The 115343-nt window shown below is 44.5% G+C and carries 94 protein-coding genes and 3 tRNA genes (1 of these 97 running past the window's edge); 55 read left to right on the top strand and 42 right to left on the bottom strand.

All coding sequences use genetic code 11. The features are described from left to right. A protein-coding gene (locus L3C95_RS30445; protein ID WP_236394076.1) for a hypothetical protein crosses the window boundary here: on the bottom strand, positions 1-345 show its 5' end (the start). The gene continues 1359 nt to the left of window position 1, outside the view; only the first 345 of its 1704 coding nucleotides appear in the window; its start codon is at positions 343-345; its stop codon lies off the left edge, out of view. Between the two features lie 115 nt (positions 346-460). On the opposite strand from L3C95_RS30445, the gene L3C95_RS30440 reads away from it, so the two are divergent. Next, the gene (locus tag L3C95_RS30440; RefSeq protein WP_236394075.1) at positions 461-898 is read left to right on the top strand and encodes a hypothetical protein; all 438 of its coding nucleotides are present in this window, start codon (positions 461-463) and stop codon (positions 896-898) included. An 81-nt stretch (positions 899-979) separates the two neighbouring features. On the opposite strand, the gene L3C95_RS30435 is transcribed toward L3C95_RS30440, so the two are convergent. Then, complete coding sequence (locus L3C95_RS30435) at positions 980-1288, bottom strand: hypothetical protein (protein WP_236394074.1); 309 nt, start codon at positions 1286-1288, stop codon at positions 980-982. A 286-nt stretch (positions 1289-1574) separates the two neighbouring features. On the opposite strand from L3C95_RS30435, the gene L3C95_RS30430 reads away from it, so the two are divergent. Beyond that, on the top strand, positions 1575-2297 hold the full coding sequence (locus L3C95_RS30430) for a hypothetical protein (protein ID WP_236394072.1): 723 nt from the start codon (positions 1575-1577) through the stop codon (positions 2295-2297). 225 nt (positions 2298-2522) lie between these two features. Here L3C95_RS30430 and L3C95_RS30425 read toward each other — a convergent pair whose 3' ends face one another. Then, positions 2523-4925 (bottom strand): ABC transporter permease, encoded by a 2403-nt coding sequence (locus L3C95_RS30425; protein ID WP_236394071.1) that lies wholly within the window; start codon positions 4923-4925, stop codon positions 2523-2525. Between the two features lie 344 nt (positions 4926-5269). Here L3C95_RS30425 and L3C95_RS30420 point away from each other — a divergent pair, with 344 nt between their 5' ends. Beyond that, the gene (locus tag L3C95_RS30420) at positions 5270-6340 is read left to right on the top strand and encodes a serine hydrolase domain-containing protein (RefSeq protein ID WP_236394066.1); all 1071 of its coding nucleotides are present in this window, start codon (positions 5270-5272) and stop codon (positions 6338-6340) included. A 471-nt stretch (positions 6341-6811) separates the two neighbouring features. On the opposite strand, the gene L3C95_RS30415 is transcribed toward L3C95_RS30420, so the two are convergent. Genes L3C95_RS30415 through L3C95_RS30405 form a run of 3 tightly spaced genes read right to left on the bottom strand, consistent with a single transcriptional unit; the run spans position 6812 to position 8681 of the window. After that, positions 6812-7564 carry a class I SAM-dependent methyltransferase gene (locus tag L3C95_RS30415; RefSeq protein WP_236394062.1) on the bottom strand — a complete coding sequence of 251 codons (753 nt, stop codon included), beginning with the start codon at positions 7562-7564 and terminating at the stop codon, positions 6812-6814. Next, positions 7552-8292, bottom strand: coding sequence for a DUF2071 domain-containing protein (locus L3C95_RS30410; protein WP_236394053.1), 741 nt, complete (start codon positions 8290-8292; stop codon positions 7552-7554). Before L3C95_RS30410 ends, L3C95_RS30415 begins: the two co-directional genes overlap by 13 nt. Positions 8293-8300: 8 nt before the next feature. Further along, complete coding sequence (locus L3C95_RS30405) at positions 8301-8681, bottom strand: DoxX-like family protein (RefSeq protein WP_236394049.1); 381 nt, start codon at positions 8679-8681, stop codon at positions 8301-8303. Positions 8682-8783: 102 nt separating this feature from the next. On the opposite strand from L3C95_RS30405, the gene L3C95_RS30400 reads away from it, so the two are divergent. After that, positions 8784-8939 (top strand): hypothetical protein, encoded by a 156-nt coding sequence (locus L3C95_RS30400; protein WP_236394048.1) that lies wholly within the window; start codon positions 8784-8786, stop codon positions 8937-8939. Between the two features lie 103 nt (positions 8940-9042). Here L3C95_RS30400 and L3C95_RS30395 read toward each other — a convergent pair whose 3' ends face one another. Both L3C95_RS30395 and L3C95_RS30390 read right to left on the bottom strand, forming a co-directional pair. Further along, entirely contained in the window at positions 9043-10200 is a 1158-nt protein-coding gene (locus L3C95_RS30395) for a glycoside hydrolase family 43 protein (RefSeq protein ID WP_236394046.1), read from the bottom strand. 149 nt (positions 10201-10349) lie between these two features. Then, the gene (locus L3C95_RS30390) at positions 10350-10778 is read right to left on the bottom strand and encodes a response regulator (RefSeq protein ID WP_236394040.1); all 429 of its coding nucleotides are present in this window, start codon (positions 10776-10778) and stop codon (positions 10350-10352) included. 253 nt (positions 10779-11031) lie between these two features. Here L3C95_RS30390 and L3C95_RS30385 point away from each other — a divergent pair. After that, positions 11032-11115 (top strand) — tRNA-Leu (locus L3C95_RS30385). Between the two features lie 115 nt (positions 11116-11230). Here the strand turns inward: L3C95_RS30385 and L3C95_RS30380 are convergent. Continuing rightward, the gene (locus L3C95_RS30380; RefSeq protein ID WP_236394036.1) at positions 11231-12280 is read right to left on the bottom strand and encodes a hypothetical protein; all 1050 of its coding nucleotides are present in this window, start codon (positions 12278-12280) and stop codon (positions 11231-11233) included. Between the two features lie 555 nt (positions 12281-12835). Between L3C95_RS30380 and L3C95_RS35285 the strand changes: the two genes are divergently transcribed. Continuing rightward, positions 12836-13108, top strand: a complete 273-nt coding sequence (locus L3C95_RS35285) for a UvrD-helicase domain-containing protein (protein ID WP_410683756.1) — start codon at positions 12836-12838, stop codon at positions 13106-13108. Positions 13109-13381: 273 nt separating this feature from the next. Beyond that, on the top strand, positions 13382-14611 hold the full coding sequence (locus L3C95_RS30375) for a glycoside hydrolase family 30 protein (protein WP_236394035.1): 1230 nt from the start codon (positions 13382-13384) through the stop codon (positions 14609-14611). Between the two features lie 329 nt (positions 14612-14940). Here L3C95_RS30375 and L3C95_RS30370 read toward each other — a convergent pair whose 3' ends face one another. Then, positions 14941-15315 (bottom strand): winged helix-turn-helix transcriptional regulator, encoded by a 375-nt coding sequence (locus L3C95_RS30370; protein WP_236394034.1) that lies wholly within the window; start codon positions 15313-15315, stop codon positions 14941-14943. A 125-nt stretch (positions 15316-15440) separates the two neighbouring features. Here L3C95_RS30370 and L3C95_RS30365 point away from each other — a divergent pair, with 125 nt between their 5' ends. Further along, the gene (locus L3C95_RS30365; RefSeq protein ID WP_236394033.1) at positions 15441-16235 is read left to right on the top strand and encodes an SDR family oxidoreductase; all 795 of its coding nucleotides are present in this window, start codon (positions 15441-15443) and stop codon (positions 16233-16235) included. A gap of 19 nt (positions 16236-16254) precedes the next feature. Then, the gene (locus L3C95_RS30360; RefSeq protein WP_236394032.1) at positions 16255-16578 is read left to right on the top strand and encodes a nuclear transport factor 2 family protein; all 324 of its coding nucleotides are present in this window, start codon (positions 16255-16257) and stop codon (positions 16576-16578) included. 576 nt (positions 16579-17154) lie between these two features. Here L3C95_RS30360 and L3C95_RS30355 read toward each other — a convergent pair. Next, entirely contained in the window at positions 17155-18051 is an 897-nt protein-coding gene (locus L3C95_RS30355) for a helix-turn-helix domain-containing protein (protein ID WP_236394031.1), read from the bottom strand. A 140-nt stretch (positions 18052-18191) separates the two neighbouring features. On the opposite strand from L3C95_RS30355, the gene L3C95_RS30350 reads away from it, so the two are divergent. Then, the gene (locus L3C95_RS30350) at positions 18192-18491 is read left to right on the top strand and encodes an aldo/keto reductase (RefSeq protein ID WP_236394030.1); all 300 of its coding nucleotides are present in this window, start codon (positions 18192-18194) and stop codon (positions 18489-18491) included. A 193-nt stretch (positions 18492-18684) separates the two neighbouring features. Here the strand turns inward: L3C95_RS30350 and L3C95_RS30345 are convergent, their stop codons facing one another. After that, the gene (locus L3C95_RS30345) at positions 18685-19044 is read right to left on the bottom strand and encodes a winged helix-turn-helix transcriptional regulator (RefSeq protein WP_236394029.1); all 360 of its coding nucleotides are present in this window, start codon (positions 19042-19044) and stop codon (positions 18685-18687) included. A gap of 162 nt (positions 19045-19206) precedes the next feature. Here L3C95_RS30345 and L3C95_RS30340 point away from each other — a divergent pair, with 162 nt between their 5' ends. Beyond that, on the top strand, positions 19207-20004 hold the full coding sequence (locus L3C95_RS30340) for an SDR family oxidoreductase (protein WP_236394028.1): 798 nt from the start codon (positions 19207-19209) through the stop codon (positions 20002-20004). 312 nt (positions 20005-20316) lie between these two features. Here L3C95_RS30340 and L3C95_RS30335 read toward each other — a convergent pair whose 3' ends face one another. Then, on the bottom strand, positions 20317-20664 hold the full coding sequence (locus L3C95_RS30335; protein WP_236394027.1) for a 4Fe-4S binding protein: 348 nt from the start codon (positions 20662-20664) through the stop codon (positions 20317-20319). A gap of 253 nt (positions 20665-20917) precedes the next feature. After that, entirely contained in the window at positions 20918-23302 is a 2385-nt protein-coding gene (locus L3C95_RS30330; RefSeq protein WP_236394026.1) for a TonB-dependent receptor domain-containing protein, read from the bottom strand. Between the two features lie 359 nt (positions 23303-23661). On the opposite strand from L3C95_RS30330, the gene L3C95_RS30325 reads away from it, so the two are divergent. From L3C95_RS30325 to L3C95_RS30315, 3 genes are all read left to right on the top strand, one after another. Next, positions 23662-24720: a sensor histidine kinase gene (locus L3C95_RS30325; protein ID WP_236394025.1), complete on the top strand. Its 1059-nt coding sequence runs from the start codon at positions 23662-23664 to the stop codon at positions 24718-24720. 28 nt (positions 24721-24748) lie between these two features. Then, a complete protein-coding gene (locus L3C95_RS30320) occupies positions 24749-25459 on the top strand; it encodes a LytR/AlgR family response regulator transcription factor (RefSeq protein WP_236394024.1) in 711 nt (236 codons plus the stop codon). A gap of 266 nt (positions 25460-25725) precedes the next feature. Further along, the gene (locus tag L3C95_RS30315) at positions 25726-26514 is read left to right on the top strand and encodes a hypothetical protein (RefSeq protein WP_236394023.1); all 789 of its coding nucleotides are present in this window, start codon (positions 25726-25728) and stop codon (positions 26512-26514) included. A gap of 367 nt (positions 26515-26881) precedes the next feature. Here the strand turns inward: L3C95_RS30315 and L3C95_RS30310 are convergent, their stop codons facing one another. Together L3C95_RS30310 and L3C95_RS30305 are read right to left on the bottom strand one after the other, a co-directional pair. Then, on the bottom strand, positions 26882-27241 hold the full coding sequence (locus L3C95_RS30310) for a hypothetical protein (protein WP_236394022.1): 360 nt from the start codon (positions 27239-27241) through the stop codon (positions 26882-26884). 247 nt (positions 27242-27488) lie between these two features. Continuing rightward, positions 27489-28619 carry a hypothetical protein gene (locus L3C95_RS30305; RefSeq protein ID WP_236394021.1) on the bottom strand — a complete coding sequence of 377 codons (1131 nt, stop codon included), beginning with the start codon at positions 28617-28619 and terminating at the stop codon, positions 27489-27491. Positions 28620-28708: 89 nt separating this feature from the next. Here L3C95_RS30305 and L3C95_RS30300 point away from each other — a divergent pair, with 89 nt between their 5' ends. Both L3C95_RS30300 and L3C95_RS30295 read left to right on the top strand, forming a co-directional pair. Beyond that, positions 28709-28936, top strand: coding sequence for a hypothetical protein (locus tag L3C95_RS30300; RefSeq protein WP_236394020.1), 228 nt, complete (start codon positions 28709-28711; stop codon positions 28934-28936). 141 nt (positions 28937-29077) lie between these two features. Next, the gene (locus tag L3C95_RS30295; protein ID WP_236394019.1) at positions 29078-29776 is read left to right on the top strand and encodes a DUF1826 domain-containing protein; all 699 of its coding nucleotides are present in this window, start codon (positions 29078-29080) and stop codon (positions 29774-29776) included. An 83-nt stretch (positions 29777-29859) separates the two neighbouring features. On the opposite strand, the gene L3C95_RS30290 is transcribed toward L3C95_RS30295, so the two are convergent. Continuing rightward, positions 29860-30744, bottom strand: coding sequence for a hypothetical protein (locus L3C95_RS30290; protein WP_236394018.1), 885 nt, complete (start codon positions 30742-30744; stop codon positions 29860-29862). A 110-nt stretch (positions 30745-30854) separates the two neighbouring features. On the opposite strand from L3C95_RS30290, the gene L3C95_RS30285 reads away from it, so the two are divergent. Then, positions 30855-31580 carry a glycine-rich domain-containing protein gene (locus L3C95_RS30285; protein WP_236394017.1) on the top strand — a complete coding sequence of 242 codons (726 nt, stop codon included), beginning with the start codon at positions 30855-30857 and terminating at the stop codon, positions 31578-31580. Continuing rightward, on the top strand, positions 31483-31959 hold the full coding sequence (locus L3C95_RS30280) for a hypothetical protein (protein WP_236394016.1): 477 nt from the start codon (positions 31483-31485) through the stop codon (positions 31957-31959). The genes L3C95_RS30285 and L3C95_RS30280 overlap by 98 nt, the downstream gene beginning before the upstream one ends. A 7-nt stretch (positions 31960-31966) precedes the next feature. Here the strand turns inward: L3C95_RS30280 and L3C95_RS30275 are convergent, their stop codons facing one another. Further along, on the bottom strand, positions 31967-32788 hold the full coding sequence (locus tag L3C95_RS30275) for an ion transporter (RefSeq protein WP_236394015.1): 822 nt from the start codon (positions 32786-32788) through the stop codon (positions 31967-31969). A gap of 414 nt (positions 32789-33202) precedes the next feature. Beyond that, complete coding sequence (locus tag L3C95_RS30270) at positions 33203-34363, bottom strand: hypothetical protein (RefSeq protein ID WP_236394014.1); 1161 nt, start codon at positions 34361-34363, stop codon at positions 33203-33205. 334 nt (positions 34364-34697) lie between these two features. Here L3C95_RS30270 and L3C95_RS30265 point away from each other — a divergent pair, with 334 nt between their 5' ends. The 3 genes from L3C95_RS30265 (at position 34698) to L3C95_RS30255 (ending at position 35820) form a co-directional block, all read left to right on the top strand. Further along, positions 34698-35234, top strand: coding sequence for a hypothetical protein (locus L3C95_RS30265; protein WP_236394013.1), 537 nt, complete (start codon positions 34698-34700; stop codon positions 35232-35234). Positions 35235-35577: 343 nt separating this feature from the next. Next, positions 35578-35648, top strand: a tRNA-Trp gene (locus tag L3C95_RS30260). 93 nt (positions 35649-35741) lie between these two features. Then, positions 35742-35820, top strand: a tRNA-Cys gene (locus tag L3C95_RS30255). 170 nt (positions 35821-35990) lie between these two features. On the opposite strand, the gene L3C95_RS30250 is transcribed toward L3C95_RS30255, so the two are convergent. Both L3C95_RS30250 and L3C95_RS30245 read right to left on the bottom strand, forming a co-directional pair. Next, complete coding sequence (locus L3C95_RS30250; protein ID WP_236394012.1) at positions 35991-36380, bottom strand: hypothetical protein; 390 nt, start codon at positions 36378-36380, stop codon at positions 35991-35993. A 27-nt stretch (positions 36381-36407) separates the two neighbouring features. Further along, positions 36408-37022, bottom strand: coding sequence for a hypothetical protein (locus L3C95_RS30245; protein ID WP_236394011.1), 615 nt, complete (start codon positions 37020-37022; stop codon positions 36408-36410). A gap of 223 nt (positions 37023-37245) precedes the next feature. Between L3C95_RS30245 and L3C95_RS30240 the strand changes: the two genes are divergently transcribed. From L3C95_RS30240 to L3C95_RS30210, 7 genes are all read left to right on the top strand, one after another. Then, positions 37246-38832, top strand: a complete 1587-nt coding sequence (locus L3C95_RS30240; RefSeq protein ID WP_236394010.1) for a hypothetical protein — start codon at positions 37246-37248, stop codon at positions 38830-38832. Between the two features lie 70 nt (positions 38833-38902). Then, positions 38903-39127 carry a hypothetical protein gene (locus L3C95_RS30235; RefSeq protein ID WP_236394009.1) on the top strand — a complete coding sequence of 75 codons (225 nt, stop codon included), beginning with the start codon at positions 38903-38905 and terminating at the stop codon, positions 39125-39127. A gap of 100 nt (positions 39128-39227) precedes the next feature. Next, positions 39228-39443 carry a hypothetical protein gene (locus L3C95_RS30230; protein ID WP_236394008.1) on the top strand — a complete coding sequence of 72 codons (216 nt, stop codon included), beginning with the start codon at positions 39228-39230 and terminating at the stop codon, positions 39441-39443. 163 nt (positions 39444-39606) lie between these two features. After that, positions 39607-40197, top strand: coding sequence for an RNA polymerase sigma factor (locus L3C95_RS30225; protein ID WP_236394007.1), 591 nt, complete (start codon positions 39607-39609; stop codon positions 40195-40197). 71 nt (positions 40198-40268) lie between these two features. Beyond that, on the top strand, positions 40269-41414 hold the full coding sequence (locus tag L3C95_RS30220; RefSeq protein ID WP_236394006.1) for a FecR family protein: 1146 nt from the start codon (positions 40269-40271) through the stop codon (positions 41412-41414). A 63-nt stretch (positions 41415-41477) separates the two neighbouring features. After that, positions 41478-44801: a TonB-dependent receptor gene (locus L3C95_RS30215; protein WP_236394005.1), complete on the top strand. Its 3324-nt coding sequence runs from the start codon at positions 41478-41480 to the stop codon at positions 44799-44801. 10 nt (positions 44802-44811) lie between these two features. After that, the gene (locus tag L3C95_RS30210; protein WP_236394004.1) at positions 44812-46434 is read left to right on the top strand and encodes a RagB/SusD family nutrient uptake outer membrane protein; all 1623 of its coding nucleotides are present in this window, start codon (positions 44812-44814) and stop codon (positions 46432-46434) included. A 129-nt stretch (positions 46435-46563) separates the two neighbouring features. Here L3C95_RS30210 and L3C95_RS30205 read toward each other — a convergent pair whose 3' ends face one another. The 5 genes from L3C95_RS30205 to L3C95_RS30185 all read right to left on the bottom strand — a co-directional run bounded on the left by L3C95_RS30205 (position 46564) and on the right by L3C95_RS30185 (position 53325). Next, positions 46564-46971 (bottom strand): MauE/DoxX family redox-associated membrane protein, encoded by a 408-nt coding sequence (locus tag L3C95_RS30205; protein ID WP_236394003.1) that lies wholly within the window; start codon positions 46969-46971, stop codon positions 46564-46566. Continuing rightward, entirely contained in the window at positions 46968-47909 is a 942-nt protein-coding gene (locus L3C95_RS30200; RefSeq protein WP_236394002.1) for a hypothetical protein, read from the bottom strand. The genes L3C95_RS30205 and L3C95_RS30200 overlap by 4 nt, the downstream gene beginning before the upstream one ends. A 58-nt stretch (positions 47910-47967) precedes the next feature. Further along, positions 47968-48132 carry a hypothetical protein gene (locus L3C95_RS30195; protein ID WP_236394001.1) on the bottom strand — a complete coding sequence of 55 codons (165 nt, stop codon included), beginning with the start codon at positions 48130-48132 and terminating at the stop codon, positions 47968-47970. Positions 48133-48593: 461 nt separating this feature from the next. Next, the gene (locus L3C95_RS30190) at positions 48594-49277 is read right to left on the bottom strand and encodes a hypothetical protein (RefSeq protein WP_236394000.1); all 684 of its coding nucleotides are present in this window, start codon (positions 49275-49277) and stop codon (positions 48594-48596) included. Positions 49278-49515: 238 nt separating this feature from the next. Continuing rightward, positions 49516-53325 carry a T9SS type A sorting domain-containing protein gene (locus tag L3C95_RS30185; protein WP_236393999.1) on the bottom strand — a complete coding sequence of 1270 codons (3810 nt, stop codon included), beginning with the start codon at positions 53323-53325 and terminating at the stop codon, positions 49516-49518. Positions 53326-53903: 578 nt separating this feature from the next. Between L3C95_RS30185 and L3C95_RS30180 the strand changes: the two genes are divergently transcribed. Beyond that, positions 53904-54431: a hypothetical protein gene (locus tag L3C95_RS30180; RefSeq protein WP_236393998.1), complete on the top strand. Its 528-nt coding sequence runs from the start codon at positions 53904-53906 to the stop codon at positions 54429-54431. Positions 54432-54604: 173 nt separating this feature from the next. On the opposite strand, the gene L3C95_RS30175 is transcribed toward L3C95_RS30180, so the two are convergent. Next, the gene (locus L3C95_RS30175) at positions 54605-55753 is read right to left on the bottom strand and encodes a hypothetical protein (RefSeq protein WP_236393997.1); all 1149 of its coding nucleotides are present in this window, start codon (positions 55751-55753) and stop codon (positions 54605-54607) included. A 211-nt stretch (positions 55754-55964) separates the two neighbouring features. Here L3C95_RS30175 and L3C95_RS30170 point away from each other — a divergent pair, with 211 nt between their 5' ends. The 3 genes from L3C95_RS30170 (at position 55965) to L3C95_RS30160 (ending at position 62278) form a co-directional block, all read left to right on the top strand. Further along, positions 55965-57038 (top strand): hypothetical protein, encoded by a 1074-nt coding sequence (locus tag L3C95_RS30170; protein ID WP_236393996.1) that lies wholly within the window; start codon positions 55965-55967, stop codon positions 57036-57038. 487 nt (positions 57039-57525) lie between these two features. Next, positions 57526-60708: a reprolysin-like metallopeptidase gene (locus L3C95_RS30165; protein ID WP_236393995.1), complete on the top strand. Its 3183-nt coding sequence runs from the start codon at positions 57526-57528 to the stop codon at positions 60706-60708. A gap of 604 nt (positions 60709-61312) precedes the next feature. Further along, positions 61313-62278, top strand: a complete 966-nt coding sequence (locus L3C95_RS30160) for a hypothetical protein (protein WP_236393994.1) — start codon at positions 61313-61315, stop codon at positions 62276-62278. Between the two features lie 131 nt (positions 62279-62409). Here the strand turns inward: L3C95_RS30160 and L3C95_RS30155 are convergent, their stop codons facing one another. After that, on the bottom strand, positions 62410-62778 hold the full coding sequence (locus L3C95_RS30155) for a hypothetical protein (RefSeq protein WP_236393993.1): 369 nt from the start codon (positions 62776-62778) through the stop codon (positions 62410-62412). A 447-nt stretch (positions 62779-63225) separates the two neighbouring features. On the opposite strand from L3C95_RS30155, the gene L3C95_RS30150 reads away from it, so the two are divergent. Continuing rightward, on the top strand, positions 63226-63831 hold the full coding sequence (locus L3C95_RS30150) for a hypothetical protein (protein WP_236393992.1): 606 nt from the start codon (positions 63226-63228) through the stop codon (positions 63829-63831). 85 nt (positions 63832-63916) lie between these two features. Then, positions 63917-64867 (top strand): hypothetical protein, encoded by a 951-nt coding sequence (locus tag L3C95_RS30145; protein ID WP_236393991.1) that lies wholly within the window; start codon positions 63917-63919, stop codon positions 64865-64867. Positions 64868-64905: 38 nt separating this feature from the next. Here L3C95_RS30145 and L3C95_RS30140 read toward each other — a convergent pair whose 3' ends face one another. Beyond that, positions 64906-65427 carry a hypothetical protein gene (locus L3C95_RS30140; RefSeq protein WP_236393990.1) on the bottom strand — a complete coding sequence of 174 codons (522 nt, stop codon included), beginning with the start codon at positions 65425-65427 and terminating at the stop codon, positions 64906-64908. 270 nt (positions 65428-65697) lie between these two features. Between L3C95_RS30140 and L3C95_RS30135 the strand changes: the two genes are divergently transcribed. The 7 genes from L3C95_RS30135 to L3C95_RS30105 all read left to right on the top strand — a co-directional run bounded on the left by L3C95_RS30135 (position 65698) and on the right by L3C95_RS30105 (position 76038). Then, positions 65698-66063: a DUF2200 domain-containing protein gene (locus tag L3C95_RS30135; protein ID WP_236393989.1), complete on the top strand. Its 366-nt coding sequence runs from the start codon at positions 65698-65700 to the stop codon at positions 66061-66063. 37 nt (positions 66064-66100) lie between these two features. Next, positions 66101-67012, top strand: a complete 912-nt coding sequence (locus tag L3C95_RS30130; protein ID WP_236393988.1) for a hypothetical protein — start codon at positions 66101-66103, stop codon at positions 67010-67012. A 250-nt stretch (positions 67013-67262) separates the two neighbouring features. After that, positions 67263-68453, top strand: a complete 1191-nt coding sequence (locus L3C95_RS30125; protein WP_236393987.1) for a PQQ-dependent sugar dehydrogenase — start codon at positions 67263-67265, stop codon at positions 68451-68453. Positions 68454-68695: 242 nt separating this feature from the next. Further along, positions 68696-69736, top strand: coding sequence for an adenylate/guanylate cyclase domain-containing protein (locus L3C95_RS30120; RefSeq protein ID WP_236393986.1), 1041 nt, complete (start codon positions 68696-68698; stop codon positions 69734-69736). 133 nt (positions 69737-69869) lie between these two features. Next, entirely contained in the window at positions 69870-73958 is a 4089-nt protein-coding gene (locus tag L3C95_RS30115) for a T9SS type A sorting domain-containing protein (protein WP_236393985.1), read from the top strand. Between the two features lie 143 nt (positions 73959-74101). Further along, a complete protein-coding gene (locus L3C95_RS30110) occupies positions 74102-74896 on the top strand; it encodes an MOSC domain-containing protein (protein ID WP_236393984.1) in 795 nt (264 codons plus the stop codon). 170 nt (positions 74897-75066) lie between these two features. After that, a complete protein-coding gene (locus L3C95_RS30105) occupies positions 75067-76038 on the top strand; it encodes an ion channel (protein WP_236393983.1) in 972 nt (323 codons plus the stop codon). A 43-nt stretch (positions 76039-76081) separates the two neighbouring features. Here the strand turns inward: L3C95_RS30105 and L3C95_RS30100 are convergent, their stop codons facing one another. Next, positions 76082-78424: a DUF1963 domain-containing protein gene (locus tag L3C95_RS30100; RefSeq protein ID WP_236393982.1), complete on the bottom strand. Its 2343-nt coding sequence runs from the start codon at positions 78422-78424 to the stop codon at positions 76082-76084. 217 nt (positions 78425-78641) lie between these two features. On the opposite strand from L3C95_RS30100, the gene L3C95_RS30095 reads away from it, so the two are divergent. The 3 genes from L3C95_RS30095 to L3C95_RS30085 all read left to right on the top strand — a co-directional run bounded on the left by L3C95_RS30095 (position 78642) and on the right by L3C95_RS30085 (position 81647). After that, positions 78642-78866: a hypothetical protein gene (locus L3C95_RS30095; RefSeq protein ID WP_236393981.1), complete on the top strand. Its 225-nt coding sequence runs from the start codon at positions 78642-78644 to the stop codon at positions 78864-78866. Between the two features lie 766 nt (positions 78867-79632). Then, positions 79633-80577, top strand: coding sequence for a FimB/Mfa2 family fimbrial subunit (locus tag L3C95_RS30090; RefSeq protein WP_236393980.1), 945 nt, complete (start codon positions 79633-79635; stop codon positions 80575-80577). 119 nt (positions 80578-80696) lie between these two features. Next, complete coding sequence (locus tag L3C95_RS30085) at positions 80697-81647, top strand: hypothetical protein (protein ID WP_236393979.1); 951 nt, start codon at positions 80697-80699, stop codon at positions 81645-81647. A gap of 109 nt (positions 81648-81756) precedes the next feature. Here the strand turns inward: L3C95_RS30085 and L3C95_RS30080 are convergent, their stop codons facing one another. Continuing rightward, the gene (locus tag L3C95_RS30080) at positions 81757-82581 is read right to left on the bottom strand and encodes a hypothetical protein (protein ID WP_236393978.1); all 825 of its coding nucleotides are present in this window, start codon (positions 82579-82581) and stop codon (positions 81757-81759) included. Positions 82582-82889: 308 nt separating this feature from the next. On the opposite strand from L3C95_RS30080, the gene L3C95_RS30075 reads away from it, so the two are divergent. The 5 genes from L3C95_RS30075 to L3C95_RS30060 all read left to right on the top strand — a co-directional run bounded on the left by L3C95_RS30075 (position 82890) and on the right by L3C95_RS30060 (position 95704). Beyond that, positions 82890-83426 carry a DinB family protein gene (locus tag L3C95_RS30075; RefSeq protein ID WP_236393977.1) on the top strand — a complete coding sequence of 179 codons (537 nt, stop codon included), beginning with the start codon at positions 82890-82892 and terminating at the stop codon, positions 83424-83426. A gap of 308 nt (positions 83427-83734) precedes the next feature. Beyond that, the gene (locus L3C95_RS30070; protein ID WP_236393976.1) at positions 83735-84940 is read left to right on the top strand and encodes an alpha/beta hydrolase-fold protein; all 1206 of its coding nucleotides are present in this window, start codon (positions 83735-83737) and stop codon (positions 84938-84940) included. Between the two features lie 205 nt (positions 84941-85145). Beyond that, positions 85146-85280 (top strand): hypothetical protein, encoded by a 135-nt coding sequence (locus tag L3C95_RS35015; RefSeq protein WP_262915990.1) that lies wholly within the window; start codon positions 85146-85148, stop codon positions 85278-85280. A 456-nt stretch (positions 85281-85736) separates the two neighbouring features. After that, complete coding sequence (locus tag L3C95_RS30065) at positions 85737-90617, top strand: PKD domain-containing protein (RefSeq protein WP_236393975.1); 4881 nt, start codon at positions 85737-85739, stop codon at positions 90615-90617. Between the two features lie 206 nt (positions 90618-90823). Further along, positions 90824-95704, top strand: coding sequence for a PKD domain-containing protein (locus L3C95_RS30060; RefSeq protein WP_236393974.1), 4881 nt, complete (start codon positions 90824-90826; stop codon positions 95702-95704). A 176-nt stretch (positions 95705-95880) separates the two neighbouring features. On the opposite strand, the gene L3C95_RS30055 is transcribed toward L3C95_RS30060, so the two are convergent. Further along, on the bottom strand, positions 95881-96813 hold the full coding sequence (locus L3C95_RS30055) for a hypothetical protein (RefSeq protein WP_236393973.1): 933 nt from the start codon (positions 96811-96813) through the stop codon (positions 95881-95883). Between the two features lie 343 nt (positions 96814-97156). Then, entirely contained in the window at positions 97157-97606 is a 450-nt protein-coding gene (locus tag L3C95_RS30050; RefSeq protein WP_236393972.1) for a GNAT family N-acetyltransferase, read from the bottom strand. 95 nt (positions 97607-97701) lie between these two features. On the opposite strand from L3C95_RS30050, the gene L3C95_RS30045 reads away from it, so the two are divergent. Beyond that, the gene (locus L3C95_RS30045) at positions 97702-99117 is read left to right on the top strand and encodes a PLP-dependent aminotransferase family protein (protein ID WP_236393971.1); all 1416 of its coding nucleotides are present in this window, start codon (positions 97702-97704) and stop codon (positions 99115-99117) included. 1 nt (position 99118) lies between these two features. Here the strand turns inward: L3C95_RS30045 and L3C95_RS30040 are convergent, their stop codons facing one another. Continuing rightward, the gene (locus tag L3C95_RS30040) at positions 99119-99844 is read right to left on the bottom strand and encodes an SDR family NAD(P)-dependent oxidoreductase (RefSeq protein WP_236393970.1); all 726 of its coding nucleotides are present in this window, start codon (positions 99842-99844) and stop codon (positions 99119-99121) included. A gap of 361 nt (positions 99845-100205) precedes the next feature. Between L3C95_RS30040 and L3C95_RS30035 the strand changes: the two genes are divergently transcribed. From L3C95_RS30035 to L3C95_RS30025, 3 genes are all read left to right on the top strand, one after another. Then, a complete protein-coding gene (locus L3C95_RS30035) occupies positions 100206-101504 on the top strand; it encodes a hypothetical protein (protein ID WP_236393969.1) in 1299 nt (432 codons plus the stop codon). Between the two features lie 116 nt (positions 101505-101620). After that, a complete protein-coding gene (locus L3C95_RS30030; RefSeq protein ID WP_236393968.1) occupies positions 101621-102073 on the top strand; it encodes a hypothetical protein in 453 nt (150 codons plus the stop codon). 377 nt (positions 102074-102450) lie between these two features. Next, a complete protein-coding gene (locus L3C95_RS30025; RefSeq protein WP_236393967.1) occupies positions 102451-103038 on the top strand; it encodes a hypothetical protein in 588 nt (195 codons plus the stop codon). A 196-nt stretch (positions 103039-103234) separates the two neighbouring features. Here L3C95_RS30025 and L3C95_RS30020 read toward each other — a convergent pair whose 3' ends face one another. Beyond that, complete coding sequence (locus tag L3C95_RS30020; RefSeq protein ID WP_236393966.1) at positions 103235-103840, bottom strand: hypothetical protein; 606 nt, start codon at positions 103838-103840, stop codon at positions 103235-103237. Positions 103841-104130: 290 nt separating this feature from the next. Between L3C95_RS30020 and L3C95_RS30015 the strand changes: the two genes are divergently transcribed. Then, positions 104131-104697, top strand: a complete 567-nt coding sequence (locus L3C95_RS30015; protein ID WP_236393965.1) for a DNA-3-methyladenine glycosylase I — start codon at positions 104131-104133, stop codon at positions 104695-104697. Between the two features lie 75 nt (positions 104698-104772). Here the strand turns inward: L3C95_RS30015 and L3C95_RS30010 are convergent, their stop codons facing one another. The 4 genes from L3C95_RS30010 to L3C95_RS29995 form a co-directional block, all read right to left on the bottom strand. Next, positions 104773-105297: a DinB family protein gene (locus tag L3C95_RS30010; protein ID WP_236393964.1), complete on the bottom strand. Its 525-nt coding sequence runs from the start codon at positions 105295-105297 to the stop codon at positions 104773-104775. Positions 105298-105461: 164 nt separating this feature from the next. Then, positions 105462-106337, bottom strand: a complete 876-nt coding sequence (gene budA, locus L3C95_RS30005) for an acetolactate decarboxylase (RefSeq protein ID WP_236393963.1) — start codon at positions 106335-106337, stop codon at positions 105462-105464. Between the two features lie 286 nt (positions 106338-106623). Then, positions 106624-107223, bottom strand: coding sequence for a hypothetical protein (locus L3C95_RS30000; RefSeq protein ID WP_236393962.1), 600 nt, complete (start codon positions 107221-107223; stop codon positions 106624-106626). Positions 107224-107415: 192 nt separating this feature from the next. Beyond that, positions 107416-108489, bottom strand: coding sequence for a PQQ-dependent sugar dehydrogenase (locus tag L3C95_RS29995; RefSeq protein WP_236393961.1), 1074 nt, complete (start codon positions 108487-108489; stop codon positions 107416-107418). Positions 108490-108778: 289 nt separating this feature from the next. Between L3C95_RS29995 and L3C95_RS29990 the strand changes: the two genes are divergently transcribed. Continuing rightward, entirely contained in the window at positions 108779-111289 is a 2511-nt protein-coding gene (locus L3C95_RS29990; protein WP_236393960.1) for a phosphocholine-specific phospholipase C, read from the top strand. An 83-nt stretch (positions 111290-111372) separates the two neighbouring features. Here the strand turns inward: L3C95_RS29990 and L3C95_RS29985 are convergent, their stop codons facing one another. The 3 genes from L3C95_RS29985 to L3C95_RS29975 all read right to left on the bottom strand — a co-directional run bounded on the left by L3C95_RS29985 (position 111373) and on the right by L3C95_RS29975 (position 115126). Next, entirely contained in the window at positions 111373-111768 is a 396-nt protein-coding gene (locus L3C95_RS29985; protein WP_236393959.1) for a hypothetical protein, read from the bottom strand. Positions 111769-112132: 364 nt separating this feature from the next. Next, the gene (gene preA / locus L3C95_RS29980) at positions 112133-113401 is read right to left on the bottom strand and encodes an NAD-dependent dihydropyrimidine dehydrogenase subunit PreA (RefSeq protein WP_236393958.1); all 1269 of its coding nucleotides are present in this window, start codon (positions 113399-113401) and stop codon (positions 112133-112135) included. 339 nt (positions 113402-113740) lie between these two features. Next, positions 113741-115126, bottom strand: a complete 1386-nt coding sequence (locus tag L3C95_RS29975; RefSeq protein ID WP_236393957.1) for an NAD(P)-dependent oxidoreductase — start codon at positions 115124-115126, stop codon at positions 113741-113743. Between the last annotated feature and the right edge of the window lie 217 nt (positions 115127-115343).

Raw genomic sequence — 115343 nt, 5'->3', positions numbered from 1 at the left:
TTTTTTGATAAATTGCTGTATGAAAACCACTGCCTGTCCGTTGATTTCGTACACACCCTTGAGAGAGGCGTTTCTCATTTTTTTCTGCTTCCAGGAGTCGACCTTGTTGTTTACGATTCCTTTGGTACGATGTTTCTGGTCATAGACGGTAACATCAATCCCTTTTTTCGGGGTAAAATGGAAAAACAGCGTATTGCCATTTTTCATGAGTACAATTCTGCTGGAACCGTTTTCAGGTTCTTCAAATCCAGTGCTACGGCTGTAGGTGGGTATCTCTGTTTGCGCTATTGCCGCGAAAAGCATAAGGAAACAGCAGAGCTTAGTCAGAATAAGCTTCTTAAACATAGGTATAAGTAATTTAACGCTGCAAAGGTGAGTAAATAGTTGATATATATATTAAATATTTTCACATTTCATCCGGGCGATACTTTGATCCGGTAACATAACCTATCTTTATACCATGTTCGACATATTAGACAAATACAAAGTACAAGACCATTTCTTTCTTACTCCTGAACAAGATCTCCAGGCAGTATGCAATGCACCTGCCGACAAAAGTGGCGTATATATTATCTACGCTTTAAAAAAAGGGAGAGTTGAGCTGATCTACATCGGGCATTCTGGAAAAATCGAAAAAAATGGTTCTCTTTCAGTTAGAACAGAAGGACTAGGTGGACTGAAAGATGAAATCATCAATGGAAAACAGTTTGGTAAAACGCCAGCACATATTGCCTGGAAAAAACAGATCGCCAGAGAAAATATTGAAGCATTAAATATATACTGGTACGTAACCCATAATGCCAGATATACAGACTGCCCGGAAGTTTTAAAACGGAACTTATTAAGGCAACACCAGGATATCTTCGGGGTATTTCCAAAGTGGAATAAAGCAATTTAGGTTCATAGATGACATAAACCCTGATCACAAGAGTCTAACCGCTGACATGACTTAGTATCTCACCTGACAGTATATACTAAATTAGCTTCCTTCTTCTTCGCCTTCCTGATCTTCATCATCGGAATCAGGCTCATCAAATTCATCAGTCAGGACTACACGCTCAATGTATAGTGTACCAATAAACTGCTTGAATTTCTTCCTCATCAGGTCGAAAATCTCAGATGGCGCTTTATCTTTCTGATAATATATTTTAAAGGTTTCCATGGAGATTCCGAGTTCGGCAGCGATGGCCGTCTCGGTTAAGGTTGTACCAGCGTCTTGCGCCCGCTCTATTAGTCTGTCGATAGTTGCAGGAAACACCTCTCTTACATTCTCTTTTTTTGCTCTCATTATCAACGGTTTGCTTTTGAATTTAGACCTTTCAGGATATCAGCTCGCCATCTGCCTTACCGATATTCCTGAACCCAAAGTCAACTTTCGCCCTTAAAAATAGTCAAAACCGGGAAAATGCAGCCGAACTTTTCCGGGATGTTGGGAAATGCCCCGGGACCCAACCGACATTAGAGCGATTGTAACAGATGCTGATTGACAGCAGGTCAAACGCACCTACAACGCATGTGTTATTTCTCTCATAAGAGATTCCTCTAACTTCGCTCCTCAAATAGGCCGCAGTATCATGACAAAATTCACTTTATACACATTTATTATCTTAGGACTGGCGCTTTCATCCTGTAACAGTAGCAATGTATTCAGCATCTCTGACAATGAAGACAAGGGAATTAAAGAAGTCCTGGAGTACTATGGAGGCATTTGTAAATATGCCGTTGGGTATTCCGCGTCGACAAAAGAGGGAAAAACAAAATACTTTGAGGTGGAAATGACCAAGAGTGATATTATCGAAAAATTCGCTAACGCCCTGGATATGCCAGCCTCTAACATTGCTTATTTGTTCTACCGGAATCTAAAGCAGGAAAAGGACAACTACGATGAAATTCATGTTGTAATAATTCTACAAAATGAAAGAAAAATGATTTTCAAGTATCCAAAAGAAGATCTGGCGACTATTGACAGAAAAATGGGCGTGGTTGAAAAAGTAGTTGACATACTCAAACGCAAGAATTTCGATGGACTGAAACCTTACCTGAATCCGGATACAACTTATATTCACTACAACGAAGATACATTGATTAATAATGTGGCCAAATTTGATCCACAGTTTGGAAGCATTAAAGAATTTTCCCCCTATGGATTTCGCTTCTTGCAAAGAGAAAGAGATCTGCGGAAAGTTCTTCATATCTCCGGTGTTTTACTTCGCGACAAACAAAACAACGAATTCAGTGTTGATGTTGATCCACAATCAACTAAAGACGAAATAATCGTCTTACAGTATGCACTCTAAGCGTCCTGCTACCAACGGCTTCGAATAAAATGTAAGCCGCATTGATTACAAGTTAGGCGAATAAACTGTTACGCACAGCAAGTTCAGTATGAAAAAGCAGCAATTTTCTAACTTAAGTTAAAAAATTGCTGCTTTTTTCGGCTTGTTAACGATGTAGCGGCAAAGAGATACTTCAGGTTCATTTTATTGCAGGAGGTCCTGTCACTAGTATCGCCTCTGACTTCATCAATCAGCCTTCAAACTCTCTACAGGATTCATCATAGCCGCCCTAATGGCCTGCGAGCTGACTGTCGCCAGCGCTATTATCAGTGCAGCCGTACCTCCAACAGCAAATACGCTCCAGTTAATATCTATCCGGTTCACGAAATTATTGAGCCAGTTATGCATGAAATACCACACCAGCGGGGCTGCTATTACAAACGCAATACCTATAAGTAGGATAAACTCCCTTGAAAAAAGATATACAATATGGGCCGGTGTTGCCCCTAGGACTTTACGTACACCTACTTCCTTTATACGCTGTACCGCCATGAAAGACGCGAGTCCATATAAGCCCAGACAGCTCAGAAATATGGCTATGCCTGCAAAGATCTCGTACAAATGCGCCAGTTGGCGTTCTTCCTTATAATATTCCGCGATCCGCTGATCCAGGAATCCGTATTCAAAAATCTGTTCAGGAAAATTCTCGTTCCAAAGCTTTTCAATCGCTTCTAGCGCAGCCTGTACATCGGCCCCACCAGTCAGTCTTATACCCACACTGCTAAACCGTTGTTTTATGTTACTCATGAATACGGGCGCCACCGCCTCTTTCAACGTACCGGCAGTAAAATCGCCGACTACCCCTACAATCATGCCTTTGATCTGCCCGTTCCACACGTCTATCTCTTTATTGAGCACATCTGCGGGTTTCAAACCTAATTTTTGTACCAGGGTCTCGTTCACCAGGAACTCACGCACAGAATCGGTGCGGGTGAGGTTGCGGCCTGTTACAAGTTTGATATTGTAGGTGTTGATAAAGTTATAATCCACCCAACGCGTAATGGCCGGGAATTTGGTTTCCTCTGTCTGATGATCAAATCTAAAACCTGTCCACCAGTTCCCATCGCTGGAAGGTGCATCATTGGAAAAGCTCACCTCCTGTATACCTTTGATCTGTTGCAACTGGTCCCGCAGGTAAGCAATCTTTGCATTGCCTGCGCTGTCATTACGAAAAGGCAAGTTTACAATGGCATCCCGGGTAAAACCCATGGATTGTTTGTGAAAGTAATTCATCTGCTGCAGGATAATTAACGTACCGATGATCAATGCCTGTGTAATAACAAACTGGAAAACCACCAGGCCACGGCGCAGAGAAATGCCGCCGGTCATTTTGTTGGCTGCCATCTTGCTCTTCAATGCATTAATAGGGTTGAAACCAGATACGACGATAGATGGGTAGAAACCTGCCAGTAAGGTAACGGTCAGGAAGATGGCAAGCAGTAGAATATATACGTTATTGGCAGCCAGCATTCCTGGCTCTAAAGGCAGGTCCATCACCCTGCTGATGAATGGAAGCACGCACAATGCCAATACCACCGCCAGCAGAAGAGAAGTCAGCACCAACATAGCAGTTTCAGCCAGGAATTGCATTTTCAACTGCCAGCGGTTACTACCAAGTACCTTGCGCACACCAATCTCACGGGCGCGGTTCACAGCCTGTGCTGTTGCCAGATTGATAAAATTCACACAGGCAATGAGCAGAATAAAACCGGCGATCATCCACAACATCCCTATCCGCTCCGGCGACGCGACCCGGCCTATAAAATTCCCGGTGCGTTTATCTGAATGCACGTCGGTCAGTGACTGCAGTATATGCGTGACCCTGCTCTTCGGATCTCTATATTTTTTCGAGAAAACATTCAGACGCTCGTCGATCTTTGCCACATCGTGCCCCGGGCGCAGCAACACATAACAATTATGAATGTCGTCTATCGTTACCCAATCCTTTATCTCGTTTATTTTAAGCAGCGCATACGTTGCCACCATATCGAACTGGAATTCTGTGTTCTTCGGCGGATCATCCAGTATGCCTGTCACAGTCAGATTGAATTGCTGGTCAAGTTTTATGACCTGCCCTATCGCCTTGTGCCAGTCGCCAAAATATTTTTCTGCGGTGGAACGTGCCAGCACCGTGGAATTGGGGTCGTTTAGTGCGGTGGCTTTATTGCCAGCCAGCCACTTGTAATCAAATATGTCAAAGAATGAGGGTGTCAGGAAATATACCAGTGGTTTGAATTTCTTCTGGGTATTACCCTGCTCGTCTTCCAGCGTTACCAGTCTTTTCCCCATTTGTATAATGCCGGTTACCCGCTCGAACTCGGAGAAATCGTTTTGCAGCGCAGTCGGCACTGGGAAAGACACCGCCTGCGTATAATTGGTCTTGCCACTTTCTCCCGGTGATACCGTAAGAACCCTGTATATGCGGTCTTTCTTCGTATGAAACATATCGAAGCTTTGCTCGTATTGAATGATCACATAAATGACCAGGCAAACGGTGATGCCCAGCGTAAGACCGGTGATATTAAGCAATGCATAACGCTTGTTGCGAGACAGGCTTCGGAAAGCCGTTTTAAGATAGTTCTTTAGCATACAACAGGGATTATTGCCTGCATATCGCAAAAACAATACAAAATAACAAACTATTCATTTTAAATCATTTACAACACAGAAACGAAATGAAAATGTCCGTTTTCAGTGTTATTATGTCCGCTTCCGGACATGGTTCATAAAAGCCCTGGAGCATAATGACAACAACATGCCCCTCTCCCGTCGCCGATCCTTTATCATTGCTTAAAAGTAATGAAGTGCAATTGGAAGACGGTTCGCACCTATATTTCAAAGATTTCATATCTTGACGTCAACGCTCATACAAGAACTTATAATCTCTTAGATCAGGGATCGGTCATCATTTAACTAGTCAAAATTGATACAACATGCGTAAGCTTCTATTGATGATTTTTCTTTCGCCATATTTAGCCTTTGCCCAACAATCCGGTACAACGACAAATAGTAACTCAATTTACCCCGATAGCGTCTGGCAATTCACAACTGACGCATCCAAAGAAGGATGGAACAAAGAGCACCTTAATACTCTTAAACGTTTTATTATAGACAGCACCAATGCGACCGGTATGGTGGTAATACAATCCGGAAAAATTTTATTTGATTACGGCGATATAAAAGAGACCAGCTATCTGGCATCCTGCCGAAAAAGTTTGCTTTCCATACTGTATGGGCCTTTTGTGGCAAGTAAGAAAATAGATCTTTCAACCACAATGGAACAATTAAATATTGATGATGTTGGTGGTTTGTTGCCAATAGAAAAAAAAGCCACCATTAACGATTTACTGACCGCACGATCAGGTATTTACCATCCCGCGAGTAATGAGGGTGATGCCTCTGCCATGGCTCCGAAAAGGGGTAGTATTAAACCTGGTAGTTTCTGGCTATACAACAATTGGGACTTTAATGTTGCAGGCTACATCCTTGAACAACAAACGGGAAGAACTATTTACCAGCTGATCGACTCAATACTTGCGAAGCCATTGGCAATGCAGGACTGGAATATAAAAGAACAACGCAAAACCGGCGACACAACAAGATCAAAATACCTGGCTTATCATATGTGGTTTTCAACAAGAGATATGGCAAGAATAGGCTATCTAATGCTCAGGAACGGAAAGTGGAAAGACCAGCAAATAATTCCCGCTGATTGGGTTAAATTAACGACTGCTGCAGTCACTCCTTACAGGGAGGCTGCAGAAGACAAAACAGCTTATTTTCATTTTGGATATGGTTATTTATGGTGGATATGGGACACACCGTATAATAAAGATTTTTATGAAGGTGCTTATTCTGCAACCGGGGCATATGGACAATTTATAACTGTTCTGCCTAAGCTTGATCTGGTGGTCGCATTTAAAACGAAATATGAATATGGCAGACAGACTCCCACTGATTTATATCTAAAGGTGCTGGACAGATTAATAGCTGCAAAAAAGTAAAGTGTTGCAAATAAAATCGCCATTCAATTGTTTGATTGAAATTCCCGTTGAATATATTCATTCAGATTTAAACAGAATATAAATTTCCCGTGCTAGGAAAAGCATGTGACAAAAAATACAATACTCATATATCCAAATAACAATGAAAACAGAATATGCACAATGGTCTCAAATCGTCTTCCCTTCCAAAGATCAGGTGAATAACCAAAAAACTGAACGAAAAGTCGGATTACCCAGAATAGCCCCATGCCAAAAGATATTTTCTTTCCGAAGGACGTATTGATAAGTTCATTACCGGAAGTCACGCATAACAAACCTAAAAGAAAGACAGCAAGAGCAATAAAGAATGTATGAATTGTCATTAGTTGCCGGTTGATCATACTCAGTGGCTTGAGCTCTTCACTCCAGTTAAAATATCTCGGAAATACGGCATGGATAAGCGCCAACACGATTAAAAGTGATCCAATTATTCTAAAATGGATTATCATTTTTAGAAATTATAAAAGTCGAAATAAAAGGAGTAAGTTTAATCTCCTGATTAATTTTTAAATCAGCATTACTGAAAAGCTTCAACCAGGACTTTTTTGTATAGAAATGCAAAAAGCCAACACTATAAGCGATGAAATTCGGTGTATCTCTCAGATGTTCCATTACGTAGATTTCCCCACCGGGCTTTATAACCCTGGCCAATTCCCGGATAAAATCAGCCCTTTCTGTTTTGTCTCTTATTTCATGTGCAGAAAAAATGACGAATATCTTGTCTGCTGACGCATCTTCAATTGGCAATCTGTTTGCGTCCGCCCGTACTGTTTGCGGAAGAGCCGGATAAGCTTTCCGCGCGCGCCTGATTGAAAGCTCTGTATGTTTTTGTGGATCGTAGAAATCTATTATTCGCAGTTCCGCATTCCTATACTTGTTTCGAAGTAAAAGGCTTGTTTCATCAAATCCTGCATGGATATTAACAATCAGGCGTTCACCTCCTGTACTAATTGCCCAATTTAGACTATACAGGCCGGATAGATCGTAAATATAAAAGGATACCAGTAACGAAGTAAGGCTTCCGCCCAAAGAAAGAACAGGTATTATATAAAGTACCGGAAGTCCTTTAAAATAGCCAGCTGCAATGATGGTAAGTACCACCATAAACAGAGACAATGCGTAGAAATGCCAGTTGAACCTGATAATGTTGATGACGCCCTGAAAAGGCTTTCTTACTGCTTCCATACCTCCCGTTTTCCTTTTTTCCAATAGTATGGAACGTTATTGATAATGAAAGCGTTGGCCAGAACAGGACTTTCTATATTGAGAGAATCAAAAAAGGAAAAACTACAATCAATAACCTTTAGTGGCTTAGGTGTCCAGTTTTGTCTCACGCCTTCAATAATTAAAACTTCTTTGGTTTGTGTATTAAACTGGAACGTGAAAGGAAGAGGGCCCGCAAATCGTCTCGCTTGCTTCCAGTCGGCAAATGGTGATGTTGCCGGCAATATTACGTCTCCATCACCAACATTTACAGAAACTTTAAATTTCGATTTGGCTGACTCAAATATTCTTATGCGCCCGGATTCAACTTGAGTAATATCTGTAGTTGTATAATTGTAATGGGTAAAGATATTTCCAAGAATCTCCATCTTCTTTTTGTTCGTTTCGGACTTAAGGATGTATAGGCCGCGTAGATTTTTACCGGCATTGTCAGTATATCTTACAAATACCCTATACCCAATTAAGAAGAAGTTATTTCCCATAAATCCTGGGAAACCCTCAGGACGAAGCTTCTTCGTCTGAACCATGGCTACCGCAATAAACCCATATTTATTATCAAATGTATCAAGCTCCAGACAAGCCGGAATAAGTTGCAATAATTTTTCCTTTGCCACAGCGAAAGTCAATACTATTGAACTTTCGAAAACCGCCTTCACGGCGAAAGGGTGATTCCTAAGACCTGAAAACATATAGTTATTTATGTCTGACTGGGATTTACTTTAAATTCCGTAAAGTATATAAGCAGAATAAAAAAGAATGCGAAGACGGCGTTTACTCTGCCCCAAAGTAACAAATCAGGCACAAGGAAAAACTCCAGGAGGTTCATTGCTGCCACAATTGCCATCTGAAGCATGGCATTATACCTTGATTTTATCTTACTGATCGTCCAGACGGCCATTCCAATTTCTGAAACTCCGATTGCCAGTGTCAGTGATCGTGAATATCGGCCGCCTAGTATCCGGGCAACAATTTGTTCGTGCCGCGGAACCAGGTTAAGAACTTTACATAACAGACCGTTTACGAGCCAGACTAGTCCAATAAAATAAATTAGTATTTTATGAGTCCAAATATTCCGCATGTCAATATTGTGGTGTATTTCCCCCTTTCCGGGGATTGTCCTGCGTTCTGATATAAGTTATATTAGTAACGATAGAGTATTCCCCATCTAAACACAACGATTATGAAAAAAGAACCTAAAAAATTAAAGTTGAATAAGATAATTATCGCAAAGCTGAGCGGACATCTGCAGGTAGAACCCAAAAAAGCGCCGACTGTCGGTGATTGGACTTGTGGTCTTACAGTCAGGACCTGCGCTTCTTTTGAGTTCACATGCTAATCTCGTCTAACGGGCCTACTCGACCTATTACAAAGCGGCAGGCCGGAAGGTCGGCCGCTCTGTCTTTCCGGGCAGTCCATTCATAAAGGATAATGAGCTGCCGCTACTTGCTTGCAGCAGGCGCAGATTGCCGGGCGGTAGTCGGCCCCTCTACAATAAGCATCCCGTTCTTTAATATCTTCATCCGGTCAATAAACACAACACGTTGCTCGCCTGTCGCCGATGTCCGGGCATGATAAACACAATACATTTCCTTTCCATCCGGTGAGTAAGTGATACTATTATGTCCCGTGCCGGTTACCACACCGCCTTTCTCAACATTTTTCTGCAATACCGGATTATTAGCCGCCTTGGTAAACGGCCCCAACGGGTGTTTGGAAGTGGCATATCCTACCGCGTAATTTTTGCCACCAAAGTAATTGGCGGAGTACATCATATAGTAGGTGTTTCCCTTTTTGAAGGCAACCGAGCCTTCTGTCCAGCGGCGGTTGACTTCTTTTGAGGTAACAGAACGGCTTTCCCATTCTGCCTGCTTATCGTCCATTTTAACCGGGGGGCGTAATAATAGTACCGGATCGCCTATGACGCCACTGAAATCAGGTTTAAGCTCAACCCCGTAGACCCAACTCTCCTCTATGGCATCAAACCATCCCTTCTGCTTAGCCCAGGCGGCCACTTCGCTCTCTACAGCATGTTTGTAGCAACAGCGTGAATAATAAAGGTAAGCCTTGCCATTGTCAAATAAAACGTTGGCGTCGATGACGGGGTACCCCGGATCAAAAACGGGCTTATTGTTCAGGTCAATGAACGGGCCGGTAGGATTATCAGCCACAGCCACCCCGATACGAAAATTTTCAACTTCTTTATTGGGATTCATACCCCATTGTGCACTGTAAAACAAATAAAACTTGCCCTTATGCTGGTATACTTCGGGTGCCCAATATGCGCCATTCCAGGCGCTTGTTGAATCACTCCAGCCGTTTTCGTTAGCAGCATAATATACCTGACCTTCATTTTTCCAATTCACCAGATCGGTAGAGGAATAAGCCGCAAATCCATTTTTAGCAACACCTCCGGTACCATACATATAATACTTATCACCTTTTACCTGCAGCACATATGGATCTGCCAATTCTACCGGCAATGGGTTCTGATATGTGTTACCTAGGGCTGACTGATGAGTCTGAGCATACAATCCCTTTGTATTGACCACAATCGTCAAGAGGAAAACTGCGACTGAAATGGCTATTTCTTGCTTCATTATCTAATATTTATTAAGAGTAGCGGGTTATGGTTTATTCAACAATGACAATGCACACGGCTGAAATACCTTGTTGTCAAAACAAAACTGGAAGGTGGGCAAGCCCCCGGTATTCGGTACACCTCCTCAGTGAACCAAATTTTGTGCTCTTATGACAACACCACGGTTTCAAACCAGTATCTGAAAAAGTTACGGATCTTTTCATTGGTTCCAGTAAGCGCATCAGGTTTCTGTATAAAAGAACTAGCGCCCAGTGCATAGCACTCCCTGGCGAGCTTAGGATCTTTTGCATCTGATAATATAACAACCGGCAGATGCAGGTAATCTGCATTCGCCTTCAATTGTTTCAATACTTCCCGCCCATCCACAGGAGTGATGTTAAGGTTGATAACTATCACGGCGGGGTATGGCAGGTTTGAAAGCCGGCACTGGTCCAGGTAACCAAATAACCCCTTGCTATTATTTACGAATTCGAGATGCACCTGATATTGCTGTTCTTCAAAAACAGTACTGGTTATAAAGCGATCGTCCGGATCGTATTCCAGCATTAAAATCACAGGTAGGCGGATGTCCGACATTGGCTGAAAAGTTATGATGAATACCGTTGGATTAATTTAAGTTTACTCCCCTTTGGTTATTAACCCTTTAAACGGCGCAAAACAAATGCAGCAGTAAAGTTAAATAAAAACAATATCGATCTTTCAAATTGTCCGGCAGAATTGTCCGGACCAGCTTTTGCGTATAATCACTTCAACTACCTGACGGAGCAACTTTTTTTGTCATTTTCAAAAAAAATGTTAGCTTGAAGAAATAATGTACTAAAAATCAATTGCCCAGGTGGCGAAATTGGTAGACGCACTGTGTTTAGGTCTCAGCGCTCGCAAGGGTGTGCTGGTTCGAATCCAGTTCTGGGCACAAAAATTAAAAAAGGCTTTAAGTCGTTGGACTTGAAGCCTTTTTACTTAGATTTATTATTTACAAGCACCTGGCCCTAAGTTTGCACGCCAGCCCGCCTGACGCAAAATCTGTGTTAGTTGCCGTTATCTCTATTTATCATAATGTCTTCTAATGAAAGTCCGCCTTCATTAAATAATTTTCCTCTATATTCTATCTTCAGTTTGTCTAATAGTTTTGCCATATTAAATCCAACTGCATAAAAATAAGTCGACTTTTCTGTTAAGTACAACCATGTATCATTTTCAATTTTGTAGTTTTTAAATTTCTTAAATGATTTAAAACAAGTGTCAGTCTTAGACAATTTGTAGTCTGGTTGCATTGTTGAAAATTTATTGTAAAGACTAAATTCTACATACCTTGCTGTTCCTTCCATTGTTTCAAAGCACTTTTCATATTTGGCAATGTCAAGTTTTACCCTTTGTTTTGTTTCTATTCTTCTTTGGTTTCTGATTTTGAAAAAAGTGTCAATTAATTGTTCTGTTTTAGCGTTATCAGGTTCACTTAGTGCTTTCAATAGTGTTTCGTTCTCTTTGTCAATTAAGTTCTTAAACCAGGAATTGTTATTGTAAATATTTATCAGACTATCGGGTTGAACCCGAACAATATTTTTCTCATAATAGTCCATATAAGCCGGATGTTTAAATTGAAATCCGTGAAAGTATTCGTGCATTATCATTGTAACCCATTCTTCAGTTGATAGTACGTCCGGGATTTTCTTAAAGACTTCTTCATAACTGCTACATCTCATAAAAGGCGAATGATAATTATATTCGTCTGTTGGTGTTCCTGATGTCAAACCTGTTTCCATATGAAATGGTAAACGATCAACTCGTTGTTCAGTTTTATATATTTTGATTTGTCCGTTTTCAAATACAAGTTTTGATTTAAAAGTTGTTAAAAATTTGGCTGTCGGATTTACAACATATGAACTTGTATCAGTAAAATAAATCAATGGCACATCAAATTGTTTGTCTGTAAATGATTTCCAAACATCTTCTTCGATGGTCTGCTTTAAATTAAAAATGAACTCAATTCTATCAAATATTATCTGCTCCTTGTCATCTTTCCTGTCGTTGAAAGAAATAGTCAGTAAAATAAATAATATGAAAATTAGTTTTTGCATAATGGTTGTCTTAAATGGCAGCTAACACATAAATATATGCCGTAAACCGGCTTTGGTCTAATAAATCAATTGATAATCAAAGTATTTGAATTCGCTTATTTCATTGTTAACCCAACGTTCTACAGAATACGAGATTACAAAAATTTGATGAAATAACCGAAGATGTTAGCTACCTTATTGATCGTTACGTGACATTCAGGAAATTCAAATAGCCGGGAAAACTACCTGAAAATTATGTAAAGGGCGCTTTTAATGTCCCCCCTATTGATAGAGAAGGCAGGCAATGATAGAGTTGCTCCTTCCCGTACCTCGAAAATCGAAGTAATTAATAATCTATAGCTGAAAGTATTACATTCATTCCATTTTGAATATTAATATTTTAAGCTTAACTATAAGCATCATATCAGTTATCTCCTGCTTCGATAATTCTCTTAAGTTGTGCACTTAACAAGACGCTGGAGATCATATGTAAGCCTCTAAGCTACCGCATATTTGAAGTTTTCTTCCACCCGCCACTAAAGCTGCCGTGGTGGCAATTACGATCAATTACAAACAGTGTTTGGGAAGAAACTGAAAACACTGGAAATCACCGACCGCCAATCGGTTAAAAAAATAGCTTACTTATTTTATCCTCAAATCCTGCCTATTCTCCGTGAACGCTTTCAGTACGTCTTTGTTGACGAAATGCAAGATATGTCCGCGAATCAGTTTCAACTATTGGAAACCTTGTTTGCCACTACTAATTATAGTATCAAAAAGTATCGCTTTTGTTTCTATCATCGCACGTATCTTTCTGCTACTCAGTCAATACACAAAAGAATAAACTGAAAGCTGCCAGTATTTAGCATATATAATGTACAATCAACTTAATCCTTATTTCATTTAATGTAATCAAGAGGATAAATGTTGTATCGGTAGTATGCAAATGAAGCGGGAACGGTTTCATTGGTTCCTGTAATCCGTATTGTTATGTGAAATTTTAAATTTCAAACCATTTCATTATCCTCAACAATATAAGAAACACTTAACGGCATTTTCAACCAACATTCAAAATCACTGACGTATTCAAAGATTTAATCGAAAAACCTAAAATTCATTCCAATGAAGAAATTATCAAGTATTCTCATTTGTTCTCTCTTTGTGCTATCTGCTTGTAAGAAAACGATAGTCACTACATCTGATGAAGAAAGCAATGGTGTGGAGGCAATGGCTGCCAGAGTTGGCACTACTTCCTCCTGCACCATTAATCTGTCAAATTTGAAACAGGTAATACGTGGTTTTGGAGGCTGCAGCGCATGGCATGGACAGTTGACAGATGCTGACTGTGATAAATTATTTACTACACTTGGACTCAGCATATTACGGGTTCGCATTGATCCCAATAATAGTTGGTCTGATGAAATATCAAATGCCCAAAAAGCAACTGCACGCGGCGCTATTGTTTTTGCATCACCCTGGTCGCCTCCGGCTTACATGAAAGATAATAACAACACTGTGGGAGGTACTTTATTGCCGCAGTATTATGGCGAGTATGCAAACTGGCTAAACAATTTTGTAAGCACAATGAACAATAATGGTGTTCCGCTTTATGCAGTTTCCGTTCAAAACGAGCCTAATATTGATGTTACATATGAATCGTGCTCATGGACACCCGAACAAATGTTCAATTTTATGGTAAACAATGCAGGAGCGATCAATACAAGGGTAATCATCCCCGAAACATACAACTATCTTCCTTCCTATGCTGATCCCATTCTCAACAATGCAACCGGCGCTGCCAATACAGATATCTGCGGTCATCACTGGTATGGTATCAACCAATATCGGCTATGGACAAATGCTTACAATAAAGGAAAAGATATCTGGATGACTGAATATTTCAGCGATGATCAAAGTTTGAATGCTTCCATTGTGACAGCAGTTGATATTCATAATTCTCTTACCATTAATTATGAGAATGCCTACGTGTGGTGGTGGGTTAAAAATCCGAGCTGTAATATTATCACCGATGCGGGCATCAATAAACGCGGATATGTAATGGGACAATTTGCAAAATTCGTTCGTCCGGGTTATAACAGGGTAGATGTAACAGGATCCGCCAACATCAGCGCTTACACTAATGGAACAAAGGCAGTGATTGTGGCAATAAACCCGGGCAATAGTCCGGTAACGCAAAGATTCACTTTTCAAAATGGTACAGTAGCTTCTGTTACACCTTATACAACATCAGGAACAAAAAATTTACAGTCTGCTGCTTCAATAAATGTATCAACAAATAGTTTTAAATACACGCTGGAGCCTAAGAGTGTAACCACATTTGTTCAGAATTAAGCGATGAACGTATAGCTCAGCAAAAATAAAAAGGCAGTTTTAAAATGACGTGCCCCCAAAAAGTTAGACACTTTTAGGGGGCACTTCAATGTCTCCGACCTTTTGCTTTTTATAGTCATCTAAGCCTGCTCTGGGCCTGCTTATCACCTCGGGGATGACGTTGGTTGCTGTGGTTCGAAATTTATTATCTGAAAAAATCAGCTTTTCTGCGAAGATCGAACCAATGATTTGTTTTCTGGCGATTGGGGAAGCTGTAACATAGCGATTGGCACTTTAAAACTTCGAGGGAATTCACGCCGCCCGGATTAAAGCATTTTCTTAAACAACATTCACACGTCTTCTGATGCCCCTGCATTGTGCTGCGAAATGACTCTACGTAGCCGCTCCTCATGTTCGTCGCCCCAAAGACCAATGGATTGAATCAACGGAATGAGTGTTTTGCCAAATTCCGTAAGACTGTATTCTACCTTTGGAGGCAAAACCGGAAAGATCTTTTTAGTGACCAATTCATGATCCTCAAGTTCCTTCAGTTGCACATTCAACACCCGTCTGGTTACATCCGGAATTTTCCGCTGAAGTTCACTTGGCCGTAAGTTGCCTATATGGATGAACCAAAGAATACGGATCTTCCATTTTCCATACAATACTTCACCAACCAGGTCAAGTCCACAATTGAGCGTCGGAGTAGTCTTTTTAATGTACATAACTACAAATATACAACACCCCCGATGAACGGTCAATACGGATAAATTTGTCCGTATCTGATTCGTAAGCCCGTAATTGTTTGCTTCCCGCATACTATCGAGATTTGCACTACAAACAAAAACACATGGAACAGCAATTCAACTACAACAACGAATTATCCGGTAAGATAGCCTTAGTAACAGGTGGAACCAAGGGCGCTGGTAGAGCAATCGCAGAACGCTTAAAGGCCGCTGGTGCAACAGTAGTCATTACCGCGAGGAACAAACCCGAACAGTCAGATACAGACCTTTATTTTGTTCCTGCTGACCTAAGCAAGGCAGAAGAGGCGCAAAAAGTAATCAGCGAAGTGCTGTCAACCTATGGTAGGCTGGATATCCTGGTAAACAACCTTGGTGGTTCATCAACACCCGCCGGTGGTTTTTCAGCATTGAGTGATGAGGATTGGATATCAACCCTACAGGCTAATTTACTTGCTCCTGTCAGGCTTGACAGGGGATTTTTACCGCAAATGATTGATCGGAAAAGTGGTGTTATTATCCACATCGCTTCCATACAGGGCAAATTACCGCTATACGATTCTACCTTGCCGTACGCAGCTTCAAAAGCAGGTTTGATCAATTATAGTAAAAGCTTATCGAATGAAGTTACGCCAAAAGGTGTCCGCGTGCTAACTGTTTCGCCAGGATGGATCAATACAACAGCATCGATAGCCTGGTTGAGCGAGATCGCAAGAAATGCAAATAGTACTGTAGAAGAAGCTCAGCAAGGTGTCATAGATGCATTGGGTGGAATACCTTACGGCAGGCCTGCCGAACCGGAAGAAGTCGCAGAATTGGTTGGCTTTTTAGTTTCACCAAGAGCCAATTACTTAACAGGAACAAATTTCGTCATTGACGGCGGAACGGTACCAACCATTTAAAGACCAATAAATAAAAATCATGGAATTACCACAATTAGTAGCGCAATTTGTAGAGACGCAGAACACTTACGACAGCGAGGCTTACGTAACCTGCTTCACCGAAACCGCCATCGTTCATGACGAAGGCAAGACCCACACCGGCAAGGAAGAAATACGGCAATGGATCGAAGATGCGAATGAGAAATATAGATCTGTCATGAAACCGCTTCAATATGAAGAGTCGGGTTCGAACGGTGTGTTAACCGCAGAGGTTTCAGGCACATTTCCCGGCAGCCCAATCGTGCTGCGGTTTAATATGGGGCTAAAGGACGGTCTTATCGATTCATTAAAGGTTACTGGATAAACGCCGGACTAAGAGCAACACCTAGACAACACGTTAGAAAACCGCCTGACTCAAGCGGGCGGTTTCCCTAAAAAATTACAATGGCAACAGATACTAAACCAGACCTTATATCCTGGCCACGATATTAGTAATTATTCTCAAACTCAGTGATTATCATTTCTGGGTTGTTTGTAGAATATTCAAATGAAATAGGGTCTCCTACATTTAGATTTTGGGAATTATTTGCAATAGTTAATATTTGATCCGACAGTAAAAGGGATTTTGTATGATTACAAATAATATGAAACAATTGCTTTTTATTAGCAGAATTTATAGCCTGAGTAAGTAGCAGAATCAACTAATTGCTTAATAATGAGTACTATCTGGTTCGAAACATTCCGCTACTCGGCACTGGGGCTGACCATTACTTTTTGGTCAGCCCCATAGTTTTCCCCATTTATACTAACTTTCTATTAATCAATCCTAAGGAAGTGGATCAAGTTGAAAACTTGGGGAAGGTTAAAAAAGTTTATTCATTTTAATAACTCAAAACTGAGATGGACTGACTAGAATTTTGCTTAAGTTCATTATAATTATTTACTTCATTGTCCGGTAATCATTCGGCGTAACGCCTACTTTTTGTTTGAATAAACGGGTGAAATGCTGCGGGTATTTAAAGCCCAATTCATAGGCAATTTCACTCACCGATTTATTCATGTCAAACACTCTCTCTTTCGCCAGATCTATCACTTTTGATTGAATGTACTCCTGAGCAGATCTGCCGGTTTCTTTCTTCACCAGGTCACCAAAATAGTTGGGAGATAAATGTAGGGCTTCGGCGAAATAAGCTACAGAAGGTAAGCCTTCGTTCCGCGGTTTACCGGATGAAAAATAGCCTTTCAATAAGCATTCAAACCGTTCCAGAATTCCTTTGTTTGCATTGTCGCGCGTAATGAACTGGCGGTCGTAAAAACGGATACAGTAATTGAGCAACAACTCGATGTTTGATGCTATCAGTCCTTTGCTGTGCTTGTCTATATTTTGATCGAGCTCATACTCGATCTTTGAGAAACAATCAATCACAATACTCCTCTCTTTATCCGACAGGTGAAGCGCTTCATTTACATCATATGAAAAGAAAGAATAATCCTGAATGTGTTTTCCCAACGGAGTGCCGTTTATCAGGTCGGGATGAAAGAGCAATGACCAGCCTTTCGCGGCAAATGATTCAACGCCAGGTTGCACACCTACCACCTGTCCGGGCGCTACAAATACCACACTTCCTTCCTGGTAGTCATAATGCTTCCTTCCATAACGTAATTGGGCAGAGTTCAGTTCTTTCAAACCCACCGCATACAAACCAAAGTTAAATGATCTGGCAGGCATCGGCAGCGCTTTCGAATGGTCTATCACCGTAACCAGAGGATGCTTGGTAGTTACGTCCCGCATACTATTGTATTGCGCAATGCTGGCAATTCTTACAATGTCTTCCATACCTTATTCTTTTATCGCTACAAAATTACAGATCCCTTTTGATACCGGCCTTCCCAATCAGTAATATTGGTAGGAAACCCCGTAATCTGTATACAAAACGGCTCACCCATCCTTTGCAATTTTGTGGTAAAACATACAAAATGAAAACACCCAAAGAAAACCGCGAAGCGAATCAAACCATTATTGACCTTGTAATGAAGATTGCTGGAGAGCATAACGCAACGCCAGCACAGATTGCATTGGCATGGTTGCTGGCGCAAAAGCCATGGATTGTGCCGATTCCGGGAACCACCAAAATGACTCGCTTAGAAGAAAATATAGGCGGTGTAAACATCACCTTAAGCGATGATGATGTAGCCGATATCAATAAGGCTTTGGACAGCATCAGTCTTCAGGGAGAACGCTATCCCGCAAGCCTGGCAAACCTGCAAGGCAAGTAAGTCTACAGATAAAACTTGAATCCTGGGATGCCTTTTTAAGAAAATTGGCGCACAAAAAAATTGAAGCCGCTCTAAGAGCGGAGTCTCAAAAGTGAAAAGGCACCCTCTTTATTTTCTTCTTCCACCAAAAACCGGGCGTCATGTACTATACTGTTAAAAGTCTTTTGCTTTACATGCCGATAGCCACTATTTATCAATGAGCCCGTATAACACTGCGCTTATGTTTGGTGATAGCTTCGTGCATTTTGCTTCCCAGCTCTGTCATAGCCATCAAAACAGGAATAACCGTCTGACCGATCTCGCTTAGTTCGTATTCAACGCGTGGCGGCTTCTCGTTATAACTATGCCGGATGATCAATCCATCCTCTTCTAACTCCTTCAGTTGCTCGGTCAATATCTTACGTGATATATCCGGAATCTGTACCGCCAGCTTTCCAAACCGAACGGCTCCACTTAACAGCCGCCCGAGAATAATGGGTTTCCACTTGCCTCCAATATAGGCCATCGTATGAACGATCGGGCAGGTGGATGTATGTGCTTTGAATTTCTTCATTGGTTACATGAACGTTACCACTTTTCGGCTTTTAGTTACATAAACGTTACTGCCAATTAGTGTTGTGAGAATAATCACAAGCAACAGTTTTAGTTACTTTATGAAACTAAAGTAGATCTATTTTTTTAGAAACGAACATTACGTAATTAAAAAACATCAGACATGGAAAGTAAACAAACAACTAATGGCGTATTACAAGGTAAAATAGCCCTGGTCACAGGGGGTACCAAGGGAATCGGTAAAGCTATTGTTAAAAGACTGGAGCAGGCAGGCGCCACTGTTATTGTCACTGCCCGAAATCAACCGGATGATCAGCATGCAACATATACCTTCATTGCTGCAGACCTATCACGGGCAGAAGAGGTAAACAAAGTAGCCAGCATCATTAATGCGCAATTCGGGCACATAGACATACTGATCAATAACATGGGAGCAAACACATATCCGGGTGGAGGATTTAGTACCCTGACTGACGAACACTGGAGCCAGGCCCTGCAGGTTAACCTCCTTTCCTCTGTTCGTCTGGATAGGGCATTACTACCTAAAATGCTGGAGCAAAAAAGCGGGGTGATCATTCACATATCTTCTACCAGTAGTCAGTTTCCCATCTGGGAGTCCACGATGGCTTATAGCGCCGCAAAATCAGCATTGAACACGTATAGTAAAGCATTAGCTACAGAGGTAGCCGATAAAGGCATTAGAGTAGTAACTGTATCCCCTGGTTTAAATGAAACGGAAGCCATGACCGCGTTTTTGGAAGATTATGCAAAACAGGCAGGTATTACCGCAGAGGAAATGAAGGAAAAGCTTTTCGAAAGAGTTGGCGGCGTGCCATTACGAAGAATGGCCGCTCCGGAAGAAACGGCCGAACTGATTTACTTCCTTGTCTCACCCGCCGCTTCCTATATCACCGGCGCGAATCTCGTCATTGATGGAGGAAATTTTCCGGTAGTTAACTAAATACATAAGAAATCCCTGCTCAGGAATCTGCTACCTGCTCAAAAAATGACGAAGAGACGGTGTCTCAAAAGTAATTGAGGCACCGTCTAAAATTGTCAGAGTCCTGTACTGAGGCTAAGAAATGATATTGACTATAGAAGGATCTTCAGGTGAAGGTTAACCAATCAAAGCTTCTTTATATATGTATTAATAAACGCCTTTTAAATAAGACACTAATTCATTATTTTTCTTCATGAAACAGATAATGTCCGATACAAAAGAAAAAACCGCCTCAATTTTTATTGAGACGGTTTTTTCTAATATGCTTTCTGATTAAAGATGTAATTTATCTTTCTTCGCCAGCAGTTCTTCTTCAGACTCCTGCCACATTTCGTCTGGCACACAACAGTCTACCGGACATGCAACTGCACATTGAGGTTCTTCATGAAATCCCTGACATTCTGTACATTTATCCGAAACAATATAATACAGATCAGTAGCCAGGGGAGCATTGCGCTGACTGGCATCAATAATAGATCCGTCCTTCAACATAAAAGCACCTTTAACCGTTGTGCCATCAGCTATTGCCCATTCTACGCCCCCCTCATAGATCGCGTTATTTGGACATTCCGATTCACAAACTCCACAGAAAATACATTCATCTGTAATTTTAATAGCCATAAGTTTTAATTTGGAAGCTGTCTATGCTTCATTATATAATAATAACCAATAGGTGATAAAATTAATAGAAAATAGTTCATTGCCCTAATAAGTCCTCGAAACATTTGTATTATTTAACCATCCGAAAACAATTTATTGGATGATCCCCCGAATGCATTTTTATCCAGTGGCTCATATACGAGAAAGTTAATAGCTGCAGCCGCTACTCAGTCAACCTACTGCCGTATGATCGCCCATTCTCAATGTGACTATCTCAATCGCGATTTCCCTCTTTCCGGCTTCTGAAAACTTCACCGTCCTTCCTGGTAAATTTGTAACTAAAGCTAAGCCTGAACCTTGCAGCATTAAAATTGTCGGTTTGGTCTATGATGTAATTTTCACCGGTAGTCACTGACCTTATCTTGCGGGAGTTCAAAACGTTGGTTCCGTCCAGGGTTAGCGTCCCCTTATCTCTGAGCACGTTTTTGCTTAACCCTGATGAAAGGTAGTGGTAAGGCCTTGTACGTCTTTGTGCATTGTTGCCAGGGCCCTGCAGATCATACCTGGTTTGAACCGCTAATCTCCAGGGTAGCTTAGCACGTATATTGATCCTGCCATTCCAGGAAGTGTTTGTAAAGTCAAAATCAGTTTCTTTATAGTAACCAGTTTGCCTGAACCCGTAAAGACCGAACTGGCCGTTAAGGGTTAGCCATTTTACAGGATCATAAATAGCGGATAACTCAACACCGTAACGGTTTTCCTTGTCCAGATTGAACGGCATTGTTATAAAGGTGCCCTTATCGTTATGATAGGTGTACTGCTCAATGGGTGCCGTCGTGAAATGTGCATATACCGTCGGGTTAAAAGTAAACTTATCCCATTGCCTCAACAATGCCAGTTCAATGACATTGGTATAAGAAGGGTTTAAGTCAGGGTTCCCGACAAATTGTGCATTGAAATCAGTTAGTTCATTGAAGGGGTATAAATACCATAATTCAGGCCGGTTGATCCGCTTTGCATAACTCATCTGAAGAGTCGATCCTTTACCTATCGCATAACTCAGATTTATGGTGGGGAATATCCTGCCATAATACTTCCGCTTATTAAAAATGCCTCCCCTATCCCGGATTCCGATTTGCGTCCATTCGTATCTTAAGCCCAGAAGGTAATTGAACTCGCCGGATTTGCTCCGGTATTGCGCATAGGCGCTCCAGATGCCTTCACTATAATTCAGCTTATTGTCGATATTATCAAATGTTACCCAATCCTTGTCCAGGCGTTGCTCCGCCTTAAAATCGCCTGACACAGATCTGTTTTCCGCTTTAAGGCCTAATTCCAAAATCGATTTATTTTTAAAAGGGTTTACTATATCCGACTGTATGACCAGATCTTTGCTGGCCCCGATAGAGGTTGTTCTGATGGGATCCAGATCGGTAACTACGGGAAATGTTTTTCGGGTCAACAGGTCCCAGGTCTTATCACTGTTCCAGAAGTCGTATTGCAAATCAATCGTGAACTTTTTGCCTTCTTTGTCAAAAGTCCTCGTATAGTTTGATTCCAGTTGATTATAACTGCGGACTTCCCTGGATGTTCCATTCCGGGTTATGCTGCTGTCGATGCCTATAGTCCCAAAATCGTAATCCAGGACCGTCCCGTCTATATCCTTTGTGGCATTTCTAAAGAATGCCAATGTAAAGGTGTTCCGCGGATTAATGAAGTAGTCCGCTCCAAAATAAACAAGCCTGCCATCATCATGCCTGTTTTCATGTTGCACCTTGCTAAGCGAGGCAGCCGTAATACCTGTTGTCGTTTGTTTCGTGGTATACAACCCTACATAATCCGAATAACGGCCGCCCAACGTAGCAAACAGGTTCAGATTGCCAGTTTTGTAGTTCAGGTTAGCATTCACGTTATAGTCGTTGGGAACACCCAATACCGCCCTGACCTGGCCGCTAAGCCCTTCTTTTATATTTTTCTTGAGTACAATATTGATAATCCCGGCAGAGCCGGCAGCATCATAACGTGCAGAGGGGCTGGTTATAATTTCTATCTTTGCGATACTGGCAGCTGGAATTTGTGTCATCACATTGCCGGGCGTAAGCCCCGAGCGCCTCCCGTTTATCAGGACAGTTACGTTGCTGTTGCCCCTCAGCCGGACAGCGCCGCCCGGTTCAACCGCAACTGAAGGTATGCCATTCAAAACGTCACCAGCTGACCCACTTTGGGACAATATATCTTTACCGATCAAATATACTTTCTTGTCAGGCCTCAGCTCCAGTCCGGATTTTTCCCCGGTCACTACCACCTCGTTGAGGGATGCAGTACCTTCTTTCATAGGTAGCGTGCCCAATTCCAACTTTGCCGTTATGCCAGTCACCGTTATTGATTGGGTATACGCCTGGTACCCCATGTAAGTAATTTCCAGTACATATTTGGCCGGTGGCAATGAATCGATTTTGAAATATCCGTTCTGGCCGGTCAATGAGGCCACTATTGTTTTTCCTGCACTGTCTTTAACTACCACCGAAGCATAAAGCACAGGCTCTCTTGTCTTTTCGTTTATCACTTTGCCTGAAATAGAACACTTACTCAGGTCACCCTGGCGGGCGATTGATGGCTGCTGCCCATAAAGGGCAAAAGGATAAATGCATGTGGCCATACCTATAATCAAAAGGAAAGTCTGAGTTGCCTTTCCGGATATAATTGCACGGAGCAGCAATGATGGATAAAGCCTTTGCCCCATCCGGGAACACTTGTGTGCAGGGTATAGAGTGTACATAGTTGTTCTGAAATGTTTCAATGCAAATGAACACTATTAAAACAGCCCCTTCACAGGATTTTGCCAAACGACAAATTGCAAACCCTATAAAGCCTGATTGAACCGTTTTGCTGAATACAGTATGAAAATGTGCTGAAAACGGTTCAAAAACGGTCGTTCGTCGAAAAGTTGCAATGTAAAATGTCAAAACACTATTTTTGGTCTGATAAGAAAGTTACGCGAACAGACTAATAACAGTAATGACGAACCGTTTTTATATAGCGGGGAACCGGTTGCTTACCCATATCCTTTTCTGGATCGGCTATCTCCTGGCGTACACCAGCGTACATGCGGATGGGGAAGACGGCCTTTTCAATTATTTCCTGAATGAATTACAAAGGCTGCCGGCAGCAATGTTGGTAGCCTATATTAACATCTATGTATTGTTTCCCCACCTCTTTAAGCAAAAAAGATATATCGCTTATGCTACATCTGCGATAGCGCTCCTGTTTGTGGCCTCTCTGTTGGACCGCATATTACTGGAACGGTTTATCGAGCCGACCTTTTTTCCGGATACGACCTACTATGAGGCCATCTTTGTATGGTATCTGATTTTTAAAGTGATGCTTTGGTTTCTGGCGCCTGTACTTTTGTTTACTCTTCTGGTTAAAGTTCTTGAACATTGGTTTGACCAGGAACGGATCCACCAGGATACGCTACATGAAAAACTGGAAGCGGAATTGAATTATTTGAAAGCCCAGGTACATCCACATTTCCTGTTTAATACCCTGAATAATCTTTATGCCCTTACACTCCAATCTTCCTCCGATGCGCCAAAAGTAGTGCTGAAATTGTCGGGGCTGATGAGCTATATGCTTTATGATTCACAATCGGATGGCATATCGCTTGATAAAGAAATAGCACATATCAGAAATTATATCGAACTGGAAAAACTACGTTACGGCAACAGGCTTGATGTGTCACTTAATGCATCCGGTGAAATTGAAGGTAAAAAAATAGCACCTTTGCTCTTGATCCCATTCGTGGAAAATGCCTTTAAACATGGAGTAAGCCACGAAACAGACAACGTGTGGGTTACTATTGATCTCAAAGTAAAAGATGAGTGGTTAAACGTAAAAGTAGAGAACAGTCATACAGGGACGGAAAGCAGTGCAGCCGACAACGTCACCCATGGAGGTGGGATTGGCCTGCTTAATGTAAAGCGAAGGCTTGACCTGTTATATCCCGACACGCATAGATTGATCTTACAAAAGGAACCGGAATATTATACTGTTGACCTTAAAATAAAATTGCAATAATTCGATGGCAGCAAGCAAAATAAGGTGCATGGTTGTAGATGATGAACCCCTGGCAATAGCTATCCTGGAGGATTATATCGGCCAATTGGAAACTTTGACCCTTGTAGGCAAATGCCACAATGCCATTGAGGCATTGCAATTTTTGCAAAAGAATAAAGTGGACTTATTGTTCCTTGATATCCAGATGCCGAAACTGACAGGTATCGATTTCCTCAAAACGCTATCCAACAGGCCGAAAGTAATTTTTACTACCGCATTCCGGGAGTATGCGCTGGAAGGTTTTGAACTCAATGTTCTGGATTATCTGCTCAAACCTATTCCTTTCGAACGGTTCCTCGCAGCAATTAATAAATACCATCCCGCAAATGAGTCATCAAATCCTTTACCGCCAATTTTAGTTCCTCAGGATAGCGGAACACCGGGCGAACAGTTTATTTATCTTAAGTCAGATAAGAAGATGGTGAAGGTCTTTTTGAAAGACATCCTTTACATCGAAAGCCTGAAAGATTATATCAAAGTAAAAACATCCGCTCAGGAAATAATTACCTACCAGCGGATCGGTTATCTGGAGGAAAAGTTACCCGACATACAATTCTTACGTATCCATCGGGCATATATCATTGCAACAGATAAAATCAAATCATTTAGTACCTCCGTTATTGAGGTGGGAGACCTGGAGCTTCCGATTGGCCGCCAATATAAAACAGAGGTTATGAAAGCCCTTGGGATACGGGAATGACAGCGTAATGTCTGATAATTGTCCAATTGGTTATTATTCAAGTCAGGTCCGGGGCGCAAGTTTATGTTCCTATTTAAAAGAAACGTATTATCTTTATCACATATGAGAATGACTGTAATGTTATAACCCTCCCCTGCCGTAGTTCTTACGCATTGCACCATAAAGCAAATGGTGCAGATTTTTCTTTGTCCAGATTCAGATTATTTTATCCGGTTCCAGGCACAACATTATGCTCGTGTGCCAGAATATCCTCAAATAAATATTTTATGTCAGAAATATTAAGCGAAAAAGAAATAGCGCAGTTTATTACAGACGGATTCGTTCGCATTGATAACGCATTTCCCCAGGCTGTAGCGTCCGCAGTTTTAGATCTCTTGTGGAAAGATCTTCCTTTTGACCGGGAGAATCCCAATAGCTGGACTGAGCCCGTGGTCCGTCTTGGAATGTATACGCAACAGCCTTTTGTAGATTCTGTTAATACATCAAAGTTGCATGCAGCTTTTAATCAGTTAATTGGTGCTGATAAATGGATTCCCTGCCAAAGCGTGGGTACATTTCCGGTTAGATTTCCTTCTGATAAGCAGCCAAACGATATCGGCAAACACGTAGATGCGAGCTTTCCGGGAAATGATGCATCCAATTACTTTGAATGGCGTGTAAATATAAAATCTAAAGGACGAGCCTTGCTAATGCTGGTTCTATATTCGGATGTTACGGATCTCGATGCACCAACAGTCATTTATAAAAGATCACACCTGGATGTTGCCCGTCTTTTGCATCAGGAAGGTGATGCCGGACTGTCTTTTATCGATCTTGCACGAAGCCTGGACACGTTGCCAGAGCAAGAGAATGTTTCGGCAATCGGCAAAGCTGGTACGGTTTATCTTTGTCATCCGTTTTTGGTACATTCTGCGCAGGCACACAAAGGGAACATACCTAAATTTATGGCTCAACCACCTTTACTTTTAAGAAAAGAGTTGACTATCACAGATTCAGATGTAGGTTACGCTCCCGTAGAACAGGCGATTCGTTTAGCATTGGGGTTATCATATTAAATGTTTGAAAAAGCCACTGTAATTAAACAAATTTTGTTCTTCAAGGTCATTGTATCAGAAGCAAGAAATGTTTAAAAGTAGCGGCCGATTCAAAATATGCCACCATTGGGCACAAAAACGGGAAAGGTCGGAGACTCCGACCTTTCCCGTTTTTTATGATCTTTTGACCCCGCACCGGGCCGGCTTATCTTACCGAGGATAATGTTTGGTTCCGTAGTTCGAATTTGTTTTCCAAAAAATCAGCTTTTCCGCGAAGATCGAACCAATGATCTGTTTCTTGGCTATTCGCACAAATAATCCCTCAGGTAGTGAGTTATTGTTTTGTAGGGCCAAAGGATTGATCCGGAAAACAATTCAATATCAACACTTAATTGCAAAAAGGATAGAGAGGGCAGAGTTTCAACTTAGCTTTTTTGATAGATTCAACGCTAACTTCATACTCTTCGGTATTGTTGATTTTAGGCGTCTGTGCACCTTTGATTTCTGTTAACAATGTCCGGTAGCGTTCGAGGATCTTAGCCAGATTTTTACTTGATCCGTCTTGCTGATATGCCTCTGTTGCTTTCTGCGTCAGGACATCAAACGCCTTATTCGCGTTGTCGTTAATAACGACATTCGCCAATATCTCGCGTTTGGCTTCAGCCAGCTTTACATTCAACGAATCTTTGGACTGTGCTTTGGTTTGCAGGCAGAAAAGCACCAGGAATCCACATAATAGTTTGTACATCTTCATAAGATTTAGTTAAAAAGGAATTAAATGAGTGCTGTGCAAGCAGACTGAATAGTAGCGTCTGGTGTTTTTACCTTTGCCAGGCATTTAATCCCCGAAGTTGTAAAAATACCAACTACTTGTTAGTTTTACAAACTCCTTTAATCACTTCGCTACCAGTCACTTAAAACGCAAAAAGAAGCCGTCTCAAAGTGAGGCAGCTTCCCCTGCATGTCTTGTGGGACATTATCTCTATCAAAGTGGATCAGATCTTCAGTTCATACGATTGGGAGAACTTCGTTCCCTGGCGCCGCATTGCTGCCTCAGTATGTATTGAATATGTACCTGATGGCAATGATATCTTCACTATAATATCTTCTATGTTATGATAATAATAAATGCCTTCATCAGAGAACTTTTTGTTGGAGATCCAAACCCCGCTTTCACAGGTACCGGCATCTGTTTCCGTCAATTGGATGGTTTTGACAGTGACTCCATTTTGTTGAATCACCAGGCTTCTATCCCATGGTCCACCCAAACGCTGCCCCAGCTCACCGTCGAAATTCACCGTACTTCCATCGGGCGTATCACTACCAAAAAATCCTTTTAAAGTCAGCAAGCCGCACTCGTTGGACCCACTCGAAGGAGTATAGGAGGCTGAACTGATATAATGACTTGTGTTGAACACTTTAAAATATGCAGTATCCTTAACATTGTGCTTCCAGCCGTAGTAACTGTTCAATACCTGCTTCCCATACACGAGGTAATAATATTTATATTGAACATATGGCTCGGCTGGTAACCATTTACTCCAGGCGATAATGCTTGTGGTTTCACCTAGCTGAGTCGATTTAATTTCTACAGAATCTAAAGGATTATCCCTGTTAACAAACTTCGCTACTCTTTCTCCAACGCCTGGTCCGTAAACGTACAGCTGTGAGAAATCTGATCTGAATATCATGTTTGAATCGCTATACGGCAACTGCCAGTCTTTAAACTGCGAGCGATCGTAATAAATACGAGCGTAATCATATTCCAGGGCATCAGTTTCAAGTAATGTCCTGTCGGTCTGATAGGTCTTTACGCCGAACACAACTTTGATCCTCAGCTCATACACATTACCACGCTCAAGGTCAGTGAGTGTGATATCACTTCCTGTAAATGGAATTTCCCTGGTAGTACTTCCAAGGGTTACAAGTAAGATGCGCTGGTAACCGCTGGGCATCGCCCCGGCACTATCACTATCTATATGAAGATCAGCCGTACTCGTAGTTACATCGACGATGTTGATTTTACTGGCGTTGGCCCATTGGGTTAGGCGTTCATATTCGGCGGCATTGTCATTTTTCTTGCAGGCAAAAAAGAAGACAGCTAACAACAGTGGTATATATTTCATGGTTTCTGGATTTCGGGACAAATATAGGAAAATCAAAATTACTCAAATTTTTAATAGAAAGGAAGTTGTTCAAAGCCAATATAGGTAAGATGCAAGAGGCACTTGCGGCTGCAATCAGAAAAAGAAATGCGTACGCACCTTCGTGGACAATCAATAAGCTGGTTGAATATATTGAAAAGACTATTTTCAATTATAAGGTCGATATGAAAGGCAACAATTTTAAAGAAAGCGCTGCAAGATGGAGTGTATACGCTTGTAACAAATTTGTAGAAGACATTCACACTGCTATAGCAGAAGAACGGCTACCAAAGATCTAAGGTACCCGGGGGCTGGATATTATCTGTTAACTTTTTGTTCTTATCTTTATCAAAAGTTTTTCAACCAGTATTTGTCCTGGCTTGACCAGCCACTATTCCCATACTTCGTTGTCAAATGATGCTATATTTACATTACCTGTCATGATAGATTTATCTCACGCTGAGAATCAGATCCGCTGCGTCACAAATTTTAAGGACCTTGTTTCTACGCCATTTAATGGAGAAGTAAATGCGATTTGCTGGACGCGTAAACTAACAGGTGATTTTTCCGAGATTGTTGATAAGATAGCGCTAAGTGGAAATATAACGGAAATTGAACAAGAGGAACTTCGCGAACTTCGGCTCAGTGAACAAGGGCAACTTGCCCGTGAAATTCTTTTAAATGACTTGAAGCTATTGAAAGCTCATGGCGCATCGCCAGTCCTGAATGTGATCAACTACTACGATCGGGATAATACCTACCCCTTTTTTCCAACCGATGTTTATTCTTTTCATGTGGATCGCTCTCCAGTACCGGTCGATACCTTTTTATGCACTTACCATGGCGATTCAAGTGAAATATTGCCAAATTCGCAAGGCATAAAAAAAGTACTTATTCCAGAAATACGTGATGAGCTCAGAAAGCTATATCATGGCACAGATGAAGGTTTTGACTCATTCTTAAGTGAACATTTCTTTGATCTGCACTATCAGGCTAAACCTGATGCACGTCCGGTAAGCTTAGGCCTTGGTCATCTATGGAGATTGGCGGTTGATCATCCTGAAAGCCAGGTTCCTCCCTGTATTCACCGTGCTCCAAAGGAAAAATCCGGAAAGAATAGGTTGTTGCTGATCTGTTGAACACAAATCCTTATTACTTTCCTCCTTTCTGCCTTAGGATAACAAACAGGTCCACAGACGGTTTCCACTTTAGTGTTCGTATATCAATAATCGGAAATCTGGTGCAGACCTTTATTCTTAAGCTGTTGCAGGATGTGAGGCGGCAATTCAGGGCTGCTTAGAGGTAAATCAACGGATAGCCGCTCAAAATCGCCTGCCGGTACGCGGTCAAATATTTCGTTCAGCGCTACAGGGTCTTCGCTGAAGCTAACACAAGTACTTACAAAATTCATCTGGTTTACACTGAAATCTTTTTGCTTCAGCTTACGGGTAGCATCTTTCACCCGGCCAATAAAATGTCTCTGGCGGATGAAAGTAGTACTGTTCATGATGATGAAAACGTAGTCGGCATAGGCAGTGATCTTGCCGTAATACATATGATTGTCCTTACCGCTGCGTTCCACCAGGTATTCATCCCCTGATTGATAGATCTCCATAGCAGACCGCCTTACTCTTTCCTCTCTGGCACCAGGGCCTGTCAGCGGCAGATTGCTGTTATAACAATACCAGCATCCCGTAAGATGATCCAATAAAGCGGTGTTCATCACTCCCAGCGGAATATTGATTTTGAGCTCGTGGAAACTAAAAACGGTAGCGGCATTCCTGAGGAAATCCATATAGCTGTCATAGCCCAATATACTGGCTATGGTATTCATTTTTCCGAAATTAGGGCTGCTGATGCCGGCCAATGCTTTCCCTGCCTTTGCAGCCTTCAGTCTTTTAATGATGAGGTGCTCATAGAAATAGTTATCTCCCAGGAAGGAAGCCTCTTCCTGCAGCTGCTTACCTTTCAGCATTAACTTGTTGAATTCGGCTGAAATATAAAGCCATTCTGCCTTTGACACATCTTCCCAGCTGCTCTTCCTGATAAAATGATGGGCAATGTAATTCATAAGCCGTTCGAGGTGCGCCAGTTCGTCTGTTGTCATAATACGATTTTAATACGAAAATAAGACTCCAAAGGATAATTCCAATACGTCCATCTTAGCGAACAGGGCGAGCTTTGTATCAGTATAAAAAAACAATGAAACAAACAGTTATGAATCAAACAACAGCACTTACCAGGGAAGAACAGGCGCTGCTATGGCAAAGGATCTTATCCTTTCCCCTGGATGCCCCTGATGCCCGGCTTCCCTTTTCACACAGGCTTGCACGGGAGAACAAATGGAACTACAATTTCGGGTTGAAAGCCATAGAAGAATACCGGAAGTTTATTTTCCTCTGTTGCATTTCACCACAGGGTGCCTCGCCTTCCAAAGTGATTGATGAGGTATGGCATCTGCACCTGATCTACACACAGAACTACTGGGAAGAATTTTGCGGAAAAACATTGAATCGCAACATCCATCACCATCCTTCAGCAGGCGGGCAACAGGAAAGAAACAAACACGGGAACTGGCGGGCAGATACCCTTGATCTTTACCGCAACACGTTCCATACAGAACCACCACCTGAATACTGGGATGACAAACACTCCTCCACCAACCCGCTCTCGCGGTTCCTAAAAAGATTTATCCTTCCTACACTCCCGCTGCCCTTCTTCTTTCTTACTGCCTGCAACGAAACCTCTACATCGTTTTTTCCCATTGCCATAGGCTGTATGATAGCCCTTGGATCCATCATAGCCGGCTCGCGGGGAAATAATACTGAAGAGAAAAGAAAAAAGAATGACAGTGATGGCAGTAGTGGAAGTAGTTGCGGAAGTAGCTGCAGCAGTGGATGTGGTAGCGGGTGTGGTGGCGGATGCGGAGGATGCGGAAGTTAAAAATAGAATTATGAAACAAAAAAATGTAGTACCAATGTTTAAAACAGGCTATCTGCCGGGCGTAGCAGGCTATCTCTTATTACCTTGCATATTTGGCGGCTTGTTCCTGGCCAGCTGGTTCCCATATCACCTGGCAGGCAAACAGTTTCTTGCCTGGTACCTTGTCCACATAATAACTGGCCATTTGCTGCTGTATCTTGCTGGCTTGTATAGCTCAGTCAAGCTGGACAGGTTGTCCCTCATCTTATTATGGATAACCGTTCTGATATCGCTGAGCCGCATATGCCAGGGACTGTATCATCACAAACCCATCTTGTATCTATGCGTGCTCACCGTGCTTAATGTTCTGCTGCTGCGTTTATGGAGTAGAAAAAATTAATTGTATATCACAATAAAGCGCCGCAATATTTACAATGTACCGCATCCCTGTCATGCCCTTCCCTTCCACATCCGGGACACGCCTCATGGCCATGCTTCCTGGCTCTTGTGGCGTTCACCATTTCATTTGTTACAATGCCTGTCGGAACAGCAATAATTCCATAGCCAATAAACATCATGATGGAAGCAATGAATTTACCTAGCGGAGTAACCGGTGCTATATCGCCATAGCCAACCGTGGTAATTGTCACAATCGCCCAATATATACTATCCGGAATGCTGGCAAAACCATTTTCACCATTTTCTACAAGATACATGACAGATCCAAGAATAATGACAGTAAAAAGCACTACCAGCATAAAGACGGTGATCTTCTTCATACTGCTCGAAATGGCTGTTTTCAAAAAATCTATCTCAGTCAGAAAGTGGGTCAACTTAAAAATGCGGAATATGCGTAGTAGTCGCAATGCACGAAGCACCAACAACGATTGAGCGCCAACAATAACAAATACACTCAGGTAAGATGGAAGAATTGCCAGCAGATCAATTACACCGAAGAAAGAGACAACGTACCGTAAAGGCTTCTTAATGCTTATTAAACGAAGGATATATTCCACCGTAAACAGAATAGTGAAATACCATTCCATCATGTAAAAGATTTGGCCGTATCGCTGACGATAAATTTGAATGCTATCAAGCATCACAACGACAATACTTAAAATGATCAGGATCAATAAGGCGATGTCAAATATCCTTCCTGCAATCGTGTTTGATTCATAAATAGTATTGTGAAGTCTGTTTCTCCATGTAACTCGTGTGTCCTGCTCCATGTCTTTTCAATTATAATACTTGTAGAAATTGCTGCACCTGCAGTTGCTGCCTCCTGATCAAAACATCAAATATAAACCGCTTTCTACAACAGGTGAATAAAGATTCCTGATTTGTACCACCAGACTATTTGGCCTTTAAAGGCAGAGCTTAAACTTAGTCCGGACAACCACTAAAAAGCCGGTCTGGTAAGCAACTTATCAATTATACTCAACTTAATACACTTTCAAGTGCCCGTAATTTACTGATAATCAAAATTATTTGGTTTGAAAATCTCCCATTACCAGGCACAAATGGTTGATGGCCGATTGATCGAACACCTTTCCAGGAGCAGGGACCGGATATGATGATTGATATAAAGCAAAAGGGAGAAATCACTGGATGATTTCTCCCTTTTGCTTTATACTGATAGAAAATTACAATGAGAATTCGCCTGTTTCAATATCTACACGGGTAGCCAAAGGTGCTTTCTTCCCGATATATGGAACGTTTTCCACCAAAGGAATACCTCCTGTAGTTGTGGCTCCTCCGCTAGCTCCCAATATAGCTCCTCCTATAAGTCCTCCGCCAAGTCCAGCTCCCACGGCTCTCCAGGCAATTGCATTGTTATTCCGCCGTGCCATGGCAAGATAATTTACCAGGTAGATACTGGTCTGATTCTGATCAATAGGAATAAACACATTATAATGCTGTTTAAGCAACATCCCCTCTTTACGTACTCCCCAGAATTTATCGACATAGGTCTTCTTTCCGGTACTGTCTGTATAAAAGAAGCGTACCTTCTTATCGTCAAGATCATATGCAATATTAGTAAAGGATGGTTGGTCGTTAATAAATTCCTGAAAAGTCAGATAAATGCCATCTGTATGTTCTTTTGCCTGGAATGCAGGTACATTGTAACGTGCTAATGCTTTCTCCTTTACCTCGGATATTGTGTATGCAGTGTCATTAGCTTGTAGGGCCGGAACAGATCTGGCCAATAATAACTGTAAAGCATCTGCTATGTTGTTGCCATGTTTGCGCGTGACGTCCATACCGCCTCTTACAAGGATGGTATCCAGTGCTGCCACCTTTCTGAATCTACCATTACTATCCCCGGTATAGGAAATGGCCTTAAAATGCAGGAAGCTGCGCTCACTCATACTAAATGTTCTTTCACTTATACGTACTTCCTGTATAACCCAAAGGAGTTTTCCTGCGTCTTTCTTATAGAGATAAGTATATTGCTTATTTACAAAAGATTGCAGAAATTCTGTAAGCGGCTTGTCTGCAGCTGCTGGCTTCCATTTATTGAACATGCCTGTCTGTATGTAGCCTAATATGGTAGAGTCGCTCACTGCATTCACTATTTCTATCCCTGATATATCTACCCCGCTTACGGCTTCAGTAACCGTGTCCGGCAGCGAGATTTTAGTGAGTTTGCTACTGTCGATATCTATGGACTTACCATTTGTCTTAAATGGGTCTTTGGATGTGAGATGATCATGTACAGTGACGTTATCATCAGCATATTGTGCATTTGTAATGGTAGCAGACAGCGTAAAAATTGATACGAATAACCAGCTAATATTTTTCATCAGGGATAATTTGCAGTAATAGGTATAACATTTATGACTACAGTCATGGAGGCCTGTAACAATTAGCAAATAACGTTTTTTTTACCTTTTTGCCAAACATTCAATGTTAATATGCTTTCGCACGCCCGCATAACCGGTTTTTGCTATATATATTACCCTTCTTTTTAGAGATACTATGCTAACTGTTGGTGGTTGCCCCTGGGTTCCTGATCCACGGATAAGGTTGTATGACGCAGAAAGGATTTTAAAGGCCATATTACGTATATTACGTTTTTAAACCATTATGAATGCTGTTCTGCCTTTTCCAGATACCGGATTCAATACTCATTCAAAGATGAAAACACTTCCGGATATAATACACCCTTTTTGGGGCAGGATCTTCGACAGCAGAGGCGAAGGCTATTCCTCCCCTATCAAATTCAGTCATCCTTTCTTCGGAAACAAAGCTTTTCCGGTATATCTGGGCGACCCTGATATCTCGCACACACCCAATTACATCAAAGCACACCCCGATGAATACTACAAACCAATAGCACCGATCCTCGGCGAAAATTATCACCTCCTCGATGAATTTGCAGACACCTACACCAACTTTACAGCTAACATAGACGCCAATATCAGGCAATTACAGGATGCGGTTTATGCGCTCTTTACCACTTACATTCAACCCGGGTTGCCACACACATATGAAATGCACCCTGTCATTGAAACCAGAGAAGACCATGACGAGTACATTAGAGACCTTGCTGATATTCGTATATTACCAGGAGGATATCTTGACATGATCTTTTACTACAACCTGATTCCTGCACCCGTTTTTAACGTCACTTTTAAGCATGGTATCATTGTAGACCTACTACCTGATCCCTGATGATCATAAGGACGACGAATGCCCCAACAAAAACCGTATAGACTTTCGTATTTAAGCTATCCATTATGTTGTAGCTTGGGGTTATAAACGTAGAACCCAAACAATGGCGGCCAATCAACTTTCGTATGGCTCAAATATGGGTCGTATAGCTAATCTTAAGCTTTTGAGAAAATTCTATTTGTTGATAATTAAAATTGATTCTATATTTGCATCAATGAAGACAATTATATCATATAACGGTTTGTGTTGGTGTCCAAACGGCGCCAATCGGACTATTGTATGACGTTAATATACACGTTATTATGCTGCCCGATTGGTATACCAGTCGGGCTTTTTGTTTTATACGGGTTTAAGATAATGGTAGTCGGCTAGTCTCCAAAACTGGTAGTGAAGGTTCGAATCCTTCAATCCGTGCCTTTCCGAAGTGAGGCAAGTATTGCGTCATCTCAGCATCCTGTAAAGCGGCTTCAGGTAACACTGCGATGGATCAATCCATTACCTCCCTATGAGCATGTACCCAATGTTGGCTTAGGGCATAGTCTGCAAAACTATGGTAACAGCGGTTCGATTCCGCTCATGCTCTCCATTGAAAGTTGTATAACGCTGTAGTGACAACTTATATAAGTTGCAATGTTAACAAAACTGTAGAAACCATTCCAGTCTTTTGTTATCGGTTACATTCACAGGGCCATCCTTATGATTTCTTGTTACGGCCGTCTCCTGCATCAAACTTGACACCGCATCCCTGTTAGTACTTTAGCTCCGTAAGACACTTCTCAAAACAATATCCTCACCGTCATCCCCTGCACCTTCCTCTATCAACTCCCAGTTTAATTTTTCAGCAATCCCCATTAGCAGGTCCATATACAAGCTCTCATATGCAGGATCTCCTTTAGACCCAACCACAGCGATCAGAGTGACTACCTTGCTGTTAAAATCTTTCGGATGGCCATAACTGCCATCAACGGAGTTAATGACCGAGACATCTATCCAGGGAAAACCTTCAGCATTATAAAACAGCTGTTTTCCTTTCTTCAATAACACACCCGTCTCTTCCAAAACCTTTAGAACGAGATCCGTAGGCAGCTGGTGGCTGTACGTACTATCGCCCCTTAACTCGTAATACCAATAAAGAGCTGACCACATACACTTCACTAATTAAGATGATACCAACTATAAATTTTCCATTAACCAATCATGGTCTATCGAATCGAGGTCAGCGTCCGGATATCCCTGCGGAAGCGCATCCAGTTGCCTCATTTCCGGATCAAGGATCATAGCAAGCGTTTCATCAATCTCTGATATATTTTTTTCAATGATGTCGTTTAATTCATGCTGAAGTGATCTCCCATAGTACAGCCCAGCAGAAAATCCCTCGAGCATTCCACCAAAAGGATAAGTAACCTCATAAAGCTTCTGTCTATAAATAAACAAGTCATTGAATAACCACCTGATATCACCGAACCTTAAAGGTCTGGCATCATGAACACTTGGATAATGTTGTTTTGTAAAAGCAAGAATTTTCTCCTTTACTAACGGGTGTACTTTTTCGAACGACTGCACATGCAAGAAATGTCCAACAACAATGTATTCAATAACTTTCGCGTTTGTTACATAGTCATCCTTAGCAAATTTTTTGGCATCTTCATTACTAAACAGACCAAATGCCTGTGCCAGTGCTTTAATCTGTGCTATTCTTATCCTGGCCGGCTCGCTATTGTTAAGTTCCTTAGCAGCCCACTCATATCTGTAATCGAGCACCTTATAAAGCAAATCTTTTATGGTCATAGGTATAATTGTCACACTAAAATAATAAATGCATTTCGTTTTTATCCCCTAACAAATAAATAGCATCAACCTTTATTAACGCTATCTTAAATGAAGCACACGTGATATCGCTCCTTTTTGCTATCGCAACACGATATCTCCGCACCGTGCACAAAAAAAATCCCACCTGCGCAAAAACACTGCGCATACGCCGTCTAACATTGCACTATAAATAATAACGGCAATGACTAAGAAATTACTACCCGCAAAAAATACCCCAATAGAATACAAAGAATGGAGAACAGAAAATTCTCTTCTTAACTTTATCTCCAACCATGTTGACCCTAACGGACGACTCACAGACTCCGCGCATGACTTGCCCGACGTAGAAAAAGATCCGGAAATGCTGTCTTTTGCACCCGGGTTACTGGATGCCATGACAGGCACGCATACATCTGCGAAATCGAAAGCCGTTATCAGCAAGCTTGTAAAACTATTGAAACACATTGCTGAATATGGCGATCAAACAAGTGAGTATACCTTTTATAAACTCATAACAGAACAGGAAAATATAATTGGTATAGTTGACGACTTCCAGGAAGCATTCATAGAAAAGTCTTTGCCTGTCGAGCCATACCTGCATTCATTCGCGAAGGACCTGATCACTAAAACAGCTCACCGGAACAGCGTGAAAATGGGTATCGCTATCGTGGGATTATATAAGGACCAATCCATCGTACCTGCTATAAAAATCCTGGCACTGCATGATGAATTTACCCTGTACGCTACAATTGCCTTGTTGAATATCCTGGATACACCAGCACCAGCACTATGGGAGCTGGCTCAGAAAGTAGACGGCTGGGGTAAAATTCAGCTGGTTAACAGATTAATTAATCTGGAGTTAACCACAGAAATCCAGGAGTGGCTTGTCTATGAAGGTTATAAAAACAGTATCATGTATGAATACCTGGCTTATACCTGTGCAACTAACGGACGGCTGCATGAGAAATTGGATGCGGCACAAATTGATAAACGTCTGTTCAAAGCTGCAGGTGAAATCATTTATGCGTTGATCAATGGCGGACCAGCAGAAGATATTTCAATGTATGAGGAAGCACCCAACGTAATAGAAAATTATATCCGGCATGCCCATGAACACACCAGCGATGTCCTCGACTTTTTACAGTTCGATAAACTGAAGTCATTTTTAACCGGACTGACGGAAGACATTGGCGAACATGAGAAAAATGGCTGGACGCAGGATATCGTTTCCAATTGCCTGATCGACCTGCTAAGCGTTCTAAATAACCGCGAATGGGAGCAAATAACGAGGGAAGCATTAACCAGCAATGACGAAAGCACCTATTGGCAGGCAAAAAGTGCCGCCTCGATATTGGGCATTGATATCTGGGATATCGTTTGGCAAAGATTACAACAGCATCCCCTTAATAGCGAATATTGGTACGACGTTGCCATACATGCTCCTAAGGAAAAGGTTACTGGTGTCATTGATTTTGCGCTTACACACCTTCCGTTACAGGAATATACCACCGGCCCTAAAGACCGATCAGACTTCGGAGAGAACTTTTCGAAATACCAGTGCCTTAATAACATACTTGTATTCCTTAAAGATTACCCTCAAAAAGGCGAACCTATTGTCCTGGCTGCGCTTGACAGCCCGGTAACGGAAAACAGGAATATGGCCATTGATGTATTAACGAACTGGACACAACAACAGTGGTCACCCCAGATACAGGAAAAGGTCAAAAAACTTGCGGAAATCGAACCCAACAAGGATACAAGGAAAGATATCAAAGCCTTGTTAAAGTAATCAGTTACAGGAGCCGCCACATTCAGGGTGGTTCCTGTAATTCCCCGCATGAGCTTAGTCTGAGAAAAATATGAAAACAACAAACTTTTACCCGTTTATGAAGGTCTGCCTGAATGAAGAATATGGAGTAGTGACCGACCAATTTACAGAAGTAGATGGAGATAGCAATTCGCGCATGTACGGCGTAATTCGCTGGGGTAGCGACAGTAATCCGGCCTTTGAAGATTGGACAGGCCTATGGGGTACTTTCGTAGCATTGGGAGGAAAAGAAATAACCGAAGCCTGCGATAAATAACGTATTGTGTTATTGCACAAGCTGCTTCACCACTTCCGCTCCCATGCCATTGTTCCGGAATAAAATTTGTACCCATAAAAGTTCACCAAAACAGATGATCATGACACGGAACAGACAAGGTGTAAAGGGCAACGACAAAGAGAACCGCACCGGCGCCAAAAATCCAATGCCCTCCGGTTACAAAAAACTACCAGACAATCCAAAAAATACAGAAGATAGCATCAGTACACGTGGTGATTCCGCTAATGGGAAATATTCCCGTACAAACAAACGGGATGAAGACATTGACAACAAACATACCCGGGGCGGAAGCTGACAAACCTCCGCAACGGCAGTAAAGCGGAAAGGTCGGAAATATTCTCCGGCCTTTTTGTTTATATACCTAAAACAAACCCAGCAATCCACCATCAGTTTTTATCAATCCAATATCAGTTTGATTCCTGTCTTTTTGATAGATTAGTATTCCTGAATTCCACTTATTGACTAACTTACCCAACCTCCCCGACGAAAGCGGACTCCTGAAAGAACTATCCGCCGGCGATCAGACAGCCTTTAAAGCGCTGTATGATAAATACCACCATGCACTATACCGTAAAACGTTCCAGATACTTCGCTCCTCTTCAGAAACGGAAGACATCATCCAGGAGGCATTTATTACCCTCTGGGAAAAACGTAAAGAGGTCGATATCTCCAGGCCATTAGGCCCCTGGCTTTTCACCATTACCTTTAACCGTGCCCTTAATCATCTCAAAAAGCAGTTACGCGAAAAAAGCAAAACAGCGGAAGCCTCCCTGCAACCTGCTATCGATAACGATTTCCTGGTTGTCGAAAAACAGTGGAAGTTACTGGAAACAGCCATCGGCCAGTTATCGCCGCAAAAAAGACGCGTATTCCAGCTTTGTAAGATGGAAGGCCGTACATATGAAGAGACCTCCCGGCTGATGGGTATTTCCAGGTATACCGTAAAGGAATACCTGGGAGATGCTATGTACACCTTACGGGAGTATATACATAAGCATGTCAGCCATGACACTACCCTGCTGCTCTTCCTGCTGATGGAAATTCTTTAAAAAAATTCCTGCCCTCTCCCCCCTTTTTTCAATTACCAATTGTATATATAATAAATAAAGCCCCCTGACATTTGAAAAGCGATCAACAAAGATTAAAAGAGATCCTCTCATCACCGCACCGCAGTGCGGAAGATGAACAATGGCTGGAATCATACCTGGCATCTACAGATGCGGAGGAACTCCGGAAGCAGGCGGCAGACATCTTTCAGCAAAACCTGCAGCAGGATAACCGTTTGCCACCCGATACCTCCATGCGTATGTGGGATAAGATCCAGCAGCAGGTCGATGCACCGGCGTTGCGCCATTACCCAAAATACTGGTGGCTTGCAGCTGCCGTGCTAGTACTGGCAGCTATCGCTTATCCGCTGCTACGCCAACAGCAACCCAAACCATTGGCTGTGGTCACATCCACAATAAAGCCCGGCGGCACCAAAGCAGTGCTAACCCTCGCAGATGGTTCCAGGGTAGAACTGACCGATACTGGTAATCAGGTGATTAAAACCAGCAATATAGCTATTCAGCAAAACCAGGGGAAACTGCAATATGAGCATCAGGGCAATGAAGCCAATGCATTCAATGAACTTACCACACCCCCCGGCGGGGTATTTCAGGTAAGCCTCCCTGACGGCAGCCATATATGGCTCAACGCCGCCTCTTCTCTTAAATATCCATTAAAGTTTAAAGACAATCGAACAGTAATACTCAACGGACAAGCATACTTTGAAATTACACCCGACGCCAAGCAACCATTCATCGTAAAAGTAGGTGAAATGGAAGTACAGGTATTGGGAACCAGCTTCGACGTTATGGCCTACAGCGACGAACAGGTGGTGAACACTACACTGATAGAAGGAGCGGTAAAAGTATTACGGGGAAGCGCTACTGCCCTGTTACACCCCGGACAACAATCCAAACTGAACCCTGCCACCGGAGAAATGGAAGTACAGGCTGCTAATCTCGAAAATGTACTGGCCTGGCGTAACGGAAAATTTGAACTGGAAAATACCGATTTGCCCACCTTCCTGCGACAACTCGCCCGATGGTACGACATAGAGATCGTCATGGTGGCGCCGGCAAAGGAGTTAACTATGAAGAAATTCGGAGGCCAGATAGGCAGAGATATGAATCTGCCGGACGTACTGAAAATACTGGACCTATACGGAGTTAAGTGCAAACTTGAAAACAGAAAGTTGACCGTGTTATCTGTTCATTCCTAAACAACCAAAATCACCAACGCCCAATGTAATCAACTATAGCCCATCATCAAATTCCACTAATCTATGCATCTGTATTACTTCCACGGAGCACCGCATATAGCGGCGGCCAAAATACTGCTATGCCATAACCGGCAACCGATTGCCGATAGGCATGGCTATGAAAAACGTACAAAATCACTCACAACTATGCGCTTTACTCCTATCGGCTTGCTGCTGGCAATGATGACTATCTATACAAGCGCCGTTTGCCAGACCATCAGTGTGAAAGCTAATAATGAACCCCTGCAAACAGTACTGAAGAAAATTGCTAAAAAGGCAGGCGTATATATTGTGTATGAAGAAAAAGAACTGGTTAACGCAGCACCTGTATCGTTACAGCTAAAAGAAGCCTCACTGAGACAGGCCTTAGACCTGTGCTTTAAAGACCAGCCACTGAGCTATAATATTATCGACAAAACGGTAGTGGTCAGGAAAAAAGAGCTCGTCAAAGACAACCTCTCCTCCGTCCATCCTCCGCAGCAGAAACTGTTAAGAGTACTGGGCCGTGTGCTGGAGGCCAAAGATCCTCCCGGACCGCTGGTAGGTGCTACCGTTAAAATAAAAGACGGTGCCAAAGGTGCTACCGCCGACGCAGACGGTGTTTTTGAAATGCATGTGCCCAAAGGCAGCACCCTGCTGATCTCCATGATCGGCTACAAGCCGCAGGAATACATCGTAAACGAAGAACAGGCCAACCTGATCATCTCCCTGAGAGAAGATCTTAAAACCTTAGAACAAGTAGTAGTAACAGGCTTTGGCGCACAGAAAGTTAAAAACATCGCCAGTTCTGTTAGTGTAGTTAATATGGACAATGTGAAAAACAAGCCTGTTGCCCAACTCTCTCAGGCGCTCCAGGGGAGCGCCACTGGTATTATGGTATCCCAGACTACCGGACTGGTAGGTGGCGACCAGGCAGACATCCGGATACGCGGTGTAGGTACACTTCTCAATGCTGCGCCACTGGTGCTCGTGGATGGTGTACCGTTTGACATGAATAACCTCGACCCTAATACCGTTGAAAGTATCACCGTACTCAAAGATGCAGCCTCCGCTTCCATGTATGGCGCCAGGGCCGCCAACGGCGTAATTATCATCACTACCAAACGTGGCGTTGCCGGCATACCCAATATTGAATACAACGGATACTACGGTATCCAGCGACCACAATACATGCCGGACTTCGTAGATGCCGCCACCTGGATGGAAATGAACAATGAAGCGATGAAAAACTCCGGCGGAAATCCAATCTACAGCGACTCTACCATACTCATGACGCGAAACGGCAGCGACCCGGTTAAATACCCTAACACCAACTGGCCCGATCTGGTATTGCGAAATGCCATTCCGATACAGCAACATTCCATCCTGGTTTCAGGTGGTAATACTGCCGCAAGGTTCTCCCTCTCTATCAATCAAACATGGCAGCAGGGGCATGTAAAGAACTCTGATTACAGTCGTACCACTGTGCGTGCCAATACGACCGTAGACCTGATGAAGAACTTCTTCATTTATATGGATCTTTTTGCTTCACGCAGTGTGCAAAATCAACCCTATGCAACTAACAGATTAACCACCGATATCTACCGGCGCATTTACACTGTACCACCAAATATCATTGCCAGATATCCTCGGAAAGAAGAGAATCCTGACTACACTTACTATGGCATTTATGGCGAGAGCTGGAACCCTGTAGCTATGCTGGAAAAAGGCGGCATTCTGGGCAAAACACGCGATGAGGCTCTACTCAACATACGCCCCCAATGGAATATCCTGCCAGGGCTTAGCCTGAAAGGACAAGCCAGCTATCGCATCGCTTCAGGTCTCGACAAGGCAGACCAGGAATCTTATATCTTCTTCGACTATTACACCAATCGCACCGCCGGCGTAAACTATGCAACGATTAAAACCGCCACACTCACAGCCCGGGAAAGCTACCTGTATTTCGGGGGTAACCTGGACTATAACCACGATTTTGGCAAACACAATGTAAATGCGATCGCTGGTTATACACAGGAACTACGCACCTTTGATTCGTGGAAAGATGTGGCACTACGTTCCATATTTGCAAAAGCATTCTATATCTACGACGGTCGTTACTTACTTGAAGCCGGCCTACGCCGAGACGGTTCCTCCCTGTTCGGCGATGGCAAAAAATGGGGCATATTTCCCTCTGTTGCTGCAGGCTGGAATATCGATAAGGAAAGTTTCTTCCATCTTAAATTCCTTGACGCCTGGAAACTCAGAGCCTCCTGGGGAGTACTGGGTAATAATAATATAGATCCTTATCTCTACCAGACAACAATCGATGCAGGCAATGGTACAGAAACCGTTATTGGCAATCCCAACCTGAGCTGGGAAAAAGTAAAAGAGCTGAACGTTGGCACAGACATCCATTTTAAAACAGGTATCAGTATCACTGCGGAATGGTATGACAAACTAACTACCGACATGATCATCACACCACAGCCCAACTACACAGGCGGTACAGGTATCGGCGCCGACAACAACGGAGCCCCTGTTAATATAGGTAGCGTGAGAAACCGGGGACAGGAGATCAAGATATCTTATCATAAATCATTTGGCAGCAACTTCAGCTTTGACGCCGGCATAGGTTACAGCAGGAACAAAAGCCGGATCCTGCGTCTTAGCGCCAATGGTCAGCCGATTATCAGCGGCAACACCATCATGTACGAGGGGGGCGCATTAAGAGAATACTATGGCTATGCCACACAAGGATTACTACAGCAGGCTGATATCGATAATACAAAGATCCTTAAGATGAATGGTCAGGCAGCAGGCGATGTGCACTTCCTGAATGCCAATGGCGATACCATCATCAATAATCTCGACCGGGTGCCGCTCGGAAATACAGAACCTACTGATATCTTCTTTTTCAACCTTGGTTTCAATTTTAAAAATATAGACTTCCAGACTTTATTATCCGGAGAATCAGGCGCGCCCCTGTTTTACAGCGGCAACTTTGCCATACCATTGAATATCGGCGGAGAAAGCGGCACTCCACAAAAATCGCAACTGGATTACTGGACACCACAGCGCACAGGCGCCTCACGTCCACGGCTGACGCCCACACCAGGCACCAACGCCAATTTCTCAGATTTCTGGCGCATAAGCGGCAAATACCTGCGTGTTCGTTACATACAGCTAGGTTATACCCTTCCAGCTCCATTAGCCAGAAAAATAAGGGCTAAAATGCTGCGCGTGTACTTCAATGCACAAAACGCATTCACCTTCTCGAAAGTAAAATTGTTTGATCCGGAAAGTGGTGGTAATCAGAATACAGTGCCATTACTGAAGACATACACGCTCGGTCTTAACCTTAAATTCTAAAAACACGTATATGAAACATCGTCATAAACAAATATTCACTTCTTTGCTGGCATTAGTCCTGCTCTGGGGCTGTTCCAAAGATTACCTCAACAGGGACAACCCTACTGCTACCACCGATGAAAAATGGTGGCGACTGGAATCCGACCTGTTTAACTATCTGGAAGTGATCTATAATAATCAGATGTCGCCCGGCGCCCTGATCACCTCCTCTTCCTACCAGGCCAACTGCCGCATTCATATGAGCGGCATTACAGACGAATCCGTATTCCGGGCCAATTTCGGCAGCTGGAACAGCTATCCGCTGGGCGCAGTTACAGCTACAGACGGCTATCTTTCCGATACCTATCGCCAGAATTATAAAGACATACGTAACGCCTCCCGTATATTGGAAAACTACTCCCGCATCTACATGGAAAACGCGGTAGTGAAAGAGCAACGTGCCGCAGAAGCAAGAGCGCTGCGGGCAAGGGCGCACCTTAACCTGTTTCTTTTCTATGGCCCCATACCCATTGTACGCAAAAGCCTGGACCCGCAGGAAGGTGCGTCAGTGCCCCGCAATACGCAGGAGGAAGTAGTCAGTTTCGTTGCTGCCGAATTAGATTCCGCAGCCGAAGTACTGCCTGCATCCTACCCTACCAGTGAGGCTTACCGTATTTCAAAAGGCGCCTGTTATGCCATGCAGGTACAACTATTTCTCAGCATAAAAAATTACCCAAAGGTGATCGAATATGCCAGGAAAATTATCGGCCTCGGAGTATATGACCTGCACTACAGTACTACTTCCGGCGTTAACAGTTATGCCCAACTGTTTACCTACGATGCACTGGAAAACAAGGAACGTATTCTTTTCCGCCGTACCGGCAACTCCGGCGCATTTTTCAGACTGGCCCCCAAAAGCCTGTCCGGGCAAGCATGTAACGGCCCTACTGCAGCCATGGTGAATACTTACGAAACACTCCAGGGGCATACATTGCAGGAGCTGGGAGCCGACAGTCTGAACTACTACTGGAAAAATCCCTTGTACAACAATAACAGAGATCCCAGACTGGCAGCCAGTGTACTTTTCCCCGGACAAACATTTGTGAACCGCCTCTTAGATCCCTTTACCGCAGGATCAGTAGACCAGCTCGGGGCAACACAATCTACACAAACCGGTTTCTGGGTAAAGAAATACCTTGACGCCAAAGATGTGTCGCGCAACAATGCCGGTACATTAAACTTCATGATCATCCGCTACGCTGAAATATTACTGAGTTATGTAGAAGCACTGGTAGAATCCGACGACTGGCAACATCCGGATGTATTGCTGTACCTCAACAAGATCCGCAACAGAGCAGGTATGCCCGATGTAAATACTGCCGTCTATAATACACAGGAAAAATTACGTGAACTATACCGCCGGGAAAGAAAAGTAGAACTGGCTTTTGAAGGCACCCGCCTGTTCGATATACGCCGTTGGAGAATAGGAGAAGAAGTCTTGAAGGGGCCGGCAATGGGTGCCATCAATCCCAACACAAACCAGCCGGTAATTGTTGAAAACAGAATATTCGATCCTGAACGCGATTACCTCTGGCCCATTCCACTGGTAGAAATCAATGCCAATCCGGCCATGAAGCAGAACCCAAAATGGTAATAATACCACATAGAAAATCCGCGCTGGCAGAAGTGCCCAAAAGTGCAGACACTTTTGGGAAGACAGTTCACCAGTAGCGGATTTTTGTCTTATGTACCAATACGCATAATGCGCGACTCAAAGCGAAATCTATGACTTATTACTAAGTAACGCACCAACTCCCGACAATACCGTAAAGCCTATGTTAAAAACAATATGTACAGGATAAGGCATTTTTCCAAGGATGCCGCCACAGGAGCAGGGTATATTAGTAAAAAAGAAATACAGGGTGGACAGATAAAGGCTGAACATCGCCATTACAAAAAAAGATAGAAAGAAGCCTGTTTTCCTGGTGGCTGTAAAGTTCAGTAATATAACTATCAGAAACTCGGTGCCCAGCACTACAGGCGCCAGCAGGTTCATGTCATACTTAACAAGCAAGGGAGATTTACTCATATCTGACATAAAGAGGGAGTAATCCATGGCCTTGAAAATAGCCGCATAGGTAAACAACATGGAGATGAGGACCACAATGACAGTAATGATATGTTTTTTCATTTGTTTCTCAGCTTAAAAAGAAGAATGTTATTTTCATAAGCAGCGATCAGTGTATCTGCGGATTTAGCTAGTTGTAGTACGGGCTTTCCCTGATAACCAGGGAACCTGAAACTACTTTCATATTCCCCGCTCTCAATATTATATACATCTACTACAGGACCTCTGTAGTTGCTTTTCAAAGCATCCTGAGATAAGACATAAGAAAGCACATACAAACGCTTTTCATCGGCTGTAGCAGTGGAGTTGACAATCACAGATTTACTGGACCGTGTATATATCTTACCCGTTGGTATAGCAATATTAGAAGGAGGAGTACGATCAATGGTATATATCAGCTTAGTAGCATCATTTGCATCATCATATTGTATGATCCCTGAATTATAAAAGGAGATATAATATTGATGATGATGATTGCTGGTGTAAAATCCGTCCGCCGAAAGCCCGCCGTCTTCGAAACGCGGAAATTCATATATCGCACTGTCAAATGCAGGTGTGCTAAACTTTCTCAGTTTTAGTTGTGTAACCTTTTTGCTGGTATCGAAACTGGTCTTCAGATAATAGGGCGTATTTTTCCCTGGTCCATAGGTAATTACGTTATCCTCTTTATCATCAAAAATATAGAGGGTGTTCGTATCAATTTCCAGTCGGGTAACTATCCCATTGTTACTGTAAAACGAATCTACATGATGTGAATCAGTATTGTATCTGAAGATGGTTTTCTTACTGTATACGTATCCATATATATTACCCTGAGCGGCTTTCATGATACTTACCCTTCCTGGAAACAGAACAGTGTCTATGGGTTGTAAAGTGAATCGGTCATAACTCCTTTTGTAGTTTGTAGATATTCTATCCGGTTCAGCTCCTTTAGCAAGGATATACGTGGTGATGATGGCGCAGCATAACAGCGCTGATAATATCAGTAGATCTCTTTTCATAAAGATAAGGCTGCAAGGGCAGCCTTACACCTTTTAATTTAATAGAATAGCAATTTACTCAGGGGCAGATCTGTACTTTAATGCCCCATGCGCCGGTAGAATTACATTTCAGATCTGGTTCGCAATGGCAGTATGCAATTGCTTTGGATCGGTTTGCCTTAACGGCAACAGCTACAGTAGTGCCAACAGCGAGCACCAATAACAGAAAAGCTAACTTTTTCATGGCTTTCTTTTTGGGTTAAAAAAAATAATAGTGAATACTATAGGGTTATATGAGTGAAGCTAAGGAATACTTTTTGAATTTACAATATTAACAATGGGATATTTTTTTCGAATACTACATCTTTACATCGTATACGGTAAAGCGGTAGTTTACTACGCATAATCTAAGAGAGAGATCATTTGTCCTTTTTAGCTGGCAGCAAGGAACAATGTGCAAACCAATATCTCTTTGGACTGAATGATACTGCAATATTTTACCACGCAATGGGTACACAAATATAGCTATCATTCTTCCAGTGTATTTGCAACGGTAAGTGAAGCAAACCGGGGTATGAATGAGGTACACCCTGCCAATACCTAATCTTCCGGAGAGTGATTAAACCAGGAAGCCGCCTTCAAAGTAATGAAGACGGCTTCCTGTATTTCCAGCTGTTGCAGTTCTAATACGAAAGAGTGATCCCTTTACGCCTCTTGATCTCCTTTTTCCTCATTAGCAAGATCGTTCATTTTTACCACGGTGTCCTTCACCTTTTCCATAGATGCCGGTAGATTCTTTCCATGGCACTGGCTATATGGTTTCATGCTGCCGCAATAACAAACGCTTCCCAGCTTTCCCCCCTCGCTGTAAAAAAGCACAGCATTATTGAACAGTGAATCATAGTGATTGTATACATTTCCTATGAATGTACTACTGAAATGGTGCTGTTCATTACCTACCCGGGTAGCAAAGCCCAACAAGTAATCTTTCATTCCGGCCAATAGAATAATATGATCTACCAGCGGATTATCTACAACGCTACTCCTGATACTCCCAATATGCTTTCCCTCATATATAAATCTGTCATCGGGAATAAACAACAGCTTCTCCAGCGGCACCCGCGGCGGGGTGATATCAATGAGATTTCCCTCCTGGTCTTCCCATACTGCATAATGCTCGCCTTCACAGATGAAATCACTTAACCAAACGGCCCATCCGTAAACCAGATTACCACCATCCCTGGCAACCTTCTCCTGTACATTAAAATAAGAATTCCCCAAAGTAGCCGCAGGATCAGGCTTTACAGGGACAATTTCGTGTTCATATTCTGACCCGATCTTGTCGATCAGTTTCCGGACCGGACCGGTAATATCAATTGGACTTGTCATACTATTGTTCATTGTAAAGTGCAGCGTATGGCCGAATGGCCACATCTGCACTGCTGTAAAGGGGCAAAATTAGTGAAGTCGGGGGAATAATCAAGATCGGCATAGTCTATATATGTTTCAGTGTATGGTGCTGACGATGACGACCTTCCTCCGCGCACGGCAAAGAGCATTTAATGCTAAACAAAAGAGGTGTCTCAAATAGTTCTGAGACACCTCCGCGGTATTAGCTTGTAAAGCCTCACAGCTTCATAAACTTCCATTGTAATTCTTTGCCAGCGCTATTGATAAGCTTTACTATGTACATTCCCTTTGGCAGATTTGCCACTGTAATAGCGGCCGTTTCCTTTTTGCGGATATCTTCCGTTAAATAGCAGATGCCATTTATACCAAAGATATCTGCTGACCGCCAGTTTTCCGACGCCAAAAGCGGCCCTATATAAAGAATATCCGTAACAGGGTTAGGATAAGCATTTATATTTGGTATCGAAACCAATTCATTGTCTTCGCTTATGTTACTGCAACCATCTTTTTGAGCAATGACATGATAAATGCCAATACGGGATGCAGCCAGCGATGTTCCGGTCCCCCCCGCAACAGGTTGCCATGACGTCCCCTCCTGGAATTCCCATACATAATTAGCAGCAGGTTCCGGGTTAGCAACTTCCAATAAATTGCGGGATGTAGAAATAACAGGTTTGTTTGGCATTGCTTTCATACGGATGATGGCCGTATCTGTATTATTCTGTGCGGCACATGCCTCGTCCGGAGGTACAATAACCGCAAAATACCGTTTTGTCGCTGAAGCATTTACGGGTGTAACATCCCATTGAAGCGCTTCCCCTGCAAATAACGCAGTTCCTGCGGAAGTCTGCACGCCTTCATTGCTTATTTCAAATAATTCAACTGCTGAGTTCAATGGAACATAGTCAATAGCAGGTGAAACATTAACCTTGAAGGCGGATGCACATATTTCATCCGGACAATCCACAGCACCTTTCATGATAGTTCTTTCTTTCACTGACAGCGAAACCGGTGTACTTACTACTTCTTTGCTGGTAACACAGAATTCAGAACTCTTTAGCACCACCCACACCTGATCTTCATTCTTAAATGACGAAGCTGTATAAGTATTTGCGGCAGTCGCGGCTATTGTATTATTTACCCACCACGTAATATTTGGTTGTGATCCTCCATTTTCGTAGTCAGCCGTCAAAGTAAGCGTACTTCCCTTACAAATCGACGACGTGGGTAATATAGATATGCGCGGTGTAAGCGGCACATCAGTAGTGGTTTCGGCGACTGAAGTGTCACTGCTCAGATTATCAGGAGATAATTGTATCGCTCTAATAACATGCTTACCGGGTTGATTTTGAGTCAGCCATAAGATTGACCTATCCTTGTCAAATGTCATTTCTATTCCGTCACAATATCCTTTACAGGTGTTTCCACTACCAATACCACTAACAGCTATCTTTAGCGTATCGTTCGCACATTGACGACCGGCCGCTAATACAGGTACACCGGGAAACGTTACAGGTGGACCAACTGCGTTTACATACGTAATAAAATCTGTACGCAAGGGGCTGCCCGCACTTATATAGAGCCGGTAATAATAAGTTTGTCCGGGAGTCAGGTTATCGATGTCTGCAACACCACTGGCATAATCGAAGCATAATATGGAAGTAAGATCACTGCAGCTTCCCTTGAATAATTCTATAAAAACAGGTAAGTCCCCAGACGAAGTTGCCGCCGCAATCTGGTGGCGTGTAGTATTAGCTTTGAATTTAAACCAGATATCGTTGTTGGCTGTCCCGGAGCAGCCAGGCAAAGACAGGGTCGCTCCGATGTTGGAATATGCAACTCCATATTGATACCCGGTAGTAGGAATATTTATTGCTCCGCTGCACTCATCATTTGGTATTGTAACTGTATTTGAATTGATGCTTATGTTAAATGTTTTTGAAGGAGATGACCAGCCGGCTCCTCCATATACACGTATATAATAATTTTGACCCGGCACAAGATTATTCAATACTACCACTTCTTTTTCATTCAGCCCCGTATTGTTTACGCAAGCAAGAGATGTAAGCTGGTCGCAGGAACCACTGAACGCCTCCAATATATAGTCATCAAAACTCGTTGGTGTTAAATTAATAGTATGTGTAGCGGATGCAGCTGTGAACTTGTACCACACATCGCACGCCATCAATCCATAGTCAATGCACCCGGCCATCGACTGAGTAGAATACCCCAACGTACCATTGTAGTTAAGCGTGTTGGTACCATTTTTATTCACCGCCAGCGCTACAGCACCTCTACACTCATCGTTGGCAGGCGGCGGAGGTACACTGACTACTCTTGTACTTATATTCGTCCGCAAATCAGACCCATTAGAAAAGTAAACGCGATAATAATAGGTTGCCCCTACCGTGAGGTTCTGAAGATCGGATAATTGACTGGGATCAGCCTTACAAAAGATGGAGGTCAAACCCGTACAGCTACCTTTAAACACCTCTACTGCAATGGGATCATTTCCAGATTCAGCGCCACAGACAACCTGCTGTCTGCTTTGTTTTGCAATAAATTTAAACCAGATGTCATTCGTTGCAGCACCTATACACGCAGGTCTGGATAACGTGGCTCCTACATTAGTACTTATTACCTGGGAAATTGCTGTCGGACTGGATACTTCCACATTGGTAGCACCTTCACATTCGTCATTAGGGATAGTACTTGTATTTGTGTTAATACATATATTCAGTCGCATTTCCTGCGATGCCTTGCCCCATCGCTCATACAGTCTCAGATAATAGGTTTCTCCAACATTGAGATCGGTCAAAACGGCAGCCTCTTTTTCGTTAGAAAATGTTACGTTGACACATGCTATAGACACTAAATTCTGACAATCCCCTTTAAACACCTCGAATATAAAGTCATCATAGGTCTCAGGCGTAATCGTGAGGTTATGCGTCGTACTGGTGGCAGTGAATTTATACCAGGCATCATTGGCCGTATTGACACCCGCTACGCAGGATGGCATTGACTCTGTCACAGTGCCAAAATTTGTGGTGTAGCTCAGCGTAGTGGAAGTATTATTGTTCACCGGAAGTGTCACAGCTCCTGTACATTCATCATTTTTCGGAGGCAGTCCAGGGCTGTATACGGAGGTAGTAAAGTCGGTGTTCAAGCCGCTGCCGTTTCCGAAATAGGCCCGGTAATAATAGGTTCTCCCCCGAACAAGGTCTGTAAAATCTGCAACCTGTCCACTTTTATTGAAGCATGATCTCGGCACAAGTGCGCCGCACCTACCTTCAAAAAATTCCATTACCACGGGATCATTAGGACCGCCATTAAGAGTACCAGTATATATTCTATGCCGCGAACTGGTCGCTGTAAACTTAAACCATATATCCCTGTCGGTCATTCCGGCACACGCGGGCATTGACAAGGTAGCTCCTATATTAGTAGACCGGTACCTGGTACCGTCAGTTGAAATATTAATAGCGCCCTCGCATTCGTCGTTATTAATAGTACTGGTATTGGTATTAATGCATATACTAAATGTGCCCGACGGCGATGCACTGCCAAATACGTTATAAACCCTTATAAAATAAGTCTCTCCCACTGACAGGTTTGTCAAAACAGTTACTTCCATTTCATCCAGGTACGTAAGGTTTATACAGGCTATCGACTGCAATGAACCGCATGTGCCACTAAATACCTCGAAAGTGTAATCAGCATATTCGATCGGTTTGAGTGTAATGTTATGGGTAGCCGACGTGGCAACAAACTTATACCAGACATCCTTGGCCGGATAAGAAGACCGGATACATGCCGGCATACTTTCAGTAGCGTAGCCCAAAGCGCCCTTGTAAACAAGATTCGAACTTATATTGTTGTTCACAGGTAATGTAATGGCTCCGGAACATTCATTATTGGAAGGAGCCTGCGCGGATACCGATAGTGGTATTACTAATACTGTCCCAAAAAGTAAAGCAAAAAAAAGACCTACTTTTATCACAGGTCTGAAGGCTGAGTTAAATGGCATAGAGTAATGTTTCAAAAAAATTTCTTTAACGGCGCGGGGCTGCTATAGATATAGGTTGCAAACTTCTGCGCGCGCGAAATTAAGCAATTTTGACTACAAACTATCCCGATAAGACCAGAATCGGGAGACACATCGGCCAATCTTTGTTTTCTCCCGCTGGAATTCAGGCGGTCGCAACTGAGTACATTAACTCCTGACGCCACCGCTCTCGCGCTCCCTCGTCTACCATGAAGCCCAAGGGGCCAATCCCGGCCTACAGCCCATAAAATGAAAAAAGGCGGGCATCGCGTCTTTTTTTGAGTGTTTGCGAATAATTCTTTTTGTGTAAATTCGGTTATGAATATCAATCTTCTTTACGATTTATTATTACCACGAGTTGTTACCCGTAAAAAAACAAAGTACTTGACTTCCCCACAGTTATCTGAACCTAATACAGTTCTTATTAACAACTCTTATTTTCTTGTAACCACAGCGAGTAGCATATCGCTGTACAGAGCCCCTATACGGGCCTTGTCTTGTATAAACTCATTCTCTTTCAGATTTAATAATTGACCGCCGCATTTTAAAACAAATCCCTTATGAAAGAAAGACGATTAACCCATTTCTGTACAAAGCAATTTTATTATCTGGCATTGATATCTCTGACTACACTAAGTCTCGGACCAGGATGCCGGAAATCAACACAACCCGATCCCTGCGAAGATATACTTAGCGAACGACCACCTACGATGGTAGGACTCTTATTTATAGACGGACAAACGGGAGAGAATATTCTCCTATCAAAAAACATTGATGCATCGGCTATAGCGATCACTGTCGAGGGAACAGACCTTCCGGCACAACAAGGCATGATTAGAAAGGACTCAGCGGCGCCAGCGTATGGAGCACTCGTGTTTCATATTGCTGATACAAAACAGGGCGCATTCAGATATAAGATAAACATTCCAGATGTAGGTAGCGCTACGCTATCCTATACCAATATGAAAGTAAAATCAGACAATAAGTGTAACCCGTATTATATGGCTGTAACCGATCTTGCAATCGAGGACCATCCGTTTAAGCCCGCAGGAATAGTCAACCGGATGTTATTTGAAGTAACGCTTTAAGCGTTATTACAAACTGACCATGACTAATAACCACCCACGGATAATGGCTGTTCTAACTAACCATCCGCCAGGTCGTTACCGATATATTTTCATGCTATTCATTAGCATAGCAAAGGAGGAAGGGATAACGCCTTCCTCCTGCTTCGTTTCATGTATGTTCTTACTTTATCTAATCAGAAATCATAGATCGTATATGTCACAGGTGTTGACCAGGGGCCATAACAGGTGTTAGGCGCGGTACCATGTGCATTCCTCCACCTGAAGGTAAAGTCGCCCGGGAAAGACGCATTTGTAACACCAGGAACATAGAACTGCAGCTGCGGCATACGTCTAATCTCCCAATAGTACACTAAACCGTCAGTAGTAGCCGGAGAGCTGGAACCAACAACAAGGGACTGAATATTCACGTAATTGGCATCCGGATCGCCGGCCTTTTTGACCTGCACCTGGCTTGCCATATTAAAGACATAATTCTGGCAGGCGCCCGGACTGCCCACAACATAGCTACCGGCTATCACGCCACAATCAATAGTGGAAAGCGGCGGTGTTGATGGTGTGGCTGGAGTTATATATACATTGTCTATCCGCTGACATGGGTCAAGTCCCGTACCATATGGAGATATTGGCGCATAAGGCGTTGTAATAAGATAAGTCACCGCACAATCGGTATATACCACTGCAGATCCCTCTATTGCAGTATAAGCGCCCTCAGTCAGGTACTGATCCGGAATGTCAGTTTTAGTATAAGTAAGAGTATACTGTTTTACTCCCGGCTCATTGGGATCGTCTCCTGTATATGTAAGCGTAGTCAGAGGAATACTTAAGTCCTGAAACGTGACGGTGGTGCCGGATTTTATCCTTATCCTTCCTTTACTGAACTGTGAAGCATTATTGGGGTTAGTCATCACCAGGTCGAAAGAACTACGGATCTTCCATTCCAATATCAATGTATGCTTCACGTTTTGGCAGTCGTAAATAGTATGCTTCACAGTTGTGAATGTATTCGGCCCAACAACAGCCAGTGATGGGTCTTCGCAGATTTCATCCGGTGTAGTCAATATTCGTCCGGAAAGATTTGCTTTGATTTCTACGCCATTAGCATCTGTTAGTATGCCAGGTACACTTCTATTGACCGGGACAGTAACGGTGTGGCCTTGCTGTTTTATCTGACTGGCCAGAAGATCAGAAACAGTTCCTTTAGCGCCCTGCGGAACTGTCTCTTTTACATCACGCCGGCAAGCACCTGCAAGCAGGACACAAAGCCCCAATAAGCTGAAGGTTTTCAGGAACATGGGTTTACAAAAGGAAAATGTTGTTTTCATATAACGGGATTGTTGGTTAAGTGAGCGGATTCAGAAATGGTTTTGAGGATGTGTGTCTTTATTTTCACCGAATATACTGTAAGCTGCTGCAGAAGTTTCGCAGTAGACCAACTTGCCGATGGCAGAGGACCCATATTTATCAATTCCAATAAGAATTATTAAATTACACCGCGATAAACAACCTTAAGCACCCTTTACACCCGAATTTTTAATGCTCGAAAAGCACCTACAAGTCCTCAGTGATGTAAGATCCAGTAAAATACCCGTCAGCGATTTTCATTTTCAACAGTCAGAAGACGAAGACATTTGCGATAATAATCAGCGAAAGAGATCTTATCTGATAATCGCACTGCTGTATGATCCCCTTCCAACAGACGAGCCACTGTTACGTGAGCTCTTTCTGCAGGAGATCCTCCGCGCTGAAAATGACGCCTTCCAGGGCATAGGCGACGCGATGACCCGCAACGCAACACTGCTGGCACGGTTTAAAAACCCGGAGAATGTCTGGCTTTTTACGCGCGCGAAACAGGCGAACTTTGATACATCATGCGGATTTGACTATGAGTTCCTTGTATCCGCCGGCATCGACGAGAGCTATGACTTCGTAGATAGTTCACAATCGGAGTGGAAGGATGCATTTTATGCAATTGCAGGCCCCTCCCGGGATCGCTGTAATATAAGCACCGAAATCCTGGATGATTTTGAACAGCGTCTGCAGTTCCAACTGGAAGCCAGCCTTGATGACACAGAAGATCAAATTGAATTGGCCATCGAACTGGATGAGAAGGACATAATAAGGGAGAAAGTTGCGCAATGGAAGACAGAAAAACAGGAATGGACGGCCGCTGAAGCAACAGCATTAGATTACTATGAACAACTATTAGGTAATACCGAAGGCCGGATTGCAGCGAATGAACTGGCATTGACACTTGAATCAAGAGACTTCATGAAAGAAAATATATTGAATAATCTCTGTGCACTTTATCTGAAAACCGGCAATACTTTAATGGCGTGGGACCGTATGCAATCAAGTCTCGCAATGGCAGATCCTAACCACTGGTTATCGGGCGACGTCGTAGCACGATTATTTGAAATAGTCTGTGCCCTTAATTCCCCTGAACATCCAATCGCCGCTGAAGCGTTTTCCCGCGGCATGCGGGAACTCCCGTTGCTACCGCCGGCACAGCTACGTTCGACATTAAAAGAGATGGCCGGAAAAGCAACTATTATGATGGGCGACAAGAAGGCAATAAAGATCGTCAGTAAAATGTTTCCCTCTCAATAAAAGACGATGATGTTAAAGGAACCAACGCCAACGTTAAATACGGCTGGTTTGTTATTTCCCAGCTGTTACATTGTCCTTCCTGCTGAAAGAAATAGCGCTTTACCTCATATGGCTGGTAACAATATCACAATAAGCTATGAAAGTGAACATCTTAAGGAGATGAATTAATTTCAGTCGGTTGACATCCGCCCATTGGAAGGAGGAACAATTCCCCTACTTAGCCGTCGCTTTTTACCAATGTCTGAAATCTGTTTTCTAATATCATTTTTTTTCGCTAAATTAACATACACAAACATATACCGCCAATCGCTAACCCATATATGAAATCACTAAAACTATGAGCACATCTTCATCCGTATAGCTGTTTAGGTTAAATATTTTTCTATAGCCATGGCCTTTAGATACTGTTGAGCACTATAATTACAACCGCAGTAAGTTAAATTACATTTATCGAGACAACAATATCTCACCTTTAAACCCTAATTACATGAGCAAAGTTTTACTTCTTGCAACGGCATTGTTATGCAGCACAATGTCGTTTGCACAGGACTACTGGAGGCCACACACAGATGCCGCCAGGATTACCACCGACAAAGCCGTAGCCCGACTTGCATTTCCGACTGAGTACAAATTGTTTGACCTGAACTTCACTCCCCTGAGGAATGAAGTATTCAAAACCGTAAGTAATGCGGCATCACATTCAACAATCATTTCGTTGCCTAACGCAGACGGGCAAATCGAACAGTTCGAAATTGTAGAAGCCTCTAACTTCGAGCCTGCATTACAGGCAAAATTCCCGGAAATAAGGGCATTTTCAGGAAAAGGCATCACCGACAAATCGGCCACATTAAAGTTGAGTATTTCTCCGCAGGGAATACAAACAATGGTCTTTCGTATCGGAAAGGAAAATGAATTTATTGAACCTTATTCTGCGGACCACACGGTGTACACCGTATTTAAAAAACAGCCGAGGACCTTGCCATGGAAATGTTCTACTCCCGAACAAAAACTGGCAGCTAATATCGGCAACCAGTTGCCCAACGCCAGGTCAACCGGCGATGCAAAAACACTGCGACTGGCACAATCAGTGACTGCGGAATACTCCAATTATTTCGGCGCCACCAGCTCTTCACAGGTTTCATTGGTACTGGCGGCTGTCAATGCCACACTTACCCGTTGTAATGGCGTTTATGAAAAAGACCTTGCTATTCATCTGAACCTGATCGCAGCAAGCACCAATGTATTTTATTATAACGCTTCAACAGATCCATATTCGAACGCCAGCTCAGGTGCAGGCGGCGCATGGAACAGCGAGCTGCAAAACACCTTGAACTCCGTAATTGGTGCAGCGAATTATGATATTGGTCACCTGTTCGGCGCATCCGGCGGCGGCGGCAACGCTGGTTGTATCGGTTGTATCTGTGTCGATAACTCAAAAGGAAGTGGTTTCACCTCCCCTGCCGATAACATTCCTCAGGGCGATAATTTCGATATCGATTATGTTGTGCATGAAGTAGGCCACCAGTTAGGTGCCAACCATACATTCTCCATGAGCAATGAAGGCACCGGCGTCAATGTGGAACCTGGTTCAGGTATCACCATTATGGGCTATGCCGGTATTACCAGCCAGGACCTTGCACCACACTCTATTGATATTTTCCATGCTGCGTCCATTGCACAGATCCAGTCTAACCTTACAGGCAAGACTTGTCCGGTAACTACCAGCATATCTGCCAATAACGCAACCCCTGTTGTCAATGCCGGCGGTAACTTTACCATTCCTATCAGCACTCCGTTTGCACTCACAGGTTCAGCTACTGATGCCAATGCCAGTGATGTGCTGACTTATTGCTGGGAGCAGAATGATAATGCTTCATCCTCACAGACGGGCTCTAATAGCGTGGCCAGTGCTACCAAAGCATCAGGCCCTAACTGGATATCATTTACCCCCAGCACGTCGCCAACCAGGTATTTCCCTAAACTGGCGACCATTCTTGCAGGCGGTCTGGTGTCTGGCCCTCTGTCAGGTGGCGATGCAGGCGCTAATACCGAAGCACTGAGTTCCGTTTCAAGAACTTTGCGCTTCCGCTTAACGGTAAGGGACAATGCACCTTATAGCTCTACGGCGCCGGTAACCATCGGACAGACCAATTTTGCGGATATGACGGTAACCGTTACCAATTCCTCAGGTCCGTTTTCCGTGACTGCTCCCAATACCGCTGTATCATGGGCAGGCAACTCATCACAGACCATCACCTGGAACGTTGCCAATACTACAGCATCCCCTGTTAGTTGTGCCAACGTAAAAATATCCATCTCTACAGATGGAGGTACTACGTTCAGCACATTAGTGGCAAGTACTCCTAACGACGGCAGTGAGGTGGTGACTATCCCAAACACGCCTTCTACTACAGCAAGAATAAAAATCGAAGCTGTAGGAAATATTTTCTTTGATATTTCCAACGCCAACTTCACCATCACATCCGGATCATCCTGTGCTTCTCCGGCAGGATTAACTGCATCCGCTATTACCAATACATCAGCTACGGTAGACTGGACAGCCGTAAGCGGTGCTGTATCATATGATGTGGATTATAAAGCCAGCTCCTCTGCTACCTGGATCAATGCTGCAACCGCAACAACAGCTACTTCTGTGGGCTTAACAGGTCTTACATTAGGCACTACTTATGACTACAGGATAAGAACCAATTGCAGCAGCGGCAGCAGCGCTTACTCAGCCGCACAATTCACCACCACCGGAGGCACTTGTACTGCTCCTGCTGGTTTAACCAGTTCCGCTGTAACAAGTACCGGAGCTACCGTTGGCTGGTCAGCCGTAAGCGGTGCATTAAGTTATGATGTAGACTATAAACCTGCTTCATCCAGTACATGGATCAGTGCAGCAACCGCAACTACCTCCACCTCAGTTAGCCTGAGCGGATTAACATCTGCAACATTATATGACTGGAGAGTAAGGACAAATTGTTCCGGCGCCAACAGCACATATACTACCGCACAGTTCACGACCTTAACGGTATCAGGTTGTGCCAATACGTTGGATAATTCAACCAATGGAACAACTGCCGGTGCTGCTACCATTCCTTTCAATACCGATGTCACTGGTCTTATCAGCCCAAGTGGAGATATCGACCATTACAAGTTTGTGATCAGCAACCGTGGTACGATCACTATTACATTGGGCACGCTGCCGGGCGACTATGATCTGAAACTGCTGAACAGCTCAGGTTCACAGCTCAATATTTCACAGGCAGGTGGCACCACTAGTGAAAGCATCAGCAGAACCCTTAATCCGGGTACCTATTATGCCCAGGTATATGGTTACAATGGCGCTAACAGTGCTACCTCTTGTTATACGTTACGTGTACAGTTAGGTACCGCCAGTCGCCAAAACGATGTTATCACCAGCGATGTACCAAAAGTGGTTGTATTCCCGAACCCTGCGGATAATGTATTGAACATTAACCTTGCAGATTTCAAAGGAAAATCAGAGGTGAGCATCTTTGATGTCAATGGCCGCGTAGTGCTGCGCCGTGAAATGAGCACAGTTAAAACGCAGCTGGACATTTCTGCATTGCCTGCAGGTGTTTATATGGTAAGGATCAGGAATGGCGCGAAAGAAGTGAGCATGACGAAGATCATTAAACAATAAAGACAATATAGAATATGATACAGAAAAGCCAGTGCCCTTCCAGGCACTGGCTTTCTTATTAAGATGAATTAACAGGCATTATATCCCGGACAACTGGCATACCGATTGCTGAACTTTTATGCTGCAGCACAAGCTTTCGGAATTGACCACAGGGCTGTTCTGATCGAACCAGGTCCGGGTCGATACGGGCACCTGGGAACCAGGAATTTTCGATAAGCTTCCGCGCCTTCGCCGACCTTCACAGTTCAATTCGTTTTTATAGAAATAGATACATCACGGCGTTGAATAGTTGAAAAAACATCCCCCTCTTCACTTTTTCCTCCGGCTTCGCCTTTTTTTAGCCCGCGAACCGACCATTTCTCCCAACAATTCCTCCGATTAAGTCCAACTCAAGTCCAACTCATGTTCAGTTCAATCCCTGTTCTTCCAGTTCACTATAGGCTGATTATAAGTACATTATAGGGTCTTTAAGGAGATATATAAAAGCACCTTTAATCACCTTATAATGGCGGTGAAGAACAAAGGCATAAGCGAACAAAGACCCTAACTATCAGCTTGTTAATACCAATTTTTACGTAAATTGAGCCATAATCTATTGAGTGTTATGGCCCAAAACTTCAACATCCTTACCCAGGGTCTTTCCGGTCATGTCGGAGACCTTATCTATTACGAGCGGAATGGCAGGCAATTCTGCCGCAAAATGCCCGAATATGGCCCGGATAGTATGTCCGCCGCCAGCAAACAAAGCAGCCGTGAGTTCGCCAAGGCCAGTAAAGCTGCAAAATCGATCCGTTCTGCCCTGAACGGTATATGGACGCCCGCACAGGACGAAACGACCGTATTCAGGCTAAATAAGGCCGTTTATGCGGCGCTGAGAGAAGATACCCTGCATCCCCGGGGTAAACGTGTATTCAGTGCCGCAGCCCTGCACCAGCACCTGAAAGATTTCCGGTATAATAAAAAGGCCGTCATGACCATTGGTGGGATAGATACCATCCGCCAGGAGAATGGCGCTGTGGTGGTGAGGCTGCCTGCCAACTGGCAAAACTGGTTGAAACCGCCTAAAGATGCCCGTTATATACAGCTCCAGGCGGTGGCATTGGACATGGACCTTGAGCAGCATACCTGTCTTGGGACCACAACGGCCGCCATTTGCGTCCGGCTGGGGGAAAAACAACACTCCCTGCTGTTGCCGGTTGCACCCGCGAGGGCCACTGCTACGATCGTTCTTTTGCAGATCCGTTTTCTGCATACCAATACAGGGATTCATACCTCCCATAAAGCCAGCAGCGAGCAGGCATTTATAACAGCAGTACTGGAGCCGGTTTTACCATTGGAAGAAAAAGCAAAAGATCCGCAGCGACCAGCCAAAACATCCCGGATTGCGAAGAAAAGCCGCTCCGCGGTGGATATACTGCGAGCTGTGAGTGAGCGGAAAAGGACGCCCACAACCACATGGAGAGAGAAAATCGAAGAACAGATCGTTCAGGGGAAAGGAATGAATATACCGGAAGAAACCGCCTCACTAAGGGCGTTTCATCACTATGACTATGACCAGTTCCTGGTGTGACTAGCTGCAGCGTTGTTTATTGTTAATACCTTTCTATAAGGGTAGTCTTGCTGTCTTTTGTAGTTTGTAGACAAATGCGGATAACAATTAGGCTCGCCGCCTTAAAACGAGGTAGAGAGGCTTTTATGGCATCAATGCCAGTCATGTCTACAATAACGGCATTGCTTTGCCATGGTTGTTCTGCAAAGTTTACCACATTTAGGACAGTTATTCATAAAAATTTTAGAATCATATCGTTCTTTTATCTTACTGGCAACCAGTATGTAAAACTGGTCGCGCCCCATTTTCAGCATAACTGATGCATCCTCGTTGTCTGAAAGCCACCCGTTTTTACGATAATATTTCGTTGCAATAGGATCGGGTTCGATACTTACAGCGGTCCCCGGCTCTAAAGACAGCCTCAGATATTTAGCAAGCGTCATCTGAATTACGCCTTTCTCTTCGAACGGAAGAAGTTGCAGATAGTGATCGATGATATATTTTGCGGTTTGTAAATCCATGGCTAAACGATGACAGTGTTTCAAGAGACGGCGCAAAGCTAGACAAATTATAACAGATGATACTCATTTTTGGCTCATTTCTACCCGACAGATACGTTACAACCAGACATACACACAACATAAAGGTCCGGCAGGAATGCCGGACCACGAGCTTAAACCTACAACTATTTCACTGTCGTGTAAAGTTAAATCCCTGTCCTTCAGATAACTGAAGACACCTATTCATTTCCTGTTTACTCATCCATTATCTGTTCCATTTTTGCATTTTATAATCCTGCCGTGATGACAATGCAAATGTGGAATTAAAAATATCCCGGAAAGAATCTTTGAGAAAAAGTGATGGAATTATGCGAAGAATGTAGCGTGTAAAGCAGGGTAAGCAAATTACTCATCATTACTTTGAGTACATACATCAATAACAGGAGAAGTCATGTATATTTATAGTAGATGACAAAATATCTATTGGGCGCCATGACGATTAAATACCTTATATCACTGATACTCCTATCCACCGTTTGTTTAATATCATGCGAGTCCTCCGCCCTGGTGGCCATTTCGAATGAGACCGCTACTGACAGAAGAATTAAAGTCATTTATCCGCCAAAATTCATGTTCCCGGGTGAAGCCATAGGACGGGGCCAGACAGGTAAACGCGATTCTATAGAAACCTATGACCTCGAATTGGAAGACATTTACCAGGGCAGGAAATTCATTCCCTTCATTTCCCGGGATACAGTTGCAAGAACCTATTCATTCGTTCTTAAAGCCAATCAACGGGCAATAGTTGAAAGCCGCTTCCTCGCATATACACCCACCTACAAGCAGATCTTCATTATTGATGATGTTGATACTATAAAACTCGTACGGTTTGGAAAGCACTTCGAAAGAAGGCCGAAACTGATGTTGGGCGGAACCTGGGAGTATTACATTACCGACGGCCAACCACCCAAAAGACGCGCTTACCACCAACCAGTTAAACAGAAAGAGCCCGATCACTTAGGTGAAATACTTGATATTTTAGGAGAGGGTATTTCTAATGCGTCAAAGCAATAGACTGCCAATGATGACCGGTTTGAGCAACCGGCTAGCCCTCTTTCAGAAAAAGGATGTTTATCTTTAGCATACACTTTTACTATTAATGCTTATTAAGCCACTAACAACAATACCAGAGATACAATCCGGCATCCGTACAATTGAAGAGAATATCGAACTGTACGAAGACAACAATTTCAACCTCCGGGCAGATACACTGGACTTTATTGACTTCCATATCATTGGCCGCATCGAAGAATTGCTGCTTCAAACTGGTGAGACTAAAGACTTGCAGGAGTTGAACCATCATGCGGAAACTCTGAAGTGCAGACTTGAAGAAATTGATGGCTATTTATTTAATGAGTTAAGGGAAAAAATCAGGGCAGGGATTTATACAGGTAGCTCTTTCACGGAAATGGTGACCGAATACTTAGGGTACGATGTTGTTGCTGATGAGAAGATCAATGAGATTGGTTATGACAACCTTGACATCTTTCTCAACGGACTGTTGTTAACAGGAAACATGCCTGAGGCCCTTATGGAGCCGGAACCAGAAATGGTATTCTACCAGAAAACACCTGCCAGAATGATATTTGCGCTATCTGCATCCATCAAACCGACAGATGTATTTGTTGATGTAGGCTCGGGCCTGGGGCAGGTAAATATGCTTGTAAACTTAATTAGTGGAGCTGTTTCTGTGGGTATTGAATGGGAACCGGCTTACGCTGATTATGCCACTGCTTGTGGTGCAGCACTCAATTTAACTAATGTAGCCTTTGTAAATACAGACGCTCGAAAGGCCGACTTTTCCTCCGGGACCATATTTTTCATGTATACCCCTTTTTTAGGGAACATGATGCAGGACGTTTTATGTATGCTAAAACAGGAATCAGAAAAGAGGCCTATCAGTATTTTCACTTACGGCCCATGCTCAGCGCTTGTAGCCCGACAGGAGTGGCTCACCTGTGTAAAGGGCCGGGCTGATGATCCCCATAAATTGTACGAATTCAGAAACGTAGAAGTTAAGCAATCTTCTGAAGAAAGGAATAAAATATAACCGGGTATGCTCTCGTCACCGTTTAATGTCCAGGGCTTTTAGCGCACATGGGAACTGATTGGAGCATAAATGGGTGAATAACCGTTGTAGCTACTGCTGCTCACGCTGATGCTACCGGAGATAGAAAACGTTCTTTCATTGTTAATATACATTACGCCTATTTGGGCAGCAGGAGAAATACCATAGTTGTTACTGTGCATAAAACTGCTGTTCTTGCCAACGCCAGGCTGGTAAAACATGCTATTATACCGGAAAATATACGGTGTCGCCGAAACATTGCCGAAAGCATACATATTATTGTTTAATTGCCGGGTGAGCTGTAATGCTAACGGAACCGACAGGAAGTTACTGCTCCCGCCCTTAAATGCTACGAAGCCAGTTGAGATGCCGGCATATTTTGTGACAAACCATTTCTTCCGGAGATAGTTGGTATCAGTCTCCTGACTATTATTCCTGAAGGCTGGTTGTGTGTGATCCTGCGCCCCGGAAAATAAAGGGAGCTGTGCCTTTGCAGCCATCGCCGACATTAAAATTGCGGTAAAAAGGATTGCACGTATCATACTATGAAGATAACCATCCTTTTTGTTAATATTGCTAATAAAATCATAATATTTCATTAAGAGATATGCCAAAGCCGCTTCATATGACTACATCCGGCCATCATTTGATGTCCGAGTACAGCCGCATAGCAAATTTCGACCATCTCCAGGCGGCAGACAGACAGATAAAATTAAAGGATCATTGTATATGAGGCTGGCTTCAGGACAATGCCCGGGAACAACAAAAGAATAAAAGGACCAATAAATTAATCAAGCCCTAAAATACGAGATATGGACACTTCCAACAAACAGGATCAGCGCATCGCAAAAATGATCTTTGCCTCGGTCTATCCAATGTACGTTGAAAAAGTGGAGAAGAAAGGCAGAACAAAAGAAGAACTACATCAGGTGATAGAATGGCTGACAGGCTTCGATAGCAAGAAGCTGCAGGAACTGATTAAAGAAAAAGTAACGTTTGAAACGTTCTTCCACGAGGCTTCACTAAACCCTAACGCGCACCTCATTACCGGAGTAATCTGTGGGTATCGCGTAGAAGACATTCAGAACCCTTTGACACAAAAAACCCGATATTTGGATAAATTAGTGGATGAGCTGGCGAAAGGCAGGAAAATGGACAAGATTTTACGGGGGTCGTAGCGTCGCCCCGTCCTTACATTAGAAATCCAAAAAGCTTATGAAACAAAAAGCACTTTTTACTGTATTCTTACTACTCTCCCTCTCCTGTTTTGGTATAAAAAAATATACCATCCCAAAAGATGAATTCCTGCAACAATTAAGTACCGGCAGTCTTCCCCCGGGACGTGTATACTGCTATAAGGCAGACGGCAGCAAGGTGTGGCTGTTTTACAATAAGAGTTCCGTTCTGGGCATAAAACTGAAGGACAACACAAAGAGAGATGTGGAGCTTCATACCGTCACACTAAAAAACGGAACATTAGCCGCAACAGTATTTAATGTCTGGTGGTGGAGTAACAAGGTCTACACCGTTAATATAGACGACATTCAGTCTTTTTACATAGAACGTAGAACCACGGAATCTGTGATGAGCTATGTCGATATTGATAACAGCAGGCATCTGGTCAGATTAAAAAATGATTCGCTGAAAAACATCTATGCAAACCGCGATGAACTGATGATCAGCTGGGTGGCTAAAGGCAACTCCTCAAAAGATACTTTCCGCATCAGGGAAAATGTCTGTTACCACATGGACTTTAAAGATAAGCGTCAAACAACATATGGGATCGTTCAAAAGATCACTAAAGACTCCATCTATATTTCCAACGTATACAACCAGGAATGGGCCACTGTCAACAAAACAACATATGAGATCTGGGGATATGCGATACGCGATATCATGCAGTTACGCTTGTTGAAATCCGGCGGCTATGGTTACAAAGCAGTTAACGCCGACGATTATGAAATGCTCGTCACCAAAACAGACTGGAATAGCCTGCGTTTCCCTTACTGGTATGCAGCAAATCCCACCACCGGAGAGCTGGAATTCTACCAGGCCTGGCTGACAGCAAGAGGCTTTCTTGGCATTAGGGAAGAAAAGGGCAAAATGTACTGGTACGAAGGTATGTAATGCTGTAGCCGGTAATGATACCGCAGTGTCGTAACTTGTCCATTCTGGCAGCTCCTGTTCACATCACTTAAAAAATTCACAACAAGATATCAATGACTGCGGGAAATAAATTTTAATACACAGAGAGGGCGATTAACTCCTTATAATTTGGGTATCTTTAGAACAGTAGCACAAATACTTAAGTACGGAAACTATCATGAATCAGTCCTGATGAGACCCTTTTTTAACGCTCAATCTTAACCCTCAAAGTATGAAAAATCTATCAAGTGTATTTCCCCGCCAGCTTTTGTCAGTGGCCATTATGACCGTTTTAGCACTAGGCTGTAAAACAGAAGCAGATGATCTGATAAAGAAGTCGACGGACGTGTCCGCAGCTGCCGCACCTCAGATAGCATTGAGGTCAGTCATTACTTCCGGTTTAAGTGCTCCTATGCAGTTTGTGAACGCTGCCGACGGTAGTAAACGCATTTTTATTCCGCAGAAAGCCGGTACTATAAGAGTGTATGATTCTGCATTTAATTTTATTTCTGTATTTGGCACTGTATCAAACGTAAGCACCAATGGTGAAAGAGGTCTGCTCAGTATGGCCTTTCACCCCAATTATGAAACGAATGGGTTTGTTTACGTTTATTATACCAATACAGCAGGCAACCTTGAGCTTGCCAGGTATCATGTAAACAGCGGCAGCCCGAATGCGTGGAACGCCGCATCAAAAGTGATTGTATTAACGATTCCACATCCTACTTATTCGAACCATAATGGAGGAGAACTTCACTTTGGCACCGACGGATACCTGTATTTATCTACCGGTGATGGTGGCGGTAGTGGCGATGTTTCCAACAATGCGCAGAATACTTCTGTATTACTGGGTAAAATATTACGTCTCGCTGTTAATACATCTGCCACTGCTCCGTATTATAGCATTCCTCCAGGCAATCCATTTTCAAATGCAGTATATGCTTACGGACTACGTAACCCATACCGCTGGAGCTTTGACAGAGCTACCCAGGATATGTGGATAGGTGATGTAGGACAGGATTCATGGGAAGAAATCAATTTCCGCGCAGCATCTGCCACATCAGGAGCCAATTACGGATGGCGCTGTTATGAAGGTAACGCCGCTTACAACACATCCGGATGCAACGGAACAAACTATATCTTCCCGGCACATGCTTATGCTACACAGAACCCTGCCGCAAGTATTACGGGAGGCGTAGTTTACAGAGGCGCTACCTATCCTACGCTGCAGGGCTGTTATCTGAGTGCTGATTTCTATTCCGGTGTATTTTATAAGATTGTTCCAAACGGCTCCGGCGGATGGACTGTCACTACACAAACGCTCTCCCCCACCGGCATTGTGGATTTCGGCGAAACCGAAAGCGGAGAAGTGTATGTGGTGTCCAACACAGGTAACAGTGTGTACCGTGTTGTACCAAACTAACTACTATATTTAATACATCAGGACTGTATTCAAAAAGGGCTGACCGTGGGTCGGCCCTTTTTTCGTCAAACCTCAGTGGAATGCGTCACTGTTAGCCCCGACTACCTGATTGACTCAGCCCGCGTGTTTCAAACGCCGACTCCTTTGACCACCATTACCAACTGAACTGCAAGAAAACCAGGCGGTACCATTTTACCCGAAAAAGGAATATATTGAGCAGGCAAAATCGCCCCATTAAGACCATGAAGAGGAGGACGTCGTACAAGTTAAAGCAGCTAGGCATTATTACGGCTATATGGCTGGTAATAGGCATTTTCATTCCTTTATATGACCGCCTGGCGCTGTTTACCACCAATGCGGTGATGCCTTTACCTAAATATAGTATTGCCGAAGCCGTGGCCATTAATATGGGAGCGGCCCTGATAGGTTCCTTAATAGGCGGCAGCCTGCTGGTCTTTTATGTAAATGTGAAGTTCCGCGACAAATCCTACGGTTATACCATCGCTACAGTTGTATTGTCGTTCCTCGTGGTGATTGCGATCGTCAATATCGTGCTGCGGCTCTTCGGCATACCTTCCGACCCTCTCCGTATATTGAAGAACTGCATGATCTGGGGCGTCATAGTGGCTATTACACAGTTATTCCTGCAGATTAACAATAAATTCGGACAGGGCGTTTTCTGGAACATCCTGCGGGGCAAGTATAATACTCCTAAGGAAGAAAGCAGGATCTTTATGTTCCTGGACCTCAACTCTTCTACTACTATTGCAGAAATGCTGGGCGACAAAAAATATCATGCGTTCCTGAAAGATATCTTTACCGACATCACCAATCCCATTCTTGATAACAAGGGAGAGATCTACCAGTATGTGGGCGACGAAGTGATCGTAGCCTGGAAGTATGACGATGGTATTCAGGACAGTAAATGCGTGCAATGCTTCTTTGATATCAAATATCATCTGCTACAGCTGAATAGCAAGTATATCCGGTTGTACGGACTGGCACCTACATTTAAAGCCGGCATTCATTGTGGTAAAGTGGTGGCTGGAGAAGTGGGCATTATCAAAAGAGATATCACCTACTCCGGCGATGTATTGAATACCACTTCCCGTATACAGAACATGTGTAAAGAATTCAATGAAGAGGTCATCGTATCCGGCGATCTGGCAGCATCGTTGCGCCTGGCTGGCAACTTTGCTGCGCAAACCTTAGGCTCTATCAAACTGAAAGGCAAGCAGAAAGAGATGCTGCTGATTGCACTAAAATCGATCATGACGAATTAACCTGTCCCTTTATTAATTATAGCGTTCAGGTGTGGCCAATATGCGAACCACAAAAATGCCATTTCGATCAACGTAATTGTATGCATATATAACATATATTTATACTCTAAAAGGGACAATCCCCCCGTTGCCTATGCCTAAAAATAACGGAAGCGTTACCTCAGCGCTGAAAACTGCTTTATGCGTAATCCCGCCAGCAATATTGACTGCTGTGCAGCTTGTGTACAGCAAGCACCTGTCAACGATCATTAACAGGAAACGATTTTTATACGTACTGCCTCTTTTGCTGATGAACATCACGGCATCAGCACAGTTCTGGCACTCTACCGAACCGGCACGTATGTACATTGCAATTGACCCGGTGAATAACAATTACCTTGACCATACCTTCGCCACCTGGCCGTATACGCTAAACGGGCCTAAGTTCGTCGCGACGCCTATTCACCAGACCCCTACAGAATATTTGTACTATATGGACACCATCGTTGTCAATCCACCCTGGATGATCTATGAGGTGTATGACTACAGTTCTTACATTTACATGACTGTTGCCCTGGAGTATATCCGCGAGATCTATCCCGTCAATGAGGCGGCATTGGCAGCGCCGACAATGGGATTAGGCGTGCCCTTTTATCCGCTCGACAACTACCATACAAGTAACGGACAGCGTACCGATGAACCGATAAATATACAGTTCTATTACCTGATGGTCCCGCCCTGGAAACTCAAAAATTATACGGCGGAAAAATCTGTGTGCGCCAGTGCCAAGCTGAATCTTGTGTCGATCGGAGATAATGTGACCAACCCGGAAAACAATGACTATTATCAAGGCACCTACGTGCTGGAATATAATGTTGGGCCGGATCTTACTACGGGATGGAAAGCGATAGATTCAACTATCGGGGCGTTTGGGTACGGCTTCACCATTACGCCCGCTCATGTGATCCCGGAAGTAGCCGACACAAAACGAAACGTGTGGTTCCGTCACAGACAGAAGGCGGTGTATAATAACGGCGCAACCGTTCTCTATTCGCGCTGGTCTGAACCTTCAGATCCTATTGAAATATCGCCGGCTCCTCCTACAGTAGATGCTGCCCAGATCGCAAAAACGCCGGGCTGCTATAATGAAGGCGGAGGCACAATATCCGTACCTGGTTCCGCTATCCATACAGGCTTCAGCACTATACGCTGGACGCTGAGAAAAGGGATCGTTTCAACACCCTGTGACCCCGATCTTTCCAACCCGGGCTCCAACTGCGGAGATCTGCTGGCGCAAAGCAATGGCGCTGTTCCCGTATCCGGTGGCATTAATATTGACAACGTTCCAAAAGGTACCTATACACTCTGGGTGTTCAATCCCGGCGAAACAACGGGCAGCTGTATGACGCCCTATTACATAACGATCGATGAATACGCGCCTTTAACGGCTACAGAAAACACAAACCAGCATAAAAACATCAGCTGTTATGGCGGCAGCGATGGTGTTATCGGCATTACCGCCGGCGGTGCAGATACAAATGCCGCCTATTACTTTGAGCTGCGCTCTGGCAGTACCATCATCCGTCCGGAACAGGCGGGTGTGAATCAAAGTATCTTATGGGAGAATCTGCCAGCCGGTACCTATCAGGCAATAGTAAGAAACGCAAGTTGCGCAAATAGTACTCCGCCCCTGAACGTTGTACTGCAACAACCCATCCAGGTAAGTGGCAACGCGGCAAGTAATGATCCAACCTGTACGTCACCGGGCAATGGTGCTATTTCTATTGCTGCGGCTACGACCGGTAACTATGAATTTAAATTGTATCAGAACGATGTTGTAGTAAAGACTTCCGGCGTGCTGAATAACACCATCACCTACACATTCACGGACCTGGCAGGTGGTACCTATCGCGCGGCTATTGTGAACGGCGATGCACCACTTTGTGCAGGCTGGGACAGCACCCTTACCTTACAAGCGCTGTCGCCGTTGGCGGTAAGCCTTACATCTTCCGACTCCATCAGTTGTTTCGGAGGGAATGATGGCAGCCTGCAATTCACAGCCAGCGGCGGTACAGGGCAATATCAATACACAGTGAACGGCACCACCAATAGCACAGGTCTGTTTACAGGCCTTAGCGCCGGCACCTATACGGTTACTGTCACTAACCAGGATAATACGTGCAGCGATGCTGTTACTGCAGACGCTGATATTTACCAGCGGGCAGCGTTGGACGTACAGCTTTCAACGACACCTATCAGCTGTTACGGTGCAGCGGATGCCCTCATAAGTGCTAACGTAAACGGTGGTTCCGGTAACTATAACTATCGCTGGCAACAGCTGAAAAATGGCACGTGGACAGACGGTACCATCTGGTACAGCACAGATACGAAGATCGAGGCACTTGACGCTGGTAGCTACCGGCTGATCGTTACTGACAACAAAGCCACCGGATGTGCTGTCACTTCTACCGAGAGTACCATACCCGCACTTGCCGGATTAACAATCACAAGTATCCAGGCACAGGATGCGGTTTGTCTCTCAGATGGTGCGCATATCAACATGACTGCTACGGGTGGTACGCCTGGCTATCAGTATGAATGGTCCACAGACAATGGAAACAGTTATCAGCCTTTCACCCCTGGCACTGCTATTATGCAATCAGGCACCTACAAACTCAGGCTAAAAGACGCGCATGGTTGCTTCGTAGATGCGGAAAAAAGCTACCCTGTTACACTACCGGATCAACCGCTAAGCTTTACTTATCGCCTGTCAGATTACAACGGTTACAATGTAGGCTGCGCAGGTGGTAATAACGGTTATATCGATATTACAGCTACAGGTGGCAATGGCGCCGGCTATCAGGGTTATGCGTATGCAATAGATAATAGCGCCTATAGTACTGAAACACGCATCACCGGCATCACGTCTGGCACACACACTATACACGTAAAAGATGGCCGCGGTTGCATCAATAGTCAGCAGGTGAATTTCACGGCGCCTGTCAGCACCATCTCGCTGAAAGTGCTCAGCAAAACGCACAACGGTTGTAGCGCAGACCCCGTGGGGCAGATTACGCTGGAAACCACTGGTGGTAGTCAGCCATATACCTATTCACTGAACAAAGGACCCTGGCAAAGCAGTGCTACTTTTGCCAACCTGGCTGCGGGCGATTACGACGTAGCAGTACAGGATGCAGCAGGCTGTGTCAATAGCATCAGTACAACCCTTACTGCCGCATATGAGCCTATTCAGGTAACTGCAGCTATCAGTCCTGTTAGCTGCTTCGGATTGTCTGATGGTACGATCACCGTGAATGCCAGCGGTGGATCCGGCAATTATAGCTATCACTGGCAAACTATCACGGCAGATAACCAGGCCAGGGAACTGCCTGCAGGAGATTACCCGCTGGAAATCACTGACAGTAAAGGCTGTAAACAATCTGTTACTTATACCGTACCGCAACCGGCGCAATTAATACTCAGCATTGACGCGCCTGCGATCTGTGACGGTCTTAGCGATGGCAGCATCAGCGCTACTGTTACCGGTGGCACTCCGCCTTATCAATATGCGTTAGACCAAAGCAGCTGGTTGCCGGCAGGTACGTTTAACGGTCTTGCTCCCGGCAGCTACCGCATTGACGTACAGGACGCACATCAATGCGCTCAGATGAAGCAGGTAACGATTGAAAAAAGCAATGCACAGCCGGAGGTAAATTTCCTGTTGTCCAGTCGTATGAATGCCCGCGACACCCTGGCCGTTCGCGAGATCTGCCTGCCTGCACCAGACGATGTTAAGTGGACCTTCCATCCGGATGCCGTTTACCTGAGCATGCAGGGTGATGTGCCGCTTATTAAGTTTAATAATCCGGGTACGTATTGGGTAGAGATGAATGCCACCTTTGGACAATGTTCCTATACGCTGCGCAAAGCGCTGGAAATAGGCGCCTATGATCCGTCGGCCGGCCCATCCTATACGCAGCCCGTACACGTGATAGATACCGTTATGCTATCTCCGAATCCGAATGACGGGCATTTTACTTACAATATTAAACTCAACAGGAAACAACAGATGATCGTGTATGTGTATGACTTAAACGGCGTAGTGGCTGACAAGCGGCAGTACGCTCCGACGCTGGAAGTACACGATTCGTTTACAGTCAACGGTACGTCCACTGGTATCTTTATTTTAAGGGTCATCACACAAAGCGAAAGCAGGGATGTGAGGTTTATGATTTCAAGATAGCAATGCAACGAGGCGCATGATCTTATAACCAGGTAACCCGGTAATATAACAGGAGGTGTATCACGGCAGAAAGATACCCGTCTTTATATTACCGGGGATATACTGTACCACTATACAGTAGTTTTTTATGTAACTTTAGGCCTATGCTTAGAGTTAGCGACTTATATATTTATCCTGTTAAATCATTGGGAGGATTTTCTCTCCCCGCAGCTACGCTTACAGATCGTGGTTTTCAATACGACAGAAGATGGATGCTCATAGATGAAAACAATCGTTTTCTCTCCCAACGGGAAGTACCTGCTATGGCACTTTTACAGGTTACGCTTGAGGAAGAGCACCTGCTGATCACCAATAAAAAGACAGCGGATCTTATCAAGATCCCTTACGAACCTTCAACATCAGAAACGGTGCTGGTGACTGTCTGGGACGACAATTGCACAGGACTGCGGGTAAGTGATGAAGCGGATGCCTGGTTTACCCGCCAGCTGGCAATGCCCTGCCGACTGGTGTATATGCCCGATAGTACGCAAAGAACAGTGGATAAAGCATATGCTCACAATGAGGAAATCACCAGTTTTTCTGACGGCTATCCCCTGCTGATCATTGGTCAGGCTTCTCTTGACGACCTGAATAGCAGGCTGGCCTCGCCGCTGCCCATGAATCGTTTCAGGCCGAATATAGTGTTTACAGGTGGGCTTCCCTTTCAGGAAGATGACATGAAACAGTTCAGTATTGGGGACATACAATTTTTCGGTGTTAAGCCCTGTGCGCGCTGCGTAATTACTACTATTGATCAGGAAAGCGGTATAAAGGCAAAAGAGCCCCTTAAAACGCTCAGCACCTACCGTGCAAAAAATCAGAAAATATACTTTGGCCAGAATCTGTTGTTTAATGGGAGTGGCACTATCCGTGTTGGCGATACGATAACCCTGCCGTAGTTTTTGGTTGCCGAAAAGGTGCATCTTTTAAACGAAGACTTGCAAAACATCAAAGCGGTCATCCCCACCGGAAGCGTGTCAGGCAGCAGGTATCCTGAAATGTTATGAACGCCTGAAATAGATAAAATCAAATCTAAGCCTTAGTTTTGCCATATAAAGATTTTCCGTATATGGCTTTACGCATTAATCCGTTTTCCAGGATCAATAACGACACTGGTTTTGGCAACAGTTCCAATAGTTATGTAGGCCGCTTTATAAACCGTGACGGCACCTTTAACCTGCGCAAGGAAGGCTTGCCTGTATGGGAACGTGTAAGCCTTTATCATACCCTGCTTAACCTGCCAGCCTGGAAATTCTTCTTTGCCATCATCTTCTTTTTCGTATCTATTAACCTGGTGTATACGCTTATCTATCTGGCTCTCGGCGCGCATGAGTTTCAGGGTATATTGGGCACATCAAAATGGGAAGTTTTCAAAGAGATCTATTTCTTCAGTACCGAGACCTTTACCACTGTCGGCTACGGCCGCGTGAATCCTGTGGGAGACGGCGCCAACCTGGTAGCTTCCATAGAAGCGCTGAACGGCTTCCTGTACCTGGCAGTTTTCACAGGTTTGATCTACGGACGTTTTTCCAAGCCCAAAGCTTTTCTGAAGTTCAGTGATCATGCCGTCATAGCGCCTTACAAAGATAAAATGGGACTGATGTTCCGTTTTGCTTCCTTTAAAGATATGCACACCCTTACGGATGTGGAAGTGAAGGCCAACATCGCCCTGCTGGTGCAGGAGGACGACAAAGCGGTATACCGGTTCTACGAACTGACGCTGGAACGTAGCCGCATCCAGAACCTGCCTATGAACTGGACAGTCGTGCATCCCATCGATGACGACAGCCCCCTGCTAGGCCTGAATGAAGAGGACATAAAAGCTGCCGATGTGGAAATATATGTGCTGGTACGGGGATTTGACGATGTATTTTCCAACTTTGTGCTGAAGCGGACCTCTTATACCTGGGAGGAAATACTGTTCAACCGCCGCTTTGTACCGATGTACCGGGAAACAGGCAACACGACGGTATTGGAACTGCAGAAGCTGAATGTAACGGTTCCCGCGGATGTAAAAAAAGAAGCCGAGCGCCTAGGGTGACAAAACCGTGGCCCGATGCCCCGGTTTTGTCATACAGGCGTGATCAACTGCTCTCCAATCCGCAATACACATTCGAGAAATCCTTCTTCTGCAGGTCACTCTTGTGGATCACAAAATAAATTTCACCCATATCCCAGAACTGAAAACCGGTTTTATTATCCGATCCCGCCCTCAGCAGCACCATCCATTCCTCAGGCTTGCCCTTTTTGACATTTACAGCATCCATTTCGGGCGTATCGTGCTGCTTGAAGACATAGGAGTTCATACTATGCACCGGCTCAACAGAATCGGCTTTTAAGCCGTTTTTCAGTCGCTCTGTTTCATCGTACATCTCTTCCATGTCTGTCAGTTCAGGCCAAAGACTATAGGCATTATACATATACGGTATACCGGGATATTTTCCTGACACGGCCCGGAACGGCTTGTAAATACCGCGGTCATCGTAAATGAAATCCCGTTCTATCTTCAGATCTTTTGCCGATTGCAGGTTGCTGGCAGCACCATCGTAGTACAACACTTTCGGAACCGTGTCTTCCTGGTCCTCAATAAAAAAATAAAGTATGCCTGTTCGGGGAAGATAATCCTGCAGATGGGCAATGGCCTCACAGTTGATCTGCGCAATGAACTGCAGCCCTCTTTCCTGGCCGTAAGCGTCAATGAAGGAAGGATAACTTACGCCCGGCGGCAGGTCGGGCAAGCCGCCGAAACGGTGATTCCCTTTTTCAAGGTATGTATCTTCTTCTGTTGTTTCCAGTGCTACCGATTTGCGGGTACGGTTAGTCAAACCTGCCCTGAACCTGTCTAATCCTGCTGCGCTGATCTGGTCTTCCAGCAACCGTAGCAGGTCCGGATCAGATTTCGCGTAGAAGCGGCTGTCGTTGTACGGAATGGTTCCCTGACCATCTGCACCCTTATAGCTATAGTCCAGCAATGTCATTTTCTTCTCCAGCTCCAGGCTCAGCCCGGGAATATTTTCCACTCCGGCGGGCAGGTGTTCCAGCGGGTTTCGCTCAATATTCAGGCACTGTAACCGGGTCACCGATTGAGGCACCGAAGTAAGCCTGTTGTTTGAAAGCACCAGGGTTTCCAGGTTTTCCGGCAGGGCCGGGTGGATAGATTGCAGCTGATTATCGCTGAGATAAAGTTTCTTCAATACAGGCAGTTGCAGTATAAAAGGGTGAATACCCTCTACCCTGCTATCAGACAGGCGGATCGTTTCAAGCTTCTTCAGATCGCCCAGCCATTGCGGCAGACTATCCAATGCTGAAACACCCCTTAGGGTGAGATCTTTCAACTCCTTCAGACGCTTCACTGCTTTGGGAATTGCTGTAAAATCAGCCGCGCGTTTGCTATCTGGAAAGTCGATCGACAATGTCCGCAACTGCGTTAACGGGTAAATGGTTTCTTCCAGTATACCCACATAAGGGTCAGTAAGCCAAAGCTGCCGCACAATATCGGGCGTTGCCGTACTCACCTCTTCCGTGCTCATGAAGCGATAGTTCTCCCAGACGAGACTTTCCACAGGTAATCTGACAGCCACTTTTACCGGATACTGATTGAATTTTCCATCGATCAGCAGCCAGCCGTTTTCCAGCTTTACTTCTGCACTAAGCTGCTGTGAGTATTGAAACCCGCCCTTCCACATATAGGTCAGGTGACTGCTATTTTCGTCCTGCCCAAAGAGAAACCTCCCTGTGGGAATACCGGCGTTATAGATACCCTTGAAATAAAATTGCAGGTACACCTTTCTGTCACTATAACTATTGATGATGTCATTGTTTTCCGGGTCTATGGTGTCGGGCGCCAGTGCTTCAATTTTAACATAAAGCTCTCCACCTCCATCGGAGATGTAACACTGCCTTTCTCCGGTAAGTGTAAATGTATATTTTCCGAGTTGCCACATTTCGTTGCCATCAGCAGGGAAGGTTACAACATTTTTGTTGTCCTGATCAGTGTCCTCTCTGCCTGTTGCCTGAGACTTTAACAAACCAGCATCCGGAACTGCATGCTGTTCATTTGTAGTTGCAGCTGGGTTACCAAAATATTGGAAGCTTTGCCAGATCTCGTCAAACAGGGGTTCGTAAAACTCCCGTGACCCGATCTTACAATCGCCGGTAATGGTGTAGCCATATTCATTGCTGACGGGCACCAAACCAAAATAAAAGAAAGACCCTTCAGGCGATTGCGCAATTCTTATGTTGGACGTGATTCCTGCTACCAGTAATGTTTTATCTGCAATCACTTCTACCTCCCCGCGCAGATCGAGGCAGCTTTCCCGGAAGCGGGCCAGTAGGTCCTCTCCATCATAAAAATCATAAAAACTGAGTTCCTCCAGGCTGATGGATACATAAGACAGGCATTCATCATCCTTTCTGTGTTCGGCCATAATACTTTCCTTAACCACCTGTATGTGCTCATATATTGAAGGAAAACTAGCGCTGCTTGTTGCTGTTGTGACTGACTGCATAGGTTTGTTCAATTAGTGAACATTGCCTCAAGTATACTATTTTTTATACGGATATTCAACAAAGCGAACAGATTCGGCGATTTTGCGTCAACGCTGAAATCTGGTATATTATTTACATTTGCCTGAAATAAAAGAAATGGAAGATTTTGTAATTGTAGTGAATCGTATTGAAGAATTGCAGTTGACCGAGGACCGCCAGGAACTGGAACTGATATTTGACAAAGCAAAACGTACCATCGTTGGTGGTATGAACGTAATACTGATGAGAGAAAACAGTAACGGCAAGCGGGAGAAATTCCAGACCATTTCAAACGAACATGATTTTGAGGAATACAGGAAACAGGTTTTCCGTTTTCTATGACATGATCGATAGTTTCAGGCAAACTATGATAAGCCACCAGCCGGTTCAAAATTTACTATTACCGATAGCCAAATGGACAGATCGAAAGTTTTCCCGGGTTTGTCCATTTGGATTTTCATTCAGACGTTACTCCAAATAAACGTCTGCGTAATAGCCCTCATTGAACCAGCCACTCCAATATTAAATCTTCAAAAATCAGTTTAAACGAAAAATAAAATCAATTCGTTGACGTTATCTTTAACGGAGAAACGGAGGGCTTCCGGGAAACTTTCTCTCCGGGAAATTTTATGAAAATTTTAAGAAAAGATTTTTATCCACAATGATCATTTTATGTTAAAACTTTGCTAAGTTCGCTTCTGTTAACCAATACATTTTTTGAATTAATCCTATACCTTGAGTTGTGATTGTTTGGCCCGAGATTCCATTTAATAATTTCAAGAAGCACGTTTCAAATGAAAAATTTATTTATCAGCAATAGCAGCTCCTAAAGGGGTGTTCCATATTGCGATTTTCAGCAGTCTTTTTGACACGGTTCAAATATATGCTCCATACACTGTCATAAACAATCAGTTTGTTGTGGCCTGTATATCTGTTGCCGGTTAACACTTAAAAAAAATCAATGAGAAAGCTGTTTATGGCAGTGTGCGCACTGTCCTTATCTCGTATTGCCCTTTAATACTTAATATAAATCTATGAGAAAGTTGTTTGTGCCAGTGTGCGCACTGTCCTTATCTCGTATTGCCCTTTAACACTTAATATAAATCTAATGAGAAAGCTGTTTCTGGCAGTGTGCGCACTGTCCCTCTCCCTTATTGCCTGTAAGAAAGATACTGCGCCAGTAAAACCCGTCACTACCGATAATGAGAAAAGGGTGGCGCTCAATATCCGGGCGAATGATTTTCTGCAGCAGGTAGAGCCGCTTCCTGGCTCGAGAACTGTCGGCATCGCAGGCGCATTACGCGACTCTGTATTGGCAGCAAAAGTGCAACACTTGTATTACATCTTATACGACGATGCCGGTAATCGTCTTAAATTCCTGCATCAGGATGCGAACGTGACGGAAAACTTCGGCAGCTTCTATGATACTGCTGCTCCCGGTTATTATAAGATGGTCTTGCTCGCTTCCCAGTCGCCACTCGATGTTAACGCCGACAGCCAGTTATCAGCCAGCTCTTTTGCGCTACCGGTGACAGGGTCGGGAGAAATTGAGAACATGCCTGATATCTTCTACTCAAAGAACAACGTGTGGGTGCCTGATGATTACGGAAATGATGCCATGATCCTCAACATGACGTTGGACCGGATAGTTGGTAATCTTCAGGTGAACATTCTCGACATGCCACAACCAGGAAGTGGTGACACCAGTGTCGCGATTAAAATTACGCCGGAAGCGTTCACGTTCTTTCTTGATCCGGGTACAACCTATGTCGGCGCTGCTGACATCTTTAATGCAAAATTAAACAGGGTCAACCTCAATGTTTTCTCAGCCTATGTGCTGAATACGGTGACACCTTTCACTGTTACTATCAACTATGTTGACCCTACTACAGGACAACCGCAAACAAAAGTGATCCATAATGTATCCTGTTACAAGAATCGCAGAACGATCCTCAGTGGTTATCTCTATGGTGGCAGTGCACCGGAAAATCCCGGTATAAAGCTCTTCCTGCTTGATGCCTGGGATAACAACGAAAACAAGGTTGAGTTCTAGTATATGCGAAGGAGTTAATGCGCCCCAACATGCTGTACAATCATGTAGTACTATCAGCTTATCCGGAGAAGATTTTTTATGACCTATAATCCCATTTTTCACCTCAAAAACACACATCTATGAGAAAATTGCTATTGGCAGTCGCCGTACTGTCCATCTCCCTGTTCGCCTGTAAAAAAGATACGGCGCCGACAAACCCAAATCCAAGTCCCCCTGCGACCAGCACCGAAACATTTCCTGTGAGCTTCAGCGTTAGCAGCTTCCTGCAGAAACAGGAGCAGTTGGCAACACCAGGCGGTAGAAAGACAGGCACAGGAAGTAACCTAAGGGACTCTGTACTGGCAGGAAAAGTATCGCACCTGTACTACCTGCTTTACAATGACTACGGTCAGTTCGTGAAGGTGATATTCCAGAATACGACAGATAATCCGGATGATTTCGGTACGCTTGAGGAAAATCTTCCGGCCAATCGCTACATTATCGCCCTGATTGCGTCCACTGGTCCGATACAGCTGCTGGATACCACTTCTTACTACAGCATGAGATTACGCCTGCCGGATGCTACTCTTCCTAACCTGAATGTTTCAGCACCCGATATATTTGTGGGCAGCAACACTTTTACTGTAACGGGTTATGGTGCTACACAGACAGTGCCGCTCTGGCCTACGCGTATTATGGGAAGACTGGAAGTGAACATCCTCGATGCTCCTGAAGCTAGCGGCCCTGGCGACAGCACCATACAGGTATATACATCACCTGCGTACCGTCAATACATCCAATACGGCAATTATGATGAGATCATTGCCGAACCGGGTATTGTCCTGCAGCGGAATGGTCGTACGAATTTCAGCTCTCAGGTACTGACGCCTTTCAGCGAAATCACTGTTACGATTGCATATCCTGACAAAACTACCGGAGAGCGCAAACTGAAGGAAATGCGTTTTGTGCCTTTTACCCGTGGCTACAGAACAGTAATGACCGGTAACGTATACAATCCGTTAGGCGGTGGTACCGGTTTCTCTATCGCCCTGGATACTACATGGTATGACTATGTTAATATTCCGTTCTAATCAGGTTTGACTATCACATAACATCCGGCAGGCATAGCTGCCGGGCACGATGCAAAACGCCGGAGAGAGTTCTCTCCGGCGCTTTTGTTTATTTAGAAGAAGGTATAGTCTACCTGGTATAACGATACCTGAAGAAATCACTATACCCGTACGTTACCTGACCTTCCCTTATTACCTGTGTACTATCCTTCCTTGTAATAGGATAATCATCCTGGTCATAAGTATACTGGTAATCTGTTACCGTAGAATTGTCGAAATCATTGTTAAGCCTATTTACCTTCTTCACCACATTGTTGGCGGATAAACCGAAGGTCGGATCGTAGTCTTTAGTAATGAAAAACTCCGGCTGTTTCGCACCAGGATTTACTTTGTCGTCATAGGTGAAGTCAGTGATGGAGGTATCCGTTAATGGCAGACCGGGAATATTAATTCCTAATGTTCTGACAATGTTTCCCTTGCTGTCCCAGACAAGAATACTCCTGAGATTGATCGAATGACTGTTGTTCAACTCATATCTTTCAGACAGCCGGCCATTGGCATCGTAAACAAGGCTATCGTAGTGAGAAATGTCAGTACTACCAGGCGTCAGGTAAAATTTCGTCTTCGCCAGTTTGCCGGCGCTGTTGTACTCAAAACGCTGCACCACTTTCATCTCACCATCTGGTTCGTCGACTACTTTTGTAAGTTTACCATCTTCGTAAATGAATGCTGTTGTTGATAGTGGCGTACCCTTCTCGTCCCATGCTTTAATTAACTTCATGTTGTTTGCACTATCATATGTTACCTCCAGGCTATCGTAGAGAGATATCTGGTGCAGCAGGTACTTGCCGGGCGTCTCAGTCTCAACACTATTGGGTTTGGCGTTGTTTTCATCCTTGCTGCAGGCAGCAAACAACATCACAAGTGCGGCTGCACTTAAGAACAGTCTTTTCATAGGTCTTTGTGTAAATTCGGATTTAAATTTTAAGAAAGAAAGATGTAATGGGTTGTCGTTATTTAAAAAGGTTAAACATTTTTATCTCGCGGACGCAAATATATGAATTACTTACATTATCTATTAAACTATATAGCTATTTATTAAAATAGTTTAGCGCATATGAACCACAATCATCTGCTTCCGTTTGCATCAATGACGTTAATGCCTCGCTACAAATTGAACGTTTAGCCATATTTTTTGAACGCTTACCTATATTTTGCTACCGGCGCCGGCATCTACCTTTGACAGCAGAAAACATCAACGGTATGAACAAAAGATATTTCCTGGCATTGGCAGACTACAATCTCTGGGCAAACAGTATTGCTATTGAGTGGCTACATCAGATCAGTGATGAGCAATGGGAACAAACTACCATCAGTAGCTTCAGCAGCATCAGGCAAACCGCCATTCATATTGCCAGCGCTGAAAAGATCTGGATTGACTTCTGGAACAATGTTCCCGATCCGGTTTTTCTATCCAGGGAGTTTAAGGGCACGAAAAATGATTTAACAGAGATCTGGAAAACGGCATCTGCCGGCTTGAAGGATTTCATCGAAAAGTATCCGGAAGAGGACTATCTGAAGCCGGTTATGTTTAAATGGCCGAGAGGCGGAGAAGGCAGAATGGAATTTGTGCAAACACTTTCTCATGTCATTAATCACTCCACCTACCATCGCGGACAACTGGTAAACATGTTACGACAGGTAGGGTTTACACAGCTTTCTTCAACCGATCAGGCTACCTACTATCGTGTGATCGCACAAAGGGAACAGGAGCACAATAGTTTGAAGATGTTGCAATAAAAGAAACGAAACTGTTGGAAAATTGAGCAGCCTCTTTTCGGGTGCCTGATGGATCGAGGTAGTCATTTTAGCGATCGGCAGTATGTTCTTTTATTCTGATACACCTCTCTTAAAACACCTCGTGACTCAATCAGGTAACCGGATTGACCTGAGCCCGTATTAAGTGTAAGATACTGGCTCGGGTTAATCCGGCTTATATGTCACCGCGAATATTTGAGCACCAGGTCTTTCATCCCATTTAACCATGGTTATGTCACATATTTAAAAGATAGTCCGCGAATCTCTCGACCTTGTTGCATAAAAAAGTCATGAGAAAACTATTGCTCTTCCTCCTGCTGTTTCCCCTTGTAACACCAGCACAGATACAGAAGAATCTTGTTTCTTTCGGACAACCCGACAGCATTTACTCTGATATCCTGAAAGAGAAAAGACAGCTTTGGATATACAGTCCCGGTGTCGACACTACTTACTTTGAGAAGCCCTCCTTCCCTGTGCTGTATGTATTGGACGGAGACGGTCATTTCGCCTCGCTCTACACGATGATGCAGCAGCTAAGCCATAATGGCAACACTGCAATGCCGCAAATGATCATCGTCGGCATTACCAACACCAATCGCATGCGCGACCTTACTCCTACTGCCGATCCCAAAATGCCGGGCTCCGGTGGAAGTGAACAGTTTACGTCTTTCCTGGAGAAAGAGTTGCTCCCCTACATCGACAGTAAGTACCCTACTGCTCCCTACAGGATCTTTTCGGGACACTCTCTCGGTGGATTAATGGTAGTTAATACACTCATACATCACCCCGGACTGTTTAATGCTTATATCGCCTCTGATCCGAGCATATTCTGGAATGACAGTCGTATACTCACATCTGTCGACAGTCTGCTGGAACATCAGGACTTCAAAAACAAACGATTCTACCTGGCTATTGCCCATACGATGAACCGCAATCTGGACACCTTTCAGGTCAGGAAAGACAATGCAATGGGTTCATTGCATACAAGTGCCATCCTGCAACTGGCTGAAAAACTGAGAAAGCATTCCGGTAATCATCTCAACTGGTCTTATAAGTACTATGACAACGATTACCATAATTCCATTCCATTCATTGCCCAGTATGATGGACTACGGTTTTTCTTCCGCGAGCATTGGTTCCCAACATATCTATACCCTGATAACTCCAACGCAGACTCGTTGCGAACACTGATCGTGGACTATTATAAAGCACTGAGCAAAGACATGGGATATGCAGTTCGCCCTTATGAATGGGAGTTCAACCAACTGGGATACTATCATCTTTCACAGAAGAACTACGCAAAATCGCGGCTATTCTTCGAGCTGAATATTGAGTACTTCCCGAAGAGTTATAACACCTATGACAGTATGGGCGATTACTATCTGCAAACAGGCGATTCCGCAAAAGCTGTCAGTTACTGGAAGCAATCGCTTGCAGTTAGATTCGAGCCGCGTGTACAGGAAAAGGTTCAGCATGTAGCCTCAGCTACTAGATAAATATGCCCTATAAAAAAGCAGTCTGCATACGTTATTACATAAAAAAACAGTAAATTAGGGTAGACCCGTTATCTAAATGCCATAGCCTGTATATGACCCGTAATCTAAACCCACATACTTCTCATAAATTCATCAATTTCCAATAAGGGATAGCTGAAAACCTTCAGAAAAGAGTAAGCATTTATTTCCTCCTAAATGACCGTTTATGAAAAAGAAAGCGAAGAAAAAACTGAACATCAGTAAAATGAAAATTGCAAGGCTGAGTGAAACTGCAGAAAAGAAAATGCAGGCAGCTACCATTCCGCCTAACACATTCTGGTGTACTACAACAGGGTTGTAATACCAATAATATACCGGTATCGGGTCGACAAGCCAGCACGTATTGATCATGCTGTATTATCGGCTACATGAATAACGGTAATAGTATTAAAAAATTGTGCTTAAGAAGGCTGCTCAATATTTGAGCAGCTTTTTTTATGCGCGTACCTGATCAATAGCTAAGCGACTATCAGCATCTTCGTTTAATGTTGACACATTCTCTCTTTTTATTCGCATACATGATGACGTTAGTCAGTTTTTTTTATTCCGGAGCTCGTTACAGACCGTTTATGTGTGTTTATTTTCACCTGTGTGATAACCTTCATGTATGTACTCAAAACGTAGTGCATTACCGGGTTTGATCAAACTGAATATTATAGCAACTATATACGAATTTTCATCGCAATTGCGCTGTAACAAACGGTTAACAACTGGCGTTTGTTTTTTTCCCTACTTTTCCGCTGCCAACCAAAACGTTATGTCCTCATTTACCACGGCAACCCCAACTGTTGCCTTTACCTATGCAGTAGTTTTTATAATGCTTTTAATAAGCATTACTGCTCATGCACAGTTAAAAGCGGACTTCACTCCCAGTAAGACGAGCGATTGTGAAAGTCTCGTCACTACATTCAATGATAATTCTACCGGCAACCCTGTCTCCTGGTATTGGAACCTGGGTAACGGTTTCACCTCTACGGAGAAAAGTCCTGGCGCTGCCTATACTTCTGCTGGTATCTTTACGGTAACCCTGACAGTGAAAGATGCTGCCGGCAATACCAGTACCGCGACAAAGACCGTTACCGTATGGGACAAACCCAAACCTGATTTTACTGCCAGCCCGACTAAAGGCTGTATCCCTCTTGACGTTACTTTCACGGATAAATCGGATCCGGTAGACGGCACTATTACAGCTTATCGCTGGGACTTTGGTGACGGTGCTGTCGATTCGGGAAAATCTGTTGTACATAAATACAATGATGCGGTCTCGCCGACCGTTACCCTTACCATCACTAATAGCAACGGTTGTACGGCATCCAGACAGATCAGCAATATCGTGGATGTGACTGGCTCTGTAGTGGCCAATTTCAATGTTTCCGGCCAATCGCAGTGCACCGCTCCCGCTGTGGTAACCGTTAAGAACACCTCCTCGGGGCCGGGTGACCTTACATATAAATGGGATTTTGGCGATGGCAGCACTGCGTCAGAAGCCAACCCCGGACCACATACATACACCGCTATAGGCGCTTACAAAATAAAGCTCACCGTTGCAAATGATAAGGGATGTAGTACTACGCGAACGGCGGATATCAGTGTCGGCAACTTCAAGGCGGATTTCCAGTTGCCTGATACCATCTGTGAGAGCATCACTACCGCCACGTTCAAGGCTGTGAATAATCCACAGCCTAAAGGCATTACCTGGAGCGTGAACAAAGGTACTATCACCGGCAACGGCATCAACGCTTCTTATTCCCCCAATGGCGCCGGTAAGGTAATGGTCACCATGACGGCAGACTATGGCTCGTGTAAGAAAGTTGTTACCAAAGAATTCGTGGTTAAGCCTGCTCCCAAGGCTAACTTTGTGGCCCATCAATTCGGCCTCTGTGAAGCGCTCACTACTGTAAAATTGACAAATACATCGCAGGGAGCTACCAGCTGGGAATGGAGCTTCGGCAACGGACAATCGTCCACCGAACAGCACCCCACCACTACCTATGAGCGTATGGACACCTTCAGCATAGCGCTTATAGCCAGCAATGCATCTGGTTGTTCCAGTACCGCAGTGCGTAAGGTGGCTATAGTAACCCCGGAAGTTCAGGCAATAGCAGATATGAATGAAGGCTGCCCGGGACTGACCACTACCTTTAGCAGCTCAATCAATACCAATGACGTAATTACCAGTTATGAATGGGATTTTGGCGATGGTAGTCCGAAATCGACAGCCGCCAAACCATCACATACATATAACAATGAAGGTACCTACCCCGTAACGCTGAACTACACTACCGCCACTGGTTGTAAGGGAACAGTAAAACTGCATCCTGTTCCGGCTATTGAAATACGCAGGAAACCTAAGCCTGATTTTTCATCGCCTGACGCGCCGCAGATCTGCGGCAACAACTGGGTACATTTCAACAGTACCACAGATGTAGGTAATGCCTGGGCATGGGATTTTGGCGACAGTACCATGGGGCATGGTCTGAACACAACGCATAGCTACAGGGACACCGGTACCTATACCGTGAAGCTGATCGTTTCAAACTTCGGCTGTAGTGAAACTGTTACCAAAACAGCATTTATCAGAGCAGTAGCCCCTCTCCCAAGGTTCAGTACGCAAACTGTTGACTGCGATAACCGTACTGAGATCAGCTTCGATGAACAATCGCCTGGACCAATTACCAGCTGGAAATGGAGCTGGGGAGATGGAAAGCAGGAGACATACACTACGAAAACAAGTCCGGTCAAACATAAGTATGGCAGAACAGGTGAGTACCTGGTAAAGCTGACCGTTACAGACGGCACCTGTACCAGTACTGACTCTATGAACCTCAAGGTATATGCACCGTCCCGCATTGCTATCACCGCAGATAAATGGACGTTGTGCACCAGTGACACGCTGAAGCCCCGTATAACTGTTATTGACAGATTTATATATGATGGGGAGTCAGACTATAGATGGTTCTCGTCAGACAGCACTCCTGTTCATTGGAATGACATTGACCACCGGAAAGCTTCTTTTACCAACCTGTTGCCTGGCAAGGATACTATACGCCTTATAGCATACAACCGGGAGGGATGTCCGGATAGCAGTAATAAGATCGTTGTGAATGTACACGGACCAGTGGCTAAATTCCTCTCGCCGGATAAGGCGAAATGCCAGGGCACTGAGCTTACGTTCATTGACCAGACAGACGTTTCCAAAGGAAAGCCTATCGAGAGCTGGTTGTGGGATTTTGGTGACGGTAACCCGCCAAAGTTGTTTACCGCGCCTCCATTCAAACACAAATACAACAAGTCGGGTTATCTGACGCCCAAGCTGACGGTTACAGACCAGGCCGGATGTAGTAGTACATACACCGGCGACTCTCTCCAGGTAAACGGTCCCAACGCGAGCTTCGTACCCAGCCTTAGAGTGATACCTCCGGGCGGTGGTGTGTGGTTGTTTAACTATACCACTCAAACCGGCGGCAGTAGTACTTACCTATGGGACCTGGGAGATAAAACTACCTCCACAGAGTACAGTCCGTATAAGGTCTATATGGACGAAGGCATCTATACTGTCACGTTAACGGCAACGGATAATAACGGCTGTAAAGACACCGCTCAAAGACAAGTTAAAGTTTCCAATGTCACTGCAAACTATATGTTCACCACGGAGTTTGTAACTAATAGTGGTTGTCCGCCGGTATTAGCCCGTTTCTACAATACATCCGTCAACCATACCAGTTCATACTGGGATTTTGGCGATGGCAGTTCTTCCACCCTCATGCATCCTGTACACACATATACCTATGCAGGAAAGTATATAGTAAAGCTGAGAGTGGTGGGCGAAGCCGGCGCTGTGGACGTGTATGAACAGGAAGTGGAAATTACAGGGCCTCAGGCTACCATTGTGACATCTTCCAATGGTGGTTGTCTTACGAAAGAGATCGAATTCAAAGTAACTGCAACTGCTGCCGTTTATTTTGCCTGGGACTTTACGGATGGTATTGTGGCGCAAACCACCGATTCAACTATTAAACACACTTTTAAAGCGCCGGGTATTTATAAACCGCGCCTCATCCTCTCAGACCAGGCAGGTTGTAAGGGCGCCGCCTTCCTGAAGGACCCAATCGTCATAGATAAACTGGATGTACAACTGAATAGTGCGCCGGCATTGGTGTGCGATGAGGGCTGGATTAGTTTCGCACCGAAGTTCAACAGCTACTCCATTGACGAACTGAAACAAGCGGCGACCTACAAATGGACATATGAGGCCGGACTGACAGCAGAAAAGAGTGCAAGTGCTACTCCCCGTTTCTACCTGGATAAAATAAAGGGATACGATTTCAGTCTCACCACTACTACGGCTTACGGCTGTACCCAGACAGTGAGCAAAACCGTGTATGTCCATCCTAAGCCGGAACCGGCAATCAGTGGTCCTCTGCAGGCGTGCCCTGATGCACCTGTAAGCCTGAGCGGAGCGGTGAGCAAAGTAAATGAAGTGAACTGGAAATGGAATTTGGGCAACGGCAACACAGCTGATGTACAGCAACCCGGGGACCAGGTGTACACGAAGACCGGACCTGTTCAGGTGTCGCTTGCAGTCACCAGCAGGGAAGGTTGCAGCGATACGGCATATCACAACATCAACGTACTGGCTAAGCCGGTGGTCAATGCATCATCCGCGGCTCCGTTTGTATGCCTTGGCAAGAGCACGACGCTCAAGGCCGACGGCGGCACGGCTTATGAATGGACACCGGCGCTTGGTCTGAGTAGTGCGCAGGTGCCTGAACCGGTGGCTACTCCCGATAGCAGCACTACCTATCTGGTGACTGTAACGGATGCCAACGGTTGTAAGAATACAGACGAAGTAAGCATCCGCGTAGCGCAACCATTCAGGATACAGGCTACGCCAGATACCATCTTGTGTCTCGGCGATGTCCTGCCTTTATGGGTATCGGGTACAGATCATTACGTATGGAAAGGTGAAGGCCTGAGTGCTACTGACAGTCAGTTCCCGACTGCCACCATCAAGGCGGAAGGTAAGTATACCTTTGAGGTAACCGGTTACGATGCTGACGGCTGCTTTACGCATGATACATCGCTGGTTGTACATGTACCTGCCTTACCTACCGTCAATGCTGGACCTGACCACACGGTGATGGCGGGTACACCCGTACCACTGAGTGCACAGGGCAGCGAGGATGTCGTGAAATGGAACTGGACTCCGCCGGAGTATCTGAGTTGCACCACCTGCTCGAATCCGGAGGCCATACCCAATCTGTCCACCAATTATATGGTGGAAGTAGAAAATGGTTATGGTTGCAAAGCCATAGATGCAGTGTTTATAAACGTGACCTGTAATAAAGGCGCTGTGTTCCTGCCCAATGCCTTTACGCCTAACAAAGATGGAAAGAATGAATGGTTCTACCCCATAGGCCGTGGTATAAAAGAGGTGAAATGGATGCGTGTTTATGACAGATGGGGCAATCTGGTATTTGGGAGAACGAGTTTCCAGATCAATACTCCTGCGGCAGGCTGGGATGGCATGGTGAAGAACCAGCCAGTGCCTATCGGCACGTACGTGTATGCGATGGAAGCGATGTGTGAGGAAGGTACCAGCTTCCTGTTCAGGGGTGTAGTGACGGTAATAAGGTAAATTCACACACTTAACATTACTATTCAGTGTTGGATGTATAGTGAATTTCATTCAGGTCTGCATCCGGGGTAGTGCGTACAGGTCATAATTGGATTAGTCAATACAACCAGTGCCATATCGATAAGTTGAATTCTCGGTAAGGAGAGGTGGCAATATCCGCCTAAGTTGGATTTTTTTTCTTACTTTGGCGGCGCCAACTTCTCCTTATGTTCTTACGTATTAAGGCTACCCCAAGCGGTGCTTTTACCTATGCTGTACTTTTCATACTGCTTGTACTCAGTAGTGCTCTACATGCGCAACTAAAAGCAGATTTTACACCCAGCAAGACGAGCGACTGCGAAAGTCTGATCACTAAATTCAACGATAACTCTACCGGCAATCCTGTTTCCTGGCAGTGGAACCTGGGTAATGGCTTTACCTCTACAGAGAAAAGCCCCAGCGCTTCCTATACTTCTCCCGGTACGTTCACGGTAACCTTAACCGTGAAGGATGCTGGTGGCAATACCAGTACCGCTACGAAGACGGTTTCCGTATGGGACAAACCCAAACCTGATTTTACCGCCAGCCCGGCAAAGGGTTGTATACCTTTTGACGTGACTTTCACAGATAAATCGAACCCGGTGAGTGGCACGATCACCGCCTATACCTGGGATTTTGGTGATGGCGCTGTTGGTTCCGGCAGCAGCCCTGTGCATACATACAACAATGTATTGTCGTCTACCGTTACCCTTACCATCACTACCAGCAATGGTTGTACGGCATCAAAACAGATCAGCAACATTGTGGAGGCTTCCTCACCGCTGGTTGCGGGTTTCGACGTATCTCACAACTTCCTGTGCGCCGCCCCCGGCGCGGTAACCGTTACCAACAGTTCCACCGGCCCTGGCAACCTTACCTATCAATGGGATTTCGGTGATGGAGGCACTGCTTCCGGAGCCAGTCCTGGTGCGCATACGTATACAGCAAAAGGCACTTACAGGGTCAAACTCACTGTTACCAGCGATAAGGGGTGTACTGCCACTCAAACATCCGGCGACATCAATGTGGCAAACTTCAAAACGGATTTCCAGCTGCCGGCCAGCATGTGTGAGAACGAGTATCCCGTCCTGTTCCTCAGTGCCAACGAGCCAAAACTCAGCAACGTTGCCTGGAGCGTTGACAAAGGCGAGATCTATGCCTATGAGGATGGTGCTTCTTACTATCCCGCGGGTGCTGGTACTGTAAAGGTGACCATGACAGCCGACTATGGCACCTGTCAGAAAACCGTGACGAAAGACTTTGTGGTAAAGCCAGCTCCGGTGGCAGATTTTGAGACCGATCAGAAGATCATCTGCGATGTGCCGGCCACGCTGAAACTGACAGATAAATCCCAGGGCGCCACCAGCTGGCGTTGGGATTTTGGCAACGGACAAACATCTACCCTGCAAAATCCTTCCGTTACCTACAACCAACTGGGATATTACGGTATACAACTCACTATCAGCAATGCCTCCGGCTGCAGCAACGAAATACAACGCTATGTGAATGTAGCAAAAACGGAGGTCCATGCAGGCGCAGACGTCCGGGAAGGCTGCGAAGGACTGAAACCTACCTTTAGCAGCAGTATCAGCGAAGGAGACTCCTTTGCCACCTATGAATGGGATTTTGGTGATGGCAGTCCAAAATCGACGGAAGCCACACCATCACATACATATAACAAAGAAGGTACCTACCCGGTAAAGCTGACCTACACCACCACCAATGGTTGTAAAGGGACGGTGAATCTGTATCCCAACGGTGTTATCGAAGTGCGTAAAAGACCTACTGTTGATTTCTCCTCCCCGCAGGCGCCCCAGATCTGCGGCAATAACTGGGTAAATTTTAACAGTACCACTGATGTGGGCAACTCCTGGACATGGGATTTCGGCGACTACTCCGGTGGCTCCGGGCCAAACACGGCGCATAGCTACAAGGAGCCCGGCACTTATACGGTATCGCTGACGGTTGCGAATTATGGTTGCAGCCAAACGGTCACAAAAACGGCATATATCAAAGCCGTGACTCCTTTCCCTCGCTTCTACAGGCAAAATCTTGACTGCGAGCGTCGTACTGAGATCAGTTTTGATGAGCAATCGCTTGGCCCTATCACCAGCTGGAAATGGAGCTGGGGAGACGGTAAAGAGAATACATATACGACCAAAACAAGCCCTGTAAAGCACAAATATGACAAAACAGGCGCTTACATGGTAAAGCTGACCGTCACCGATGGCACCTGCACCAGCAGTGACTCTCTGAGCATTAATGTGTATGCACCGTCCCCCATTACTATTGCCACAGATAAGTCAACGTTGTGCGCCAATGAAACGGTCAAGGCCAGCATAACGTCGATTGACCGCTCTTTATATGATCCGTACAACTACGCATGGTCCTCTTCGGACGGCACCCGTCCTTACTGGGATTACTATACTTCTCAGAGTGCCAGTTTTACAAATCTGCAACCCGGCAACGATACCATCCGCCTGGTAGCTTACAACCTGCAGGGATGCCCGGACAGCAGTAATAAAGTTGTTGTGAATGTACACGGACCGGTAGCTAAATTTCTTCCTCCGGATGTACTGGAATGCCGGGGTAAGGAACTTACCTTCACTGACCAGACGGACGTATCTAAGGGAAAGCCTATCAAGAGCTGGTCATGGAAATTCGATGACGGCAGTCCTGAACAGGTATTTACCGCGCCTCCTTTCAAACACACATATAACAGCGCCGGCTATTTCTCACCCAGGCTGACAGTTACAGACCAGGATGGCTGTACCAGCTCCACTACCAGTAGTCTGCAGGTGAACGGCCCTAATGCGGACTTTGCACCCAGCTCTGTACTGGTACCTCCGGGCAGTGGCGTATGGTTTTATAACAATACTTCCGTAACAGGCGGCTATGCTACTTATGAATGGGACTTTGGAGATAATACCACCTCCACGGAATATGGTCCGTTTAAAGTCTATCCTGATAAAGGCCTCTACACGGTAAAACTATTGGTAAAAGATAATAATGGTTGTACGGACAGCACGCAAAGACAGATCAAGGTGTCCAGCGTCAGTGCAAACTTTACGGTCACTACTGAGTTCGTAAATAACAGTGGTTGTCCGCCGGTACTGGCCCGTTTCACCAATGCATCTGTCAATTACACCAGTTCATACTGGGATTTTGGCGATGGCAGCTTTTCCACCCTCAGCAATCCTTCCCATACATACACGTATGCAGGAAAGTATATTGTGAAACTGAAAGTGGCAGGTGATGCAAATACTGAAGACGTGTATGAACAGGAAGTGGAAGTAAAGGGGCCTTTTGCCAGTATTGTGACCTCTTCCGATGGTGGCTGTCTGACGAAAGAGATTGAGTTTAATGTGTCCGCATCAGCAGCAGCTGTCAATTTCGCCTGGGACTTTACAGATGGTATTGTATTGGAAACTACTGATTCTACTATTAAACATACCTTCAAAGAGCCCGGCATTTACAAACCGCGCCTCATTCTCTCAGACCGCGCAGGTTGTAAGGGAACAGCCTTCACGAAGGATCCTATCGTGATAGACAAACTGGAAGTACAACTGACATCCGAACCGGCATTTGTGTGTGATGAAGGCTGGATATCCTTCACGCCAAAGTTCAACAGTTACTCCATTGACGAGTTGAAAAAAGAGGCGAAATACAAATGGACATATGAGGCTGGATTGCAATCAGAAAATGATACTACCGCCACTCCCCGTTTCTACCTGGATAAGATAAAGGGATATGATTTCACGCTTACCACAACTACGGCTTACGGTTGTACCCAAACAGTGAGCAAAACCGTATATGCTTATCCTAAGCCGGAATTGGCTATCAGCGGCCCTGTGCAAGCCTGCCAGGATGCGCCGGTAAGTTTCAGCGCAACGGTGAGCAAAGTAGATGATGTAAGCTGGAAATGGGATTTTGGTAATGGCAATACAGGTAATGTACAGCAACCAGCCGACCAGTCGTACAGCAGGACCGGCGCGGCCGAGGTAGCGCTTGTCGGCATCAGCATGGATGGCTGTAGCGATACAGCGCGTCATAGCCTTAATATACTGCCCAAGCCGGTGATCAATGCCGCATCTGCGTCTGATTTCGTATGTCTGGGCAACAGTACTACCCTGAGCGCCGGTGGTGGCATCACGTATGAGTGGACACCGGCTACAGGCCTGAGCGATCCGCAGGCGCCTGACCCTGTTGCAGCTCCTGCAATAAGCACGACCTACCAGGTAAGTGTAACGGATGCCAATGGTTGCAACAATACAGACGAAGTAAGCATCCGCGTAGCGCAACCATTTACCATACAGGCAACGCCGGATACCATATTGTGCCTGGGGCATGTACTGCCTTTATGGGTATCGGGCGCAGATCATTATGTATGGAAAGGTGAAGGTCTGGACAATACCGGCAGTCAGTACCCGAATGCCACTATCAACGCCGAAGGTGAATATACGTATGAAGTAACCGGTTACGATGCTGACGCTTGCTTTACACATGATACATCGCTCGTAGTAACTGTACATCCTTCACCCACCATCAACGCAGGACCTGATCATACAGCGATGGCCGGAGAGCCTGTAACATTGATCGTACAAGGCAGCGGGGATATCGTGAAATGGAACTGGACACCAGCGGAATATCTGAGTTGTGCCACCTGTCCCAGACCACAGGCCTTGCCTAATCTGTCCACGAATTATACCGTGGAAGTAGAGAATGGTTATGGTTGTAAGGCCACCGATGAACTGTTCATACACGTGACATGTAATAAAGGCGCTGTATTCCTGCCTAATGCCTTCAGCCCCAACAAAGATGGAAAGAATGAATGGTTCTATCCTAAAGGCCGTGGCATAAAAGAAGTGAAATGGATGCGGGTATATGACAGATGGGGTACGCTGGTATTTGAGCGGACGCATTTCCAGATCAACGCTCCGACCGCAGGCTGGGATGGTACCTGGAAGGACAGGATAGCGCCGATTGGTACGTACGTATATGCGATAGAAGCGATATGCGGGGAAGATACTGTCTTTCAGTTCAAAGGTACAGTGACGGTGGTGAAATAAAGAGGATATAACTGACCTGATGGATATACAATTGAAAGCGCCTGTCCGCCATATGGAGTGGACAGGCGCTTTCAATTATATATCATCAGGAATCTGCTATCAACCGGCTACAGTTTCAATGATTACATTTAGTGCGGTGTTTCGATGTTGATAAGTAGTTCGGCGCAATCGAACGACTATTTCTTTTTGCGGATCTTCAGTATATAAACGGCAGTCGTACCGCTATCCGGATGATCCAGGTCTTTGGAAGTAACGGTTGCATCCTGTACATGTGGCGCTATACCATCCAGCATACGGCCTGCACCATTGTAGGTTGCTAAGGCGCCGGGACTTCCCGCAACCCATGTAGTATCTGTGAATATAGATGCAGTGCCAATACCGTTGGTGGTGAAATTAGCAATACTATCTCTTACCACTTCAAGGCTATGCTGCTCCAATACGCCTGTTTTTATTCCCAGTCCATACGCCTCAATAGCAGAAGGGGCCGAGTACTCATGATCTTTACTGGCCACGAACCACGTACTGTTATAAGGGTAGGAATATACCAGGAGGTTGCCTTCTGATTCCACCCTTGCACCTCCACCGATCAAGGTGTAATCGTTGTCAATAGTTACAGCAGTAGCTGGATGCGCTGCTATACCCGACGTGTTTGTGAAAAGCCACATGCTGGCGGTAAGTTCTTCTTTAGTCATTCCGGCTACTTTTAGTCCGATGGCATATCCAAACAGCGTATGGACGTAAGTATTCAGATGGTATGCAGATGCCGCATGCCAGGTAGTGAAGTCTTTATCCGGATAAGCAGCGGTTAAAAACGCAGACGACGCAGCTACTAACGGGGATGCTACAGCACCTCCGCCAATTAAGGCATAACCATCCGGCACTTTAACATCCAATTCAAGTTCAGTACCGGTGACGTAACTGCTAACAATTGCTATTTGTACAGTTCCCGACCAGTCGGTGCCGTATTCAATACTTTTCAGTAGTGGACTCGTTGCCTTCCGGGCAGTGGTGGCAGGGCTAAGTTTGCTGTCCTGAATAGCTTGCTCTTTTTTACATGCAGTCATGCAAATGAGCAATGCTGCCCACAATAGGCTCATTGATTTTGACATAGGGCTTTAATTTAATTGATGGGGGAATGAGGTTTAATGACCAGGGTAAACATTCCCGGTGAATAGATTTTGGTTATCGCGTACAATGTAAATCCTTTCTTCTGGAAAAGACAAAACTCTTATTTATCCGAATTAGCCGGGTGACGTATGCGCCACAGCTGCTCTTGGTTATGGTGTCAGGCAGGTCCGAAATGTACTCATTGTATTACTTATTGCGACATTGCAGTGGAGTTACCAGGAACAGTAATGACGATGTTATATACATTTAAGAAACCAGCATACACTAACGACAAGCCATCGGAAAAACAGCTTGTCGTTTAGCGTGCAACCACATGCCCGGGAGTTATAACGCAACCCGATCCTGTTGCAATTGCAAATGAACATCAGGATTATATATTTCCAGGATACGTGAAGGATATCCAAGCGCTTTAAACTGAAACTGGTGATATAATTCATGTGCATCCAGTGTGCTCAGCATTTTCCTTCTCAAACGTTTGGACCAGGACTGTTCCAATATGTGAGATAATATCCTCTTCGCAACTCCCTGTCCCTGATAGGCGGGTAACACCAGGAAATCGGCAAACCACGCAAAGGTGCTATAGTCTGTAATTACCCGTCCAAACCCGATCTGTTGTCCGTCAATAAAGGCCCCGACGCAATAGGAATTGGCAAGAGAATCGTCGACCAGCGTGTAAGAAATACCCTTAGCCCAATAAGAATCTTCGCTCAGGAACCGGTGTACCATTTTAACATCCATATTCTCCTTGCCTGTTTTGATGATTACGTCCAACATATTTATTGTGATTTATGATGTAAAACTATATCCGGTGTGCCAATAAACACAGTCCCAGTTTTGTGTATTTTAATGGACACAGTTACCTTTATGAAATGAAAGATGATTTTCTCTACCTGGAGATATCAAAGAATATTGCCGGGCTAATCAGGGATGGGGTTTTAAAAGCGGGAGATCGCCTGCCCTCAGTGAGAATGTTGTGCCAGGAACATAGCATCAGCATGAATACGGCTAAGAGGGTATTCCTCGAACTGGAAGCCCAGTCACTTATCAGCTCAAAACCGCAGTCCGGGTATTTTGTAAGCCATCTCCCCTATCAGCGGCTTGCGCTTCCGGCAGTCAGCAAGCCCTCACCGCGCCTTAATAATAAGGAGCCGAGAGAATTGCTTGGCAAGGTGTACGTTAACACAGGTAAAAAAGACCTTATGCTCTTTTCTGTTGGGGCGCCTTCCGGCCAATTACTACCTTTAGCCAAACTGAACAAAGAGTTGATGTATGCCACCCGGGAAGTAGCAGCCAGCGGCACCGGATATGAACAGTTACAGGGCAATGAAGATCTCCTACGGCTGATTGCTGCCCGCTCCCTTTCCTGGGGAGGAAGACTTCGGGAAGATGATGTGATCACCACTGCTGGTGGGATGAATGCTTTATCCTTTTGTATGATGGCATTGGCAAAGCCTGGCGATACCATTGCTATGGAAAGCCCCTGCTATCCCGGCAGTCTGCAGTTGGCCAAAAGTTTAGGTTTAAAAGTACTTGAGCTACCCACCCATCCTGTAACAGGCGTCGAAATAGAAGCACTGAAGAAGGTCGTTCATAAGATCAATCTCTGCCTGCTGGTACCGAACTTCAATACGCCCCTGGGCAGCTGTATGCCGGAGGAGAACAAGAAGGAAGTAGTAGCGCTGCTGACTAAACATAACATTCCACTGATTGAGGACGACATATACGGTGATCTGTACTTCGGCACGCAACGTCCTAAATGCTGTAAGGCCTTTGATACCGAGGGAAATGTTCTGTTGTGCAGTTCCTTCTCCAAAACCCTGGCACCTGGCTATCGCGTGGGATGGGTGGCCCCTGGTAAATACAAGGAACAGATCCTGCAGTTAAAACTGGTTCACGCCATCTCTTCACCGGCTATCACACATGCAGCGGTAGCCAATTTCCTCAAAAGCGGACGGTATGAGCATCACCTCCGGAAACTGCGTTCGGCGCTGCAACAGAACTATCTTCATTATATAGATGCGATAGCTGAATATTTTCCGGAGGATACCAAATTAAGCAGGCCACAGGGCGGACTTGCCTTGTGGGTCGAGTTCAATAAAAAGGTCAATACCTCCGAGCTTTTTGATATAGCAATGAAGCATAAAATAAGCATTGCCCCAGGCAGGATGTTTACTTTACAGGATCAATTTGAAAACTGTATGCGGCTTTCAACCGGCTTATACTGGCATGAGGATGTGGGGCTTAAATTAAAGCAGCTGGGGAGATTGGTGACGTCAATGCTATAACTCATGGCAACTTCGCCACTAAGCGTTCCGGCATCCATTTTAATATGGTGTAGATAAGCTTCCATTTAAATCCGGGTACAATTACAAACCTGCTTCCCGCTTCGACAACTGCCTTTGCGATAAAATCCGGTTCCAGCATGAGGGATTCCGGCAGGTCCAGTCCGGCAGTCATCTTGCTGCGGATGTAACCGGCTACGATTACGTTCACTGTGATCCTTCTGTTGAACAGGTATTGCCTCAAGCCCGCCAGGTATTGTGTAAAGGCAGACTTTGTACTGCCATAAATAAAGTTACTTCTCCGTCCGCGGACGCCGGACAGGGAAGATAAACCTATTATTCTTTCCAGCCGGGCGTTCTCCTTATCCATAGCAATAATGTTCAGGATGGATACAGCGCCTGCATAATGTACCTGCATCATCCGGAAGCTACCGGGAAAATCCAGTAGGGCCTCATCATTGTTTTTGAGGTATCCGGCGGCATATACCACAATATGGGGTTTCTCCGGCAACTGCTCATAAAAAGGAGCATGACTGTCAAAATCAGTAGCATCAAAATAAAGTACCGTTACCAGTTCTTTCAGGGGTAGTTGCTGGTCAACAAATGTATACAGCGCATCGGTGCTACGGGAGGCAGCCATCACGCGGAAGCCTTTGGCTGCGTACCGGAGGATGGCAGCCTTTGCTACGTCCGAATTAGCGCCGAGGAGAAGAACAGTTTTTCTTTGCATATATAAATATAGGAACTCTTCACTGAATCCTGTTGTCAGGATGATGAATGCTATTACAGCTGCTGCGTGTGATAGGATGCAGCAGCTATATTCGTCATATGATGTGCGCTGACAATATCATTAAAACTGGTGTACTATAATCATTACTAATTGGTTAACAGTTCATTAACCAATTGAGCAAAAACTATAAAATAACTTTGTAAGGAAGATACTGGAGCATAATGCCAAGATCACTCTGATCGTACTTTAGATTATAACAGCCAACATCCCCTATATACAATTCTGCATCCGTTCTGACACTACAAAATGCAGTACCACACGCACTAAAACTATTAAGATGCAAACCAACAAATTCCACCTCATGAGAAAGCAATGTTTCGTGCTTGCTATTATCATAACGTTTTCCGCCAACCTGTATGCACAGCTTCCGAAGGTGCTGAAAGACGCCAATGACATGCTCAGAACAGGCACAGAAACGATGAGAAGCGTTGGCATGTTCATAGATGCTACCAAGAGAACGACAGAGCAGTTTAATAAGACCGTGAAGGTTGTAAAGGGAGGTACTTCACAGCCTTCTGTACCAGCCGACCAGACAACCAAACCGAAATTCAAAAAGGGGGATTTCACTAATATAAAATGGGAACCTGTTGCGTATTTCGACGGACAGATATTTCCGTCTATGGTCATCAGCATGGCCGATTACAGGGGTAATATCGATAATGCGTTTATGAATTCCGTCAAGAGCAGTGCTTTAGGTTTCAGATTCCTCAGCAACAGTTCCTACATTCCCTTAAAGTGGGAAATTGAGTGTACTGACAAATCTTACTTTGATAAGGTGAGCGGCGATTTCATGTTTCAGGAGGCTGGTCAGGAAGTGTATTTTATGCCGAACATTCCATGGAATATGTCAACACTCGCTAAACAGGTTTCGAGCTCCCCGATTAATATTATGTTCAGACTGTATGATGAAGACGGTAACAAAGTGGAGCGGTCCATCCCCTTATTCATGCGCAGTATTAATGACTGTATCTATCGCTATCATGAACAGAAATTCGACTTCCTGTTTACTGCTTTTATCCAGGAACAACATCCGGAAATTGACAAGATATTAAAAGATGCATTGAAGACGAAACTGATATCCTCCATCAGTGGTTATCAGGGAGATGATGTAAATACTATTCTACAGGTGGCGGCTATCTGGAAGGTACTGCATGACAGGGGCTTTCAGTATAGCAGCGTTACCACCACATCAACCAACAGTACCAATGTGCTGGCCAGTCAGGCAGTCCGCACCTTTGATAACTCTATGAAAACAAACCAGGCTAATTGTGTGGATGGAACAGTGGTGTTTGCCTCCCTGTTAAGGGCCATCCATATATCAACTGTTATGGTAATGACACATGATCATTGCTTCCTGGGATTTTACACCAGCAAAAAGAAAGATAAGATCCTCTACCTGGAAACCACCATGCTGTCTAACTCTGACATCATTGATAAGGCCCCGGCTGCTAAAAAGAACCAGGCGTATGTTGATCAGTTCATGCAGGCGGTAAAATATGCCTCTAACAAGGAGTATCCGGCGTATAAGGCCGCTAACGATCTCGTAGAGATCGACGTTGATTACTACAGGAGTTTTGTAAGACCATTGCCGTTCCAATAGAAAGAATACCTGTGCAAACAGTCTTTCAGAGAAGTGTGAAATACCCGCAACAGCTACTTGCCTGACTACAATTCCGGTTGGCATTTTCTTTGCCCTTATTCAGGAAAAGAAAGTGTATGAAAGCGGCAGAAATTTTGGAAAGTGGATTGACGGGTGCGGCGACTATCACACTTTTATCGAAAACACTCGGCTCACTGAATCCTAAGACTCCTGATGTCAACCTGTTCAATAAAAAAGGTATTGTCAGGCGAATAAAGAGAAATATTCATAAAAACGGGTTTAAAGCAGTAAAAGGGTATGTTAAGCTGGCCGGACAGCTCTTAAGCATGGCGGGAGCAATGGGACTGGCCGGTTTTGGCAAAAAGAAAAATGCAGCGTTGACAGGAGCCATGTTAGGTGCGCTGTCGGGGACAGCAGTAGCTTTTTTGCAGAATAAACCAGATGAGGAGACGGAAGAAAAAGACCTCTGGACGAAAAGGCTGGTCACAATCGTACTTTATATACTAGGAGGCCTTGTTGCCGGAAAGGCGATGAAGTATTTCAGTAAAAAAAGTAAAAACAAAAGCTGACGATAGTGTTATAATATTATAGCCAATATGAACGTTGCCATGTACCTTTACATCGGAACTATCCATCTATGCACCGTAAGATCATTTTTGTGTAATCCGGTATATGCGAAACCGGGAGACATACAAAATGCAGATCTAAAGATCCGGCAGAAAAGCAACAAACATTATTGTGAGCGGCACAAGATCCTATTGAGAGCAACAATGCCTGGCTGATACCCGGCAAGGCATTGTACAATCACGTTAGCACTCCTACCACCATTCTACGCGCATCTCCTTTGAAAATTTCATGAGTATTTTTAATTATTTCTTCTGAAACACAGTTTATTATATAATATATATCATATATTTGTGCCGTAAATTTTATATCCCCTTACACTATGAAAAAATTATTCGCACTTTTTGTGCTCGCAGGAGCTGTAGCTGTAACCTGTAAAGTTCAAGCCCAGGAAATTGTTAAAGGAGACCTCGCTTTTCTGAAAGGCGCCACAGGCGTAAACGTAGTTTTTGTTTACGACGATCTGACTGTAGGTAAAGACGGTAAAGAAGCCAATTACATCAAGAGGAAAAAAGCCGAAAAAGATGAGAAAGAGCCGGGAACAGGTGCTACCTGGGAAGAGAACTGGCATGCAGACAAAACAAAAAGCTACAAGCCAAAATTCATCAAACTGTTGTCCAAGTACACAGAGTGGGCTTTAAACGAAGATACCAAGGAAAAATACACCATGGTTGTCAACACCAAGTTCATTGAGACTGGTTACTATGTAGGTATTTCTTCCGCTGCGGCTGAACTGAACCTGGAAATCGCCATCTATGATTCTTCCGACATGAAGAAAGCATTATGCAAGATCACTATGGATGAAGTACGGGCCGGTAGAGGTATGTTTGACAACGCCAGCCGTATCGGTGAAGCTTATGCAAAAGCCGGTAAGGACATTGGTAAGCTGATCGCTAAAAAGATCAAATAATTGCTGAAATATTCATGCGAAAAAGGGCTCAGGTAACTGGGCCTTTTTTTATTTATTTCAGGACGGGATGAAACGTTAATACTACATTCACCTTAACGGAAGGATGTTCGTTGGCTAAATAATCCTGGTGGGATTTCTATATAAAAAGCCGTCTCACCTTTCTTGTGAGACGGCTTCTATAAATCAGGTGGTCATACTAGAAGTTAAACAGGCAGTTAGCGCCGAAAACATTAGGCTTATAGGAAGTAAGACCTTTCATGTAGGAAGTTCTTATTTCGATGTTATGCTTCTTCTTGTAACCTACACCGATGCGCAGACCGATGTTAGCAGCCAGACCAGTGGAGCTTTTGGTATTTGAATCGGTATACACATAGCCATATTCATCATCGCGAACCTGCTCAAATACAGATCCAACATGGTAAGCATAACCAGCACCGATAAAGAATCCCATTCTGTCCTTGCAACCTTTCGCGGAGCCGGCGCCTATGTTAAAATTGAACATCACGGGAACGTTGATCATGTAGCCGAGGGTGTTATCCTCATAATAGCCATCACTGGTGTAGACGCCATTGTAGGAACCGGAAAAACCAACATTCAACGGGATACCTATGGACAGTGATGTTTTGTCTGTTTCCGCAAAACTAAAGCGCGGAGAATAGCTAAATGTAAAACTGGCCTTAGTATCCGTGATACTCGCATCTTCTACGAAAATACCAACGCCGAGGCCGTGTGTGAAATGCTGAGCTTCTGCCGATTTGACGCACGCCAAACCGATGGCGGCTAACAAAAAAATTCTTTTCATGGGTAAGGGTATTAAATGAACAGTACGTAATATAATTCAGGCAAATATACGTTTGAACATTTAATTATGGAAATCCGGATGAATTTCATGCCGGCTGGCAATTAAAGCGCGTACCAGTTTCGAAAAAATACAGCTTGCATGAAGCGAGGCCCCGCCTGCCTGGTAAATTACGGCCACTACAGCCTAATTTGACTATCTTGCCATAAAATTCCCGTCCGCAAGATAAAAGATGTCTCCTGTTGCATACAGCACATTATTTAATAACTATATAAACTTTAGAAGGACCATATATGTCATATTGCAGCGCGATCGAGTTCATGTCTGAAGACAAAAAGGCTATACACAAGACCTACCACGACCAATACTATGGCTTTCCCATACATGACGACAATGAATTGTTCTGCCGCCTGATACTTGAAATCAACCAGGCGGGCCTGAGCTGGGAAACCATTCTGAAGAAGGAAGCCGGTTTCAGAAAAGCATATCACAATTTCAATATTAAGAAAGTAGCTGCTTATACGGAAGAGGACAGGGAAAGGCTGATGGCTGATCCCGGCATTATCAGGAACCGCTTAAAAATAAACGCAGCCATAGAAAATGCCAAAACCATCCTCCAGCTGCAAAAGGAATATGGCTCATTTGAAAAGTGGCTGGAATCACAGCATCCAAAAACAAAAGAGGAATGGGTGAAATTATTTAAGAAGACTTTTAAGTTCACCGGTGGAGAGATCGTGAATGAATTTCTGCTGAGTACAGGTTATCTTCCCGGCGCCCATACATCCAGTTGTGCCATCTATAAAAAAGTACAACAGGCGAAACCATTGTGGATGAAAGATACGAACAAACGTAAACATTGATAACATCGTTCACAGTATTTCCGGGCTTATTGCCTTAGCGGGCGCCTGGTATAGCAATAAGCCCGGAATTATACCTTATACAGCAGGTACTTTCTTCTCCAGGAAGACAAGCTGACCCATATGATAGCTGATGTGTGTGGCACGGCTGATCAGCACATTCAACTTATTGCGGTGAGGTTCTTTGGCAAAATCTTCCTCTGACACTTTGGTGTGCCTTGACAACCAGTCTGCAGGCTCCATTTTGCTGAAATGTTCTGCCAGGGTGCCATTCACTTTAGTCCAGTATTCTCTCAACTCTGCCATGGATGGATATTCATTAAACGCCTTGTCAGGGTTTGTAAGGAATAGCTTTTCCAGCTGAGGATACTGTTTTTCACTGATACCGAATAACGACAACAAGCCATCGCTTGACCCTACCAGGTGCCCCAGCAGGTATATGGCCCTGCTGCGCCCGGGCGCTACTTCCTGCAGGTAAAAATCGTCTTCATATTTGTTAAAGAAGGCCGTTACCCGGTTAGTATTCGAAGTCCAGGTGGTCAATAGTTGCGAAATGATCTGTTTAGTCTGTGTTATTGCAATGTTTTCTGTTTGCGTACTCATGATACGTCGTTTTGAGTTGTGTACAAATTGAAGCCGGATGGTGGTATGGCAACGGATCTTCCTATCTGCTGCCTGTTTACAATGTAATATGCGGGCAAATATACGGCATTTATTGACCAAACTAAATATTTCGATAGGTAAGCACCTGCGAATAAAAAAGGGGCTTAATGCCCCTTTTCAACTTTCTCCAGATCAATATTTTGTTTCTTTTTGAACTCGTAGTTCATGAAGGAGCTGTCGTCCGGCACCGTCATGTGAAAGTCTTTCAGTTCTGCCACTTCCACCTTCAGGTCGTTTCCTGAGAAACTAAGCATATGTCCACCCTGTGTACGATCGTCTGACAGGAAATGAAAGTGATATCCTTCTATGCTAAGGCCGTTAATATAGGTTGGCAGCTTATACCCTATTAATACGCCTTTGGTCTTCTTAATATCGAAGAATTGCTGGGTATTCAGCAAGGTGGCCAATGGCGCGTAAGGTTGTGGCGGAGGAGGAAAAGCCCTTGTTTTCAGCTGATTAAAGCTACCTGAGATCCTGATCGCATACATGCCGTTCTTTTTCTCAAGATAAGTATCTATCTGATTAAAAGCAGCCGCCTGGTCCTGCGTACCACTCACAACGAAGGTGGTATCTGCTTTAAAAAAGGTAACGAAAGCCAGGGAGGTCTTAAAACTGTCAGTTACCTGTATGGTTTTACCGGTGGATTGTGTCTGGTAGCCTTTCCCATCGCAGATGGTCAGTTCCCCGTCCAGCTTATCCGGCGCCCCCAGGCCGAAGTCGCCCTGTTGTTTTAACTGGCTCCAGGTATAATTCCCATCGAATACTCCTCCGATAAAAGCATCTGCGACGCCGTACTGAAAAAGCGTGTTATACTGTACGTTATGGACAGTTGCTCTTTTATGCCCGGGATATTTCTTAACGGTGGTAGTATTGCTGCTAACATCGCTGGTTTGTTTCTGCGCCTGCAGGGAAGAGAGAGTTCCCAGTAACATCAGCATCAGTAATGATCCGGTCCTGCTGTAATTGAATGCTTGTGTCATATCATTTATGATTGGATAATGGTAATTCAATAAAAAGTCGTCCCGCATGAACCGGGACGACCATTAAGCGGAAAGATCCCCATCAGATCTTCTACTCAGTGTAGACATTTAACATGAATATTTGTATGCAAATGTCTGACGGCGAATGTGATATTAAAATCCCCAAAGATGGGGAGCCAAATAGACCTTGCGTCCTCGGTATCAGGGATACACTGCTCGGAAATTGCATTTCCCTTGTTAGTGTCGAAACAAACGATGATGAGACGCAAAGGTAATTTTTTTAAGTTTACGACACCGGTGAAGGAATGACTATCAAATGCTGTTCTTTTGCCTGCTGCATTAAGTAAGCAAGTGGCTCCATAAAGGTGCAGGCGATTAGGCGATGAAAGTCGTTCAAATCATCATCATTCCTGACAACATGTTTTAACCGGCAGACATTTTTCCCGTTCCGCTTCCACCCCATTTTCTGTAACTGCTTAAGATAGTATTCATGGATGTATGCTTCCAGCGTTTCAAGCTGCAGCAACTTTACGCTTACAGCATACTTTTGCTTCATTCTTTCAAATACCATCAAAGGGCCTTTGAAATCGACATAGGCGTGTCTTCCCATGTCAATATGTATTTCCAGGCGATAGCATTCATTACTTAAAAGCTGCCGGATATATGCAGGGAAATGTAACTCTCCGGCATATTCATTTGTGGCCAGCTTCATGAATTTGCTTATTTCACGTTCTGTCTCAGCTATTATGGGGTAAAGCAACGCAAGGTATTCATAGTCCATATCTCCGGAATAACGTGTAGCGCCTTTCCATTCTTCCTTTAGGGTATTTAATTCCTGCAATTTATAGGCTATCAGCTGATGGATGTTTTTTTGATCTGAGTTCACGATCTATCGTTTGAGCTAATATAGTGATAAAAAGTTACCACTATATTAAGCCATACTGACCCGATAGAGAAAATCGCAGCTGTAAAGTGATAAACCCATACCGTTATATTTCCCTTATTAGCCTTATAAAAAAGAAAGCGCGGGTATTATCGTAAAAATGCCCGCGTTCATATAACGATGGATTTAAGCAGATCAGGAACCCGGCTGAGAGATCTCCACCAGCACATCATTGTTTCCGCCATTGCTCGTGCAGACATACACGCGGCCTTCCGGCGAGATACAGATATCTCTTAAACGCCCCCATCTTCCGTCAAAATACAGCTTTGGAGATCCGACTGCCTGTCCCCCGTTTGTGAGTGGGAACTGGTATAATGTGGCATCTTTTAAGGTGAGCATCAGCAGGGAATTCTTCCATTGCGGAATACGGTCATGGTTATAGTAGTCAAGACCGCATACTGCTACTGTTCCATTGCCGCTAGACCAGATAGGGCCTTTAATGTTGGTGGTCACATCGGGCCAGCCATAGTTCCATCCTTTTTCAATAATGTTAATCTCGTCCTGTACATTAGGCCCATGTTCAGAAGCGTACAGTATATTGTTCACCAGCACCATTCCCTGTGGATTACGATGTCCGTATGTCCAGTAAGGATTGCCTGAGACGGGATTATCAGCAGGAACAGTACCGTCCAGGTTCAGGCGCAGGATCTTACCATTGAGAGAGGATGTGTTCTGAGCAAGCGCACTGTTGCTGGCATCTCCCGTGGTGATAAGCAGTTTATTGTCGGGCGTAATGAGTAAACGGGAACCATTATGAATGGACGATGCGCCGATATTATCAATGAGTGTTAAGGGATTGTTTAGTGTGTTATTGCTGAACTGCAGGCGCACTACTTTTTCCCGGTAGCTGCTACCTGATTCGTAATTGTACACCACGTACAGATAACCGTTTGACAGAAATTCTGGGTGCTGCACCATTCCCAGCAAGCCTCCTTCACCCCGGGATTCAACGTCCGGCAGTGTGGCAGAGAAAACGGTGCTGCCGGTTTTAGGATCGATCTTACTGATCTTTCCTCCCCTTTCCGTCATCCAGATATGGTCGTCTTTCCCCCATAGGATTTCCCAGGGAAAATTAAGGTCGTCTTTCAGGGTACGGATTGAATCTGCAGGCCACTGTTCATCAGGCTCCGTTCCGTTCTTTTTGCAGGAAACACTGATACTGGCTGCTATCAGCAGTATCAGCATGGATAATACGTGGAAAGGTTTCATACGAAAGCGGGTTTAATAAAAGGCAGCAAATACCCTGCCTTTTACCCCGGGAGACATGAAAACTTCAAAAACATTTAAAATACGGGGGTTGACCTTTCGTGTTGCTATTTTTATCTTCGCCAATCACCCGTCCGGAAACGGGAGTGAAGGGAACCGGGATAGTCGTAAACCGTAAATGATGTAATGTCATATAACTGAGAACCCGGGAGTTAAAAACGAAACATGCTTATCAGGTCCAGCTGCGAACCAGCTATTTAATTCAATAGTTAATATTATCAAGTAAAAAAATATGGATACCCGCAGAGATTTTCTAAAAAAGGCAGCGTTATTGTCAGGTAGCGCCGCCATTGCCAGTGCGATGCCGCCGGCGATACAGCGAGCATTAGCTATTAACCCGGAGCCGGGCAGTACTTTTTACGATGCTGAGCATATTGTATTCCTGATGCAGGAAAACCGCTCTTTCGATCACCTGTTCGGTACATTGCAGGGCGTAAGAGGATTTAACGATCCCCGGGCGATCCGGCTAGCCAACACCAACAAGGTATGGCTGCAATCCAACAAGGAGGGCCAGACTTATGCTCCTTTCCGGCTGAACGCAATGGACACCAAGGTACCCTGGATGGGATCAACACCACATGGCTGGACCGATCAGACAGATGCACGCAATGACGGCAAATACGACCGTTGGCTGGACGTAAAGAAGACGTCAAGGAAAGAATATGCGCATGTGCCGCTGACAATGGGATATTGTGACCGTGCGGATTTTCCGTTCTATTACTCGCTGGCAGATGCTTTCACGATCTGCGACCAGAACTTCTGTTCCAGCATTACCGGTACGCATCCTAACCGTTATTACTGGATGACCGGTACCGTACGCGAAAAAAATGAACCTGAGGGGATTGCGCATCTGTGGAATATCACCAACTATGCCACTCCGGAGCTTGCATGGAAGACGTATCCTGAGCGCCTGGAAGAGAACGGCATTTCCTGGAAAGTGTACCAGAACGAGGTGACCATGGGCTTTGGTCTGAATGGTGAAGAGAATGACTGGCTCAGTAACTTCGGCTGTAACATACTGGAATATTACAAGCAATTCAATATACGGTTACACCCTGGCAGTATTGCCAATCTTGATCTGAAGAAAGCGAATATTCTCAAAGAGATAGCGCGGCTGGAAAAAGAACCGGCATCAGATGCGATCAGTCTCAAACTGGCAGCTGCAAAGAAGGTGTTGGCCAGGATAGAAGAAGATAAACGGCAATATACCACGGAGGCCCATAACAGCCTTCCTGAGGCACAAAAGCACCTTAATGCCAGGGCATTTACGGTAAACAGTAATGATCCGCATTATCATGAACTCACTTCAATAAAATATGAGGATGATGGTACCAGCAGAGAGCTGAATGTTCCCAAGGGAGACATCCTTCACCAGTTCAGGGAAGACGTAAAGAACGGTACGCTTCCTACGGTATCCTGGCTGATGTCGCCCGCCAACTTTTCAGACCATCCGGGAGAACCGTGGTTTGGTCCCTGGTATGTAAATGAAGTGATGGAGATCCTGTTGCAGAATCCGGAAGTGTGGAAGAAAACCATCTTCGTTCTGACGTATGATGAGAATGACGGGTTCTTTGATCATGTGGTACCATATGCAGTGCCTAACCCATATAAAGCACATACTGGCAAGGTATCTCCCGGTATAGACCCTAAAATGGACTTTGCAACGAAAGATCAGCAGACCAATCCTTCCGCTATGGCCAACAGGATCAGGGAGAGTTCTATCGGGCTGGGTTACAGGGTTCCTATGATCATCGCTTCTCCGTGGACAAGAGGCGGATATGTTTGTTCTGAATTGTTTGATCATACGTCTTCCTTACAATTCCTGGAGAATTTCATCGCGAAGAAATTTAACAAGCAGGTGAAGGAGGAAAATATCACGCAGTGGCGGCGAACCGTCTGCGGCGACCTCACAGCAGCATTCAGGCCGTATAACGGCGAGAAGATCGATCCTCCGCAGTTCCTGCAGAAACAGGCATTCATAGAAAAGATCTATAGTACAAAGTTCAAGCAGACACCGGATAACTTCAAGGCACTGTCGGAGTCGGAGATTGAGCAGATCAATAAAGACCATCAACGTTCTCCTTACTTCCCTAAACAGGAAAAGGGTACACGGCAGGCTTGCGCTGTACCTTATGAGCTGCTGGTGAACGGCCAGTTCAATAAGGAGAAGAACAATTACAGCATCAGCTTCAATGCGGCCAATACTGCTTTTGGTGAACGTGCCTCTGGTGCTCCTTTCATGGTGTATGCCATGCAGCCTTACCAGCAGGAACCCCTACGTACATGGCAATATGCCGCAGCGCCAGGAGATACACTGGTAGATGAATGGGGCCTGAATGATTTTGACAATGGCCGCTATCACCTGAGAGTGTATGCGCCGAATGGCTTCTATCGCGAATTTGCGGGAAGTAAGTCTAATCCGCAGCTGAAGATAGCAACGCTTTATGAGAAGAGTAAAAAGAACGCGTCAGAGCTGACGGGGAACATCATTGTCAGCATTACGAATCATGACACGAAAGCACACACTGTTGAGATAAAGGATAACAGCTATAAAAATGGTATGGTGAAGCGCACAGTAGCGCCGCAGGAAACGGTGAATGTGGTACTGAATTTAGCGAGGAGTCATCAGTGGTATGATTATACCGTTAGTGTACCGGGAACGGACATGTTTGAGGGATTTGCCGGGCATGTGGAGACAGGAAAGGTGAGTCAGACGGACCCGCTGATGGGAGGTGTTGTATAAATGATGTTTGTTGGAGATATTAAATTCCCCGTGCGTTGTACCGTGCGGTGCAATACACGGGGAATAATTATTTACGGGTATAACTATGCCATTTTAAACATCTGGCGCCTTACGGTATAACCCTCGTCAATTTTTTGAATATTAAATTCACCGACATAACCAGATGGTTCTCCACGGTAAATAAAATCAGCCCAGACATAGGAGTCGTTGATCCATTCCATTTCCGGCTTAATAGTCAGATCTTTTAACCAGGTCAAATCATTCAGCCATTCCTTTCCTTCAAAAGATGAATCCTTTGGTATTTCATGAATCAGGTAATGATCTTGCCAGACTAAAAAAATAGAATCTAACCAATCATCATATTGACTACCGATCAATTCACTTGCTTCCTCTAATTTACCATTCTGCAGGAGTTGGAAATATTCAGTGATCAGGGCCTCTGCCTCTTGTTTACTTGGTTCGCTTTTCCAGATTTTCATTTTTTTGTTTTGTATTATTTCAAAGTACCGTTTACATGGGCAACAGATCTCTGTTAATAAAAAGATTAGTTGGATCAAAAAAGATTTCTAGTTCATCGTTCCGGGTCTCACTGTTTACTTTATATGGGGGTGATGAGCAGGAGCCAAATATAATAATAAAATCAATATTATAAAATCCCTTAAATAGGGAATTGGGGGGGTGAGGGTTAGGAGCTGATTGGTGGTTTGTTGTCATGTGGTTTGTTGCCCGGTTTGTTGAACCACCCGGGGGTGAAGACCCCGCGCGACGAACACACGGCACCTACGGAGCCGATTGAGGATTTGTTGAAGAAGAGCGAAGAATAGCGAGTTTGATTAAGATTCCTCAATGATCATTCAATGGAAGGCCTCTGCGCTGGAATTCTTTCCAGTTGAGGTATTCGTCTCCTCTGCGATGTTCTTCCATGGTAATGCAATTATCTACGGGGCATACCAGTTTGCATAAGTTACAGCCTACACATTCCTCGTCTTTGACGGTATATGTGTTGTAAGGGTTGCCGTATGACAGGTTAATGGCCTGATGTGAGCCGTCTTCGCAACTGATGTAACACAGTCCGCAATGAATGCATTTATCCTGGTTGATCTTTGCGATGATATGATAATTGATGTCCAGCTCTTCCCAGTTGGTCAGTGTTGGTACTGAGCGGCCGATAAAGTCGTCAATGGTTTTGAAGCCTTTTTCATCCATCCAGTTATTCAGCCCATCGCAGAGATCTTCGATGATGCGGAAGCCATAACGCATAGCGGCAGTACATACCTGTACGGTAGTGGCGCCGAGGAGCATAAACTCGGCGGCGTCCTTCCAGGTGCTGATGCCCCCGATGCCGGATATAGGCACTTTAGCGGTGACAGGGTCCTGGCTGATGGTGGTGAGCATCTTTAGTGCGATAGGTTTTACGGCAGGGCCGCAATAGCCGCCAAAGGTTGATTGTCCGCCGACATTTGGATTAGGCACGAAAGTATCGAGGTCCACTCCCGTGACAGACTGGATGGTATTAATAAGCGATAAGGCGTTGGTACCGGCATGCACTGCTGCACGACCGGTAGGGACTACGGAATGGACGTTGGGCGTCAGCTTCGTGATAACAGGCGTAGTAGCTGCCTCCATCACCCATTCCACCACACGGGCAGCAATGTCAGGGTCCTGGCCGACGGCAGCGCCCATGCCACGCTCTGTCATACCATGCGGACAACCGAAGTTCAGCTCAAGTCCATGAGCGCCGGTATCTTCTACCTTTTTGATCAGTTCATGCCAGCTCTGGCGATTGTTGTCGGCCATCAGGGAAACGATCATGGCACGGTCGGGGAAGAGCCGTACACATTCAGCTATTTCCTTCAGGTTGATGTCGAGCGGACGATCGCTGATCAGTTCAATATTGTTGAAGCCCATTACCCGGCTGCCGTGGTAATCCACGGAGGAATAACGGGAGGAAACGTTCTTTATCTGGCTGCCCAGGGTCTTCCATACTACTCCACCCCAGCCGGCCTCAAAGGCGCGGAGTACGTTCAATTTTTTATCTGTAGGAGGAGCACTCGCCAACCAGAATGGATTAGGCGATTTAATGCCGAGGAAATTTGCTGAGATGTCTGCCATAATTAAAATATTTAAAGGCTGTAACCAGCATGAAATGTTATTGTCAATTGTTATGTACGGCTTGTTTCTGTGGATGCGATTCTAAATATCGAGTCTGCTCATCTAATAACAATTACTTAAGCCGATCTAAAGAAGCATTTTTTTGTAGTAGTTCATCTTATTATCTGATAGCAATTACTTAAGCCGATCTAAAGAAGCATTTTTTTATAGTAGTTCATCTTATTGTCTGATAGCAATTGCTTAAACTGGTTCTAATGGATGCGTTTTGTAGTAGCCGATCTTATTACCTGATAGCAATTGCTTAAGCCAATTCTATAGATGCATTTATAGTAGTCGATCTTATACATCTGGTATCGTCGTCTCTTCAGTTCTTATCGCTGTATGGCCTACATGCTGCAGGTATTCCAGTATTGCTTCAGCACCGTCTTTTCCCGCCTGCACTGCATCTACCACTTCTTTGCCGCCGTTTACACAATCCCCGCCTGCGAAGACACCTGCAATACTGGTAACACCATTGCTGGCAGTAGAGATCTTTCCGTGATCATTGTTCAGTTGGTGGCTGTGTACCAATTGTTCAAAGGGCATTTGTCCGGCGGCCTTGATGACCATATCTACCGGTAAAATGATCTGCTCATCAGTGATCACCGGTTGGCGGCGGCCACCAGCTACCTCTTCGAGTTTTACTAAGTTACAGACGAGTTGTGTAACTTTTCCATCTTCGCCCAATATCTCGGTAGGCGCTGCCAGCCAGATGATTTTACAACCATCCAGCAGCGCGATGTTCATCTCTGCTTTTGTGCAGGGCATTTCCTGCTGGGTTCTCCGATACACAAGTGTTACTTCCTTTGCACCCAGCCTCTTCGCCTGGGTAGCGGCATCAATGGCTGTCATGCCCATACCGATCACTGCCACCTGATCCCCTACGGGAACGGCGGGAAAACCGCTGTTGCGGATATTGTATATAAAGCTGATAGCATCTACTACCCCATCTAATTGTTCGCCAGGAATATATAACTGACGGGCAAGGCCAACACCGAAAGCGAGATAGACAGCATCATATTGCTGCTGTAATTCATCGAGGGTGATGTCTTTACCTAACTCGTTGTTGTATTGAATATCGATACCGCCGATGGCCGTGATATAATCTACCTCCTCCTGGCAGAATTGCGGGGTAACCTTATAAGCTGCGATACCGTAGGTCATGAGGCCACCGCCTTTGCTTTCTTTCTCGAAAATAGTTACATCTACACCTTCTCTTGACAAGGCATGTGCACAACTGAGACCAGCGGGCCCTGCGCCTATCACGGCTACCTTTTTACCGATGGATGGCTTTCTGTCGAACAATGGCCACTTCTCCTGTATCGCGCGTTCTGTAGCATAGCGTTGCAGGCGGGCAATATGGATCGGTTCTTCCTCCATGAGATTGTATACGCAGGCGCCTTCGCAAAGTTTCTCTACCGGACAAACCTTCGCGCAACCACCGCCCATAATGTTGGAAGAGAAAATAGTGTAAGCGGATCCTTTGAGATTGTCTGTCGTGATCTGCTTAATGAATTTAGGGACATTGATGCTGGTAGGGCAGCTTTTTGTACAGGGCGCATCGTAACAGAAGAGGCAGCGGTTTGCTTCTACCAGTGCTGCATCGCGCGTCTCAAAAGGCGGATGAATGTCACTGAAGTGCTGCTGGTATTCTTCAGCAGATAAACGGTTATTACGTACTGCCATAATATTGATTTTATCGTTTTTCTGGGTTTCCCCCCTGGGGTTGCACCCCGTGTTACAAACATACCCCCGGGGTTGAAAACCCCGCGCTACAAGTGAGTAGGAGGCATGAGATTATTTCCCATGCCGTCCCCTCCAGCCACCGTACGTACGGGTCCGTATACGGCGGCACATCAAAATAAAGTGTTTGGAAGGATACTTAACTCCTTTAAGGATAGGT

Source organism: Chitinophaga filiformis (assembly GCF_021646545.1).
Lineage (GTDB): Bacteria > Bacteroidota > Bacteroidia > Chitinophagales > Chitinophagaceae > Chitinophaga > Chitinophaga filiformis_A.
Note: the sequence above shows the minus strand (reverse complement) of the source record. Positions and strands in the feature narration are given on the sequence as shown.

Coding starts and splice junctions, on each gene's coding strand:
- L3C95_RS30205 (WP_236394003.1), bottom strand. CDS start 46,971: ATGAAAAAACATATCATTACTGTCATTGTGGTCCTCATCTCCATGTTG.
- L3C95_RS30035 (WP_236393969.1), top strand. CDS start 100,206: ATGAGAAAGCAATGTTTCGTGCTTGCTATTATCATAACGTTTTCCGCC.
- L3C95_RS30155 (WP_236393993.1), bottom strand. CDS start 62,778: ATGGATTTACAAACCGCAAAATATATCATCGATCACTATCTGCAACTT.
- L3C95_RS30265 (WP_236394013.1), top strand. CDS start 34,698: ATGAAAACACTTCCGGATATAATACACCCTTTTTGGGGCAGGATCTTC.
- L3C95_RS30150 (WP_236393992.1), top strand. CDS start 63,226: ATGACAAAATATCTATTGGGCGCCATGACGATTAAATACCTTATATCA.
- L3C95_RS30115 (WP_236393985.1), top strand. CDS start 69,870: ATGCCTAAAAATAACGGAAGCGTTACCTCAGCGCTGAAAACTGCTTTA.
- L3C95_RS30230 (WP_236394008.1), top strand. CDS start 39,228: ATGACACGGAACAGACAAGGTGTAAAGGGCAACGACAAAGAGAACCGC.
- L3C95_RS30030 (WP_236393968.1), top strand. CDS start 101,621: ATGAAAGCGGCAGAAATTTTGGAAAGTGGATTGACGGGTGCGGCGACT.
- L3C95_RS30405 (WP_236394049.1), bottom strand. CDS start 8,681: ATGCGGAATATTTGGACTCATAAAATACTAATTTATTTTATTGGACTA.
- L3C95_RS30330 (WP_236394026.1), bottom strand. CDS start 23,302: ATGGCCACATGCATTTATCCTTTTGCCCTTTATGGGCAGCAGCCATCA.
- L3C95_RS30200 (WP_236394002.1), bottom strand. CDS start 47,909: ATGAAAAGAGATCTACTGATATTATCAGCGCTGTTATGCTGCGCCATC.
- L3C95_RS30305 (WP_236394021.1), bottom strand. CDS start 28,619: ATGAAATATATACCACTGTTGTTAGCTGTCTTCTTTTTTGCCTGCAAG.
- L3C95_RS30380 (WP_236394036.1), bottom strand. CDS start 12,280: ATGCAAAAACTAATTTTCATATTATTTATTTTACTGACTATTTCTTTC.
- L3C95_RS30185 (WP_236393999.1), bottom strand. CDS start 53,325: ATGCCATTTAACTCAGCCTTCAGACCTGTGATAAAAGTAGGTCTTTTT.
- L3C95_RS30215 (WP_236394005.1), top strand. CDS start 41,478: ATGCATCTGTATTACTTCCACGGAGCACCGCATATAGCGGCGGCCAAA.
- L3C95_RS30295 (WP_236394019.1), top strand. CDS start 29,078: ATGATAGATTTATCTCACGCTGAGAATCAGATCCGCTGCGTCACAAAT.
- L3C95_RS30120 (WP_236393986.1), top strand. CDS start 68,696: ATGAAGAGGAGGACGTCGTACAAGTTAAAGCAGCTAGGCATTATTACG.
- L3C95_RS30390 (WP_236394040.1), bottom strand. CDS start 10,778: ATGTCGGACATCCGCCTACCTGTGATTTTAATGCTGGAATACGATCCG.
- L3C95_RS30440 (WP_236394075.1), top strand. CDS start 461: ATGTTCGACATATTAGACAAATACAAAGTACAAGACCATTTCTTTCTT.
- L3C95_RS30180 (WP_236393998.1), top strand. CDS start 53,904: ATGAAAGAAAGACGATTAACCCATTTCTGTACAAAGCAATTTTATTAT.
- L3C95_RS30105 (WP_236393983.1), top strand. CDS start 75,067: ATGGCTTTACGCATTAATCCGTTTTCCAGGATCAATAACGACACTGGT.
- L3C95_RS30395 (WP_236394046.1), bottom strand. CDS start 10,200: ATGAAGCAAGAAATAGCCATTTCAGTCGCAGTTTTCCTCTTGACGATT.
- L3C95_RS30425 (WP_236394071.1), bottom strand. CDS start 4,925: ATGCTAAAGAACTATCTTAAAACGGCTTTCCGAAGCCTGTCTCGCAAC.
- L3C95_RS30175 (WP_236393997.1), bottom strand. CDS start 55,753: ATGAAAACAACATTTTCCTTTTGTAAACCCATGTTCCTGAAAACCTTC.
- L3C95_RS30055 (WP_236393973.1), bottom strand. CDS start 96,813: ATGTCAAAATCAATGAGCCTATTGTGGGCAGCATTGCTCATTTGCATG.
- L3C95_RS30270 (WP_236394014.1), bottom strand. CDS start 34,363: ATGAAAAATATTAGCTGGTTATTCGTATCAATTTTTACGCTGTCTGCT.
- L3C95_RS29990 (WP_236393960.1), top strand. CDS start 108,779: ATGGATACCCGCAGAGATTTTCTAAAAAAGGCAGCGTTATTGTCAGGT.
- L3C95_RS30165 (WP_236393995.1), top strand. CDS start 57,526: ATGAGCAAAGTTTTACTTCTTGCAACGGCATTGTTATGCAGCACAATG.
- L3C95_RS30110 (WP_236393984.1), top strand. CDS start 74,102: ATGCTTAGAGTTAGCGACTTATATATTTATCCTGTTAAATCATTGGGA.
- L3C95_RS30075 (WP_236393977.1), top strand. CDS start 82,890: ATGAACAAAAGATATTTCCTGGCATTGGCAGACTACAATCTCTGGGCA.
- L3C95_RS30290 (WP_236394018.1), bottom strand. CDS start 30,744: ATGACAACAGACGAACTGGCGCACCTCGAACGGCTTATGAATTACATT.
- L3C95_RS35015 (WP_262915990.1), top strand. CDS start 85,146: ATGAAAAAGAAAGCGAAGAAAAAACTGAACATCAGTAAAATGAAAATT.
- L3C95_RS30145 (WP_236393991.1), top strand. CDS start 63,917: ATGCTTATTAAGCCACTAACAACAATACCAGAGATACAATCCGGCATC.
- L3C95_RS30050 (WP_236393972.1), bottom strand. CDS start 97,606: ATGTTGGACGTAATCATCAAAACAGGCAAGGAGAATATGGATGTTAAA.
- L3C95_RS30070 (WP_236393976.1), top strand. CDS start 83,735: ATGAGAAAACTATTGCTCTTCCTCCTGCTGTTTCCCCTTGTAACACCA.
- L3C95_RS30310 (WP_236394022.1), bottom strand. CDS start 27,241: ATGTACAAACTATTATGTGGATTCCTGGTGCTTTTCTGCCTGCAAACC.
- L3C95_RS30410 (WP_236394053.1), bottom strand. CDS start 8,292: ATGTTTTCAGGTCTTAGGAATCACCCTTTCGCCGTGAAGGCGGTTTTC.
- L3C95_RS30355 (WP_236394031.1), bottom strand. CDS start 18,051: ATGGAAGACATTGTAAGAATTGCCAGCATTGCGCAATACAATAGTATG.
- L3C95_RS30015 (WP_236393965.1), top strand. CDS start 104,131: ATGTCATATTGCAGCGCGATCGAGTTCATGTCTGAAGACAAAAAGGCT.
- L3C95_RS30090 (WP_236393980.1), top strand. CDS start 79,633: ATGAGAAAGCTGTTTCTGGCAGTGTGCGCACTGTCCCTCTCCCTTATT.
- L3C95_RS30360 (WP_236394032.1), top strand. CDS start 16,255: ATGGAATTACCACAATTAGTAGCGCAATTTGTAGAGACGCAGAACACT.
- L3C95_RS30350 (WP_236394030.1), top strand. CDS start 18,192: ATGAAAACACCCAAAGAAAACCGCGAAGCGAATCAAACCATTATTGAC.
- L3C95_RS30415 (WP_236394062.1), bottom strand. CDS start 7,564: ATGGAAGCAGTAAGAAAGCCTTTTCAGGGCGTCATCAACATTATCAGG.
- L3C95_RS30320 (WP_236394024.1), top strand. CDS start 24,749: ATGGTTGTAGATGATGAACCCCTGGCAATAGCTATCCTGGAGGATTAT.
- L3C95_RS30195 (WP_236394001.1), bottom strand. CDS start 48,132: ATGAAAAAGTTAGCTTTTCTGTTATTGGTGCTCGCTGTTGGCACTACT.
- L3C95_RS30275 (WP_236394015.1), bottom strand. CDS start 32,788: ATGGAGCAGGACACACGAGTTACATGGAGAAACAGACTTCACAATACT.
- L3C95_RS30430 (WP_236394072.1), top strand. CDS start 1,575: ATGACAAAATTCACTTTATACACATTTATTATCTTAGGACTGGCGCTT.
- L3C95_RS30245 (WP_236394011.1), bottom strand. CDS start 37,022: ATGACCATAAAAGATTTGCTTTATAAGGTGCTCGATTACAGATATGAG.
- L3C95_RS30080 (WP_236393978.1), bottom strand. CDS start 82,581: ATGAAAAGACTGTTCTTAAGTGCAGCCGCACTTGTGATGTTGTTTGCT.
- L3C95_RS30010 (WP_236393964.1), bottom strand. CDS start 105,297: ATGAGTACGCAAACAGAAAACATTGCAATAACACAGACTAAACAGATC.
- L3C95_RS30190 (WP_236394000.1), bottom strand. CDS start 49,277: ATGACAAGTCCAATTGATATTACCGGTCCGGTCCGGAAACTGATCGAC.
- L3C95_RS30345 (WP_236394029.1), bottom strand. CDS start 19,044: ATGAAGAAATTCAAAGCACATACATCCACCTGCCCGATCGTTCATACG.
- L3C95_RS30315 (WP_236394023.1), top strand. CDS start 25,726: ATGTCAGAAATATTAAGCGAAAAAGAAATAGCGCAGTTTATTACAGAC.
- L3C95_RS30045 (WP_236393971.1), top strand. CDS start 97,702: ATGAAAGATGATTTTCTCTACCTGGAGATATCAAAGAATATTGCCGGG.
- L3C95_RS30300 (WP_236394020.1), top strand. CDS start 28,709: ATGCAAGAGGCACTTGCGGCTGCAATCAGAAAAAGAAATGCGTACGCA.
- L3C95_RS30375 (WP_236394035.1), top strand. CDS start 13,382: ATGAAGAAATTATCAAGTATTCTCATTTGTTCTCTCTTTGTGCTATCT.
- L3C95_RS30085 (WP_236393979.1), top strand. CDS start 80,697: ATGAGAAAATTGCTATTGGCAGTCGCCGTACTGTCCATCTCCCTGTTC.
- L3C95_RS29985 (WP_236393959.1), bottom strand. CDS start 111,768: ATGAAAATCTGGAAAAGCGAACCAAGTAAACAAGAGGCAGAGGCCCTG.
- L3C95_RS30365 (WP_236394033.1), top strand. CDS start 15,441: ATGGAACAGCAATTCAACTACAACAACGAATTATCCGGTAAGATAGCC.
- L3C95_RS30210 (WP_236394004.1), top strand. CDS start 44,812: ATGAAACATCGTCATAAACAAATATTCACTTCTTTGCTGGCATTAGTC.
- L3C95_RS30420 (WP_236394066.1), top strand. CDS start 5,270: ATGCGTAAGCTTCTATTGATGATTTTTCTTTCGCCATATTTAGCCTTT.
- L3C95_RS30340 (WP_236394028.1), top strand. CDS start 19,207: ATGGAAAGTAAACAAACAACTAATGGCGTATTACAAGGTAAAATAGCC.
- L3C95_RS30235 (WP_236394009.1), top strand. CDS start 38,903: ATGAAAACAACAAACTTTTACCCGTTTATGAAGGTCTGCCTGAATGAA.
- L3C95_RS30280 (WP_236394016.1), top strand. CDS start 31,483: ATGACAGTGATGGCAGTAGTGGAAGTAGTTGCGGAAGTAGCTGCAGCA.
- L3C95_RS30435 (WP_236394074.1), bottom strand. CDS start 1,288: ATGAGAGCAAAAAAAGAGAATGTAAGAGAGGTGTTTCCTGCAACTATC.
- L3C95_RS30285 (WP_236394017.1), top strand. CDS start 30,855: ATGAATCAAACAACAGCACTTACCAGGGAAGAACAGGCGCTGCTATGG.
- budA (WP_236393963.1), bottom strand. CDS start 106,337: ATGACACAAGCATTCAATTACAGCAGGACCGGATCATTACTGATGCTG.
- L3C95_RS30370 (WP_236394034.1), bottom strand. CDS start 15,315: ATGTACATTAAAAAGACTACTCCGACGCTCAATTGTGGACTTGACCTG.
- L3C95_RS30095 (WP_236393981.1), top strand. CDS start 78,642: ATGGAAGATTTTGTAATTGTAGTGAATCGTATTGAAGAATTGCAGTTG.
- L3C95_RS30335 (WP_236394027.1), bottom strand. CDS start 20,664: ATGGCTATTAAAATTACAGATGAATGTATTTTCTGTGGAGTTTGTGAA.
- L3C95_RS30250 (WP_236394012.1), bottom strand. CDS start 36,380: ATGTGGTCAGCTCTTTATTGGTATTACGAGTTAAGGGGCGATAGTACG.
- L3C95_RS30160 (WP_236393994.1), top strand. CDS start 61,313: ATGGCCCAAAACTTCAACATCCTTACCCAGGGTCTTTCCGGTCATGTC.
- L3C95_RS30060 (WP_236393974.1), top strand. CDS start 90,824: ATGTTCTTACGTATTAAGGCTACCCCAAGCGGTGCTTTTACCTATGCT.
- L3C95_RS30130 (WP_236393988.1), top strand. CDS start 66,101: ATGAAACAAAAAGCACTTTTTACTGTATTCTTACTACTCTCCCTCTCC.
- L3C95_RS30400 (WP_236394048.1), top strand. CDS start 8,784: ATGAAAAAAGAACCTAAAAAATTAAAGTTGAATAAGATAATTATCGCA.
- L3C95_RS30040 (WP_236393970.1), bottom strand. CDS start 99,844: ATGCAAAGAAAAACTGTTCTTCTCCTCGGCGCTAATTCGGACGTAGCA.
- L3C95_RS30170 (WP_236393996.1), top strand. CDS start 55,965: ATGCTCGAAAAGCACCTACAAGTCCTCAGTGATGTAAGATCCAGTAAA.
- preA (WP_236393958.1), bottom strand. CDS start 113,401: ATGGCAGACATCTCAGCAAATTTCCTCGGCATTAAATCGCCTAATCCA.
- L3C95_RS29995 (WP_236393961.1), bottom strand. CDS start 108,489: ATGAAACCTTTCCACGTATTATCCATGCTGATACTGCTGATAGCAGCC.
- L3C95_RS30125 (WP_236393987.1), top strand. CDS start 67,263: ATGAAAAATCTATCAAGTGTATTTCCCCGCCAGCTTTTGTCAGTGGCC.
- L3C95_RS30240 (WP_236394010.1), top strand. CDS start 37,246: ATGACTAAGAAATTACTACCCGCAAAAAATACCCCAATAGAATACAAA.
- L3C95_RS29975 (WP_236393957.1), bottom strand. CDS start 115,126: ATGGCAGTACGTAATAACCGTTTATCTGCTGAAGAATACCAGCAGCAC.
- L3C95_RS30025 (WP_236393967.1), top strand. CDS start 102,451: ATGAAAAAATTATTCGCACTTTTTGTGCTCGCAGGAGCTGTAGCTGTA.
- L3C95_RS30325 (WP_236394025.1), top strand. CDS start 23,662: ATGACGAACCGTTTTTATATAGCGGGGAACCGGTTGCTTACCCATATC.
- L3C95_RS30020 (WP_236393966.1), bottom strand. CDS start 103,840: ATGAAAAGAATTTTTTTGTTAGCCGCCATCGGTTTGGCGTGCGTCAAA.
- L3C95_RS30140 (WP_236393990.1), bottom strand. CDS start 65,427: ATGATACGTGCAATCCTTTTTACCGCAATTTTAATGTCGGCGATGGCT.
- L3C95_RS30100 (WP_236393982.1), bottom strand. CDS start 78,424: ATGGCCGAACACAGAAAGGATGATGAATGCCTGTCTTATGTATCCATC.
- L3C95_RS30065 (WP_236393975.1), top strand. CDS start 85,737: ATGTCCTCATTTACCACGGCAACCCCAACTGTTGCCTTTACCTATGCA.
- L3C95_RS30135 (WP_236393989.1), top strand. CDS start 65,698: ATGGACACTTCCAACAAACAGGATCAGCGCATCGCAAAAATGATCTTT.